Source organism: Streptomyces sp. NPDC002701 (assembly GCF_042889045.1).
Taxonomy (GTDB): domain Bacteria; phylum Actinomycetota; class Actinomycetes; order Streptomycetales; family Streptomycetaceae; genus Streptomyces.
The window spans coordinates 438,614-552,693 of record NZ_JBIAQL010000005.1 but is presented as its reverse complement, the minus strand read 5'-3'; the positions used below and the strand labels follow the sequence as shown (position 1 = coordinate 552,693).

Here is a 114,080-nt window from a genome sequence, read left to right as displayed (position 1 = left end):
CGGCCACTCCTCCAGGACGACCGAGGGCAGTTCGGCGTCCGACCTGCGCAGGGTGATCCAGCCGAAGCCGACGGCCTTCACCTTGCGCGCCTCGAACTCGTCCAGCCAGGCGTCGTACCGCGCCTGGTACTCCATGGGGTCGCCGTGGTGGTCGCCCGCGTCACGCAGCCACAGTTCGGCGTACTGGGTGACGTCCTGGACCTCGCGCTGCACGATCCACGCGTCACAGCCGCGCGGCACCCAGGAGCGCAGCCGGTCCTGCCAGTCCTCGCCCTCCACGTGCTGCCAGTTGGCCAGGAACTGCGCGTATCCCCCCTCGTTCAGCCGGTCGCCCGCCTGGGACACGAGCGTGCGGCACAGGTCGTCCCCGGTCATCCCGCCGTCGCGGTAGGTGAGCCGGGCGCCGGGGGAGATCACGAAAGGCGGGTTCGAGACGATCAGGTCGAACGTGTCGTCGGCCACCGGTTCGAACAGGGAGCCCTCGCGCAGGTCGGCCGCCGGAGCCCCGGACAGGGCGAGCGTGAGCGCCGTGATGTGCAGCGCCCGGGGGTTGAGGTCGGTCGCGCTCACGCGCGTGGCGTGCTGCGCGGCGTGCAGCGCCTGGATTCCGGAGCCGGTGCCGAGATCGAGCGCGGAGGCGAAGGGGGCGCGCACGGTGATGCCCGCGAGCGTCGTGGACGCGCCGCCCACGCCGAGTACGACGCCTTCGTCACGGCTGCCGATACCGCCGGCCCCGCCGACCGCGCAGCCCAGGTCCGAGACGATGAACCAGTCCTCGCCGCCCGGTCCCCCGTACGGCCGTACGTCCACCACCGCAGCGACCTCGTCCCCGCCGACGCGGGTCAGCCAGCCGCCCTCCAGGCAGTCCTCCACCGGCAGGACGTCCGCCACGCGCGCGTGCGGCACGGGCTGCTGCAGCAGGAACAGGCGTACGAGCGCCTCCAGCGGTGTGTCGCCCCGGGTGGCCCGGAGCGCGGGCACGGTCTCGCTGCGGGCCAGCGCCGCGTACGCGGGGGCGCCCAGCAGGTCGAGCAGCCCGTCGGCGCTGAAGGAGGCGCTCAGGAGGGCGTCCCGCAGCCGTGCGGTGACGTCGGTGCGGTCGGACGAGGGCAGCGGTGCCAGGCTGGGGTTACTCACCCGCCCATTGTGACGCGCGACGGGCGCCGGGCGAGCGTGCCGCCGCCGCGGTTGCCGCCGCGGTCATGTCTGACACGGTCGCCGCCGCCACGGCAGTTGTGGCCGTTCACCGTTGCCACCGATGGCGCCGAGGCCGCCGATGACGTGGCGGGCAGCATCTGGCCGGCAACTCCTGGCAGGCACGATCCCGCCCGCCGGGCCTGAGGGACGGCCGGGCGGGCGTGTGGGCCCCGGGCGGACGCGCGGCGCCGTGAAAGCGTGCGGACGCCGGGCGGGCGGGGTGCGTCGTCAAAGCCTGCGAGCCCCGCGGGCGGGCGTGCGGCGGCGCGGGGGCGTGCGGGCGCAGGCAGCGGTCCGGTGCCGCAGGGGCGTGCGGGCGCAGACAGGCGTTCCGGCGCCGGGAAAACGGCGCCGGAGGTCAGCTCTTCGTCGGCGAAGCCGAGGCGGACGCGCTCTTGCAACTCTCCTGCTTGGCCATCGCCTTGCCCACGTCACCCTCCTCCAGCTTCGCGAGGGCGTCGTTGCCGCTCTGGCTCAACTTGTCCAGCTGGGTGGCGATCCCCTTCAGACCGTCGGCGAACTTCCCCTGGTCCTTGGTGTCGAGGTCGTCGACCTGCTTCTTGAGGTCGCCGTACGACGCGGAGATGGTGTTGAGCTCCTTGACGGCGTCCGTCTTCTTCTTCTCGCCGTCCTCCACGTCCGGCGCCCCGGCCTTGTTCACGGCGCTGCCGATCGCCTTGTAGGCGTCGGACATGTCCTGGAACGCCTGGGAGTCGGTCTTCTGGACCTCCGCCGGAGTGCTGTTGTCCGAGGTCTGCTTCTGGATGGCGGTGTTGGCGGCGGCGATCTTCTTCGCCTGGGGCTGCACCGCGTCACAGACCTGCTTGGCCCAGGAGTTCAGCTTGTCGCCGCTGTCGTCACTGCTGCATCCAGACAGCGCCAGTACCAGTACCGCACCGCCGGACAGTGCGGCCGCGAGCTTCTTGTTCACCGGATTGGTCCCTTCCATGGCTCTCGGCCCCGGAACATACACGCCAACCGGGCGACACCACCGTGACGAACATACGTTTAGAAGGATTTGTAACCTTTTGCACCAAGCGAGATAAGGCTCACGAACAGGGCGTACACACAGGAGAGCGGGCGGACGGCGCGTCAGTACGCGCCGTCCGCCCGCCCGTTGCACAGGACCTGGTCGGGCGAGTGCCCGGGGGTTAGGAAACCACCGCCGGGTTCGTCGGCTTGGCCACCCGTTCGGAGTTGCCCTCGTCACCGACGGCGATACCGCGCCGCTTGGACACGTACACCGCGCCCACGATGACGGCGAGCGAGACCGTCGCGATGAGGATGCGCATGCCCACGCTCTTGTCCTCGCCGTAGCTGAATTTGACCACTGCGGGCGCGATGAGCAGCGCCACCAGGTTCATCACCTTCAGGAGGGGGTTGATCGCGGGTCCCGCGGTGTCCTTGAAGGGGTCGCCGATCGTGTCGCCGATCACCGTCGCGGCGTGGGCCTCACTGCCCTTGCCGCCGTGGTGACCGTCCTCGACGAGTTTCTTGGCGTTGTCCCACGCTCCTCCGGAGTTGGCGAGGAAGACCGCCATCAGCGTGCCGGTGCCGATGGCGCCCGCGAGGAAGGCGCCGAGCGCGCCGACCCCGAGCGTGAACCCGATCGCGATCGGCGTCAGTACGGCGAGCAGACCCGGCGTGGTCAGCTCGCGAAGCGCGTCCTTGGTGCAGATGTCGACGACGCGCCCGTACTCCGGCTTCTCGGTGTAGTCCATGATCCCGGGGCGCTCGCGGAACTGCCGCCGCACCTCGTAGACCACGGCCCCGGCGGACCGCGACACCGCGTTGATCGCCAGCCCCGAGAAGAGGAAGACGACCGCGGCGCCGGCGATGAGCCCGACCAGGTTGTTGGGCTGCGAGATGTCCATCATCAGGTTCATCGGGGCGTCCGGGCCCGAGACCTTCTCCCCCACGTCGTTCGCGGCCGTGAGGATGGCGTCGCGGTACGAGCCGAAGAGCGCCGCCGCCGCCAGTACCGCGGTGGCGATGGCGATGCCCTTGGTGATGGCCTTCGTGGTGTTGCCCACGGCGTCCAGGTCGGTGAGCACCTGCGCGCCGGCGCCCTCGACGTCACCGGACATCTCGGCGATGCCCTGTGCGTTGTCGGAGACCGGTCCGAAGGTGTCCATGGCGACGATGACGCCGACCGTGGTGAGCAGACCGGTTCCGGCGAGGGCCACCGCGAACAGGGCCAGCATGATCGACGTACCGCCGAGCAGGAAGGCCCCGTAGACGCCGAGGCCGATCAGCAGGGCGGTGTAGACGGCCGATTCCAGACCGATCGAGATACCGGCGAGGACGACGGTGGCCGGGCCGGTGAGCGAGGTCTTGCCGATGTCGCGGACGGGGCGGCGGGTGGTCTCGGTGAAGTAGCCGGTCAGCTGCTGGATCAGCGCGGCCAGCACGATGCCGATGGCGACGGCGAGGAGCGCGAGGATCCGCGGGTCGCCGGACTTGGCGAGGATGGCCTCGTCCGTGACGCCGTCCAGACCCGCGTACGTGGACGGCAGGTAGGCGTAGACGGCCACGGCGACCAGCGCCAGCGAGATCACCGCGGAGATGAAGAAGCCGCGGTTGATGGCGCTCATCCCGCTGCGGTCCGCACGGCGCGGAGCGACCGCGAAGATGCCGATCATCGCGGTGATCACACCGATCGCGGGCACGATCAGCGGGAAGGCGAGCCCGGCGTCGCCGAACGCCGCCTTGCCGAGGATCAGCGCGGCGACGAGCGTGACGGCGTACGACTCGAACAGGTCGGCGGCCATGCCGGCGCAGTCGCCGACGTTGTCGCCGACGTTGTCGGCGATGGTCGCGGCGTTGCGCGGGTCGTCCTCCGGGATGCCCTTCTCGACCTTGCCGACCAGGTCGGCGCCGACGTCGGCCGCCTTGGTGAAGATGCCGCCGCCGACACGCATGAACATGGCGATCAGTGCGGCGCCGAGACCGAAGCCCTCCAGGACCTTCGGCGCGTCGGCCGCGTACACCAGCACCACACAGGAGGCGCCCAGCAGACCGAGCCCCACCGTGAACATGCCGACGACGCCGCCCGTGCGGAAAGCGATCTTCATGGCTTTGTGCGAGACGGCGGTGAGATCCTTTTCGGGCTCACCTTCCGCCGGGGTCGCTTCCCGTGCCGCGGCGGCCACACGGACATTGCTGCGTACGGCGAGCCACATGCCGATGTATCCGGTGGTCGCCGAGAACGCCGCGCCGATCAAGAAGAAGACCGATCGGCCGGCACGCTGATTCCAGTCGTCCGCGGGCAACAGCATGAGCAGGAAGAACACCACGACGGCGAATACCCCGAGGGTACGCATCTGCCGCCCCAGGTAGGCATTCGCGCCCTCCTGGATCGCGACCGCGATCTTCTTCATGCTGTCGGTGCCCTCGCCGGCCGCGAGTACCTGGCGGACCAGGACACCGGCGACGGCAAGCGCCGCAAGGGCGACAACCGCGATGATCACTACGATGAGGCGATTGTCGTCCGTCAGTACCGCGGCTGCGAGGGTAGTGGGCTGGTCAAACTGATGAGGGGTAGAAAGCCCCGCCATTCGTCCTCCTTGACGCTTGGACCGAGCTCAAGATGTGGACGGATTGTAGGTACCGGAACCTGATCAAAACAGTGTGCGGTAAGTGGAATTGGCCTTCACATGCCCTTCAGCAAATGATCCGCGCATCAGCACGCAACCCGAAAGCGGTAATGCCTCAAAAGCATTGACGCCTGGTCCATTGCCGTGCGGCCCGGCGTAAAGCTGATCGTATTGCTGATCGCCATCCTGATCGTGATTTCCTTCACGAAATAGGCGTGGCTTGATCCGAAGCGGGTTCGGAGCCGCTGGGCGGCTCCTGGGGCGGTCCGGTGGGTGACCCGGCCCGCCCCCGGCCCACGGGCAAGCGGCGACCGTCGGGGCGCTTGCGGAGCCCCTCGGGGCGGGCTCGGGAGCGGCCTGGCGCTGGGCTCGTCAGCGGCATGGCGCAGGGCTCGACAGAGGGCAAGGCGAGGCGGGAGGGCAGGCTGTGCCCGAGCGGCGCGGGGAGGGCGATGACGCGGCAGCGAGGCCGACCCCGGGGGAGGGCGGTCATACAGCAAGGGAGGTCGGCCCAGCGGAGGGCGGTCACACGGCAGGGAGGCCGGCCGGGGGGCGGCGGGACGCCGGGCGGTGGCTCCGCCGTGAGGTACAGGCCCGGCGGTGGTGCGCGGCGGGACCAGGCGGAGGGCTCCCGCAGGAAGGGGGGCGTGGCGGCTTGGCGCCCGGGGGGGGCGGCGGCCCGGCGCGGAGAGCACGTGACGGCCTGGCGCGGGCAGCATGTGGCGGCCCGGCGCGAAGGGCACGTGACGACCCGGCGCGGGGAGTGCGTGACGGACCGGCGTGGCCAGCGTGTGGCAGCCCAGTGCGGAGAGCACGTGACGGCCCCGGCACGGAAAACACGTCCCAGCCCGGCGCGGGAAGCGCTTGGCGGCCTGGCGTGGGAAGCGCTTGGCGGCCCGGTCGCGAGGAGTGCGTGGCGGACCGGGGCGGGAAGCGCTTGGCGGACTGGCGCGGGCAGCATGTCGCGGCCCGGTCGCGGGGAGCGCGTGACGGCCCGGTCGCAGGCAGTGGTGGTCGGGAGGGCGCCCGGGCGATGGGGCCACGGGCGGGCCGCGCGAAGCGCGAGGGCGGTCAGGGGAGACGTGCCAAAGGGCCCTGGTGAGCAGGGCCCTTTCGCACAGGTTCAGGCAGTACCAGGGGGTGGATCAGGGGACGAGCGCGGCCGGCGGCGTGGTCGGCCAGCTCATCCTGATCAGTCCGCCGTTCTCACCGGCGGTCACTTCCACGTCGTCGACGAGGCCGCTGATGACCGCGAGGCCCATCTCGTCCTCCTCGGTCTCGGCGTCCACACCGTCGGCTCCGCCGTGGGCGCCCGGATTGTCACCGGGAACCGTGTGCGGCGCCTCGTCACCGACCTCGATGGAGAACAGCTTCTCCTCCTCGATCAGCGAGACCCGCACGGGCGCCGAGATTCCGGCGCTCTGGTGCAGGCCGACGGCCCGGGTGCAGGCTTCGCCGACTGCGAGCCTGACCTCGTCGAGGACGGCCTCGTCCACTCCGGCCCTGCGCGCCACCGCTGCCGCCACCAGTCGGGCGGTCCTGACGTGCTCGGGCAGCGCGCTGAAGCGGAGTTCAACGGTGGCCATGCATCCCCCTCGGAACTACGGGCGTGCGGTCGGGGGGTCGGGTCGCCGAGACCTGACCCCCCTCCATTGACTTCTGCCGCCCGGGCGAGGCCCGGGATCCGGCTGTCGGCGACTGACCGGCCAGTCAGGGACGGGCCGGACGACAGCCGATCAGTCGGTGGCCGCCACCGCTTCCTCGACCGAGGTGTGGATCGGGAACACCTTGGTGAGGCCGGTGATGCGGAAGATCTTCAGAATGCGCTCCTGGTTGCAGACCAGCCGGAGCGAGCCCTCGTGGGCACGCACCCTCTTCAGGCCACCCACCAGCACGCCGAGACCGGTGGAGTCGAGGAAGTCCACGCCCTCCATGTCGACGACCAGGTGGAAACTGCCGTCGTTCACCAGCTCGACCAGCTGTTCGCGCAACTTGGGCGCGGTATATACATCGATTTCGCCACCGACCTCGACGACCGTACGATCGCCGACGGTACGGGTCGACAGGGACAGGTCCACGGATCCTCCAGCACCTTGCTATCGAGCGGTCATCCCAAGGGACACCTCGGCGGAGCCCCCGGGACGGTTCGCCAGCCGCGATGGCATTCAATCACTTACCGGCAGGCGTGCACGACGCCTTGGGTCCATTGTCCGTCACGCCAGTGACACACTCGATGCCGATGGCCAATAATCTCCGACCCGTTCGAACCTCGACGGACACCGCTTCCCGCCCCTCGCCGGGCGAGATCCTGGACCGGCTCACCTCCGGGCCGAGCCGGGCTTCGCGCATCACTCATACGGAGCACTTGCCCCCACGTGCGGGTCGCCATGCCGTGTGGCCCGACCGGATCCGCCCGGAGGTCATCGCGGCGGTCCAGTCCGCCGGCATCGAACACCCCTGGGCCCACCAGGCACTCGCCGCCGAGCACGCCCTGGACGGCGAATCGGTGATCGTCTCGACGGGCACGGCCTCGGGGAAGTCCCTGGCGTACCTCGTCCCGGTCCTGTCGACCCTTCTCGACGGTTCCGAGGCGCCGAACGGACGCGGCGCGACCGCCCTGTACCTCGCCCCGACCAAGGCGCTCGCCGCAGATCAGCGCCGATCCGTGAAGAAACTTTCACAACCACTGGGCCACGCCGTGCGCTCCGCGGTCTACGACGGGGACACCCCCGTCGAGGAACGCGAGTGGGTACGCCAGTACGCCAACTACGTCCTCACCAACCCCGACATGCTGCACCGCGGGATACTTCCCTCCCACCCCCGGTGGGCCTCCTTCCTGCGCGCCCTGCGCTATGTCGTCATCGACGAGTCCCACACCTACCGGGGCGTCTTCGGGTCACACGTCGCCCAGGTGCTCCGCCGGCTGCGCCGCCTGTGCGCCCGCTACGGCTCCTCCCCCGTCTTCCTCATGGCCTCCGCGACCGCCGCCGAGCCGTCGATCGCCGCCTCCCGCCTCACCGGTGTGCCCGTGGTGGAGGTCGCCGACGACGCCTCCCCGCGCGGAGAACTGGTGTTCGCCCTCTGGGAACCGCCCCTCACCGACCTGCACGGCGAGAAGGGCGCCCCCGTCCGCCGTACCGCCACCGCCGAGACCGCCGACCTCCTCACCGACCTGACCGTGCAGGGTGTCCGCTCGGTCGCTTTCGTACGGTCCCGCCGCGGGGCCGAGCTGATCTCGGTGATCGCCCAGGAACGGCTCTCCGAGGTCGACCGCTCCCTCGCCCGGCGCGTGGCCGCCTACCGCGGCGGCTACCTCCCCGAGGAACGCCGCGCCCTCGAAGGCGCCCTCCACTCCGGGGAACTCCTCGGCCTCGCCGCCACCACCGCCCTGGAACTCGGCATCGACGTCTCCGGCCTGGACGCCGTCGTCATCGCCGGCTACCCGGGCACCCGCGCTTCCCTGTGGCAGCAGGCCGGCCGCGCGGGCCGCGCCGGGCAGGGCGCGCTCGCGGTGCTGGTCGCCCGCGACGATCCGCTGGACACCTTCCTCGTCCACCACCCGGAAGCCCTGTTCGACCAGCCGGTGGAGTCCACCGTCCTCGATCCGGACAACCCGTACGTCCTGGCGCCCCACCTGTGCGCCGCCGCGTCCGAGCTTCCCCTCACCGAGGACGACTTCGCCCTCTTCGGTCCGGCCACGGCCGAGTTGATGCCGCAGCTGGAGGCCGCGAAACTGCTGCGCCGCCGTACGAAGGCGTGGCACTGGACGCGCCGCGAGCGCGCCGCCGACCTGACCGACATCCGCGGCGGCGGCGGAAATCCGGTGCAGATCGTGGAGGCCGGCTCCGGACGGCTGCTGGGCACGGTCGACGCCGGGGCCGCGCACACCACCGTCCACGAAGGCGCCGTCCACCTCCACCAGGGCCGCACGTACCTGGTCAAGGATCTCCACCTGGACGACTCGGTCGCCCTGGTCGAGGAGGCCAACCCGCCGTACTCGACGGTCGCCCGCGACACCACGGCCATCTCCGTCCTGGAGACGGACGTCGAGATCCCCTGGGGCGACGGCCGGCTCTGCTACGGCTCCGTCGAAGTCACCAATCAGGTCGTCTCCTTCCTGCGTCGTCGTCTCATCACCGGCGAGGTGCTCGGTGAGACCAAGCTCGACCTGCCTCCCCGCACGCTCCGCACCCGCGCCGTGTGGTGGACGGTCACCGAGGACCAGCTCGACGCCGCCCGGGTGAATCCCGAGATCCTCGGCGGGGCCCTGCACGCCGCCGAACACGCCTCGATCGGCATGCTGCCGCTCTTCGCCACCTGTGACCGCTGGGACATCGGCGGCGTCTCCGTCCCCCTGCACCCGGACACCCTCCTGCCCACCGTCTTCGTGTACGACGGCCACCCCGGCGGCGCGGGCTTCGCCGAGCGCGCCTTCCACACCGCCCGCGAGTGGCTCACCGCCACCCGCCAGGCCATCGCCTCCTGCGAGTGCGACGCCGGCTGCCCGTCCTGCATCCAGTCCCCCAAGTGCGGCAACGGCAACGAGCCGCTGCACAAGCGGGGAGCGGTCCGACTGCTGACGGTCCTCTTGCAAGGAGCACCGGAACTCCCGGACGTACCGGATGCGCTGGATACGCAGAATGCGCCAGATGTACCGAAGAGACCAGACGCATCGAGCGAACCCGTCGGACCAGACAGACCCGTCAAGCCCGTCGGACCCGTCGAGCCCAACGAGTCCGTCGGGCCCGTCGAGCCCGTCGAGGGTTAGGACCGGTCAGGGGTCGGCGGCGGGCGGGGCCCGAGGTCCAACCCGGGTGCCACAGGCCCGGCCGGTCCCGCCCGTGACCGCACCTCGGCCGTCAGCGGCCCCCGGCCCGCCGCGACCGTGACGTCCGAGACATCACCGCTGACGGCACACCGCACGACTCTGGTGCCCTGGGCCCGTGCCACCTGATCCGCCCGGCCGCACGCCTCCGTCCCCCCGTCCATCCAGTGGTCGGCCGCCGCGAGAGCCGCCAAGTCGGCCGCGCCGCCCGCGCGGTGACGGACCACCACCGCCTGCCCCATCACCAGCACGGCGCCGAAGACCACACACAGCACCGCCAGCGCGCCGACGGTCCAGATGGTCGCCGACCCCCGGTCCGGAGCCGCCTCGGGCGCACAGAGCCGCCTGCGCGCCCGAATACCGCCCCTCACCGCCCCGGCCACCCTCCTCACTGTCCCCGTCGCTCTCACCCGGCCGCCCCCACCGTCTCCTCCGCCAGCGCGGCGGCCTCCTGCGCGAGGTCGAGTGCCAACGCGTCCGGTCCCGGTGTGTCGGCCTCGACCCGCACGTGCACCAGGTCGCCCTCGCGCCGCACGGAGACACGGGCGCCGCTCGGCGCCGCCTGCCGGGCGGTCTCCAGCACCGTGCCCGGCGGTTCCTGGCGGGCCGCCGCGCGAGCGCCAGCCCGGGCCGCGTCCACGCACTGGATCAACGCGGCCGCCGCCAGCAAGGCCCAGACCAGCGCCATCGTGAACGCGACCAGCACCGGCAGCACGACAGCCGCCTCGGCCGTCACGAAGCCACGGTCCCCGGCCACCGAGGGCGGAGCCGGAACCCCGCCCCGCCGGTGGCCGAGGCCGGTGGCCGCCGCGGCCACCGGCCCCGTCACCCCTGCCTCAGAACTCCCCACTGAGCGCCCGCCCCACGATGTCCTGCAGCGCCCCGCGCACCTGCCCGCTGGTCAGCACCTCGTAGAGCAGCGCGGCGAACCCCACCGCCGCGATCAGCCCCATCGCGTACTCGGAGGTGACCATTCCGCCGTCCCTGCGCGCCACCCGGGCCCAACCGGCCCTGATCCGGCCGACCCCGGCGCTGCCCGCCAGGACCGACGCCCGCACCCGCGCTCGTACCCACACTGCCCTGCCCATGTGAACCCCCGTACAGCTCTGTTCCGTTGACTTCGCTCACTCGTCGTCCAGCCCGTCACATCCGGTCAGCCCGTCATCCGTCGCCCCCTCCCAGCACCCCGCCCGCGAGCCCGAGCACCACCGGCAGTACGCCGATGGCGATGAACGCGGGCAGGAAGCACAGTCCGACGGGCGCGGTGATCAGAACGCCCGCCCGTCGCGCACGGGCCGTGGCGGCACGCTGCCGTTCCGCGCGGGCCTCGGAGGCCAGGCGGGCGACCGGTACCGCCGCGGGTACGCCCGACTCGCCGGCCCGCTCCAGCAGCCGGGCCAGCGCCGCCGCCCCGGGCAGCGCGGCCAGTCCTCGCCACGCCTCCGCCGGTTCACCGCCGAGCCGCACCTCGGCGGCCCCGCGCGCCAGCCGCTGCCCCACGGGCCCGTCCAGGGCCTCCCCCACCGCCCGGGCGGCCAGGACCGGGCCGGCACCCGCCGCGATGCAGGCGGCCAGCAGGTCGGCGGCAAGGGGCAGTTGACGCGCGGCCCGCGCCGAGTCGAACTCCTCCACCGGCACCGGCCTGCGCTGCCACCGCCACAACCCGAACGCCGCCACGAGTCCCACCACGACACCGGTCGCCCCGCCGACGAACACCCAGCAGGCGCTCAGGGCACCGACGGCAGGCAGCCATCGCCGCACGGCGACGCGCGTCCGGGGACGCCACCCGGACGAAACCTGCTCGACGACCGGTCCCCGCTGCTCGGTCAGCAGCACCAGCAGCGCCTCCAACCGCCTGCGCACCCTTCGTTCCCGCCGCGCCGCGCCCACGGCCCGGACCAGCGCCCAGACCACCGTCGTCACGCACACCGCCGCCCCCAACCTGTGGACAACCTCCGTGCTCATCCCGCCTCCGCTCCCCGTACGATCCGCAGCGCCCACCACAGGCCGACGCCCTCCAGAACCCCGCCGACCAGCAGACAGCCGAGGCCCGCCCCGGTGTGCAGTACGACATGCAGCGGGTCGGCGCCCAGCGCGGTGCCCAGGAGCAGTCCGAGCACCGGCAACCCCGCGAGCATCACGGCCGTCGACCTCGCGCCCGCCAACTGGGCGCGCAGATCCGCACGTTGGTCCCGCTCGGCCCGCAACGCCCCCTCCAGCCGGTCGAGCCCCGCCGCGAGCCCGGCACCGCGGTCCACGGCGACACGCCAGCACGCGGCGAGCCCCAGCAATCCCTCGGCCCCGGGACGGCGTGCCGCTTCGGTGAGCGCGCCCGGCACATCCCCACCGAACCGGGCCGCCGCCAGGACCACCGCCTGTGCCGCCCCGAGTCCTCCCGAGTCCCGGGCGGCGCCCAGCAGCGCCTCGCCCGGCTGCCGCCCGGCCCGGACCTCCCCCGCGAGCGCCCCACACAGCGCGATCACCGCGGTGGCCCGCTCCTCGCCGGCCCGGCGTGCCGCACCGGCACGGCGGGCGCGCCGCACCAGCGGGACACCCAGTGCCCCCAGAACCACCGGCACCACGGACGCTCCCAGCAGACCGACCACCGCACCGGCGATCAGTGCCCACCATTCGCCTCGCGTCCCATGCAACCGCCGTAGCCGCTCCCCCGTCCGTACCGCCCGCTGCCACGGCGGCGGCCCGATTCCTGCCGGGCCGCCGCCCGCACACACCAGCCGCACCCGCCGCCGCGCTCCCGATCCCGGCCCGCCCATCAGCCAGGCAGCCGCCCCGGCGCACGTCATCGCCGCCCCCACCGACACCTCGGCGATCCCCGTCACCACGTCTCCCTCCACTCACCCAGATCACGCGCACCACGTACGTCACCCATGTCACTCACGTCACCCGAGGCACCGAGCAGCTCTCGCAGCCGCTGCCACCCGGGCCCGTACGCGAAGGCGTCCGCGCCCCACCGCAGCGCGGGGACCGTCACGACCAGCCCCGCCGGGCCCCGCTCCAGCACATGCACCTCGGCGATCCGCCGCCGCCCGGCCCGGTCCCGAACGAGATGGAGCACGACCGACAGTGCGGCCGCCACCTGGCTGTGCAGCGCCGCCCGGTCAAGTCCCGCGGCCGTGCCGAGGGCCTCCAGCCGGGCCGGCACTCCCGACGCGGCGTTCGCGTGCACGGTCCCGCAGCCGCCCTCGTGTCCCGTGTTCAAAGCGGCCAGCAGAGCGACGACTTCGGGTCCGCGGACCTCGCCGACGACGAGTCGGTCGGGCCGCATGCGCAGCGCCTGGCGGACCAGGTCCTGGAGCGTGACGAGTCCGGCGCCCTCCTGGTTCGGGGGTCTGGACTCCAGCCGCACGACGTGGGGATGGTCGGGGCGCAACTCCGCCGAGTCCTCGGCGAGCACGATCCGCTCGCCCGGTCCGACGAGGCCGAGCAGCGCGCTCAGCAGTGTCGTCTTGCCGCTGCCCGTACCGCCGCTGATGAGGAACGAGAGCCTCGCGTCGAGCAGGGCCCGCAGCAGCCGGTCCCCGCCCGGTGGCACCGTCCCGGCGGCCACCAGCTCGTCGAGCGTGAACGCCCTGGGCCGGACGACCCGCAGTGACAGGCAGGTGGAGCCGACGGCGACCGGTGGCAGCACCGCGTGCAGTCGGGTGCCGTCGGGAAGCCTGGCGTCCACCCAGGGGTGCGCGTCGTCCAGCCGCCGTCCGGCCACGGCCGCGAGGCGCTGGGCCAGGCGCCGTACGGCCGCGGTGTCCGGGAAGGACACGGTCGTCAGCTCCAGGCCACCGCCGCGGTCCACCCACACCCGGTCGGGCGCCGAGACCAGCACGTCGGTCACCGAGGGGTCGTCGAGCAGCGGCTCCAGCGGCCCGCTCCCGACCAGCTCGGACCGCAGCCGCTCGGCCGCACCGAGGACTTCCGCGTCCCCGAGGACCCGCCCTTGTTCCCGCAGCGCCTGCGCCACGCGCGCGGGGGTCGGTTCGCCCCCGCTCTCGGCCAGCCACTGCCGGACCCCGTCCAACAGCCCCGTATCGGCAGGCACATTCGCACCCGGCGGGCCGCCGCCGAGCGCCCCATGGCCAGTGCGCCCACCCGACAGCCGCGCCTGCACAGGCATGGGCATGGGCATGGTACGCCGCAGGCCCCGCTCGGCCACCCGGCCGGTCGGCACGGCCTGCGAGAAGCCTTGCGCAGCCTCGGCCCCACGCAGACCCTGTTCAGCCGCCTCGTCGGCCCCACCGGCCGGCACGGCCTGCGGGACGGCCCAGGCGGGCACGGACACGGGCGCCGGGCCGCGCCGGCCCGTACCCCCGCTCATACGCCCCCTCCGGCGACCGCGGCCCGCTCCCAGAACGCCGAACAGAAGCGTGCGAGCGGTCCGTGGGCGTCACTCCCGGGCGGAGCACCGCGGTCCTGGGCCGCCGACAACCCCGCCTCATGGGGCACCTCGCCCATCAGGGGCAGCCCGAGCAGCCGGGCGACCTCCCGGTCGTCCAGACCTGGTGCGTACGGACCGCGCACCGCGACGCGCAGATCCCGCAGGACCATGCCGACCACGGACGCCACCCGCCCGGCCGCCGCGACGGCGCGCAGCTCGGCGGGGACCACGAGCAACCCCAGGTCCACCTGGGCGAGGACCTGCGCGACGCCTTCGTCGACGCGCCGCGGCAGATCCACGACCACCACGCCACCACGCCGCCTGGCCGCGGCCAGGACCGCCCGGACGGCTTCGGGCGCGATGGTGACGGAGGCGCCACGGTCCCAGCTGAGGACCCGCAGGGCGTGCAGTGAGGGCAGCGACTCCTCCAGGGCCCCGCCGCCGACCCGCCCGTGCGAGGCGGCGAAGGCCGGCCAGCGCAGCCCTTCGACGGCTTCTCCGCCGAGGAGTACGTCGAGTCCGCCGCCCAGGGGATCCGCGTCGACGAGGAGCGTGCGCCTGCCCTGACGCGCCGAGGTGAGTGCGAGCGCGCAGGCGAGCGTGGACGAACCGGCGCCTCCACGGCCGCCGATCACGCCGACGGTGAGGGCGGGCGGCCCGACCCCCTCGGCGACGTCGGCGATCCGGTCGACCAACCATTGTTCGCCATCCGGCAACATCAGCACGTGGTCGGCGCCGATCTCCACAGCCCTCTGCCAGACCCCGGAATCGTCCTGATCCCGCCCAACCAGCACGACACCGCGTCTGCGGGCCGCGCCGCGCACCCGTCGCGCGGCGTCGTCGCCGACGAGCACCAGGGGCGCCGTGTCCCAGCCGCCACCGCGCTCCGGCACCCCGTGGTGGACTTCCGGCCTGGCGCCGGCCGCGGCACACAGCCGCAGCAGGTCGTCCAGCAGATTCACGTCCTCCGTGACGATCAACGGTCCGCCCTGCCGCCCTTCGGCAGCCGACCGCCGGTCGTGTGTGATGGCTCCCGCCACGCTCTCCAGCCCCCTTCGCTGCTTCCCCGCGTGGCCCTTGCGGCCCCGCGAATCCCGCCCAGCGCGAGAGCCTCGAACCGGCTCTCCATATGAACCGCCGATACGAACCGGCCATAGCCTCCGAACAAACGGAACCGGCCATGAACTGTTGCGAGCGGTACGCGCTGGAATCACGGTGCAGCGATCCCGGAAATCATGTGGATCTTGGTCGATAACTGTGGACATCTCGATGACTGTGGATATCGCCTTCACCCAAACCGGTGACCGTTGTACGACTTCCGCACAGCAGCGCGGCAACTACCCAGAGTGACGAATCCTGTGCGGACACAGAGGAACGCCGGACCTCGTACCACGAGGTCCGGCGTTCCTGAGGACGGAAGGGAAAACCCATCCGGACATGCGACGACCCCCGCCGGGGGGGAGAGCGGGGGTCGTCCCCACGGTTTGACTCGGGGGGGGGGAGGAGCCAAACCGGGTTGGCACGGTCGCGAACGATCCGTGACTTCCATGGTGTACCCGAGAGCTCTCTCAGGCAAACCCACACGCCCCACACTAGCCCGAATGGCGGGCGCATATGCTCAACCCCGTGGAAAACCACTCCTTGCCTCGTACAGCGGCCTTCTTTGACCTGGACAAGACGGTCATTGCTAAGTCGAGCACGCTCACCTTCAGCAAGTCGTTCTACCAAGGCGGCCTGATCAACCGGCGGGCGGTGTTGCGTACCGCATATGCCCAGTTCGTCTTCCTCGCGGGCGGTGCCGACCACGACCAGATGGAGCGGATGCGCGAGTACCTGTCCGCGCTGTGCCGCGGCTGGAACGTCCGGCAGGTGAAGGAGATCGTCGCCGAGACCCTGCACGACCTGATCGACCCGATCATCTACGACGAGGCCGCGTCCCTCATCGAGGAGCACCACATCGCCGGGCGCGACGTCGTGATCGTCTCCACGTCCGGGGCGGAGGTCGTCGAGCCGATCGGCGAGCTGCTGGGCGCGGACCGGGTGGTGGCGACCCGCATGGTCGTCGGCGACGACGGCTGCTTCACGGGCGAGGTCGAGTACTACGCGTACGGCCCCACGAAGGCCGAGGCCATCAAGGAGCTCGCCGCGTCCGAGGGGTACGACCTCTCACGTTGCTACGCGTACAGCGACTCGGCGACCGACATCCCGATGCTTTCCGCGGTCGGCCACCCCCACGCGGTGAACCCGGACCGCGCGCTGCGCCGCGAGGCCGTCACGCGCGCGTGGCCCATCCTCGACTTCAACCACCCGGTGCGGCTCAAGCAGCGGGTGTCCGCACCACCCCGGCCGGCCATCGTCGCGGCGGCGGCGATAGGAGCGGCTGCGGCCACGGCGGGGCTCGTCTGGTACGCCAGCCGGCGCCGCGCGGTGGTGAGCTGACCGCCCGGACGAGGCGCCTCCCCCGGATCTCCGTCACCCCGTCACTCCTGCCTGCCTCGCCCGCCTCGCACCCGCGAGCGGAACGACCGATTCGCTCAGCTTTCGACCCCCTTGATCGCAAAAGTAAAGAAGTATGGCGAGGGGTTCCGCTTGCCCCCGTCCAGGAGTACAAAGGGATTAACGGCCCGCGAGACCAAGGACATCCGAAAGGAAGACCTTCCAACGCAACCGAGGCCCCACGGACCGAGCACGAACATCGGGCACCCACGCGACGTCGACCCGTCGATTACGGGCCAGCCGCACCAGGCGACGGGCAACAGTTCCCGACCTGATGGGCAACACTCCGAGGACGCTTGGTAACCCGGTGGACGTGCCAGCGGCGGTACGGAATTCCGTACCGCCGCAACCCTGTGCCGGGACCTGCGCCGCCCTGCGAGCGGACCTACGCGGCGCCCCGCTGCAGCGCCTCACAGACGGCCGTCGACTCCCTGGCGCCGAGTTCCGCGGCTCGGCCGCAGTGCGCGATCCAGGCCGCCATCCCCTCCGGGGTCCCGGAGACATAACCGTCGAGAGCGGCGGCGTAGGCCGCCCGGCCCAGCTCCGCGTGACCGACCTCCGGGGGGCAGACCGACTTGGGGTCGAGACCGCTGCCGATGAGGACGATCCGTTCCGCCGCGCGCGCGACGAGGCCGTTGTGGGAGCCGAAGGGGCGCAGCGCGAGGAGTTCGCCGTGCACCACGGCGGCGGTCACCAGGGCGGGCGCCGAGCTGCCCGCGATGACCAGCCGCGCCAGACCGTCGAGCCGGCCCTCGACCTCGGCCGCGTCCGGCAGCGGGAGTTCGATCAGCGGCGGTCCGGCGGCGGCCGCCGCCGGACTCTCCACGACGGATTCCCCGTCCCTGCGCGGGCGTCCGACCGCGTCGCCGTTGTCGGCGGCGGCCACCAGATGCAGCCTCGCCAGCACCCGGAGGGGCGACTGCCGCCAGATGGAGAGGAGCTCGCCCGCCTCCGCGGTCAGCCTGAGGGCCGCGCCGACCACCCTGGCCTCGTCGTCACCGCTGAAGTCGGTCCTGCGACGCACCTCTTCGAGGGCCCAGTCGGCACCGGACAGCGCCGCGGACCCGCGGGAGCCCCGCAGCGCGGCCTCTCCGGTGATCTCGTTGCTGCGGCGCCGCATGATGCGGTGCCCGTAGACCCGGTCCACGGCCCTGCGCACGGACTCGACGGATTCCGCCACGCCGGGCAGCGAGCCCAGCGCCGCGAGGGGGTCGGCGTTCGCACCTGTCGTACTCATGAGTACGACCCTACGCACACCTGACTCGTGCCCCACGAACGAGTGGTCTTCTTCACGCGTGACGGTCCGCAGGCGCCGTTTCGCCGCTACTCTTTATGAACATGAAAACTGCTTTCGTCGGGAAGGGCGGCAGTGGCAAGACCACCCTGTCCTCGCTCTTCGTCCGCCATCTCGCGACCACCGGGTCGCCCGTCGTCGCGGTGGACGCCGACATCAACCAGCATCTGGGCCCCGCTCTCGGCCTCAGCGACGCGCAGGCCCGGAGCCTGCCCGCCATGGGCGACCGCCTGAGCCTCATCAAGGACTACCTGCGCGGCTCCAACCCGCGCGTCACCTCCGCCGAGACGATGATCAAGACCACCCCGCCCGGCGAGGGTTCCCGTCTGCTGCGGGTGCGCGAGGACAACCCGGTGTACGAAGCCTGTGCGCGGCCGGTGGAACTCGACGGCGGCGCCGTCCGTTTGATGGTCACCGGCCCGTTCACCGAGGCCGACCTGGGGGTGGCCTGTTACCACTCCAAGACCGGCGCGGTGGAGCTGTGCCTGAACCACCTCGTCGACGGGCCGGGCGAGTACGTCGTCGTCGACATGACGGCGGGCTCGGACTCCTTCGCGTCCGGCATGTTCACCCGCTTCGACCTCACCTTCCTCGTCGCCGAGCCGACCCGGAAGGGGACCTCCGTCTACCGGCAGTACAAGGAGTACGCGCGCGACTTCGGCGTCCCTCTGAAGGTCATCGGCAACAAGGTGCAGAGCCAGGACGACATCGACTTCCTGCGGGACGAGGTCGGCGACGACCTGTTGCTGACGTTCGGGCACTCGGACTGGGTGCGCGCCATGGAGAAGGGCCGTCCGCCCCGCTTCGACCAGCTGGAGGACGACAACCGCCGCGCCCTCAGCACTCTCCAGGCAGCTGTCGACGCGACCTACGAGAAGCGCGACTGGGAGCGCTACACACGGCAGATGGTCCACTTCCACCTGAAGAACGCACAGTCCTGGGGCAACGAACGGACGGGGGCCGACCTGGCCGCCCAGGTCGACCCCGACTTCGTCCTGCGGGAGCCCGAGACCGCCACGGCGTGAACCCGCGGCGGGAGCACGGCCCGACCGCCGACGGCATCACGGCCTGACCGCCGACGGCGTCAAGGCTTGACCGCCGGCGCGCCCGGCACCCCCTTCGGGGCCGGAGCGGGCCGGCCGGACAGGAACGACGCCCAGCCCTGCTTCGGGGACTTGCCCACCTTCAGCTTCCGGAGTTTGGCGAGGGTCTTCGGGTCCTGGGCGTCGAGCCAGTCGGCAAGCTGCCGGAAGGAGACGCAGCGCACCTCGCGCTTGGTGCAGACGCGCTCGATCGTCTCCTCGACGGCACGCATGTATGTGCCGCCGTTCCAGGACTCGAAGTGGTTGCCGATGATCAAAGGCGCGCGATTCCCCTTGTACGCGCGGGAGAAGCCCTTCAGCAGGCCGTCCCGCATCTGGTCGCCCCAGTACTCGTACTGGTCGGGATCACCCTGGGAGGTCGCGCCCGACTGGTTGACCATGAAGTTGTAGTCCATGGTCAGCGTCTCGAACCCACGGCCAGGGACCGGGACGAGTTGCATCGACAGGTCCCACAGCCCTTTCTTCTTCTTGGGCCAGACCTGGTCGTTGACGCCGCTGGTGTCGTAGCGGAAGCCGAGCTGACGGGCGGCCTTCATGAAGTTCTTCCGCCCCTCCAGGCAGGGCGTGCGCGCGCCGATGAGCTCCTTCTCGTAGTCGAAGGGCAGCGGGGAGCCCTTCGACGTGCCCGTGTTGGTCTTCCAGGACTGCACGAAGGACTTGGCCTGGGCGATCTCGTCCTTCCAGTCCGAGACCGACCACTCCCCCACTCCGCCCTCGTCACCGCAGAAGTGGCCGTTGAAGTGCGTGCCGATCTCGTTGCCCTCGAGCCAGGCGCCGCGCAGCTGCTTCACGGTGGCCCGGACGCCCCGCTTGTCGTTGAAGCCGATGTCGGAGCGGCCGGGCGAGTGCCGCGGCGGCCGGTACAGCTCGCGCTTCCCCTCAGGGAGCATGTACACGCCGCTGAGGAAGTACGTCATGGTCGCCCGGTTGTCCCTGGCCACCTTGCGGAAGTGCGAGAACAGCCGCTGGCTGTCCTCACCCGCGCCGTCCCAGGAGAAGACCACGAACTGCGGCGGCCGCTGGCCCGGCTTCAGCCGCTGGGCCCGTGGCAGCCGGGGCTGCGTCCCTGTGAACGCGGTGGAGCCGTCACCGATCAGCCGGATCGCGTGCTTGGGGGCGGGGGCGCCCACGGCCTCCTTGGCGCCGTGCGCGCTCCCACCCCGAGCGCCCTCGTCCCGAGCGCCCTTCCCGGCGCCCAGCCCCCCGATCCCGCAGCCGGCGAGCGCCGCGGCACCGACAGCGGCCAGGGCAGCACCCGTGGTGATCCTCCGAGTGGCGGCCATGTTCCCCCACCTTCTTCCTTCGATCGGGACAAAACAGACGGCGAGGCCAAGATCGCAGGGCCGCGCGAAGGAAGAAGTACGACAAGCCGACCGAAATGATTAATCACTCTCCGGCGTGAATTTTTGACCCATATGCGACGCTTTTTCACACACGTCCTTTACTCTCCATTACGATTCATTTACCGAGCGTTGATAAATCCCGCCGCTGTACGCCGTGACCCACGGCCGCGCCCCAAGCGACCGCGTAGCCCCGGAGGAGACGGGAACCATGCCTGCCTGCGTCCCCACCCGCACCGACGACTCATCACACCTGCCGGACGAAGGGCGGCCGCACAGCCCGCCCCGGCCCGGCCGCCGACCACCCCGCGGCCCCCGGCTCCCCCGGGTCGCCGCCGCCGACCTGTCCGCCTCGATCGCCGTCTTCCTGATCGCCCTGCCGCTGTCCCTCGGCATCGCCCTGGCCACCGGAGCGCCGCTGCAGGCGGGGCTCGTCGCCGCCGCGGCGGGCGGCCTCGTGGCCGGGCGCCTCGGCGGTGCCCCGCTCCAGGTGAGCGGGCCCGCCGCCGGGCTCACCGTGGTCACCGCCGACCTGATTCAGCAGTACGGATGGCGTACGACCTGCGCCATCTCCGTCCTCGCCGGACTGGTGCAGCTCGGCCTGGGCTTCGTGCGGGTGGCCCGTTCCGCCCTGGCCGTCAGCCCCGCGATCGTGCACGGCATGCTGGCCGGTATCGGCATCACCATCGCCGTCGCCCAGCTGCACATCGTGCTGGGCGGGTCCCCGAGCAGCTCGGTCGTCGACAACGTCCGGCAGCTGCCCGCCCAGTTGGCCAGCCCCCAGGTGGCGGCGATGTCGATGAGCGCCCTGACGCTGACCTTCCTGCTGGCCTGGCCCCGGCTGCCCGGACGCGTGGGACGGACGCTGCGCACCGTCCCGGCCGCGCTCGTCGCCGTCACCGCGGCCACAGCGACGGCGGCCGTCGCCGGGCTCACCCTGCCCAAGGTCGACCTGCCGTCCTGGCGGAGCCACGCGCTGGCGGGGCTGCCCGAAGGACCGACGCTCGGCCTCCTCGCCGCCGTGCTCACCACGACACTGGTGTGCAGTGTCCAGTCGCTCCTGGGCGCCGTCGCCGTGGACAAACTCACGGCCAGACGACCGGCCCAGCAGGGGCGCTCGGATCTCGACCGCGAGCTGCTCGGGCAGGGCGCCGCCAACATCGTCTCCGGATCGCTCGGCGGGCTCCCCGTCGCGGGTGTGGCCGTACGCACCTCGGCGAACGTCCAGGCCGGCGCCGTCAGCCGGAACTCCACGATGCTGCACGGCGTCTGGGTGGTGGTGGCCGCGCTGCTGATGGTCCCGCTCCTGGAGCTGATCCCGCTCGCGGCACTGGCCTCCCTGGTGATGGCCGTCGGCATCCAAATGGTGTCCCTGCACCACATCCGCACGGTCACCCGCCACCGAGAGGTACTGGTGTACGCCGTCACCACCCTCGGCGTCGTCGTCCTCGGCGTACTGGAAGGCGTCACCCTCGGGATCGCCATGGCCGTCGGCGTGGCCCTGCACCGCCTCACGCGGACGCGGATCACCCGCGAGGTGGCCCCGGACGGCGTCCACCACGTACGGGTGCGCGGGCAGTTGACGTTCCTCGCCGTGCCCCGTCTCAGCCGGGCTCTGCACCAGGTGCCGGCGGGGGCCGAGGCGGTGGTCGAGCTGGACGGCTCGTTCATGGACCACGCGGCGTACGAGTCGCTGCACGACTGGCAGAGCGCGCACATCACCCGGGGCGGCTCCGTGGAGCTGACCGGACGCACCGGAGCACGGCTCGCGGAACCACACACCAAGGAAGCCGGGCAGACATCGCACTGCCACTGCCGGCCCTGGACCCCATGGCGCAACCACCACTGCGAGAGCCCCGAGACACCGCCGCCCGGCGGACTCCGCAGCGGGCACCAACTGGCGAGCGGGATCAGCTCGTTCCAGCGCAACACCGCTCCCCTGGTGCGCGGTGAGCTGGCCCGCCTCGCGCGGGAGGGGCAGCGGCCCTCGCAGCTCTTCCTGACCTGCGCCGACTCCCGGCTGGTCACCTCGATGATCACGTCGAGCGGTCCCGGGGACCTCTTCGTCGTCCGCAACGTCGGCAATCTCGTACCGCCGCCCGGCGAGGAGAGCGGCGACGACTCGGTGGCCGCCGCGATCGAGTACGCGGTCGAAGTGCTGCAGGTGCGGTCCATCACCGTCTGCGGGCACTCCGGATGCGGGGCCATGCAGGCGCTGATGAACACCGAACCGGGCGGCACGCAGACGCCGTTGAAGCGATGGCTGCGGCACGGGCTGCCGAGCGTGGAGCGGATGGCGGCCAAGGACCGGCCCTGGACGCGGATCGCCGGACGCGCGCCCGCCGACGCCGTCGAGCAGCTCTGTCTCACCAATGTCGTGCAGCAGCTGGAGCATCTGCGGGCGCACGAGGCCGTGGGCCGGGCACTGGAGGAGGGCGCGCTCGAACTGCACGGGATGTACTTCCACGTGGGCGAGGCCCAGGCGTACCTCCTCACCGAAGCCTCGTCCCAGGACGCCGGCGAGGGCGAGATCTTCGACCGGGTGGCGGCGACGGCCCTGCACGACACCCCGGCCTGAGCCGGTCCGGCGGGCCCGCCCGGTCCGCCGGCCTGAACCGCTCCCCTCTCCCGTCCGTGAGAACGTGTGGCCGCCCGTGTCCGCGGGCAGGCCACACGCACGCATGATCCGGCACACAGGTCTAAACCAATTCACGGACGGCCCTTGTCACCGGGGGTCCGCGTCTGATGAGCTGTGGCCTGGGACACAACGGGCGCCCCTGGCACAGCACCGCAAGGGAGATGTCGTGAGCAACGAAAGCCTGGCCAACCTGCTCAAGGAAGAACGCAGGTTCGCGCCGCCCGCCGACCTGGCCGCGAACGCCAACGTCACCGCGGAGGCGTACGAGCAGGCCAAGGCTGACAGGCTCGGCTTCTGGGCCGAGCAGGCCCGCCGGCTGACCTGGGCCACCGAGCCGACCGAGACGCTGGACTGGTCGAACCCCCCGTTCGCGAAGTGGTTCAAGGACGGCAAGCTCAACGTCGCGTACAACTGCGTGGACCGGCACGTCGAGGCCGGCCACGGCGACCGCGTCGCCCTCCACTTCGAGGGCGAGCCCGGTGACAGCCGCGCCATCACCTACGCCGAGCTCAAGGACGAGGTCTCCAGGGCCGCCAACGCCCTCACCGAGCTGGGCGTGCGGAAGGGCGACCGGGTCGCCGTCTACCTGCCGATGATCCCCGAGGCCGTCGTCTCCATGCTGGCCTGCGCCCGCATCGGCGCCGCGCACTCCGTGGTCTTCGGCGGCTTCTCCGCCGACGCCATCGCCACCCGCATCCAGGACGCCGACGCCAAGCTGGTCATCACCTCGGACGGCGGCTACCGCCGCGGCAAGCCCGCCGCGCTCAAGCCGGCCGTCGACGAGGCGGTCTCCCGGGTCGACGGCGTGGACAAGGTGCTCGTCGTGCGGCGTACGGGACAGGACGTCGCGTGGACCGAGGGCCGGGACGTCTGGTGGCACGAGATCACGGCCGGGCAGTCCGCCGAGCACACGCCCGAGGCGTTCGACGCCGAGCACCCGCTGTTCATCCTCTACACCTCGGGGACCACGGGTAAGCCGAAGGGCATCCTGCACACCTCCGGCGGCTACCTCACGCAGGCCGCGTACACGCACCACTCCGTCTTCGACCTCAAGCCGGAGACCGACGTCTACTGGTGCACGGCCGACATCGGCTGGGTCACCGGGCACTCGTACATCACGTACGGCCCGCTGGCGAACGGCGCGACCCAGGTGATGTACGAGGGCACGCCCGACACCCCGCACCAGGGACGCTTCTGGGAGATCGTCCAGAAGTACGGCGTGACGATCCTCTACACCGCGCCGACGGCCATCCGGACGTTCATGAAGTGGGGCGACGACATCCCCGCGAAGTTCGACCTGTCGAGCCTGCGCGTCCTCGGCTCCGTCGGGGAGCCGATCAACCCCGAGGCGTGGATCTGGTACCGCAAGCACATCGGCGGCGACCGCACCCCGATCGTCGACACCTGGTGGCAGACCGAGACCGGCGCGATGATGATCTCCCCGCTGCCGGGCGTGACCGAGACCAAGCCGGGGTCCGCGCAGCGGGCGCTGCCGGGCATCTCGGCGACGGTCGTCGACGACGAGGCGCGCGAGGTCCCCGACGGCGGCGGCGGTTACCTCGTCCTGACCGAGCCGTGGCCGTCGATGCTGCGCACCATCTGGGGCGACGACCAGCGGTTCATCGACACCTACTGGTCGCGCTTCGAGGGCAGGTACTTCGCGGGCGACGGCGCCAAGAAGGACGAGGACGGCGACATCTGGCTGCTCGGCCGGGTCGACGACGTGATGCTCGTGTCCGGGCACAACATCTCGACCACCGAGGTCGAGTCGGCGCTGGTCTCCCACCCGTCGGTCGCCGAGGCGGCCGTCGTGGGCGCCGCCGACGAGACGACCGGCCAGGCCATCGTGGCCTTCGTGATCCTGCGCGGTTCCGCGTCGGAGACCGAGACCCTCGTGGGCGAGCTGCGCGACCACGTCGGCAAGACCCTCGGCCCGATCGCCAAGCCGAAGCGGATCCTGCCGGTGGCCGAGCTGCCCAAGACCCGCTCCGGGAAGATCATGCGACGGCTGCTGCGTGACGTCGCGGAGAACCGGCAGCTCGGTGACGTCACCACGCTCACCGACTCCACGGTGATGGACCTCATCCAGACGAAGCTCCCGGCGGCGCCCAGCGAGGACTGACGCGGATCGCGTACGGACGCGGATTTCGAGGGGCACCCGGCGGGCACGCCGGGTGCCCCTCGCTCATCGCGGGTAGGCTGCTGGACACGTCACCACGCGACAACAGAACATCCGAGCTCTGTACGAGCCCGAAGTCTCCACAAGGTGCGCCGGGAAGTCTGGTCGGCATGTGCTCAGCCCTGCCCACCGACCGGAGGTCGACCCCGTGTCCGCGCCCAACCCCAACCCCACCCCCACCCCCTCTCCCTCCCCCGACCGGCGCCGCCCGGCCGACAAGGACCGCAGAGTCCTCGGACGGCTCTCGCTGCCCGAGCGGACCGCCGTGGCGGACGCGCTGCGCACCGAGACGGTCGGCGGCATCCTCCTGCTCCTCGCCGCGATCGCCGCGCTGATCTGGGCGAACACCCCCGTCAGGGAGAGTTACGAGGCCCTCCGGGACTTCCACGTCGGACCCGCCGCGCTCGGCCTGGACCTCTCCGTCGAACACTGGGCCGCCGACGGACTCCTCGCGGTCTTCTTCTTCGTCGCCGGCATCGAACTCAAGCGCGAACTGGTCGCCGGGGACCTCAAGGACCCGCGGGCCGCCGCGCTCCCGGTCGTCGCGGCGCTCTGCGGGATGGCCGCGCCCGCGCTGGTCTACACCCTCGTCGCCGTCGCCGGCGGCGGCTCGCTCGCCGGCTGGGCCGTACCCACCGCGACGGACATCGCCTTCGCGCTCGCCGTCCTCGCCGTCCTCGGCACCTCGCTGCCGAGTGCCCTGCGCGCCTTCCTGCTCACGCTCGCCGTCGTCGACGACCTCTTCGCGATCCTGATCATCGCGGTCTTCTTCACCGACGACCTGGACTTCGCCGCGCTGGGCGGCGCCGTCGCCGGCCTCGCCGTCTTCCATCTGCTGCTCAGGAAGGGCGTACGCGGCTGGTACGTGTACGTGCCGCTCGCACTGGTCGTCTGGGGCCTGATGTACAACAGCGGCATCCATGCCACCGTCGCGGGCGTCGCGATGGGCCTGATGCTGCGCTGCACCACCCGCGAGGACGAGGAGCACTCGCCCGGCGAACGCGTCGCCCACCTCGTACGCCCGCTCTCGGCGGGCCTCGCCGTACCGCTCTTCGCACTGCTCAGCGCCGGGGTCGCGGTGTCGGGCGGCGCGCTCGGCGACGTGTTCCGCCGGCCGGAGACCCTCGGAGTCGTCCTCGGTCTCGTCGTCGGCAAGGCGGTCGGGATCTTCGGTGGTACGTGGCTGACGGTCCGCTTCACGAAGGCGTCGCTCTCCGACGACCTCGCCTGGCCGGACGTCTTCGCGGTGGCCTCCCTCGCGGGCATCGGCTTCACCGTGTCGCTGCTCATCGGCGAACTCGCCTTCACGGACGACCCGGCGCTCACCGACGGGGTCAAGGCCGCCGTCCTGACGGGTTCCCTCCTCGCGACCGTCCTGTCGGGCGTGCTGCTGAGGATGCGCAACGCCAAGTACCGCAGGTTGTGGGAGGACGAGGAGCGCGACGAGGACCTCTCCGGCGTCCCCGACGTGTACGAGCAGGACGACCCGGCCTACCACCTGCGCATGGCCGAGATCTACGAGCGCAAGGCCGCCGAACACCGGAGGCTTGCCGAAGTGACGGGCGGGGCAGGCGAGGAGCACGGCGGTCCGGCATGATCTGACACACACGGTCCGAAACGTACGGGCCGGCGCACACGGCCCGGTGGGTACGGGCCGGCGCGCACGGCTCGATGCGTACGCTCCGGTGCGGACGCGCGACGCCCACGGCGCCGGAGCGAAGACGGCACCACGCAGGACAATGCAAGACGACGCAAGACAACGGCGACAAGACAACAGGGAGAACGCGATGAGCGCACCCGACGGCAGCCCGGTCGGCGCCGAACGCAGCATCGGCCAGCTGTTCGCCTCGGCGACGACCGAGATGTCCGCGCTGGTGCATGACGAGATCGCACTGGCCAAGGCGCAGCTCAAGCACGACGTCAAGCGCGGGGCGGTGGGCGGTGGCGCGTTCAGCGCGGCCGGCGCGGTGCTGATCTTCTCCCTGCCGATGCTGAGCTTCGCACTGGCGTACGGCATCCGCACGTGGAGCGACTGGAACATGGCCGTCTGCTTCCTGCTGTCGTTCGCCGCGAACGTGCTGGTCGCCGCGGTGCTCGCGCTGATCGGCGTGGTCTTCGCGAAGAAGGCCAAGAAGGGGAAGGGCCCGCAGAAGACCGCGGCCTCGGTCAAGGAGTCGGCGGCCGTCCTGCAGAACGTGAAGCCGCACCCCCGTGAGGTGACCCCCGCGGACCGGGTCGGTGACGGAGCCAAGGCTGTGGCACGCTCGTCCTCATGACGGATCCCGCCACATCACCGGCGCAACCCACCTCTGTCGTACGGCTCGACGTGCCCGGCGCGAAAGAGGTCATCCACCGGGATGTCGCGGCGAACGGCGCGCGCTTCCACATCGCCGAGATGGGGGACGGGCCACTGGTGCTGCTGCTGCACGGCTTCCCGCAGTTCTGGTGGACCTGGCGGCATCAGCTGGTGGCGCTCTCCGAGGCGGGGTTCCGCGCGGTCGCGATGGACCTGCGGGGCGTCGGCGGCAGCGACCGCACCCCGCGCGGCTACGACCCCGCGAACCTCGCGCTCGACATCACCGGGGTCGTCCGGTCCCTCGGCGAGCCCGACGCCGCGCTGGTGGGCCACGACCTCGGGGGCTATCTGGCGTGGACGGCCGCCGTGATGCGCCCCAAGCTGGTGCGCCGGCTCGTGGTCTCGTCGATGCCGCATCCCCGGCGCTGGCGCTCGGCGATGCTGTCGGACATGAAGCAGACCGCGGCCGGTTCGTACGTCTGGGGTTTTCAGCGGCCCTGGCTCCCGGAACGCCGGCTGATCGCCGACGGGGGCGCCCTGGTCGGCCGGCTGATCCGGGACTGGTCGGGGCCGCGGCTGCCCGAGGACGACGTCGTGGAGACGTACCGGCGGGCGATGCTCATCCCCTCGACCGCGCACTGCTCGGTCGAGCCCTACCGGTGGATGGTCCGCTCGATGGCCCGTCCCGACGGCGTCCAGTTCAACCGGCGCATGAAGCGGCCGGTGCGGGTGCCGACGCTGCATCTGCACGGCTCGCTCGACCCTGTGATGCGCACACGGAGCGCGGCGGGGTCCGGGGAGTACGTCGAAGCACCGTATCGCTGGCGGCTGTTCGACGGGCTCGGGCACTTTCCGCACGAGGAGGATCCGGTGGCGTTCTCCACCGAGCTGGTGAACTGGCTGCAGGACCCCGAACCGGACCGCTGAGTCCGCCGCACCGCAGGTCGGACGCCCGCCGGAGAGCCGCCCGGTGGCTCTCGCCGGGGCATGTCGCACCGTGCGTCACACACGTCACAGGAACGCCTGTTCTACGAACGCCAATTGCCTGCCGCATAGGCCAATTGGGGGGCGTGGGGGCGGTTATCGACCTTGGGGCGGGGGCAGACGTCGGGGTATGGGCTGGACGCACGACTACAGTGACGCAGCACGCAACCGCCGCTCGATCGGCGGGCTGAGCTCCCATCGGAGGGGCACCCCGCAGTTGCAGGGCACAGACCCTCGGCTGGGAATCCCGCACATTCTGAGGCGCCGGGCCCGCTGGGTCTCGGCCCGCCTGCGTCATCCCCGCGGCTGAGCCACTCGGGAACGATCTAGAGGGCGCAGCTGTCGCTGTCCACCTGCTGGTTGGCGCTGCGGCCCTTGAGGATGTCCTCCTGGACCTCGTCCACGGTGAGCGCGTAACCGGTGTCGGGATCGTCGAGGGACTTCGCGAACACCACGCCGTACACCTTGCCGTCCGGGGTGAGCAGCGGGCCGCCGGAGTTTCCCTGTCGCACGGTCGCGAAGAGCGAGTACACCTTCCGCTGCACGGTGCCCCGGTGGTAGATGTCCGGGCCGTTGGCGGTGATGGGGCCGCGCACCCGCGCCGCGTTGATCGTGTACGAGCCGTTCTCCGGGAAGCCCGCGACGATCGCGCCGTCCCCCCTGGACGCCTCCTGGGTGGCGAACTCCAGGACGGGCGCCCGCAGTTCGGCCACGTCGAGTACGGCGATGTCGCGCTCCCAGTCGTAGAGCACGACCTTCGCGGCGTACCGCTTGCCCTCGCCGCCTATCTGGACGTACGGCTCGTCGACGCCGCCCACCACATGGGCGTTGGTCATCACCCGGCGCTGGCCGAAGACGAACCCGGTGCCTTCGAGGACCTTGCCGCAACTCTGCGCGGTGCCGGTGACCTTGACGATGGAGCGCTGGGCGCGGGCGGCGACCGGGCTGGTCGCCAGCGCCGGGTCGGGCGGATCCACCTCATTGATCTGCTCGTCCGAGAACGGGCTGAAGACCTGCGGGAAGCCGTTCTGCGCGAGGACCGAGGAGAAGTCCGCGAACCAGGTGTCGGCCTGGGCGGGCAGGGCCTCCGCCACCCCGAGCAGCACCTTGGAGCCACGGACCTCCTTGCCGAGCGTCGGCAGGGTCGTGCCGGCCAGGGCCGAGCCGATCAGCCAGGCGACGAGGAGCATCGCCACGACGTTGACCAGGGCGCCGCCCGTGGCGTCCAGGGCACGGGCCGGCGACCAGGTGATGTACCTGCGCAGCTTGTTGCCGAGATGGGTGGTGAGGGCCTGGCCGACCGAGGCGCAGACGATCACCACGACCACGGCGACGACGGCGGCGGTCGTGCCCACCTTCGCGTCGTCCGTCACCGCGTCCCAGACGACGGGCAGGAGGTAGACAGCGACGAGGCCCCCACCCAGAAAACCGATCACCGACAAGCTGCCGACGACGAACCCCTGGCGATAGCCCACGATCGCGAACCACACGGCGGCGACCAGCAACAGGATGTCCAGCACGTTCACTGCTTCGAGCCTCGCCTCATCACTTTGCGGTAGCCACGTCCTGGCCGGGGGACCGGCCCGCCGCAGGGCGACAGGGGGACACGGAGCATCCCGGGAAGACACAGCACAGGTGCCACCCTGTCATGCGCGCCAGTCGAGCGGGACCTGCTTGTCCCGGTCCCAGGGCCGTTCCCAGTTCGCGTAGTGGAGGAGGCGGTCGATGATCCCGGCGGTGAAGCCCCACACCAGGGCGGATTCGACCAGGAATGCCGGACCTGTGTGACCTCTGGGGTGCACGGCCATGGCGCGGTTCGCCGGGTCCGTGAGATCCGCCACGGGGACGGTGAAGACCCGCGCGGTCTCGTTCGGATCGACCACGCCGACCGGTGTCGGCTCGCGCCACCAGCCGAGGACCGGGGTGACGACGAAGTGGCTCACCGGGATGTAGAGCTTCGGGAGCACACCGAAGAGCTGGACGCCGCGGGGGTCGAGCCCGGTCTCCTCCTCGGCCTCGCGGAGCGCGGCCCGCAGCGGCCCGTCGGCCGCCGGGTCGCCGTCCTCGGGGTCCAGGGCGCCGCCCGGGAAGGAAGGCTGGCCGGCGTGCGATCGGAGCGAGGTGGCACGCTCCATGAGCAGCAGCTCGGGGCCGCGCTCGCCCTCGCCGAACAGGATCAGCACCGCCGACTGGCGTCCCGCGCCGTCCTCCGGCGGCAGGAAGTGGCTCAACTGGCGCGGCTCGACCGTCTCGACGGCGCGCACCACCGGATCCAGCCAGCCGGGCAGGCCGTCCTTGGTCAGGACCAGGTCACCGTCCTGTATGTCGTGCGTATGGCTCGCGTGCGTCATCGCCACCCCCGTTCTGCTGATCTCAACGCCGCCGGTGCCGCGATTCGTTCCGTCATTCCGTGCCCCGGGCGGGTGAATCGGGCGTGGTCGCCGCGAGCGGCGGAGCGGGGATGCCGCCGGCGTCCAGGTAGGACTGCGGAGGGTTGAGGCGCTGGCCCGGGAAGCCGCCCTTCTCGTACTTCAGGAGCTTCTTCGCCTTCTCGGGGTCCGTCTCGCCCTCCCCGTACGCCGGGCAGAGCGGGGCGATGGGGCAGGCACCGCAGGCGGGTTTGCGGGCGTGGCAGATACGGCGGCCGTGGAAGATCACGTGGTGCGACAGCATCGTCCACTCGCTCTTCGGGAAGAGCGCGCCGACGGCCGCCTCGATCTTGTCGGGCTCCTTCTCGTCGGTCCACTGCCAGCGTCGTACGAGCCGCTGGAAATGGGTGTCCACGGTGATGCCGGGGCGCCCGAAGGCGTTCCCCAGGACGACGAAGGCGGTCTTGCGTCCGACGCCGGGGAGCTTGACGAGGTCTTCGAGGCGGCCGGGGACCTCGCCGCCGAAGTCGTCCCGCAGGGCCTTGGAGAGGCCCATCACCGACTTGGTCTTGGCCCGGAAGAACCCGGTCGGGCGGAGGATCTCCTCGACCTCCTCCGGGTTCGCCGCCGCCAGGTCCTCCGGCGTGGGGTACTTCGCGAAGAGCGCGGGTGTCGTCTGGTTGACCCTCAGGTCGGTCGTCTGCGCCGACAGGACGGTGGCGACCACCAGCTGGAAGGGGTTCTCGAAGTCCAGCTCGGGGTGGGCGTACGGGTACACCTCGGCGAGCTCACGGTTGACGCGCCGGGCCCGCCGGACGAGAGCGGTGTGCGACTCGTCCCGGGGCGGCGCGGCGACGGCCTCGCCGACACCGCCGCCGCGCGCAGCGGCCACGCTCCCCTTGCCCGCCGCGACCTTCTTCCCGGCCGCGGCTTTCTTCGCGGACGCGACTTTCTTCGCGGACGCGGCTGCCTTGGCAGGCGCGCTCTTCTTTACGGACGCGGCCTTCTTCGCAGGCGCGCTCTTCTTCACGGACGCGACCTTCTTCGCGGACGCGGCTTTCTTCGCAGGTACGGCCTGCGCGGCAGGCACGGCTTTCTCGGCGGACACGGCTTTCCTGGCGGACGGGGGCTTCGCAGCCGGCGCGGTCTTCTTGGCGGGTACGGCCCTACTGGGGGCAGCGGTTCTGTCGGCGGGCGCGGTCCCGTGTGCGGCCTTCTCGGAGGCGGCGACAGCTTCACCGGCGGGCGCAGCCGCTCCGGAGACGGCGGGCGTGTCGGCTGGTGCCACCTTTTCGCCGACGGCCGGCTCGGCGGCCGACGCAGCCTTTCCGACGACGGCAGCCTTTCCGGCGACGGCGGACTTTCTGACGGCGGCGGCCTTCTTGGCGGGCGCAGCCCTCCTCACCGATCCAGCCTTCTCGGCCGACCCGCCCCTCCTCGCCGGCGCGTTCTCCGGTGCCGACACGTTCGCCGTCGTCCGCGCAGCCTCTTTGGCAGCCTTCTTTGTCGGCGTGGCCTTCTTGGCCGTTCTCTTCGCCGCGGCAGCCTTCTTTGTCGGCGTGGCCTTCTTGGCCGTTCTCTTCGCCGCGGCGGCCTTCTTGGCCACCGCGGCCTTCTTCGCGGCCGCGGCCATCTCCGAGGCGGCGGCCCCCACGGCCTTCCCGGCGGCCCCGGCCGCGCTTCTCACCGGCCTCGACCCCGCCGCTTTTGTCGTTTTCTTCGCTCCACCGGAGTCCTGTTCGCCCACAGCGGAATCGCGACGTACACCCACGCGCCCAGCCCCCTTGGCCTGTGCTCACCGGCGATTTGGACACCCGGCCAGCCTAAAGCCCACCACGGACATCTGCCCCGGCCACCATGGATCAGCCCCCAATTGGCCCCCTGCCGCACTGCCGGACACGCCCGTGCGGCAGACTTGTGACTGATCACACTGTTTGGACCGTCCAGCAAAACGGGGAACACGGTCCCCTGGTACACCGGGGTACAAGATCCCCTGAGCAGGTCGACAAGGAGAGAACTCGTGGACGACGTTCTGCGGCGCGCCCCGCTCTTCGCGGCGCTCGATGACGAGCAGGCCGCGGAGCTCCGCGCCTCCATGAGTGAGGTGACCCTCGCACGCGGTGACGCGCTCTTTCACGAAGGCGACCCCGGAGACCGCCTGTACGTGGTCACCGAGGGCAAGGTGAAGCTCCATCGCACATCCCCCGACGGCCGCGAGAACATGCTGGCGGTCCTCGGCCCCGGCGAGCTCATCGGCGAGCTGTCGCTGTTCGACCCGGGTCCGCGCACGGCGACCGCCTCCGCGCTGACCGAGGTGAAGCTGCTGGGTCTCGGCCACGGCGACCTCCAGCCCTGGCTGAACGCGCGGCCCGAGGTGGCCGCCGCCCTGCTGCGCGCCGTCGCCCGGCGACTGCGCAAGACCAACGACCAGATGTCCGACCTGGTCTTCTCCGACGTGCCGGGCCGGGTGGCCCGCGCGCTCCTGGACCTCTCGCGCCGCTTCGGCGTGCAGTCCGAGGAGGGCATCCACGTCGTACACGACCTGACCCAGGAAGAGCTGGCCCAGCTGGTCGGCGCCTCCCGCGAGACGGTCAACAAGGCGCTCGCCGACTTCGCGGGCCGCGGCTGGCTCCGCCTGGAGGCCCGCGCGGTCATCCTCCTGGACGTGGAGCGCCTCGCGAAGCGCTCGCGGTAGCGACAGCGACAGCGGTACGGCAACACCTCTTCAAGAAGGGCCCCGCCACACGGCGGGGCCCTTCTAGTCCCGTGCCGCGTACCGCCTGCGGCCTGCCGCCTGCCGGTCCTCGATGCCGGGCCCCTCCGGGCGGCTCACTCCCGCGCGTGCCCGATGAGCCCGTGCTCGCGGAGATAGTCCAGCTGCGCCCGTACCGACAGTTCCGCCGCCGGCCACAGGGAGCGGTCGACGTCCGCGTAGACGTGCGCGACGACCTGGGACGGGTCCGTACAGCCCTCCTCGACCGCCGTCTCGACCTGGGCCAGGCGGTGGGCGCGGTGGGCGAGGTAGAACTCGACGACCCCCTGGGCGTCCTCCAGGACGGGCCCGTGGCCCGGCAGGACCGTGTGCACGCCGTCGTCGACCGTCAGGGACCTGAGCCGCCGCAGGGAGTCCAGGTAGTCGCCCAGACGCCCGTCGGGGTGGGCCACCACCGTGGTACCCCGGCCCAGGACCGTGTCGCCGGTCAGCACGGCCCCGTCGGCGGGCAGATGGAAGCAGAGCGAGTCGGCGGTGTGGCCGGGCGTCGGTACGACCCGCAGCTCCAGACCGCCCGTCGTGATGACGTTCCCGGCGGCCAGACCCTCGTCGCCGAGCCGCAGTGCCGGGTCGAGCGCCCGCACCTTCGTGCCCGTCAGTGCCGCGAACCGCGCGGCGCCCTCGGCGTGGTCCGGGTGCCCGTGCGTCAGCAGGGTCAGGGCGACCCGCCTGCCGGCCTTCTCGACGGTGTCGACGACGTTCCGCAGGTGTACGTCGTCCAGGGGCCCCGGGTCGATCACCACCGCCAGTTCGGAGTCGGGCTCGGCCACGATCCAGGTGTTCGTGCCGTCCAGGGTCATCGCGGACGCGTTCGGGGCGAGGACGTTGACGGCGCGCGGGGTGGCGGGGCCGGAGAGCACCCCGCCGCGTGGCTGGCCGGGCAGGGCTGCGGCGTCGGTCATGCGGAGGCTCCACCGGTCGGGATGTGTTTGGTGAACTCGTCGTGGCCCGGCCAGCTGAGGACCAGCTCGCCGCCCTCCAGCCGGGCCCGTGCCAGGACGGGGGTCATGTCCCGCCCGGGTGCCGCCGCGAGGGCCTCGGCGGCGGTCGCGTACGTGCCGAGCTGGCGCAGGGTCGCGATGGTGGGCGGCATCATCAGGAGGTCGCCCTTGTCGTAGCCGTCCATCGCGTCCGCGGGGCGGATCCAGACGGTGCGGTCGGCCTCCGTGGAGGCGTTGCGGGTGCGCTGGCCCGCCGGGAGGGCGGCCACGAAGAAGAAGGTGTCGTAGCGGCGGGGCTCGAACTCCGGGGTGATCCAGCGCGTCCAGGCGCCCAGGAGGTCGGAGCGCAGGACCAGGCCCCGGCGGTCGAGGAACTCGGCGAAGGAGAGGTCGCGGGCGACCAGGGCCGCCCGGTCGGCCTCCCAGTCGTCCCCGGTGGTGTCGCCGACCACGGTGTCCGGGGCCGGACCCGCGAGCAGGACGCCCGCCTCCTCGTAGGTCTCGCGGACCGCCGCGCAGACGATCGCCTGGGCGGAGGTCTCGTCGACACCGAGCCGGGACGCCCACCACGCGCGCGTGGGGCCCGCCCAGCGGACGTGGTGGTCGTCGTCCCGCGGGTCCACCCCGCCGCCGGGATACGCGTACGCGCCTCCGGCGAAGGCCATGGAGGCGCGTCTGCGCAGCATGTGCACGGCGGGGGCCGCGTCGGTGTCCTTGAGCAGCATGACGGTGGCCGCCCTCCTGGGGACGACCGGTGTGAGCGTGCCCTCCGCGAGTGCGCGGATCCTCTCGGGCCACTCCGGGGGGTACCACTGACCGTTCGCCATGGACGGAGGCTATCCCGGAGTGCGCTGACGTTCGAGAGGCAACAATCGGTCCCCAGGAGAGGCCGCTGAGCGCCCCACCTGTACGTCGGCTCCCCGCGGGACGGACGAAGCCGTGCTCGACGTGCTCACGCCTCCGTGAGCTCCACCTGGATCTCGACCTCCACGGGTGCGTCGAGCGGCAGGACCGCCACGCCGACCGCGCTGCGCGCGTGCACACCCTTGTCACCGAGCACCTCGCCCAGCAGCTCGCTCGCGCCGTTCAGGACGGCGGGCTGGCCGGTGAAGTCGGCGGCCGAGGCGACGAAGCCGACGACCTTCACCACGCGCGCGATGCGGTCGAGGTCACCGGCGACGGACTTGACTGCCGCGAGGGCGTTCAGCGCGCAGGTGCGGGCCAGCTCCTTGGCCTCCTCCGGCGTGACCTCGGCGCCCACCTTGCCGGTGACCGGCAGCTTGCCGTCCACCATCGGCAGCTGGCCGGCGGTGTACACGTACACGCCCGACTGCACCGCGGGCTGGTACGCGGCCAGCGGCGGCACGACGCCCGGCAGGGTCAGCCCCAGTTCCGCCAGTTTCGCCTCGACAGCGCTCACGCGGCCCTCTCCCGCTTCAGGTAGGCGACGAGCTGCTCGGGGTTGTTCGGCCCGGGCACCACCTGGACGAGCTCCCAGCCGTCCTCGCCCCAGGTGTCCAGAATCTGCTTCGTGGCGTGGACGAGCAGAGGCACGGTTGCGTATTCCCACTTGGTCATGAGGGCGACTGTATCCGTTGGCACGGCACGCTCCTCCTGGGCACCGGCCGTCCGGTGACGGGCACCGGCGGCCCGGCCACGGGCACCGGCCGCACTCCGGGTGGCACCGGCGGGCACCGGCGCCGCCCGATGACTGGGGGAGGCGCTCCGTGGGCACCCGTATGCGAGGCAGGGCCGGTGGGTTCCCGGTCGGGGACCGAGGGGTACGGGGCCACAGGCGCCGCAACCCCACCCGCGGCCACCGTGACACCCGGTGAGGAATTAGGCTCGAAGACGTGAGCAGGCTTCAGGTCGTCAGCGGCAAGGGCGGTACCGGAAAGACCACGGTCGCCGCAGCACTCGCGCTCGCCCTCGCGACCGAGGGCAGGCGCACCCTTCTGGTCGAGGTCGAGGGCAGACAGGGCATCGCGCAGCTCTTCGAGACGGAGGCGCTGCCCTACGAGGAGCGCAGGATCGCCGTCGCTCCCGGTGGCGGGGAGGTGTACGCCCTCGCCATCGACCCCGAGCTTGCTCTGCTGGACTACCTCCAGATGTTCTACAAGCTCGGCGGCGCCGGCCGCGCCCTGAAGAAACTGGGTGCCATCGACTTCGCCACCACCATCGCGCCCGGCCTGCGGGACGTGCTCCTCACGGGCAAGGCGTGCGAGGCCGTACGCCGCAAGGACAAGCGCGGGCGGTTCGCGTACGACTACGTCGTGATGGACGCTCCGCCGACCGGACGGATCACCCGCTTCCTGAACGTGAACGACGAGGTGGCCGGGCTCGCCAAGATCGGCCCGATACACAATCAGGCGCAGGCCGTCATGCGGGTGCTCAAGTCGCCCGAGACCGCCGTGCACCTGGTGACGCTCCTGGAGGAGATGCCCGTCCAGGAGACGGCGGACGGCATCGCGGAGCTGCGTGCCGCGCGGCTGCCGGTGGGACGGACCATCGTGAACATGGTGCGGCCCGCGATCCTCGACGAGGCCGACCTGGAGTTCGCGCGCGAGGCACCGCGTACGGCCATCGCCAAGTCGCTGTCGGCCGCCGGTCTCGGCGGCGCGCGCCGCGGCGGGGTCGCCGAACGCCTGGTGGACCCGCTGCTGGACCAGGCGCACGAGTACGCCGAGCGGTACGCGCTGGAGCGCGAGCAGCGGGCGGTCCTCCAGGACCTGGGCCTGCCCCTGCACGAACTCCCGTTGCTCGCCGAGGGAATGGACCTCGCGGGCCTGTACGAACTCGCCACGGAACTGCGTCAGCAAGGGATCTCATGAGTCAGGACCCGGCCCGCGCACACGACCCGGCCCGCACACACGACTCCGCCCGCACCCACGACCCCGCCGCCCGCGCGATCGACTCCGCTTCCGTCCTGGGTGTCGACACGCTGATCGACGACCCCGGGACCCGCATCGTGGTCTGCTGCGGCTCGGGTGGCGTCGGCAAGACGACCACCGCGGCGGCGCTGGGACTGCGGGCCGCCGAGCGGGGCCGCAAGGTCGTCGTCCTCACCATCGACCCGGCGCGCAGGCTCGCCCAGTCGATGGGCATCGACGCGCTCGACAACACCCCGCGCCGGGTGAAGGGCATCGACGACTCCGCGAGCGGCGAGCTGCACGCGATGATGCTCGACATGAAGCGCACGTTCGACGAGATCGTCGAGGCGCACGCGGACCGCGAGCGGGCGGCGGCGATCCTGGGCAACCCCTTCTACCAGTCGCTCTCGGCGGGCTTCGCGGGCACGCAGGAGTACATGGCGATGGAGAAGCTGGGGCAGCTGCGGGCCCGCGACGAGTGGGACCTCATCGTCGTCGACACGCCGCCCTCACGCTCGGCACTCGACTTCCTGGACGCTCCGAAGCGGCTGGGGTCGTTCCTGGACGGCAAGCTGATCCGGCTGCTGACCGCGCCGGCGAAGCTGGGCGGCCGGGCCGGGATGAAGTTCCTGAACGTCGGGATGTCGATGATGACCGGCACCCTCGGCAAGCTGCTGGGCGGCCAGCTCCTCAAGGACGTGCAGACGTTCGTGGCCGCCATGGACACCACCTTCGGCGGCTTCCGGACCCGCGCGGACGCCACGTACAAGCTGCTCCAGGCGCCCGGTACGGCGTTTCTGGTCGTCGCGGTCCCCGAGCGGGACGCTCTGCGCGAGGCGGCGTACTTCGTGGAGCGGCTGGCCGCCGAGAACATGCCGCTCGCCGGTCTCGTGCTGAACCGGGTACACGGCAGCGGTGCCACCCAGCTGTCCGCCGAGCGCGCTCTCGCCGCCGCGGAAAATCTTGCCGAGGCCCGCATTGTGGATCAGGAGGGCGGGAAAGCTGGACTTCGTAACTCTCCCGACACGTACGGCAGTTCAGAATCACCCGCTGGTTCAGAACCACCCGCTCCCGCGACCGCTGTTCCTGAGACCCTCGTCCCTGAGACCACCGCTCCTGAGACCGCCGTTCCCGAGGCTCCCGCACCCGACGCAGGCTCCCCCGCCGCGGACCGGACCAGCGCAGACGGAGCCGGCGCGGAGGACCGCACCGTCGAACAACTCACCGCGAGCCTGCTGAGGCTGCACGCCGAGCGCATGCAGCTGCTCTCCCGCGAGCAGCGCACACGCGACCGCTTCGCCGCGCGCCACCCCGAGGTGGCCGTGGCGGAGGTTGCCGCGCTGCCCGGCGACGTGCACGACCTCGCCGGCCTGCGGGACATCGGGGAGCGGCTCGCGACCGGAGCCTCACCGGCCGCAGCGTCCTGAGCCTCTTGGGGCCCCTGGGGCTCCTGGGCACCCTGGGGCCACGGGGCCCCAGGTCAGGACACCCCCGGTCGCCCCGGTCGGGCAGCTGAAGCGCGGGCAGCGTACGCGGCGTACGGGACTGCACGCGGCGTACGCGGCTGTACGCGTGAAGGGAGCCGGTCAGCGGCTGGTCAGCCCACCGCTGCGTAGTTCTCGTACACCTCTTCCTCGTCGAGGGGCAGGATCCCGGCCCCTCGCTCGTACTCGGTACGCGCGGTTTCGAGCAGCCTGCGCCAAGAGGTGACGGTCGGTCGCCTGCGCAGCAGTGCGCGGCGCTCCCGCTCCGTCATTCCTCCCCACACGCCGAACTCGACGCGGTTGTCCAGCGCGTCGGCCAGGCACTCCGTGCGCACCGGACATCCGGTGCACACCGCCTTGGCCCGGTTCTGCGCTGCTCCCTGCACGAACAGTTCATCCGGATCGGTAGTGCGGCAGGCCGCCTGCGCACTCCAGTCGGTTACCCAGCCCATACCGGCGCCGTCCTCTCCCGAATCGAGGCTCCCCCACGGCGGCAGCGGCATATTCACCGCCGCCAGTTGAGGACGTTACGGAAGGTGGGCACAGTCAACCAGCCCTATCGGGCCCAATCTTGAATGGCCCGAATGGACTATGGGTACGCGACAGATCACCCAACGGAGTGACCCGACGACATACGTGACTTTCCCGGCAGACCGGGGCAGTTGACTTGCGTCACAACGGACGCCAAGTGACACATGAGGCGTATTCGGGCACGCCTTCGACAAAAAGTCGAGTGAAGACCGAGACGATTCGGGGTCGCCGGACGTATTGATACGTAGCCCTACTGCTGTGACAGTTGAGAGCAGCTTAGGCCAACGCCTATACGCGTGTCCGGCGAATGAGAACGTAGGCTGCCCTCATGCCAAAGAAGCGCTCGGGCGGTGGTCTGTCTCCCACGCAGCAGGCCGCCAAGTTCCTCGGTGTCAGTGTGCTCGCGGGGGCCGTCATGGCCGGGATCGCCGTGCCGGCGTTCGGCGCGCTCGGTCTCGCGGCCAAGGGGTCGGTCGAGGGGTTCGACGAGATCCCGGCCAACCTGAAGCGGCCGCCGCTGAGCCAGCGCACCACGATCCTGGACAACCAGGGCGGCCAGATCGCCACGGTCTACTCGCGCGACCGCACGGTGGTCGACCTGAAGGACATCTCGCCGTACCTGCAGAAGGCGATCGTCGCGATCGAGGACGCGCGGTTCTACGAGCACGGCGCGGTCGACCTCAAGGGCGTCCTGCGGGCCCTCAACAAGAACGCGCAGAGCGGCGGTGTCTCGGAGGGCGCCTCGACGCTCACGCAGCAGTACGTGAAGAACGTCTTCGTCGAGGAGGCGGGCGACGACCCGACCAAGGTCGCCCAGGCCACCCAGCAGACCCTCGGCCGCAAGATCCGCGAGCTGAAGTTCGCGATCCAGGTCGAGGAGGAGCTCGGCAAGAAGAAGATCCTCGAGAACTACCTGAACATCACGTTCTTCGGGCAGCAGGCGTACGGCGTGGAGGCCGCGTCCCAGCGTTACTTCTCCAAGTCCGCCAAGGACCTGGAGTTGCAGGAGGCCGCGCTGCTCGCCGGCATCGTCCAGTCGCCGAGCCGGTACGACCCGGTCAACGACGAGGCCGAAGCCGTGAAGCGGCGCAACGTGGTGCTGCAGCGCATGGCCGAGGTCCACGACATCTCGCAGGCGGAGGCCGCGGCGGCGAAGCAGAAGCCGCTCGGGCTGAAGGTCAGCAAGCCGAAGAACGGCTGCATCACGGCCGTCAAGGACGCCAGCTTCTTCTGCGACTACGTGCGTGAGGTGTTCCTGACCGACCCGGTCTTCGGCAAGACGCAGAAGGCCCGGGCCAAGGTGTGGAACCAGGGCGGCCTGACGATCCGTACGACGCTCGACCCGCAGGCGCAGAAGTCGGTCCAGACCTCGCTCCGGGATCACGTCAACCAGTCCGACAAGGTCGCGGCGGCGTCGACGCTCGTCGAGCCCGGCTCCGGCAAGATCCTGGCGATGGGCCAGTCGAAGCCGTACGGCTACGGGAAGAACGAGACCGAGATCAACTACTCGGTCGACCACTCCATGGGCGGCTCGAACTTCGGCTTCCCGACCGGTTCGACGTTCAAGCCGTTCCTGGCGGCGGCGGCCCTGGAGGGCGGCACGTCGCCCGCGCAGGTCTACCCGGCGCCGTTCGAGATGCCGTATCCCGACAGTGTCCAGGCGTGCAACGGCAAGACCTGGCGCAACACGGAGAGTGCCAAGGTCGAGAACGAGGACGAGTCGGAGGTCGGCCCCTACCCCCTGCGGGAGGCGATGGAGCTGTCGGTCAACACCTACTTCGTGCAGATGCTCGAGGACATCGGCATGTGTCCGGTGGTGGAGATGACCGACAAGCTGGGCGTCGTGCAGGGCAACGGCACGAAGCTGCCCGAGCGGCCCGCGTCGATGACCCTCGGCTCCACCGGTATCTCGCCGCTGACCATGGCGAGCGCGTACGCCGCCTTCGCCAACCGCGGTACGTACTGCACGCCGATCGCGATCGCGTCGATCAGCCAGCAGCTCGGCGGTGAGAAGAAGTCGCTGCAGGTGCCGAAGTCGTCGTGCTCGCGCGCGATGTCGGAGAACACCGCGGACACGATCAACACGCTGCTCAGCGGTGTGGTCGACTCCGGTACGGGCCGGGAGGCCGGTCTCACCGACCGCGCCAACGCCGGCAAGACCGGTACGACGGACTTCCGCAAGAACGCCTGGTTCGTCGGCTACACGCCGAACCTGTCCGGTGCGGTCTGGGTGGGCAGCGCCACCCAGAAGGTCAAGATGGTCAACATCACCATCGGCGGGACGTGGCACGAGAAGGTCTTCGGCGGCGCGGTGCCGGGACCGATCTGGAAGGACGCCATGACCGGCGCCCTGGCGGGCAAGGAGTCCCCGACGTTCAACACGGTCCACATCCCCGAGGGGGACAAGGGCCGGGGGGACGGCGACAACGGTGACGGTGACGGTGACGGCGACAACCGTCCCGGTCCCGGCGACGGCGGCAATGGCGGCAACGGCGGCAATGGCGGTAATGGGGACAACCGGGGAAATGACAATGGGGGCGGGAACAACGGCGGTCCCGGTCAGCCCCAGATCCCCACGCCGACGTTCTCGATCCCGGACGAGTGGACGATCGGCGGGAACGAGGGGGACAACGGCGGCGGCAACGGGAACGGCGGCAACTGGCCGTAGACCGACCGCCTGAACGTCACAGGTACGCCGATGGGGGCGCCCCTTGCAGTAAGGGGCGCCCCCATCGGCGTAAGGCCGCGGTTTCTGTCGGTCGCGGTTTGTCGGCAGCGGTCCGTCGGTCGCGCTTCTGGCGGTCGCGGTCCGTCGGTCGCGGCGCCGGGGGCCGTGTCCGGGCGCCACTCGGGAGGCTTCCGTGTCCGGGCGCCACCCGGGAGAGTCACGTGTCCGGGCGCGACCCGGGAGGATTCCGTGCGCGGGCGCGCCCCGTGGAGATTTCCGTGTCCGGGCGCCGCCCGGAGGGTTCCGTGCCCGTTTCAGCCCGCGAGGAGCTTCTTGACCGCCGCGGCGACGCGGCCGCCCTCGGCCAGGCCGGCCACCTTCGGGTTCACGATCTTCATGACCTGGCCCATGGCGCGGGGGCCCTCCGCGCCGGCCGCCTTGGCCTCCTCGACCGCCTGCGCGACGATGCTGTGGAGCTCGTCGTCGGAGAGCTGCTTCGGCAGGTACTCGGCGAGGACGACGCCCTCCGCCTTCTCGCGCTCGGCCGACTCGGCACGGCCGCCCTGCGCGAACGCCTCGGCCGCCTCGCGGCGCTTCTTCGCCTCCTTGGCGATCACCTTCTGCACCTCGTCGTCGGAGAGTTCGCGCTTCTCCGTACCCGCGACCTCTTCCTTCTGGATGGCGGCGAGGGTCAGCCGGAGCGTCGAGGAGCGGAGCTCGTCGCGCTCCTTGATCGCGGCGTTGAGGTCTGCCTGCAGCTTCGACTTGAGCGTGGTCATGGGGTGATTGTCGCAGGTGTGGTGCGACGGCCGCCCGTGCATTTACCGTGCAAGCCGGCTCCGGCCCCTCGGTGGCCCACAGGTGGCCTCCCGCGGGGTTCGGGGTGGCCGGGGTCTGACACGATGGGCGTATGCGCGCGCGATACGGAGTACCCCTGGGAATTGCGGCGGCCGGCGCCGCCGGTCTGCTCTACTCGGCGGGGTTCGAGGCCCGCTCGTTCCGTCTGCGACGGGTGACGGTCCCGGTGCTGCCACCCGGGATGCGGCCACTGCGCGTGCTCCAGGTCTCCGACATCCACATGGTGAGCGGCCAGCGCAAGAAGCAGCGCTGGCTGCGCTCGCTGGCGGGCCTGCGCCCGGACTTCGTCATCAACACCGGGGACAACCTCTCCGACCCGGAGGGCGTGCCGGAGGTCATGGACGCCCTCGGCCCGCTGATGGAGTTCCCCGGGGCGTACGTCTTCGGGTCGAACGACTACTACGGGCCCACACTCCGCAATCCCGCCCGCTACCTGTACGAGAAGGTGCAGGGCCGGCACGGGCTGAACGGCAACGCTCCAGCGACGAACGTGGTCCACAACCCGTGGGAGGAACTGCGGGACGGGTTCGACGCGGCGGGCTGGCTGAACCTGACGAACGCCCGGGGCTCGTTGAAGATCGACGGTCACGAGATCGAGCTGACCGGGCTCGACGACCCGCACGTCAAGCGCGACCGGTACGCGCGCGTGGCCGGCGGCCCGTCCGCCTCCGCCGACCTCTCGCTGGGCATCGTGCACGCTCCGTACCTGCGCGCGCTGGACGCCTTCACCGCGGACGGCTACCCGCTCGTCCTGGCGGGCCACACGCACGGCGGGCAGTTGTGCATCCCCTTCTACGGTGCCCTCGTCACCAACTGCGACCTGGACACCGAGCGGGTGAAGGGCCTGTCCAAGCACACCGAGGCGGAGTCCGGGCGGACGTCCTACATGCACGTGTCGGCGGGCTGCGGGACGAGCAGGTACACGCCGGTCCGGTTCGCGTGCCCACCGGAGTCGACCCTGCTGACGCTTACGGAGAGGGCTACGGCGTAGCGGATCGGGGGCGAGCGCGGCGGCTCCGGTGGGTCGGGGCGAGCGCGGCGGATCCGGGTGAGCTCAGTTGATCTGGGCGAGCAGAGCGGTTCGGGGTCGGCCAGCACGGCGGGACCGGGACGGGGGCCGGGACGGGGGCCGGGGCCGGGACGGGGACAAGGTCGGCGCGACGAGGGAACGGTGACGGTGACGACAAGGCGCCGACACCCATCCAGCCCAGTCCACTTAGCCCCATTTGCCCGGTCTGCCTAACGTGAGGGCATGACCGCTCCCATACCTGCGGACATCCCGGACATACCCAGGATTCCCGGCATAGCAGCCAAGGCCGCCGCTGCGGCCATCCCTGTCGTCCCGGCGTACGCGGTGCTTCCCCGCACACGCCGGCCCCTGGCCGCCGCCTACCGCCTCCTCGTCGCCCTCGCGGCAGCCGCGGGCGTGGCGCTCGTCGCGCTCCTGGGCGGCCCGTCACGCGCCCTGACCTACTCCACGGTCCTGAGCAGCATCCTGGTGGCCGTCGTGTTCGCCCTCTCGGCCCGGCGGGCCTGGACGGCCCGCCACCCGCTACGACCGTGGATCACCGCCTGCACGCTGCTGTACGCGATCGGTGCGGGCCTGGTCTACCACCTGATCCTGGCCGACAACACGACCACGTTCTCGATGACGGCGGGCGACGCAGAGACCCTCACCGGCTGGCATGCGGCGGCGAACGTCCTGCTGCACACGGTGATCCCGGTCGCGGTGGCGCTGGACTGGCTGCTGCTGAGCCGCCCGGGAGCGCTGCGCCTGCACAGCGCGGCGGCCTGGACGGTACTTCCGCTCATGTACCTGGCCTTCACCGTGACCAGGGGACTGCTCCTGCCTCCGGGAACGCCGGCCCGCTACCCGTACCCGTTCCTCGACGTGTCCCGGCACGGCTTCGTCGAGGTCCTGGGCAACGTCACCATCCTCGGCGTCGCGTGCTACGGCCTGGCCGTCCTGCTCGTCGCCCTGGACCACCTCAGGCCCGGGTCACGCCGTCACCGACCCCACGAAAACCGGATTTCGTCTCCGGCCACCAGTGGGCTAAAGTAAACGACGTCGCCACGGCACACCACGAGAGTGGCCGCCACCAGCGACATCGGGGTGTAGCGCAGCTTGGCAGCGCGCTTCGTTCGGGACGAAGAGGTCGTGGGTTCAAATCCCGCCACCCCGACAGCCGAAACACCAAGTCAGGGGCCTGATCCGCTTAGCGGGTCGGGCCCCTGAGTGGTTCCCGGAGAGTGGTCGGGGAGATTGACCGACTCCGCCACTTTCTCGCTGCGCGTGTCCCTCGCCGGTGACGCCGACTATCCGGCCTCCCAGACCTCGGCATAAGTCAGAGGGCACGTACTCACCTGAGTACGTGCCCTCCCTCGTGCTCGCGCCTGGGGGCCAAACGTGGGCCGGATGCCCCCGGTCAGATCGGGACCGCCACCCCCGTGAACGTCGTCTCCGGGAGTTGAGGGGTGGTGAAGCGGGCGTTGACCAGGTACAGGCGGTTTGCGTAGCGGGCCGCTGTGGTGGGGACGTCGAAGCGGGGGTCCGTGATGCTGCCGGTCAGGGTGGCCGTCGTGGACGTGCGGTCCAGGTGGAACACGCTGATCACGTTCAGGCGGTTCTGGACCACGTACAGGGTGCGGCCGATGCGGTGGAGGCCGTCGCCGTTCACCACGTTCGGGGCGCCGACCAGGGTGATCCTCGTGGCGTGGCCCGTCCGCGTGTTCACCTTGTAGAGCTCGCCCGGGGTGCTCTTCACCACGATCAGGGAGTGGCCGTCCGGGGCACCCACGATGCCGTTGGCGTTGTTCACGTCCGGGAGCTGGACCCAGTCGCCGGTGAGCGGAAGCGTGCGTACGGCTCCGGACCGGCCGCGTGGGACCGCGTACAGCGCCGCCGCCCGTGAGTCCGTGAACCAGGCCCTGTCGCCCAGCAGCGTCACGTCGTTGATGAAGTGGCCCGTGGCCTCGGACAGTTGGTGTGTCGCCACCACGTTTCCGGTGCGGGAGTCGTGCGTACGGGCCACTCCCGTGTTGCCTGCCACGTACAACAGGCCGTCGTGGTCCAGCTTCATGCCCACCGCTACGAGGCCGGTGGCGCCCGCGAAGAGGATCCTGCCCCTCCCCGTGCGCAGGTCGGTGCGGAAGATCGCGCCGTTCGCCCGCGAACCCATGTACGCGTACGGCTTTCTGCCGATCGCTATGCCCTCGGGCAGGAAGCCGTCGGGCAGGGGGAACTCCGTCGGCCATGTGGCGGGCGCTGACGTCGTGGTGGCTGCGTTCGCCGTGCCCGTACCGGTCGCCGCCGCGAGCGCGGTCAGGGTCGCGCCGCCCAGGAGCGCGCGCCTGGAGGGGTGGGGACGGGCTTGGTTGCGGGTCATCGTTCCGGACCTCCATACAGAAAGGATGGGGAGTGCGGGATGGATGGGGGCTGCGTCGCTCGTCCATCCTTGCTCAAGCACGGCGCGTCGCCCCCGCCCATGCCTCGTATCGACAGAGATTTGACAGCTTGCCCGGACCGGCGAGTGCCGGCCTCAGCCGTTCCAGCTCTCGTCGTACGGGTCCCGTGGCGCCGGTACCGGCCTCGCCTCCGTGATGTCGAGGAACGGGATGATCCCGTCGTTCACCGGGTCCCTGGTCTGCTCGGTGGTGTACGTGCCCGTGACCTCCAGCCACGTGTCCGGGCGCAGGACCGGAGGGGTGCGGCCGGTCAGGCCGATCTTCACCGGCTGGCCGTCCGCCGCACAGCAACTCAGCGCCATGCGGACCAGGTACGGCGTGCCGTCGCTGCCCACCGCCACGAAACCGGCCGTCTTGATGCGGCGGTTCTCCAGCGAGCGGCCGTGGTCGTAGGCCGCTCGGCCCGCGTAGTCGACCAGGCTCAGGCGGACGGTGTCCCCCGGGGGCAACTCCGCGAAGCCCCACGGCTGTTCCCGCAGGGCCGTGCCCGTGCGCATCGCGCTGTACGAGCCGAGGGCCGGCGGCGCGACCAGGATCAGGGCCAGGAGGGGGAGGACCAGGAGCCAGGCGACTCGGGGTTCCCGGTGCGTATGGGCGTGCGGGCGCCCGTCGTCGTCGGCCTGTTCGGGGTCCGCGGCCGGAGGGGCGAGGGACGGATGAGGGGGAGATGGCGGAGCTGGGGACGGCTGGGTGAGGGGGTCGGGGTGTGCGGCGCGGCGTTCGTACCAGATCGTCGCCACCGCTGTGGCGATCAGGACCACCCCCGCCGCCAGCAGCAACGGCCTCAGCCCCGCCTTCACGTACCGCAGGTAGAGGTCGGTGAGCCCCGCGTGCAGGATCGCCCCGCCGGTGAGGAAGAGCACGGCTGCCTGTGCCTGGCGGTTCACAGGAGCACCGCCCCGACCAGGGAGGACACCAGGACCGCCAGCGTGAAGGTGGCGGGTGCGAAGCGCAGGGCGAATCCTCGGCCGAACGTGGCCGTCTGCATCGCGAAGAGTTTCAGGTCGATCATCGGGCCGACGACCAGGAAGGTCAGGCGGGCCGTGAGCGAGAACTGGGTGAGGGACGCGGCCACGAAGGCGTCCGCCTCGGAGCAGATGGACAGGAGTACCGCCAGCACCGCCAGGGCGAGGACCGACACCACCGGGTTGCCGGCGGCGTAGCCGAGCCAGCCCGCCGGGACCACCGCCTTGAGCGTGGCCGCGGCCATCGCGCCGACCACCAGGAACCCGCCCGCGTGCATCACGTCGTGCCGGACCGATCCCCAGAACGCCGCGCCCTTCCCGAGCCCCTCCGAGGCGGGGCGGGCCGGCGGGCGCAACCAGTCGGTACGGCCCAGCCGTTGCCAGAGCCAGCCCATCGCACAGGCCACCAGCAGGCTCGCCACGAAACGGGCCAGGACCATCCGCGGCTCGCCCGGAAACGCCACGGCGGTCGCGGTCAGGACGATCGGGTTGATCGCCGGCGCCGACAGCAGGAACGCCAGCGCCGCCGCGGGTGTGACTCCCCGCCGCACCAACGCCCCGGCCACCGGCACGGACGCGCACTCGCACCCCGGCAGCACCGCTCCCGCCATACCGGCGACCGGCACCGCGAGGGCGGGTCGCTCCGGCAGTGCCCGGGCGAAGAACGACGGCGGGACGAACACCGCGATGACCGCCGACAGCAGTACGCCGAGCACCAGGAAGGGCAGCGCCTGCACGATCACCGCGACGAACACGGTCATCCAGCTCTGCATCACGGGCGCGGCCAACGCCCCCCGGACGGGGCCCTGGAGCACCACTCCGGCGAGCAGCAGCATGGTCAGGACGAGGGGCGAGTTGAACTGCCAGCCCTTCGGCTCGCCCCGATCGCCCCGATCGCCTTGATCGCCCCGATCACCCCGCTCGCCTTGATCGCCGTTCACGCTCGGCTCGGGCGGCTCATGGTCCGTAACCGTGGGCCGGGCCTGGTTGGTCGTGGTCACGGGAGAGGTACCTCCGGTAGGGAAGGGCCGCGTCGGTGGACCGCCCTCCACCTTCAGTACGCCCGTTCCGGCACAGCTTCTCATCCGGGTCGACGCATACGACGTTCCTGTCCCGGCTCGGGACCGGCATGCTCGGCTCCGGACCGGTCTCGTCGGCTCCGGACCGGCACCCTCGCCTCCGAACCCGAACCCGCACCCGCACCCGCACCCGCACCCGCAGTCAACTCCCGTACGGCAGGCCCCTGTGCAACCACCCGTACGGGTCAGGCACTCTGTGCTGTTGTGGGGAGCCTTCCGAGTCACAGCGGACCAGACGATCGCGGCGCGCACATGGTGGTGTGCGGGGACGACGCCCTCGCGCACCGGCTGGCGGCCGAGTTGCGTGGCGTCTACGGGGAGCGGGTGACGCTGGTCGTGCCGTCCGCCGAACGGACCGCGCGGCCACCGGTCGTCGGGCGGGCGCGCGCCTCGACACTGCTCGACCGCGTGTCGGCCGCCATGACCCGGGCCACGGGCAACGGCACCCCACCCGTGCCACCGCTCCCCGGCGACGGTGCGTCCGGTCGTGCCGCCGGTTCCGCCCGTACCGCCGGCTCCTCCGGCCCTTCGGGCTCCACGGGCTCCTCCGGCTCCGCCGGCTCCTCCGAAGAGCCGCGACCGGCACGGGTGATGGAGGCCGCCGTACTCACCGAGGCCGTTCTCGCCGAAGCCGGGGTCGAGCGCGCCGCCGCGCTGGCCCTCGTCCATGACGACGACGAGACCAACATCCGCGCGGCCCTGATGGCACGCCGGCTCAACCCGCGCCTGCGGCTGGTCATACGGCTCTACAACCGTCGGCTCGGCCAGCACATCGAGGCCCTCCTCGACCAGGCGTCCGCCCTCGCCATGGCCGGGTCCGGGGACTCGGCAGACGCCCTCGCGTCCGGTCTCCTCGACGCCTCCACGACCGTACTCTCCGACGCGGACACCGCCGCGCCCGCGCTGGCGGCCACCGCCGTGGCCGGGACCAGCAAGGTCGTGCAGACCGACGGGCTGATGCTGCGGGCCGTGGAACGGCAGCCGCCGGGACCCGGCCAGGTCGCCGACCCGGGGCTGTGCACGCTCGCCCTGCTCTCGGCCACGACCAACGACCCCGCCGGAGCGGACGGTTCGGAGAGCAGCGGCGAGCAGGGGCCGCGACTGCTGCCCGACGAGGCGTCCGTGGCCGCCGCGACCGGCCGCGGCACCGTCGTCCTGGAGACCGTGTCGTACTCCGGTCCCCCGCAGCCCGCCGGACGCGGTGTCCTGCGGGGTGGACTGCCCATCGGGCTGCCCCTCGGCAGACTGTTCTCCCGGCGGCTGCGCTGGTCCTTCGCCGGTCTTGTGGCCTGCGTGGTCGCGCTCGCGGTCACGTCCATGCTGATCACGGGCGCCCACCCGCTGCACGCCACCTACCTGACGCTCCTCGACCTCTTCGCGATCAACGAACCCGCACTCGACGACCCCCTCGGCCGCCAGATCCTCCAACTCCTGTCCGGTCTCGTCGGGTTGCTGCTGCTTCCCGTTCTCCTCGCCGCCGTCCTGGAGGGCCTCGGTACGTTCCGCAGCGGGTCGGCGCTGCGGAAGCCGCCCCGAGGGCTCTCCGGTCACGTCGTCCTGCTCGGAGTCGGCAAGATCGGCACACGGGTCCTCGCGCGCCTGCGCGAACTCCACATCCCCGTGGTGTGCGTCGAGGCCGACCCGGAGGCACGCGGACTCGCACTGGCGCGGCGGCTGCGCGTGCCCGTCGTCCTCGGCGACGTCACGCAGGAAGGCGTCCTGGAGGCCGCCAAGATCCACCGGGCGCACGCCCTGCTCGCCCTGACCAGCGCCGACACCACCAACCTGGAAGCCGCGCTGTACGCCAGGTCGGTGCGCCCCGACCTGCGCGTCGTCCTGCGCCTGTACGACGACGACTTCGCGACCGCCGTCTACCGCACCCTGCGCGCGACCTATCCGCACGCGCTCACCCGCAGCCGCAGCGTCTCCCATCTGGCCGCGCCCGCCTTCGCCGGAGCGATGATGGGCCGCCAGATCCTGGGGGCGATCCCCGTGGAACGCCGGGTGCTGCTCTTCGCGGCCCTGGATGTCGCGGGGCATCCGCAACTGGAGGGCCGCACCGTCGCCGAGGCGTTCCGTGCGGGGGCTTGGCGGGTCCTGGCCCTGGACACCGCGGCCGCCTCGGCCACCCCGGCCCCGGGCCGTCCGTCGGGGCTGGTGTGGGACCTGCCGTCCACCTATGTGCTCGGATCCGCGGACCGTGTCGTCCTCGCCGCCACCCGACGAGGTCTCGCCGAACTGCTGGGCCGGCGCCCGCTCGGACCGGATCGGAACGCCGCACCCGACCGCTGACCCTCACCGCGACCGCTGACCCTCACCGCGACCACCCGTCCTCACCGCGACCACCGATCCTCGCCGTGACCGCTGCCTGTCACCGTGACCGACCACAGCCGCCGAGAAAGGTCCTGAACTGCGGTGATTCGCCCTCGTTCCCGCCGTGTCCGGCTTCGCCGGGAGAGTTTTCCACAGGCTGAGGGGCCCGTCAGCGCGATGTCCTCCGGTGCGTGCAGTATGGGGCCATGACTGAGAGCCACGAGGCCGTCCCGCACGAGGGGACCATGCCCGACTGGGAGAAGCGCTTCCGCGCGCCGCGGGTGTCCTTGCCCGACTGGGCGGAGGACGCCCCGCACCGTTCCTTGTTCGTGTCGAACGCGACAGGGACGTACGAGTTGTACGCGTGGGACCGGGAGACTGGCGCCCAGCGCCAGGTCACCGACCGGCCCAACGGAACGACGGACGGCGTGCTGTCGCCCGACGGCGAGTGGATCTGGTGGTTCGACGACAAGGACGGCGACGAGTTCGGGATCTGGAGACGACAGCCGTTCGCCGGGTCCGGCGCCGACGGCAGCGACGGCAGTCACGGCAGCGACCGGGACGGCGGCGCGGCCGTCGCGGACCAGCCCGCGGCCCCCGGGCTCGACCCCTCCTACCCTGCTGGGCTCGCGCTCGGCAGGGACGGACGGACCGCCGTCGTCGGCCGCTCCACCGACGAGGACGGCTCGACGATCCACGTCAGCAGGACCGGTGAGGAGCCCGTCGAGGTCTACCGGCACCGGGAGTCGGCCGGCGTGGGCGACCTCTCGCACGACGGTTCGCTGATCGCGATCGAGCACACCGAGCACGGCGACGCGATGCACTCCGCGCTGCGGGTGCTGCGGATGGACGGTTCGGCGGTGGCCGAGCTGGACGACACCAAGGGCGGCACGGCCGAGCTCGGCCTCGAGGTGCTGGGCTTCGCCCCGGTCGACGGGGACACCCGGCTGCTCGTCGGACACCAGCGGCGCGGGCGCTGGGAGCCGATGGTGTGGGACGTGGCGTCCGGCGAGGAGACGGACCTGGCGCTGGCCTCGCAGTTGGACGGCGACCTGAGCGCCGAGTGGTATCCGGACGGTTCCGCCCTGCTCGTCGTCAACAGCTTCGAGGCGCGCAGCGAGCTGTGGCGGTTCGACCTGGCCACCCGTGCGCTCGAACGGGTGGCGACGCCGCGGGGCACGGTGTCGGGAGCGACGGCCCGCCCGGACGGCAGCGTGGAGTACCTGTGGTCGTCGTCCGCCGAGGCGCCGGTGGTCCGCTCGACGTCCGGCGAGGTCGTCCTCGATCCGCCCGGTATGAAGGCGCCGAAGTCGGTGCCGGTCGAGGACGTGTGGGTGACGGGCCCCGGCGGCCGTATCCACGCGCTCGTGCAGCGGCCGGCCGGGGCGACGGGTCCTCTTCCGACCGTCTTCGACATCCACGGCGGCCCGACCTGGCACGACAGCGACTCGTTCGCGGCGGGCCCGGCGACCTGGGTGGACCACGGGTACATGGTGGTCCGGGTCAACTACCGGGGATCCACGGGATACGGGCGGGAGTGGACGGACGCCCTCAAGCACCGCGTCGGCCTGATCGAGCTGGAGGACATCGAGGCCGTACGGGAGTGGGCGGTCTCGTCCGGGTACGCCGACCCGGACCGGCTGATCCTCACCGGCGGCTCCTGGGGCGGCTACCTCACCCTTCTCGGTCTGGGTACGCAGCCCGAGGCGTGGGCGCTCGGTATCGCCGCGGTACCGGTCGCGGACTACGTGACGGCCTACCACGACGAGATGGAGGCCCTGAAGGCGATGGACCGCACGCTGCTCGGCGGCACCCCGGAGGAGGTTCCGGAGCGTTTCGAGGCGTCGTCCCCGCTGACGTACGTCGACGCGGTGAAGGCACCGGTCTACATCTCCGCCGGGGTCAACGATCCGCGCTGCCCGATCCGCCAGGTCGAGAACTACGTGGCCCGGCTCGCCGCGCGGGAGGCGGACCACGAGGTGTACCGCTATGACGCGGGGCACGGATCGCTGGTCGTGGACGAGCGGATCAAGCAGGTCCGGCTGGAACTGGACTTCGCGGAGCGACACCTGGGCAGCTGACCGAGGGGGACGCGGCCGGCCGAGGCACCCCTCGGCCGTGCTTCCCGGGAGGGCCCCGTACCTTTGAGGTCGTGTACCGGTTCCTGCTGACGCCCCGCTGGTGGGGGATCAACGTCTTCGTGCTGTTGGCCATCCCCTTCTGTGTGTTCATGGGGTCATGGCAGTTGGGGCGGTTCGAGGACCGGGTCCAGGACCATCGCGACGCCGACGCGCAGGCCACGGCGGCCAGGACCCAGGCGGCCCGGCCGCTCGCGGAGCTGCTGCCGGTGGACAAGGAGACATCGGGCAAGCAGGCCACGGCGACGGGCCGGTACGGGAAGCAGTTGCTCGTGCCGGACCGGGAGCTGGACGACAGGCGCGGCTTCTACGTGCTGACGATGCTGCGCACCGACGACGCCAGGGCGCTGCCCGTGGTCCGGGGCTGGCTCCCCGGTGACGCCGGTACCGCGAAGGTACCGGCGGCTCCGGCCGGCGAGGTCACCGTGACCGGCGCGCTCCAGGCGTCGGAGACGCCCGGGTCGAACGGGGTGCCCGCGGCCGGGGGACTGCCCGCCGGACAGACCGGTGCGATCAGCTCGGCGTCACTGGTGAACCTCGTGCCGTACGAGATGTACGACGCGTGGATCACGCTCGCCGAGGCCGACGCCGGGATGAAGGCCGTGCCCGCCGCGGCTCCTTCGGACACGGGCCTGGACCTGAAGGCGTTCCAGAACCTCGGTTACACCGGTGAGTGGTTCGTCTTCGCGGGCTTCGTGGTCTTCATGTGGTTCCGGCTGCTGCGGCGTGAGGTGGAGTTCGCGCAGGACGCGGAGCTGGGTCTCACGCAGGAGACCTCCGCGGAGGGCGGGGCCGCCCAGGACGACTCCGGCACCGCGAAGGTGTCGTCCACTCCCACGGCCTGACGGCCCCGTCGGCCCCTGCGACCCCGGCGGCTTGCTGCAGACAGGCAGCCGGGTCCGGGTGCGGGCCCCCGCCCGCGTTCGCCGCGGTCAGAGACCGGCCAGTACTCCGGTCCGGTAGACCGTTCCTGCGCACGCGTTGGGCACGACGGCCGAGATCGACGGTGCGCCGCCCTCGGCGACGTAGGCCACGCTGACGCTTCCCTCTACGGCCCCGTCGGACTTCATGAGCTGTGCGTCCACGCCGCCGGTGCCCTCCGAGACCGTACCGCCGGTGCCCCCGCTGGGGTTTTCCGAGGGGGTCGGGTCGGGCGAGGGTTCCCCGCCTCCGCCGGTGCCGCCGCTGGTCGGGCAGGTCTCCGACGGCACCCAGGCGAACTGCACGTTGTACGCCCCGCCCGGCTGCAGGACCGCCGAGGAGAGGTAGGTGGACGGGTCCGGCAGCGCGGAAGCCGCGTCGCCCGCCCCGTGCAGGGCCGTGTTGATCTTTGACTGGTCCGCGGCGCCCAGCGCGGTCGGCGAGACGGAACCGCCGCCGACGACCGTGCAGCTGGCGGCCGAGACGTTGGTGATCGTGAAGGTGCCGTAGACCGCGCCGATGGCGTCGGGTGCGCTGACGCCTCCACCGCCCGCGGTGAGCTGGGTCGGCGCACAGGGGGGAGCGCCCGCGGAGGACACCGTCGGCGCCGCGCCGGCGGTGCTGCCCTCGCTCCCCTTGCCCTTGTCGGTCTTGTCCTTCTTGTCGCCCTTGTCGGACTCCTTGGACGAGTCCTTGGCCTTGCCGGAACCGCTGCCCGCGGAGGCTTCCTTGCCCTCGTTCGCGCCGCCGTGCGTCGCCGAGGCGTTGCCCGTCAGGGACGGGTCGGCGTCGGAGCCCGTGGAGTTCGAGACGTGTACGAGGGCGGGGACGGCCGTGCCGATGAAGAGCGCGGCGGCGGCCATGCCGACGACGGCCTGACGCTTGCGGGCCCGCCTGGCCGGTACCGCGCGGCGCAGGTGGTCCAGCGCGCCGTCGGCCGGCTCGATCTCGACCACGGCCTGCTGCAGCAGCCGCCGCAGGGCCAGCTCGTCGGAGCCGAACAGATCCGGCCCGCCCTCGCCGCCCGCACCGTGCTCGCCGCCGGGGGCGGACGCAACAGGAGTGACAGACCTGTCGCCGGACGTCGTGTCGCCGGACGTGTCGCCGGAGACAACGGCGTCCGCATCCGCATCCGATTCCGTTTCCGCATCCGCGTCCGATTCCGCAACCGCGACCGCGTCCGACTCCTCCTCACGGAGGGCCGTGGGCTCCGCCGGGGCGCCGTCACCCGGCGAAGGGTCCGCCGAGTCGGCCGCAGGCTCGTCCGGCGCGGCATCCGACGGATCGTCGTGGCGGCCTCCCGCATCCGCGTGCACATCCGCTCGCGTGTCCGCGTGCGCATCCGCCTGCGTGTCCGCGTGGCCCGACTCTTCCGGGCCCGGGTTCTCCGATGGGCCGTGATTCACAGTTCCGTTCCCAGCGTGCTGCTCATGCTCGTCGTCGCGTTGGCGACCGTGCTCGTCGTGGCGTGCTCGCTCGTCGTACCCACTCATGCCGGCGCCTCCATGGCGACCCGCAGCGCCGCTATGCCGCGCGAGCCGTACGCCTTGACCGAGCCCAGCGAGACGCCGAGGGTCTCGGCGACCTGCGCCTCGGTCATGTCCGCGAAGTACCGAAGGACCAGGACTTCGCGCTGGCGTCTCTGGAGCCCCTTCATCGCCTTGATCAGGGCGTCGCGCTCCAGCTGGTCGTACGCGCCCTCCTCCGCGCTCGCCATGTCGGGCATCGGCTTGGAGAGGAGCTTCAGACCGAGGATGCGCCGACGCAGCGCGGAGCGCGAGAGGTTGACGACGGTCTGGCGCAGGTAGGCGAGCGTCTTCTCCGGGTCTCGTACCCGCTTGCGCGCGGAGTGCACCCGGATGAACGCCTCCTGGACGACGTCCTCGCAGGACGCGGTGTCGTCGAGGAGGAGCGCCGCGAGGCCGAGGAGCGACCTGTAGTGGGCGCGGTAGGTCTCGGTGAGATGGTCGACGGTGGTGCCGGCCGCCAGAGCCTCGTCAGTGCCCTCGCGCTGGTTCGGGATGCGGGTCGGCCGCGCTGCGGGCATGGGGGCGATCACCGGCATGCCGCCGCCGGACGCGCCGGACGTGCGGGGTCGGCGGGGCGGACGCAAGGTCGTGCCGCGCGCCGCAACAGTGAATTCGAGTACCTCAGCCACGCCAGTTGGACACGCGTCCCCCCTTCGGGGTTGTACGCGACAGGCATCACTTTTACGTCGGACTGCATGCCAGACAGTGCGCTAAGTGCCCTCATACGTAAAAGCTCATCCCCTATGCCCCATATGAACGTGGCGTCCGGTCGCCCCTGAAGGGCGACCGCAAAGACGCTCCCCGCCCTCCGCGCGGTTGCGGAGAACGGGGAGGAAAATCTTCGAACGCCAGAGGCTTCGCTTCGAGTGGTCCGGACCACAGCTTCGAACGTGATCGAACCACAGAAATCACACAGATCCTACAAACGTTTCAGCCCATGACCACAGATTTTCCTGCCCGAACCTGCCGAAGCACGCAGACAGGCCGCGAATCGCTCACCGACCGACGGCTCCGGTGCGCCTCGCGCGTGGCTTCCGCGCAGGTCACAGCTCCGCCGCCACCAGCTCCGCGATCTGTGCCGTGTTGAGGGCGGCGCCCTTGCGCAGGTTGTCGCCGCACACGAAGAGCTCCAGTGCCGTGGGGTCGTCGAGGGCCCGCCGCACCCGGCCCACCCAGGTGGGGTCCGTACCGACCACGTCGGCCGGCGTCGGGAACTCCCCCGCCGCCGGGTTGTCGAAGAGCACGACCCCGGGCGCCGTGGCGATGATCTCCCGCGCCCTGTCCACCGTCACCTCGCCCTGGAAACGGGCGTGGACGGTCAGCGAGTGCGTGGTGACGACCGGAACCCGTACGCAGGTGACGGCGACGGGCAGGTTCGGCAGGCCCAGGATCTTGCGGGACTCGTCCCGCACCTTCATCTCCTCCGAGGACCAGCCGTCCTCGCGCACGGTCCCGGCCCACGGCACCACGTTGAGCGCCACCGGCTCCGGGAACGGCCCGGTGTTGTCCCCCACGGCCCGCCGTACGTCACCGGGGGCCGTCCCCAGCTCCGTACCCGCGACGAGTTTCAGCTGCTGCCGCAGGGTGTCGACGCCGCGCTGTCCCGCCCCGCTCACCGCCTGGTACGAGGACACCACCAGCTCGCGCAGGCCGAACTCCGCGTGCAGCGCGCCCAGGGCCACGATCATGGACAGGGTCGTGCAGTTGGGGTTGGCGATGATGCCCCGCGGCCGGACGCGCGCGGCATGCGGATTGACCTCGGGCACCACGAGGGGCACCTCGGGGTCCATCCGGAACGCGCCGGAGTTGTCGACCACGACGGCGCCCTTGGCGGCGGCCACCGGCGCCCAGCGCGCGGCCACCTCGTCGGGTACGTCGAACATGGCGACGTCGATCCCGTCGAAGACCTCCTCCGACAGGGCCACCACCTCGACCTGTTCGCCGCGTACGGCCAGCTTGCGGCCGGCCGAGCGCGGTGAGGCGATGAGGCGGATCTCGCCCCAGATGTCCGCGTGCTGGGACAGGATCTGGAGCATGACCGTGCCGACGGCTCCGGTCGCGCCCACGACCGCGAGCGCCGGCCGCCCGGGCACCGTCACCGTCACACGCCTCCGTACGAGGGAACGGTCATCGTCCGGTGCCTCCGTAGACGACGGCCTCGTCGCTGTCGGAGTCCAGTCCGAAGGCGGTGTGCACGGCGCGCACGGCCTCGTTGACGTCGTCCTGGCGGGTCACGACCGAGATGCGGATCTCGGAGGTCGAGATCAGCTCGATGTTGACGCCCGCGTCGGACAGCGCCTGGAAGAACGAGGCGGTGACGCCCGGGTTGGTCTTCATGCCCGCGCCGACCAGGGAGATCTTGCCGATCTGGTCGTCGTAGCGCAGCGAGTCGAAGCCGATCGCGGTCTTCGACCGCTCCAGGGCCTCGATGGCCTTGTGGCCCTCGGCCTTGGGGAGCGTGAAGGAGATGTCCGTGAGGCCGGTGGCGGCCGCGGAGACGTTCTGCACGATCATGTCGATGTTGATCTCGGCGTCCGCGATGGCGCGGAAGATGACCGCGGCCTCACCCGGCTTGTCCGGGACGCCGACGACCGTGATCTTGGCTTCGGAGACGTCGTGCGCGACTCCGGAGATGATGGCGTGCTCCACCTTCGCGTCCCCTTGCGGATTCTCGTTGCTGACCCAGGTGCCCGGCAGTCCCGAGAAGGACGAGCGGACGTGGATCGGGATGTCGTAACGGCGTGCGTACTCGACGCAGCGGTGCAGCAGCACCTTGGAGCCCGAGGCGGCGAGCTCCAGCATGTCCTCGGAGGAGATCCAGTCGATCTTCCGGGCCTTCTTCACCACCCGCGGGTCGGCGGTGAACACACCGTCGACGTCCGTGTAGATCTCGCAGACCTCGGCGTCGAGGGCGGCGGCGAGGGCGACGGCCGTGGTGTCGGAACCGCCGCGGCCCAGCGTGGTGATGTCCTTCTTGTCCTGGCTGACGCCCTGGAACCCGGCGACGATCGCGATGTTGCCCTCGTCGAGCGCCGTCCTGATGCGGCCCGGCGTGACATCGATGATGCGCGCTTTGTTGTGGACGGAGTCGGTGATCACGCCTGCCTGGCTGCCGGTGAAGCTCTGGGCCTCGTGGCCCAGGTTCTTGATCGCCATCGCCAGCAGGGCCATGGAGATCCGCTCTCCCGCGGTCAGCAGCATGTCGAACTCACGCCCGGCAGGGATCGGGGATACCTGCTCGGCGAGATCGATCAGCTCGTCCGTCGTGTCACCCATCGCCGACACCACGACCACGACCTGGTGGCCGTTCTTCTTGGCGTCGACGATCCGCTTGGCGACACGCTTGATGCCCTCGGCATCGGCTACGGAGGAACCTCCGTACTTCTGCACGACAAGGCCCACGTGCGCTCCTCGCTCAGTCCGTCTCGTACCGCACGACTGCGGTCGGCTCAGTCTAACGAGCAGCCGAATCCCACCCGGGTGATATCGCATCGTGAGACGTCCCGCTCACGTGCTGATCACCGGGGTCCGGCGGACTCCGGTCGTCCGATCGGTCGGCGCCCGGGGTCCGGCCCTCCGGCCGCTCCCGGACGGCACCTGCCCTTCCCGGACTCACCTCACGCGCAAAGTGCGCCTAGTCACACCGGGCGGCGACCGGAACCCCGGCCGCCCGCTACTTGACCTGGCGCAGACCCAGCGGACCCGCGATCTCCTCCACCATGACGCGGCCCGCGGCCTCCGCGAGAGCTTCCTCGCTGAGGTCCTGGTCGGTGTCGAGGCCGTCCAGCTCCTCCAGGGGCTGGTTCAGACGGACGTGCGCCACCAGGGACTGGAGGGCGCGCAGGGTCGCCGAGGCCGTGGAGCCCCAGTTCGAGAAGTACGAGAACTGCCACCACCACATGGCCTCCGTGGTGCGGCCGGCCCGGTAGTGGGCCATGCCGTGGCGCAGGTCCGCCATGACATCGGCCAGGTCGTCCGAGATCCGGGCCGGGACCGGGGGCTTGCGGGGCTCGTACGGGTCGAAGACCTCGGAGTAGACGTCGACCGGGTCGAGCATCTCGGCGAGGCGCTCGCGCAGCTCGTCGACGTCCGGCTCGGGGCCCAGGTCCGGCTCGTAGCGCTCGTCCGGGAGGATGTCCTCGTGCGCGCCGAGGCGCCCGCCGGCCAGCAGGAGCTGGGAGACCTCCAGGAGCAGGAAGGGGACGGCCGAGTCGGGCTCGTCGCCTCTCGCGACCTCGGTCACGGCGACGAGGAAGCTCTCGATCTGATCCGCGATCTGGACCGCGAAGTCGTCGGGGTCCGGAGCGGTCGCGTGCAACGTGGCGTCAGACATCTAGAAGCCGGCCTTCCTCAAGAACTCCGTCGGATTGGTTCCTCGAGAAGTTCGTCAAGAACTTCGTTCCGTATTCAACCAGTCGCTCAGACATCCAGCAGCCGCCTTCCCTCGAAGGCGCGCCCGAGAGTGACCTCGTCGGCGTACTCCAGGTCGCCGCCCACCGGGAGCCCGCTGGCCAGGCGGGTGACCCGCAGGCCCATGGGCTTGATCATGCGGGCGAGATAGGTGGCCGTGGCCTCGCCCTCGAGGTTCGGGTCCGTGGCCAGGATCAGCTCGGTGACCGCTCCGTCGGCGAGCCGCGCCAGCAGCTCCCTGATGCGCAGGTCGTCCGGGCCCACGCCCTCGATGGGGCTGATCGCGCCGCCGAGCACGTGGTACCTGCCCCGGAACTCACGCGTCCGTTCGATCGCGACCACGTCCTTCGGCTCCTCGACCACACAGATGACCGAGAGGTCGCGGCGCGGGTCGCGGCAGATGCCGCAGAGCTCCTCCTGCGCCACGTTGCCGCAGGTGGCGCAGAAACGGACCTTCGCCTTGACCTCCATGAGGCACTGCGCGAGACGGCGTACGTCCGTCGGCTCCGCCTGCAGGATGTGGAAGGCGATCCGCTGCGCGCTCTTGGGACCGACGCCGGGCAGCCGCCCCAGCTCGTCGATGAGGTCCTGGACCACGCCTTCGTACACGGATTGCCTTCCTGTTCCTGCTCGTTCGTTCTGTTCGTTCTGTCGTTCTGCTCGCCGCGTTCGCTCCACGGCCCGCTCGACCGCTCGGGCGTTCGACCGCCCGTCCGGTACGTACCGTAGTCGCGCCTGCTCTCTTCGTACGTACGGTAGTTGGCGGTCGGGCTTCTTAGAAGGGACCGCCGGGTTGACTTAGAACGGCAGGCCGGGGATGCCGCTGCCGCCACCGCCCAGCCCCTGGGCCAGCGGGCCGAGCTTCTGCTGCTGGAGCGCCTGGGCGTTCTCGTTGGCCGCCTGGACCGCGGCGACGATCAGGTCGGCGAGGGTCTCGGTGTCCTCCGGGTCGACGGCCTTCGGGTCGATGACCAGGCCGCGCAGTTCGCCGGAGCCCGTCACGGTCGCCTTCACCAGGCCACCGCCCGCCTGACCGTCGACCTCCGTACGCGCCAGTTCCTCCTGGGCGTTCGCGAGGTCCTGCTGCATCTTCTGGGCCTGCTGGAGCAGCTGCTGCATGTTGGGCTGGCCACCACCGGGAATCACGATCAGCTCCTGGTTCCGTACGTCTGCGAGGACTGCCGTGCGGTTGTGCGCGGGCACGGCCGTGCACGGCTTTCCGACGGGTTTTCCGCCTTGGCACGAGCCTACGTGGTCTACCGGGCCGTCGCTTCAGCACTCTTTCGAGTGAGAGGACGGGTCGGCCTCCGCCTCATCGAGACCCACGTCCGGGCGGAAGTGCCCGGAAAGCAGGGCCGTCACCACCCGTGGGCGGGTAGTAAGGGTGCGGCGTCATGCACCGTGCGCCACGTTACCGTCACGCAACGTCATGATTGGGGAGTGTCGGTGAGCCAGCCGGACATGCAGCCCGAGGGGCCGGCCCAGGACGGTCGGGGCGACAACTCGGGCCCCGGCGGGCGGGAGCCCGGACGAGGTCCGGGCGGCCCCGGGTCCGCGGGCCTCGCGCCCCGGGGGCCGGGGCCGGCGGACCTGACGGGGCGGGCCTTTCCGCTCGGCGACTGGGGCGAACCGGCCGAGCGGCTCCACGAGCTGTACCGGTGGGTGGAGGCGGGGGCGCTGACCACGGCGTCCTGGTATCTCGCCGACCGGGCGTGGAAGCGGCGGGCCGCGCGGGCGCTGCGGGCGGGGGCCGCCGTGGGGGCCCTCGCCGGGGCCGCGCTGCCGCTGCTGGATGTCGCCGGGGCGCTGGACGGGGGCGCCGCCTGCGGGTATCTCGGGCTGCTGGTGGCGGTCGCGTGTGTGGCGGCGGACCGGTTCTTCGGGATGACGTCCGGGTGGATACGGGATGTGGCCACGGCTCAGGCCGTGCAGCGGCGGTTGCAGGTGCTCCAGTTCGACTGGGCGTCGGAGTGTGTGCGCGAGGTTCTCGGGCCCACCGAGGGGACGGCCGGGGAGGCCGCCGAGCGGTGTCTCGGTGTGCTGCGGCGGTTCTCCGAGGACGTGGCGGAGCTGGTGCGGGTGGAGACCACGGACTGGATGGTGGAGTTCCGGGCGGGGGTGCCGCCGTTCGCCGTGCTGGCGGGGGCGGGCGGGGGTGGGCGCGGCGACGGGGTGCCGCCTCGGCCGCCGCTTCCGCCCGGGGCGCGGCCGAACATGCCGCGGCAGCGGCCGCCCGAGCCCCGGTAGGGCGTTTGCGCCCCCGCCGCCCTCTACCCGTCCCCTTCCTGAGGGCTGCGCCCCCGGGCCCCCTGTCGCGCTGCGTGCTCGTCCTCACCCGCCGAACGGGCTCAAGCACGGGGTATCGACGGATAGGAAAGGGGCGGCGGAGGCGGTCGTTCAGGTCTGTGGGGACGGGAACGACACCGGGCTGCGCAGGCCCGTCCGGCCGACCGCCCGGATGCCGAAGAAGACGTTGTCCTTGGACAGATCCACCTCGTGGGACGTCACGTCTCCGACCGGGACGACGTGGGTCCACTCGGGAGCCGTCGTCTCGCGCCAGACCACCTCGTAACCGGCGAGCTCCGGTTCGGAGCCCCGCGTCCACACCAGCTGCGTGGCGTTCGTGAGGGCCGCGGTGAGGATCTTCGCGTCCCGGGGAGCGGCCGGCGCCTGGGCGAGGGTCCAGAGCGCGGCCGCGTTGACCCGGGCGACCCGGGCCGTGAAGGGGAAGTCGCAGAACTCCGGCAGGTCCCCGTACTGCTTGCCGTCCTCGACCCGTACGTCCTGGTGCTGATGGGCGAAGTCCTCGGCGGGTTCGGTGAAACGGGCCGCCGCGTACCCCTGTTCGAGGAAGGGGATGTGGTCGCCGCCCCGGCGGTAACGGTCCCGGCGGTAGACGACCCGTACCCGCATACCGGTCGCCGTATTGTCCGCCGTGTCCCGTACGAAGCGGGCCAGCTGGCGTGACGGGGAGTCGTTCTCGCCGCCCACCGAGCGGCGCGTCGCCGCCTGTTCGGGGGTCTCCGACGTCGGCACGCCCTCCGCGAAGAGCCGGATCGTGTACGGGTCCCTGGTTCCGTCGTCCGCCCGTGAGGCGCCCACGATGTCGTTGGTGAACATGCCCTGCACGTCCGTACCGGCGGCCTTGAAGCGCGCCGCCATGTGCGCGGCCCCGTACAGGCCCTGCTCCTCCCCCGCCACCGCCGCGAAGACGATCGTCGAGGCCGGGCGCCGGGTCGCCATGACCCGGGCCAGTTCCATCGCCACGGCCACGCCCGACGCGTCGTCGTCCGCGCCCGGCGAGTCGGAGGTGGCGTCCATGACGTCGGTGACGCGGGAGTCGTAGTGCCCGGAGACGACGTACACCCGTTCCGGGGTGACCGAGCCGCGCAGGGTCGCCACCACGTTCGTGATGCGGGTGGCGGTGGGGATGCGGGGCGCGGGTTCCTGGACGTACGACTGGAGTTCGGCCGTCATCCGGCCGCCGGACGCGGCGGCGTACGAGCGCATCTCGGCGAGGATCCAGTCGCGGGCCGCGCCGATGCCGCGTTCGGGGTCGTCCTGCGTGGAGAGGGTGTGCCGGGTCCCGAAGGAGACGAGCTTGCGGACGGTCGCCTCGATGCGGCCCGCGTCGATCTCCCGCAGGAGGGCGCGGAGTTCGCGGGACGGGGGCTGGGCGGTGGCCGGCGGGCGGGTGCCCGGTCCGGCCGCCTCGGCGGCGGTCGCGGTGGCGGCCGTACCCACCGAGGCGGCTCCGGCGGCCGCCGTCACGGCCAGCACGGTTCTTCTGCTGGGGCTCTCGGACCGGACCTGTCGTTCGGGTCGTTCGACTCGTGCGGGTCGTATGGGTCGCATGGATTGATGGTTGTGTACGCGTCAAGGTTGGGCAAGGGAGCGCGCACGGGGCGGCGTCAGCCCTCACCGCAGATACGCTGCCCCACCGGTGTCGCGCACGGCAGGTGGCCGTGGGTGCGGATCACGTCCTGGCCGCTGCCCCGGCTGATGTACGTGAGGAAGCTGGAGACCAGCGAGTCCGCCGGCGGCGAGCCGTACGTGTACGCGTACTCGATCTCCCGGTACGGGTAGGCGCTGTCGCCGTGCTCGATCTCCTCCACCGAGGGATCGTGGCCGTCGAGGGTGACGCGGTGCACGCCCTCGTAGCCGGTGGCGAGGTTGAGTTCGCTGTAACCGATGGCGCCGGGTACGCGCGCCACCGTGCTCAGGACCTGGTCGGTGGAGAAGAGTTCGCAGCGGATGACCGGGGCGGCGGCATAGTCCTTGTTCTCGCAGTCCGAGGAGTAGTTGGCGCCCTCGTTGCGGCCCAGGACATGACGCTGGAAGACCTTGCGCGTACCGGAGTTGGCGTCGCGGCTGACCAGGTGCACGGCCAGGTCGGGGCCGCCGAGCTGCCGCCAGTTGCTGATCCTGTCGCTGTAGAGGCGCCGTACGTCCTCGGTCGAGAGGTTCTTCACCGGCAGGCCCTCGTGGGCGACGAGCACGAAGACCGAGACGGCGACCCGGGTCTCGCGCAGATCCGGCAGGCCGCTCGGCTTGGGGCCGTCGGAGAGGGCGATCACCGGCGGCGAGCCGTTCTCCGACCTGCCGCCCAGCGCGGCCAGTTCCTGGACTCCGGCGGTCGAGCCGTGCGGGTCCACGTCGATCGACGCGCCCTCGCAGTCGTCCTCGTACTTGGCGGCCAGTTCCCGCATCACCGGGCCGAACGCCGTCGAACCGGTCACGGTCAGCTCGCCCCGCTCGCAGCCGATCGGCGGCGGTGTGTCGTCGCGGGTCACCACGATGCCGGCGAGCGCGAGGACGCACAGTGTGAGCAGCCCGGTGATCAGTCGCGAGGCCCGGCTGAACAGCGCCGGCTTCGCGTCCACCGGCACGGCGCGGTTGGGGTGCACCTCGCCGTCGCGGATGCCGCCGACCAGCCGTATCCCGCTGCCCACGTCACCGCCGGACAGCAGCACGAGCAGCTTGAAGTGCTCGCCGCGGTTCAGCGGGACGCGCGGGATGCGCAGGGTGTTCCGTTCGTAGCCGAGCCCGTTCGACGGGGTGAAGTGGTCCATGAGGTGGTCGGTCTCGGGCGGCTGGGTGACCGACACCCCGCGGATCGTGCGGTCCGTGAACACCGCGGTGAGGCCGTGCGGTTCACGGCCCGTGTAGTCCATGTCGGCGATGCTCTGCGAACCGTCGTTCTCGATCCGCAGGAGGACGAGCGTCGCGTCGGCCATACCGGGCGCCTCGTCGAAGAGCCCCAGCCGGACGCTGGCCCTGCCGAGCCGGACGTCGTCGCCTATCGGGTTGTCCATCTGTACGCGGTAGCCGATCCGCTTCCTCCGCGGGACCCGGCGCTCGTACCAGACCATGATCCCGGAGGCCACGATGCCGACGGCCGCCGTGCCCACGGCCACCACGTTCTCTGCGCTGAGCCACTCCACTGGGTGCCCCCACCACTCCCGGAGTTCGACGGTGCGGTCACTGTACGAGCGGGGCGGAGGGGATCGCGGTGCCGACGGCTGAAGTTCAGCAGTTGTTCAGGGGCGGTCGTGCTCCTACTGCTTCGTGTACGTCAGCTCGTCGCCGCTGCTCGTGTTCACGCGGCGCAGCCGGCCGTCCGGCAGGACGGTCAGCTCCGTCGCCTCACCCGGCGAGCAGGACGTGGCCGGTTCGCCGACGGTGACCTCCGAGGGGCCGATCCGGAGGGGACCGCCGTCGCCCGGAGCCTCGGCGAGGGCCGCCCGGAACACGCAGTGGTACGTGCCGCCGCCCGCGGGGCCGTCCGCCGTGAGCGACAGCACCGTGTCCCCCACCTCGCCCTGCTGGATGGTGAGTCGACGGGTGTTGCGGCCCGTGTCGTTGTCGATGGACGCGGTCCAGGTGCCGAGGTACTCGGTGGGGACCGCGCCGTCCGCCGGCGTCTCCCGCGCGGTGGTGGGCGGTTGCGTCGAGGGCGGCCGGGTGGACTCGCCCGGGGTGGTGGGCGCGCCCGTCGTCGGGTTCTTCGTCGGGTCGCCGCCGGCCCGGGCGTCCCCGTCGCCGTTCATGAGCGCGTACACGGACGCGCCCGCGCCGAGTGCGACGACCAGCGCCACGACGATCAGCACGGCGGTGGAACGGCCGCCCCCGCGCGGCGGCTCCGGCTGCGGCGGGAGTCCCGGCCCGTACGGGGATCCGTACGGAGGGGTCGGGCCGTACGGAGGGGTCGTGGCCGCGGAGGGCGGGTAGCCGGCCGGGCCCGCCGACCAGGCACCGGGCTGCTGTTGGGGCGGGTAGCCGTAGCCGTCGGGCTGGGGGTGCTGCTGGGGGTAGCCGTAGGCGGGGTGGGCGGGGGCCGGGGCGGGGGTGTGCGCGGGGGGCGGGGGTGTCGGCGGGAGTGTCCCCGGCCCGCTCGTGGTCACCGTGGGGAGGTGGTCGAAGGGCGCGGCTCCCGGAGGGCCCGGCGGGGGTGGGGCGGAGCCGTCGGGAGTGGGGGCGTGCTCGGGGGGCGCCTCGGGGGCGGGGGTGGGCGCCGGCGGGTGTTCGGGCGCGCGAGGGGGTGCGGCGGGGGCGGGTGTCGGGACGGGCGAGGGGGTGGAGGTCGGGGCCGCTGCGGCTGGTGCGGCTGAGGGGAGCGGCGGAACCGGTGTGGGGGCGGCGGCCGGGGCGGGCGGGGGTGCGGCCGTCGAGGGGGCCGGCGGCTCCTCGCCCGCGCCGTCCGCGCCCTTCCCGACCGCGGGGGCGGCGGATCCCCCCTCTCCCCGCGCGGCCTCCCCCTCCGCTGCCGGACCGGCCGGCAGACCCCGCTCCTCCGGGTCCTCCGTGTCCAGCAACCGCACGGCGTGGCGGCCCAGTTGGGCGACCAGCATGCCGGGCAGCCAGGGGTCGCGGCTGCGGCCGTCCGCGACCGTGTCCTCCGCTCCCGTGCGCTCCAGGATGTCGCCGAGCGTGGGGCGCGAGGCGGGGTCCTTGCGCAGGCACTGCCGGACGAGGTCGGCGATGCCCTCCGGGACCCCTTCCAGGTCCGGCTCCTCCTGGGCGATGCGGAACATCAGGGCGTGCACCCCGCTGTTGGCCGAGCCGAACGGCAGGGCTCCGGTGGCGGCGTAGGACAGGACCGAGCCCAGGCAGAAGACGTCGCACGCGGGCGTGATGCGGTCGCCGCGGACCTGCTCGGGTGCCATGAAGCCGGGGGAGCCGACGAGCGCGCCGGTGCGGGTGAGGCCGCCGTCGGTGACCGTCTCCAGGGCGCGGGCGATACCGAAGTCGATGACCCGCGGGCCGTCGATCGTGACGAGGACGTTCGACGGTTTGAGGTCGCGGTGGATCAGTCCCGCCGCGTGGATGTCCCGCAGCGCGTGCGCGAGGCCGGCCGCGAGGATCCGTACGGAACGCTCCGGGAGCGCGCCGTGGTCGTGGCCGACGACCTCCTCCAGCGAGGGTCCCGCGACATACCCCGTGGCCACCCACGGGATGGCCGCCTCCGTGTCCGCGTCGAGCACCGGCGCCGTCCAGTACCCGCCCACCCGCCGGGCCGCCAGCACCTCCCGGCGGAAGCGGGCGCGGAACTCCTCCTGCTCGGCGAGTTCCCGGCGGACGAGTTTGACCGCGACCGTCCGCCCGCGGTCGGACCGCGCCAGGTACACCTGCCCCATGCCGCCCGCGCCCAGCCTCGCCAGCAGCCGGTACGCGCCGATCCGGTGCGGATCCCCAGGTCCGAGTTTCTCCATCGAAACGCCGCCCTCCCCCGTACATGTGCGACAGCCCGAGGATAGTGCGGCGGAACGGGGAGGTGGCGGGAGCGGTGTCTACGGTTCCGTAACGGCCGGTACCGGTTCCGTCACCGTATCCATCGCTCTGATCAGGCGCTCCAGCACCCGTACGGTCTCGGACAGGCCCTCTTCGCCGAGCGTCTGTGCGAGACGCTCGGCGAGGACCGCGTGGCCGGGGTCGATCTCCCGGACGGCGTCGAGGCCCTGCCCGGTCGGCCGGAGCAGTTTCGCGCGGCGGTGGGCGGGGTTGGGTACGTACTCGGCGAGCCCCCGCTCGACCAGCAGGTCGGCGATGCGCTGCACGCTCTGCCGGGTGATGCCCATGACGCGGGCGATCCCGGAGACGGGCAGGGGTTCCCGCAGGACGGCACCGAGCACCTGCCACCGTGCGGCGGTGAGCCCGGCGGGTCCCGCCAACTCCTCCGCCACGCCCAGGAACTGGCCGTTCAGCCGGAACACCGCGAGCGCGCTCCGGCTGAACAGGTCCTGGCGTTCCCCGCGCGCCCCGTCCGTACCGCTCACCGGCCCGCCGCTCACTTCCCCGCCGCCTCAAGGACCTCGTACGCCCCCGGGTCCGAGTCGTGGAACAACCGGTACCAGGCGTCGAGCACCTCCCCCTCGTACACCCCGAGCAGCCCGAGCACCTCCCGCGCGAACGCGACGGGTTCGGTGGGCCCGGCGGTGACGAGATCCCCGTCCGTCACGGCGTCGGTGTCGACGTACCGGTCGCCGCCCGCGTAGCCGGTGGCCGCAAGGTAGAAGGAGACGGCGCTGGTGTGGGCCCGGTCGTCGAGCAGGCCCTCGCGGGCGAGCCCCGCGGTGGCGCCGCAGATCGCCGCCACGGGCACGCCGGCCGCCAGGAACTCCCGCGCCGTGCGGGCGAAGGGGGCCAGTTCGTCGCCGGTGTCCCACAGGTCGGCTCCCGGCAGGATCAGCAGCGCGGCGTCCTCGGGGCGTACGTCGTCGAGTGTCAGGTCGGGCTGGATCCGCAGCCCGCCGATGGTCCTGACGGGGTCGCCGGACGCGCCGACGGTACGGATCCCGTGCCCGGCGCGGGCGAGATACGCGGTCGTGTGCCCGGTCTCCCAGTCGGCGAGCGTGTCGTAGACGGCCAGGTACACGGGCTTTGGGTCCACGGGCTTGCGGGTCATGACTCTGCCTCCACTGGTCGGTGGCGCTCGGCCCGGGCACGCGGCGCACCCAGTCACCTTATGTGAGCATGCTGTCATCTCGACAGCATGCTGTCAATGCGAATAGGGGTCGCCAGGGGATCCGGGGCCCGCATGGGTCCCGTACGTGGGGAGAGCTCCGGATTTCCGGACCGGTGCCCCCTACACACGACAACCTGTCGCGTTCCCGGCCGTACCGCAGACAGGACGCCGCTGTCCCATCCGCTCACCGGGCACCTACGCTCTGGGCGCATGACCTCTCAGCCCAATCCCCAGGCCGGCGCCGCCGTCAAGGCCGCGGACCGCGCGCACGTGTTCCACTCCTGGTCAGCGCAGGAACTCATCGACCCGCTCGCCGTCGCGGGCGCGGAGGGGTCCTACTTCTGGGACTACGAAGGCAAGCGGTATCTGGACTTCACCAGCGGGCTCGTCTTCACGAACATCGGCTACCAGCACCCGAAGGTCGTCGCCGCGATCCAGGAGCAGGCCGGCAAGCTGACCACCTTCGCGCCGGCGTTCGCCATCGAGGCACGGTCGGAGGCGGCGCGGCTGATCGCCCAGCGGACACCGGGCGACCTGGACAAGATCTTCTTCACCAACGGCGGGGCCGAGGCCGTCGAGAACGCCACCCGGATGGCCAAGCTGCACACCGGCCGCCCGAAGGTGCTGAGCGCCTACCGCTCGTACCACGGGGCCACCGCGGCCGCGATCAACCTCACCGGTGAACCGCGCCGCTGGGCGAGCGACACCGGGACCGCCGGGGTCGTGCGCTTCTGGGCGCCCTTCCTCTACCGCTCCCCCTTCCACGCCGAGACCGAGCAGCAGGAGTGCGAGCGCGCGCTCCAGCACCTGGCCGACACCATCGCGTTCGAGGGTCCGGCCACCATCGCCGCGATCATCCTGGAGACCATCCCCGGCACCGCGGGCATCATGATCCCGCCGCCGGGTTACCTGGAGGGCGTGCGCGCGCTCTGCGACCAGTACGGCATCGTCTTCGTCCTCGACGAGGTCATGGCCGGTTTCGGGCGGACCGGCAAGTGGTTCGCCGCCGACCACTCCGGTGTCGTGCCGGACCTGCTGACCTTCGCGAAGGGCGTCAACTCGGGGTACGTGCCGCTCGGCGGCGTCGCCATCTCCGGGGCGATCGCGGACACCTTCGCCCGGCGCCCCTACCCCGGCGGCCTCACCTACTCCGGGCACCCGCTCGCCTGCGCCGCCGCCGTCGCGACCCTGAACGTGATGGAGGAGGAGGGCGTCGTCGAGCAGGCCGCCCGGATCGGCGAGGACGTCCTCGGCCCCGGGCTGCGCGAACTCGCGGAGCGCCACCCGAGCATCGGCGAGGTGCGGGGCACCGGTGTCTTCTGGGCCCTGGAGCTCGTACGGGACCGGGAGACCCGCGAGCCCCTCGTCCCCTACAACCCGGTGGGCGAGGCGAACGCCCCCATGGCGGCCTTCGGCGCCGCGGCCAAGGCGCACGGCCTGTGGCCCTTCATCAACATGAACCGCACCCACGTCGTACCGCCGTGCACCATCACGGAGGCGGAGGCCAAGGAGGGCCTGGCCGCCCTCGACGAAGCCCTCTCCGTGGCCGACGAGCACACGTCGTAGCGGGGGCGTCACACAAACCGGTCGGCCCGGGATCGAACGCGTAAGGTGACTGGCTCGTAGACATGAGCGAGTACGTATTCGATCGGGGAAGGGAACCGACGATGCCCGGCACCGGCAGCGGCAATGGCGCCGTGACCCGCAGCACCCTGCGGCAGCAGATCGCGGACGCGCTCCGCGACGAGGTGCTGGCCGGGCGCCTCCAGCCGGGCAAGGAGTTCACGGTCAAGGAGATCGCCGAGCAGTACGGCGTCTCCGCGACCCCCGTCCGCGAGGCCCTGGTCGATCTGTCGGCCCAGGGCCTCCTGGACGCGGACCAGCACCGCGGGTTCCGCGTCCACGAGTACTCGCTGAACGACTACCGGGGCATGATCGAGGCCCGCACCCTGGTCACCGAGAGCATCTTCCACGGGCTGCTGGACGCCACGGCCACCACCACCCGGGGTGCCCGCGCCGCGCTCGCCACCCGCGCCGACGACCCGCGCACCGCCGGGGCGCTCGCCGGGGTGCGCCGCCGCGGCGAGGAGGCGCAGCGGGCCGCCACCGCCGGCGACCTGAACATCCTCATCGGTTACGACCTGCGTTTCTGGCGCGAGCTCAGCGGTCTGTTCGGCAATGCCTACCTCGCCGACTTCCTGCACCGGCTGCGCGTCCAGTCCTGGGTGTGCGCGGTCCAGCACCTGCGCCGGATCGAGGATCTGCGGGGTCATCTGTGGGCCGAGCACACGGATCTCGTGGACGCCCTCACGCGCCGGGACGCCACGACCGCGCACGAGATCGTCGCGGCGTACAACGCGCACTCGCTGGCGCTGATCGATCTGCTGGCGCAGCACTGATCCCGGCTGCCGGCGGGCCGGCCCCGCGACCGGTCCCGTAAGCGGACCGGTGACCAGCCCGGTGGCCGGCCCGCTGACCGGCCGCTCACCCGTGCTCGTCCGCACGAGGGGGGACGACCGTGCTCCCACCCATTACGCTGCCTTGACCACCGTGCTGAACGAGGAGCTCTCAGTTGGCCTGTGACCTGTGGCTGGTCCCGCTCGTCGACGTGTTGTGCCACACCCCCGACAACCCCTTCGCCGAGGAACTCGCGCTCTACGACAAGGTGCTCGGCGAGGCCGGACTCCCGCCGGTACCGGTGTACGCGTACATGCCGGGGCTCTCCGGCGACGTGGCGCCGGTCGCGGGCTTCGACTACGACGCGCTGCACTTCCTGCGCCGCGCGTACCTGTTGCAGGTGTGCCAGCTGCCGGTGACGCCGGTCGGCGAACTGGGCGGCGACTACGAGCAACTGCTGGAGATGTTCGACTCGACGGCCCAGCAGTCCCACCTGGTCTGGCACTACGACCACGCGGGCGCGTACGTCCCGGTGGACTTCCCGCACCCGCTGTCGAGCGACGAACTCCTCGCGGGGGGCGGCCCGCTGGGCTCCTCCCAGGCTCTGCTGCGCGAGCTGGAGTTCGTCGCGCCGTCGATCGGCATCGACCCCGGCAACCCGCCGGTCCCGCCCCAACCCCCCGTGGCACCCACGGAGTTGGAGGAGCCGGCCGCCCCCGCCCCGTTCGACGCCAGCCCGTTCGCCCGCGAACGGCACGTCTGGCTGGGCCTGCACGCGGCGGCGACCCGGAGCCTGGCGCAGGGCTCGATGATCATCTTCAGCTAGGGCGCCGGACGCCGGTCGCCTCGGACGGGGCCGACGGGACCGCCCGTCGGCCTCTCCGGCTGCACCGGCTTCCTCAGCGGAGCTGGGACAGGCCCTTCTGGAGGTCCTCGGCATTCATGACCGGGGCGACCTCGACCTCCGCACCGAACTGGGTGAAGAACGGTTCACCGGCGGACGGCAGCTCGGAGCTGTCCTTCATGTCGAGGAACACGAGGGCGGTACGCCGGCCGCCCAGCGGGCCGAAGTACGCCGCCTCCGGTTCGAGGTGGTCCAGAGCCTCCTTCATCAGCTCCGGCATCTTGCCGCTCCGGATCGCCTCGTTCGCCTTCTCCGTGTCCAGGGTGGCCTTCAGCAGGACGCGCATCGCACTCACCTTCTCCTGATCTCGCGGATCCACGCGCACGCGTACGGATTCAGGATATGCCCGTTATGTCCACCCGGACAGGGTGCGCACGACGCCCCCGGCCGATCGAGGCCGGCCGGGGGCGCGCGGGTTCTGCAACCGTCCTACCGGAGGAACGAGTTGATCTCGATCGTCTCGTCGCGGCCCGGGCCCACGCCGATGGCGGAGATCGGGGCGCCGGACATGTCCTCCAGCGCCTTCACGTACGCCTGGGCGTTCTTCGGGAGGTCCGCGAAGGTCTTGGCCTTCGTGATGTCCTCCGACCAGCCGGGCAGCGTCTCGTAGACCGGCTTCGCGTGATGGAAGTCGCTCTGCGAGTACGGCAGCTCCTCGACCCGCCTGCCGTCGATCTCGTAGGCGACGCAGACCGGGATCTCCTCCCAGCCGGTGAGGACGTCGAGCTTGGTGAGGAAGAAGTCGGTCAGGCCGTTGACGCGCGTCGCGTAGCGGGCGATGACCGCGTCGAACCAGCCGCAGCGACGGTCACGGCCGGTGGTGACACCGCGCTCGTGGCCGATGCGGCGCAACGCCTCGCCGTCCTCGTCGAACAGCTCGGTCGGGAACGGACCCGCGCCGACCCGGGTCGTGTACGCCTTCAGGATGCCGATGACCCGGCTGATCTTCGTCGGGCCCACGCCCGCGCCCGTGCAGGCGCCCCCCGCGGTGGGGTTCGACGACGTCACGAAGGGGTACGTGCCGTGATCGATGTCCAGCAGCGTGCCCTGGCCGCCCTCGAAGAGGACCACCTTGTCGTCGTCGAGCGCCTTGTTGAGCACCAGGACGGTGTCGGCGACGTACGGGCGCAGCTTCTCCGCGTAGGTCAGCAGTTCCTCGACGACCTGGTCGGTCTCGATGGCGCGGCGGTTGAAGACCTTGGTGAGGAGCTGGTTCTTGCCGTCGAGGGCCGCCTCGACCTTCTGCGTCAGGATCGACTCGTCGTACAGGTCCTGGACGCGGATACCGACGCGGTTGATCTTGTCGGCGTAGGTCGGGCCGATGCCCCGGCCGGTGGTGCCGATCTTCCGCTTGCCGAGGAAGCGTTCCGTCACCTTGTCCACCGTCACGTTGTACGGCGTGATGATGTGCGCGTTTCCGCTGATGAGGAGCTTGGACGTGTCGACGCCTCGCTCGTTCAGTCCGTTCAGCTCGGAGAACAGGACCGACGGGTCGACAACGACTCCGTTACCGATGACCGGGGTGCACCCCGGCGAGAGGATTCCGGAAGGGAGGAGGTGGAGGGCGTACTTCTGATCGCCCACGACCACCGTGTGGCCGGCGTTGTTGCCGCCTTGGTAGCGCACCACATAGTCCACGGAACCACCGAGCAGGTCGGTGGCCTTTCCCTTGCCTTCGTCACCCCACTGAGCACCGAGCAGCACAAGTGCGGGCACGCGCGTACACCCCTTCCGGGTGGGGCATGTCCAAGGTCGGGGACGTACGCGACCGCTTCTGGTATGGCTGCGTACGTCGGCGACCATCTTTGGCCGCGCCCGTCGGACCGGATGCCCCGGAATAGACGAAGCCCCTGGCGCAATCGCGCAAGGGGCTCTTGCACAAAGATGCTACCCGAGGAAGCGAGGCAAGACCGAGGTGGCGACTTCCGACCAGCTCCTGGTGGTCATCGACCCGGTCGCCCGTCACGGTGACGGTGAGGCGGTACGGATCGCGAAAGACGTGCTCAGCGCGGGTGCGACGACGAAAGTGTGCCTCCCCGACGGACCCGAGGAATTCGCCCGGGCGCTGGCCCGGCGCGGGTCGCGGCGGCCCGTCGTGATCGGGGACGACCGGGCGCTGCTGCGTGCCGTGTCGCTCCTGCACCGGCGGCGCGAGCTGGCCGGATGCGCGCTGTCCCTGGTGCCGGTGGGCGTGGGTGACGGGTCCGTGTCGCTCGCGCGGGCCCTCGGGGTGCCCATGGGTGCCGTCGCGGCGGCCAGGGCCGTGCTCGACGGGTCCGAGCGGCGGCTCGACCTGCTGGTGGACGACAGTGACGGGGTGGTGCTCGGCGCGCTGCGGATTCCGCCGACGGGTGGCGCCGACGGTCACGGAGCCCATGGGGCCGGTGGAGCTGGTGGGGCGGGTGGAGCGGGTGGGTCCGGTTCGGCGGGAGAGGCCGGTGCGCAGCACCAGCCTCACTGGCTGCGCACCTGCCAGTCGCTCGTCCGTACGCTCGCCGCGCGTCCCGCCCGGGGGACGACGCCCTCCGCGCCCGGGCCCGCGCGGTTGCGGATCGAGGTGGACGGTCGCACCCTCGTCGATCTGGACCAGCCCGTGACGGCGGTGTCGATCACCACGGGAGACGGTGGTGGCGGGGCACGGGTGGAGGTCCGGCCCGCGTCCGTCGGGGCGTCGGCCGCGCCGATGGAGGCGGTGGCCCGGACGATCACCGTGTCCGGGGCGGACTTCCGGTACCGCGCGGACGCGGTGGTGGGAGGGCCTGTGCGGACGCGGACGTGGGTGGTACGGGAGGGGGCGTGGGGGCTCACCTTGCCGGGGTAGCCCGGCAGGGTGAGCCCCCGGGGCAGGGTGAGCCCCCGGGGCAGGGGAGGCACCGGGGGGCAGGGGAGGCACCGGGGGGCAGGGGAGGCACCGGGGGGCAGGGGAGGCGCCGGAGCTCGGAGAGCCCTCAGAGCTCGGGGAACCTCCGGAGCTCGAAGAGCCCCCAGAGCTCGGAGAACCCCCAGAGCTCGGGAACCCCCCAGAGCTCGGGAACCCCCCAGAGCTCGGAGAGCCCCCCAGAGCTTGGGAACCCCCCAGAGCTCGGAGAGCCCTCAGAGCATGGGAACCCCCCGGAGCTCGGAGAGCCCTCAGAGCATGGAGCCCCCAGGGCAAGGGGGGAGCCCCAGGGCAAGGGGAACCCCCAGGGCAGGGGGAGCTTCCAGGGCATGGGGCCCTCAGAGCATGGGGCCCTCAGAGCATGGGGGCCCTCAGGGCATGGGAGGCGCCGGCCCGGGGTGGCGCCGTGCACGTCGCCTCCGCCCGTCGTCTTCGGCACCGGCACGGCGGGCCGTCAGAGCTCGACCAGGAGTTCCTCCAAGCCCCGGATCACGAAGTTCGGGGTGCGTCCGGGCTCGGCCGCGAGGCGGAGTGCCGGTGCCTGGTCCAGCAGGGCCCGCATGGACGCCGCGAGCTCGATGCGGGCGAGCGGCGCACCGATGCAGTAGTGGATGCCCGCGCTGAAGGAGATGTGCGGGTTCTCGGCGCGGGACAGGTCCAGCGTCTCCGGTTCGGCGAACACCGCCGGGTCGTGGTTGGCGGACCCGAACAGCAGCGCCACCTCGCTGCCCCGCGGGATCACCGTCCCGTCGACCTCGATCTCGTCCAGCACCCACCGCTCGAACAACTGCAGCGGGGTGTCGTACCGCATCAGCTCCTCCACGGCCGTGGGCACCAGGCCCCGGTCCGCTCGCAGCGCCGCCAGTTGTTCCGGGTGCCGGAACAGCGCCCACCACCCGTTCACCGTGGCGTTGACCGTCGCCTCGTGGCCCGCGTTCAGCAGCAGGACACACGTCGAGATCATCTCCTGCTCGCTGAGCCGTTCCCCCTCGTCGTACGCCGCGATCAGTCCCGAGATCAGGTCGTCGCCGGGCTCCCTGCGCCGTACGGCGATCAGCTCGCGCAGGAACTCGGTGAACTCCACCGACGCCCGTACCGCCCTGCGCGCGGTCTCCGGCGACGGGCTCAGCTCGTACATTCCGCAGATGTCCGCCGACCAGGGCCGCAGCTGGGCCCGCTCGGACTCCGGGATGCCCAGCATCTCGGCGATCACCGCCACCGGGAGGGGTTCGGCGACGACCCTCAGGAGGTCGCCGCCGCCCGCCGCGACGAGGTCGCCGACCAGGTCGGCCGCCAGGCGGTCCACGTACGGCCGCAGCCGCTCGACCGTCCTCGGGGTGAACGCCTTCGACACCAGGCGTCTGATCCTCGTGTGGTCCGGGGGCTCCAGGTCGAGCATGCCGTGGTCGTTCAGCACGTGGAACGGTTCGTGTTCGGGTGGGGGTGCGGTGCGGCCGAAGTCCTCGTGGGTGAAGCGGTGCTGGTAGGTCCGGCCCAGGCGGCGGTCTCTCAGCAGGGCCGACACGTCCGCGTGGTGGGGGACCAGCCACTGGTTGGTGGGCTCGTAGTAGTGCGCCCTTCCGTGTGCGCGGAGGTCCGCGTACGCGGGGTACGGGTTTGCCACGAAGGTGTGGTCCCAGGGGTCGAAGGACTTCGGGGGGCTGGGGTTGGTGGCTGCCATGTCCGGACGCTAGCCGGGGTGTCCCGGTCTGACCAGGGTCGTTCTTGAGGCGCGGGTCCGCTTCGGCTGGGCGCGCAGTTCCCCGCGCCCCTAAAAACGGGGTGGGAGGTCAGGACGGGGTTACCAGTCTGGCTTCGTAGGCGAAGACTGCTGCCTGGGTTCGGTCTCTCAGGCCGAGTTTCACCAGGATGCGGCTCACGTGGGTCTTGATGGTGGACTCGGCGACCACCAAGCGGGTGGCTATCTCCGCGTTCGACAGGCCCTGGGCGATCAGGACCAGCACCTCCGTCTCGCGGTCCGTCAGGTCCCCGTAGGCCGCGTGCGCGGTGGGTGACAGGCGGGGCTCCTCGGACAGCTTCGAGAACTCCGTGATCAGCCGCTTCGTCACCGAGGGGGCCAGCAGCGCCTCACCGGCCGCCACCACCCGCACCCCGTCCGCGAGCTGCCGGGCCGAGGCATCCTTCAGGAGGAACCCGGACGCCCCGGCGCGCAGCGCCTGGTACACGTACTCGTCGAGGTCGAACGTCGTCAGCACGAGCACCTTCGCCGCGCCGTCCGCCGCCACGATCGCGCGCGTCGCCTCGATGCCGTTCATCTCGGGCATTCGGATGTCCATCAGGACGACGTCCGGAGCGAGCTCCCTGACCCGGTCGACCGCCTCCCGGCCGTTGACCGCCTCGCCGACGACCTCGATGTCCGGCATCGCGCCGAGCAGCACCGAGAACCCTTCGCGGACCATCATCTGGTCGTCGGCGATCAGCACCCGAATGGTCATGCCTGGTCCTCCGCCGCCGCGGCCGCCGTGACCGGCAGGAAGACCGCGACCTCGTAGCCCCCGTCGTCCGTCGCCTCCGCCGTCATCTCCCCGTCCAGCATCGACACCCTCTCCCGCATGCCCGTGATGCCGTGCCCGGCCCCCGGTGACGGCTTGACCAGCCCGGTCGCCGGACCGTTCACGATCCGCAGCCCGAGCCCGCCGAGCACATAGCTGACCTCCACCTTGGCCGAGGCGCCGGGCGCGTGGCGCAGGCTGTTGCTCAGCGCCTCCTGGACGATCCGGTAGGCGGACAGCTCCACGCCCTGCGGCAGCTCCCGCACCGCGCCGGTGACCGTCCTGTCCACCTGGAGGCCGGCGTCACGCACGTTCTCCAGGAGGCGGTCCAGGTCCGCGAGCCTGGGCTGCGGGGCGTCCGGGGCCTCGTAGTCCTCGGCCCGTACGACACCGAGGACCCGGCGCAGCTCGGAGAGCGCGATGACCGCGTTCTCCCTGATCACCTTGAAGGCGTACTCCAGCTCCGGCGGCGGGTTCTCCACGCGGTAGGGCGCGGCCTCCGCCTGGATGGCGACCACCGACATGTGATGGGCGACCACGTCGTGCAGCTCACGGGCGATGGTCGTGCGCTCCTCCAGCAGGGTGCGCTTGGAGCGCTCGTGCGCGGTCACCGTCTGCTGCGCGGTCACCTCCTGCGCGGCCTCGCGGCGTACGTGCCACACCGTGACGACCAGCAGGGCCAGCGCGCTCACGAACAGGAACGGCATCGTGTTCGTGAAGTAGACGCCGCTCCCGAAGAGGACCTCCGCGAAGAGGCCGTACACCGCGGTCAGCGCCCACATCCACGCCGCCGTGCGCGGTCTGGTCCGCATCGCCACGACGGTCAGCACGATCAGGTGGGTCGCGAAGGCGCCGGGCCGCCAGGGCCAGTCGCCGCCCCCGTCGCTGCCGAACAGCGCCACCACCGGTGTCAGCGCCAGGGAGAGCCAGAAGGCGCCGACCGGCCTGAGCAGGGTCAGCGAGATCGTGCCCAGCGCCAGCAGGCCGGTCAGGAACTGCGTCAGATCGCCGCCGCCGTTGCCCGCGAGGGAGATGAGGAACGCCATCGTCCCGGCCAGCACCACCAGGGCGTGCGGAAGGCGGGTGGCCCGCTCGCGCAGCCGCGGCGGCAGCTGTCGGAGGACGAGGCCGTCCGTACGCCTCCTCGGCAGCGGGCGAACGGCGAAGGCGTCGTGGAACAGGTCCTGCCGCAGCCCCTGCGACACGTCCATCGCCATCTGGAACTCGGGGCTGCGCGGCCGGCCGCCGCCCGGCGGCGTCGTCTGTATCTGGGTCGTCTCGGTCACGTACGAACCGTAGGCGCAGGCGGGGCCGGCGGTCGTCACCTGTGAGAAGGGTCCCTCGGCCTCCCTCTCAGGTACTACGGGTCGCCCGGGACCGGGCTCGGCCGTGCCGCACCGGCAGGTCCCCGCCCGGCTACCAGGCCAGCTGTGCGATCTCCTCCGCCACCACCGCGCACGCGTCCGCCGCCGGGTCGATCAGCGGGAAGTGGCCCACGTCCTCCAGGAGCGTCAGCCCCACCACCTCGCCGGCCTTCGCCGCCGCGTCCGCGTACGCCTCGGCGACCTCCTGCGGCACGACGGCGTCGTTCCTGCCCTGCACCAGCGTCGTGGCGATCCCCGTCGGGAGCAGCAGGGCCGGGTCGGCGTACGGCTGCCGCTCCGTGAACCTCGCCTCGCCGCCGAGCAGTTGGCGGGCGGCTCCGAGACAGACGTTCAGCTTCTCCGCGACCGTGAAGTCGGCGATCGGGGCGAGTGCCACCACCCCGCGCAGCGGGGCGGGCCGGTCCAGGAACCAGGGTGCGTCGGCCGGCAGCAGATGACGGGCGGCGGCCCAGAGGGCGAGCTGGCCGCCCGCCGAGTGACCGGTGACCACCGTGCGGCGCGCGTCGGCCGCCGGGAGGGCCTCGCGTACGAGTCCGGGCATCGCGTCGAGCGCGGCCGCGACGTCGTCGAAGGTCTCGGGCCAGCGCCCCGCGAGGGGGCCCGTCCCGCCCTGCGCGGGAATCGTGCCGCCGCGCCGGTACTCGACGTTGGCGACGGCGAAGCCGCGCCTGGCCAGGAAGTCCGCGAACGGGGTGATGTGCCGGCGGTCGTACGGGGCCCGCCAGGCGCCGCCGTGCAGGACGACGACGAGCGGGGCCGACTCCTCGCCGCCGCGCGGCGCGTAGAAGTCGACCACCTGGTCGGGGTGGTCGCCGTACGCGGCGGTGGCGTCGGGGTCGACGGGCGGATGCGAGAAGGCCGACTCCCTCTCCGCGGCGTCGCGGGCGTCGTCCGGCATGCTCCAACCTCTCAGCGGTGCGGTGTGCGTTCCCCGGGGCCTCGTCGAGCTGTGGGATCCCTCGGGGGTCCATCAAGGGTCCATCGGGTTCGTTTGCCCTGGGGTTCCCGGTCAACGTGCACCGGGGCGCGGGTCGTTGGCGGGACGGTATCAGGCCGGTGACGTGCGTCTACACGCGGTCGTCACGCGTGGACGGAGGTTAACGGTTCTGTTGTCTCGTTACGCTGGGCGGGCCGGCCGCACGCCGCACGCCGCCCCATGTTCGCGAAGGAGCCCCTCATGACCGCCGACCCCGGTTCCGAGCCCGGCCCCGGCCCCGGCCCCGAGCCGGAGCCGGAGCCGGGCAGCGTCCGGCCCGGCGGGCGTACCGCCCGGGTGCGTGCGGCCGTCCTGCGGGCCGCCGGGGACGTGCTGGCCGAACAGGGGTTCGCCCATCTCGACCTGGCCGACGTGGCCCGGCGGGCGGAGGTCGGCAGAACGACCGTGTACCGGCGCTGGGGGTCGGTCACCGGACTCGTCGCCGATCTGCTCGGCGACATGGCCGAGCAGTCGCTGCCCCGGACCGAGACGGGGTCCGTGCTCGGCGATCTGCGCGCCAACGCCGCGCTGGTACGGCGTACGCTGGCCGATCCCCGGCAGGGCGCCCTGTTCCGGGCCGTCATCGCCGCCGCCGCTTGTGACGAGCGGACCGCGACGGCCCTCCGGCGGTTCTACGACGTGCGGGTCGCCGAGTGGGCGCCGTGTGTCGAACAGGCGGTTGCCCGGGGGGAGTTGCCCGCAGGGACGGATGCCGGGGAGGTGGTGCGGGCGGTTTCCGCTCCGCTGTACTACGCGTGGCTGACCGCGGGGGTCGCACCCGACGTGGCCGCGGCCGAGCGGGCCGCGGCGGCGGCGGTCGCCGCGGCGCGGAGCGGGGTGTTCGTCGTCGGGGGGTGACCCCCTCCGGCGCCGGGTTTTCCGCCCCCGAACCCCCGGTGCGCAGTTCCCCGCGCCCCTAGGTACCTAGGGGCGCGGGGAACTGCGCGGGAGCGCGCAGCGCGACAGGGGGTCTGGGGGCGCAGCCCCCAGAAGGGACGGGAAGGGCAGGGGCGGCGGGGGCGAGAAACGCCCGGGCCGTCAGAGCAGCCGCGCCAGCACCCCCGCCGCCCGCTCCACGTCCCCGAACCCCACGTACAGCGGGGTGAAGCCGAAGCGGAGGACATCCGGCTCCCGGAAGTCGCCGACCACCCCGCGCTCGATCAGGCGCCGCATCACCTGCCCCGCCCCCGCGCACCGCAGAGCGACCTGGCTGCCGCGTTCCGCGTGGGCGGACGGAGTCACCGACTCCACGGCGCCCTCCGGCACGTAGGCGTCCACGCACTCCAGGAAGAAGTCCGTCAACGCCAGGGACTTGGCGCGGACCGCCTCGATGGAGACGTCGTCCCAGACCTCCAGGGCCGCCTCCAGGGCGAGCATGGAGAGGATGTCGGGCGTGCCGACACGGCCCCGGAGGGCACCGGGCGCCGGGGTGTAGTCCGGGGTCATGCCGAAGGGGTCGGCGTGGGAGTTCCAGCCCGGCAGCGGGGAGTCGAAGCGGTGCTGGTGCTCCCGGCGGACGTAGAGGTAGGCCGGTGAACCCGGGCCGCCGTTCAGGTACTTGTACGTGCAGCCGACCGCCAGGTCCACGCCGTGTTCGTCGAGGCCGACCGGCAGGGCGCCCGCGCTGTGGCAGAGGTCCCAGACCGACACGGCTCCCGCCGCGTGGACCGCCGACGTCAGGGACGGCAGGTCGTACAGGCGGCCCGTGCGGTAGTCGACGTGGTTCAGCAGTACCGCCGCCGTACGTTCGCTCAGGGCGTCCGGCACCTCGTCCGGCGCCACCGGGCGCAGCGTGCAGCCCGTGAGGCGGGCCGCCGACGCGGCGATGTAGCCGTCCGTGGGGAACGTCGTCGCGTCGACCAGGATCTCGTCCCGGGCCGCACCACGCGCACCCCCGCCCTCACCCTCGCCCCCGCCGGCCAGGCGCACCGCGCCCACGACCGCCTTGAACACGTTCACGCTGGTCGAGTCGCCCACGACGATCTGGCCCGCCGCCGCGCCCACCAGCGGAGCGATCCGGTCGCCGATCCGCTCCGGCGCCGTCCACCAGCCGCTCTCGTCCCAGGACCGGATCCGCAGCGCACCCCACTGCCGGCGTACGACGTCCTCGACCCGTCCGGGCACCGAGCGTGGCAGCGCGCCCAGCGAGTTCCCGTCCAGGTACACCGCGTCGTCCAGGACGAACTGCGCGCGCAGCCCGGCCAGTTCGTCGGCGGCGTCGAGTTCCGCCGCCCTGCGCGCGAACGATCCGCCGTACGGCTCGGACGACACCTCGGACGGCACCTGGGGCAACACCTCGGACAACGGCTCAGACATGGGACCGTGCCGTCCACAGCTCGGGGAAGACGTTCTTGCGGGCCCGCTTCTCCAGCCAGGCCACGCCCGCCGAGCCGCCCGTGCCCGTCTTGGAGCCCATCGCGCGGCGGGTGGCCACGAGGTGGTCGTTGCGCCAGCGCCACACGAGTTCGGCGACGTCGGTCAACGCCTCGCCGAGCCGGGCGAGTTCGGCGCTCTCGTCACCGGCGTACAGGTCGGTCCACACGGTCTCGACCTCCGGCGACGGCTCGTAGCGCCGCGACACGTCCCGCTGGACGACCGACGCCGGAATCGCGTGCCCGCGCCGCGCGAGGAGCCGCAGGACCTCGTCGTAGAGGCTCGGCTCGTGCAGGGCCTTCTCCAGCTCGGCGTGGACACGGGGCGCGCCGCGGTGCGGCACGAGCATGGACGCGGACTTGTCGCCGAGCAGGAACTCCATCCGCCGGTACATCGCCGACTGGAACCCGGAACCCTCACCGAGGGCGCTGCGGTACGAGTTGAACTGGGCCGGAGTGAGCTGGCCGAGGGGCTTCCAGGAGGCGTTGAGCGCCTCCAGCTCCCGTACCGACCGCTTCAGGGCCGCCACGGCCACCGGCACCCGGTCCTCGCGCAGCGCCTTCGCCGCGGTCTCCCACTCGTGCACGATGACGGTGAACCACAGCTCCATGACCTGGGTGGTCACCAGGAAGACCATCTCTCCGGGGTCGTCGGAGAGGGTGTGCTGGAGGTGGGTCAGGACGTCCGCCTGGACGTAGTCCTCGTACGGGGTCGTCCCCTGGAAGTCGAGATGCGGGGTCTCGGGCTCCGAAGCCGCCTCGTGCGCCGCGGTCGCTTCCGGAGCCGCGTTCGCCTCAGGGGCTGCGTTCGCCTCGGGGACCGCGTTCGCCTCGGGCGCTTCGTGGGGCTGAGCCTGTTGGGACATCGCTGTCTCCTGCTGTACTCCGGGTAGCGGTCCGCCCCTGCCGAATTCCGACACGGGGGCCCCGGTCCCCAACCGGCATCCTCCACAATCGTGCCCCAGAACCGCAAGGTCCGCCTGGTCACACCAGGCGGACCTGCCCGTACGCGGCACGGACCGTGGGGCTAGCCCAGGGTCCGGGCGGCGGTCTCGGAGGAGTCCTTCAGGAACTGCGAGCAGCGCTCGTACTCCTCCTGCTCGCCGATCGCCTGCGCGGCGCGGGCGAGGCCGTGCAGGGCGCGCAGGAAGCCGCGGTTCGGCTCGTGCTCCCACGGCACCGGGCCGTGCCCCTTCCAGCCGCCCCGCCGCAGGGAGTCGAGACCCCGGTGGTAGCCGGTACGGGCGTAGGCGTACGACTCGACGACACTGCCGCGCTCGTACGCCTCGTCGGCCAGCTGGGCCCAGGCGAGCGAGGAGGTGGGGTACTTCGCGGCGACATCGGCGGGCGCCGTGCCGTTCGCGAGGAGCTCGCGCGGCTCCGGGTCGTCGGGCAGGTGGGTCGGGGGCGGTCCCCCGAGGAGGTTCTCGTGAATGGCCATGGGTTCCAGTCTGCGGTATCCGCTGCCGCGGGGGTGGGCGGTGGGGGGTTTCTCCGAAAAGGGGCGGCGGAGTTTTGGGCGGGGGGTGTTGCTGCGTGGCGCTGGCTGCGGGTGCTCGCAGCTTCGCGGCGCCCGCGTGCCTGCGCGCCTGCGCGCCTGCGCGCCTGATGAGCGTCGTCGGGTGCCGGTCGATCGTGGTTGTTCGCGCCGTTCCCCGCGCCCCTGACGGGGCCCGCCCCGGAACGTCGTCGGGTGCCGGTCCGGTGTGGTTGCTCGCGCCGTTCCCCGCGCCCCTTACGGGGCCGCCCTGCCTGCGCGGGGACCGCGGGGGCTAGTTCAGGTGGTCGTGGAGCGGGGTGGTTCCAGGGGTGGGGATGTCACGGCTGCGTGGGTGTGGCACTCCGGGCGCAGGCAGCCCGGCGGTGGCTTGCGTACCGTCGTGAAGGCGATCAGCGCGCCCACGACGAGGACGCCTGCACAGAGCGGCATCGCCCGCCGGAACGCCGCGTCGAACGCGTCCGCCGAGCGGTACGCCTCCTCCCCCATCCCGGCGAGCAGCGGCAGCGCGGCCACCGCGACGAGGCCGGCGGCGCGGGCGGCGGCGTTGTTGATGCCGCTGGCGAGCCCCGCCCGGCCGGTGTCCACGGAGGCCAGCACCGTCGCGGTGAGGGGCGCCACCAGCGTCACCATGCCGACGCCGAGCACCAGGACGGCGGGCAGGACGTCGGCCACGTACGACGCGTCCTCCCCCACCCGCAGCATCAGCAACATCCCGGCCGCGCACAGCAGCGGGCCCGCGGTGAGCGGGATGCGCGGGCCCAGGCGCTCGCTCAGCTCGCCCGAGCGGGCCGACAGCAGCAGCATCAGGACCGTCGTCGGCAGCAGGGCCGTCCCCGCACCGAGGGCCGTGTAACCGGCCACGACCTGGAGCTGGACCGCGGAGAGGAAGAAGAACCCGCCGAAGGCCGCGTACACACACACCGTCACGAGGTTGACCACCGTGAACTGGCGTGACGCGAAGATGTCGAGCGGCATCATCGGGTCGGCCCGCCGCCGCTCCACGGCGAGGAACGCGGCGCCCGCCGCGACACCGGCGGCCGCCGTCACGGCGACGACGGGCACCGAGCCGGCGGGCGCCTCGATGAGGGCGTACGTCACCAGGGCGAGCGCCAGCGCGCCGAGGGCGGCGCCGAGCACGTCGAAGCCGCGCCCGTGCACCCGGCCGTCCTTCGACTCCGGTACGTGGCGCAGGGCGATCGGGGCACAGAGCAGTGCGAGCGGCACGTTCAGGAGGAACACCCAGCGCCAGCCGGGGCCGTCCACCAGCCAGCCGCCCAGGAAGGGGCCCACCGCCGCGCCGATGCCGCCGAAACCCGACCACAGGCCGACGGCTCTCGCCCGGTCGTCCGGGTGGAACGACGCCTGGATGAGGGCCAGCGAGCCGGGGGTGAGCAGCGCGCCGCCGACCCCCTGCAGGGCGCGGGCCGCGACCAGCACGCCCGCGTTCGGCGCCAGTCCGCACAACAGGGACGCCGCCGCGAACCAGACCACGCCGACGACGAACACCTTGCGGCGCCCGAAGCGGTCACCGAGGGAGCCGCCCAGCAGGATGAGGCCGGCCAGGGTCAGCATGTAGGCGTTGACGGTCCACTGCAGGCCGGCCAGGTCCGCGTCGAGGTCGCGGCCGATCGTCGGCAGCGCGACGTTCACCACGGTGGAGTCCAGCATCGCCATGCTCGATCCGAGCACGGTGGTCAGCAGGATCCACTTCCCCGCGGGGGAGGACATCCTGACGGCCGGCGACTGCGCGGACGCCGGAGACTCCTGTGGTGGGACAGCCATGCTCCGGATGATACGGACATACGGCGGGGCCCGGTCCTCCCTGTGGACAACCGGACCCCGCCGCCGAGAACGCCGCTGAAAACGCCTGCGCGACGCCTACTTGATCTTCGTACCCGTGGAGCGCAGGTTGCCGCACGCCTCGGTGACGCGCGCGGCCATCGAGCCCTCGGCGAGCTTGCCCCAGGTGCGGGGGTCGTACGTCTTCTTGTTGCCGACCTCGCCGTCGACCTTCAGGACGCCGTCGTAGTTGCGGAACATGTGGTCGGCGACCGGGCGCGTGAACGCGTACTGCGTGTCCGTGTCGATGTTCATCTTCACGACGCCGTTCTCCAGGGCCGTGCGGATCTCGTCCTCCGTGGAACCGGAGCCGCCATGGAAGACGAAGTCGAACGGGGACGGCTTGCCGTACTTCGCCGCCACACCCTCGTTCAGCTCCTTCAGGAGCTCGGGGCGCAGGACGACGTTGCCCGGCTTGTAGACGCCGTGCACGTTGCCGAAGGACGCGGCCAGCAGGTAGCGGCCCTTCTCGCCCAGGCCCAGGGCCTCGACGGTACGGATCGCGTCGTCGACCGTGGTGTAGAGGGAGTCGTTGATCTCGTGCGAGACGCCGTCCTCCTCGCCACCGGTCGGGGTGATCTCCACCTCAAGGATGATCTTCGCGGCGGCGGCGCGGGCCAGCAGTTCCTGGGCGATGGTCAGGTTGTCGGCGAGGGTCTCCGCGGAGCCGTCCCACATGTGGGACTGGAACAGCGGGTTCCGACCGGCCTTGACGCGCTCCTCGGAGACCGCGATCAGCGGACGCACGTACCCGTCGAGCTTGTCCTTCGGGCAGTGGTCCGTGTGCAGCGCGACGGTGATGTCGTACTTCTTGGCGACGATGTGCGCGAACTCGGCCAGGGCCACCGCGCCGGTGACCATGTCCTTGTTGTGCTGGCCGCCCAGGAACTCCGCACCGCCGGTGGAGATCTGGATGATGCCGTCGCTCTCGGCCTCCGCGAAGCCGCGGAGCGCAGCGTGCAGGGTCTGCGTCGAGGTCACGTTGATGGCCGGGTAGGCGAACTTGCCTGCCTTCGCCCGGTCGAGCATCTCGTTGTAGACCTCGGGGGTTGCGATGGGCATCTGTCCGCTCCTTGTATGTGCGGGTGGCGTTCTGCTTACGGCCCTGACCTGGCCCTGACCTAGGGGGCGACGTCATCGTCGGCCCCATCTTCCCAGACGTCGCCGGATGCTCCGGCCCCGGACCGGAACCGGCTTCAGGACCCGGTCAGGCGAGGCCCAGCTCGTCCTTGGAGTACGCGAAGAGGTACGGGACGCCGGCGCCCTGCTGGATCTTCTCCGCGGCGCCGGTGGCGCGGTCGACGATGGTCGCGACGCCCACGACCTCCGCGCCGGCCTCGCGCACCGCCTCGACGGCGGTGAGCGGGGAGCCGCCCGTGGTGGAGGTGTCCTCGACGACGAGCACGCGGCGGCCGGCGATGTCCGGGCCCTCGACCCTGCGCTGCAGGCCGTGCGCCTTCGCCTCCTTGCGGACGACGAACGCGTCGAGGCGCCGGCCGCGCGCGCGTGCGGCGTGCAGCATGGCCGCGGCCACCGGGTCGGCGCCCATGGTGAGGCCGCCGACCGCGTCGAAGTCCAGGTCCGCCGTCAGGTCGAGCAGTACCTGGCCGACCAGCGGGGCGGCCTCGCCGTCCAGGGTGATCCGCCGCAGGTCGACGTAGTAGTCGGCCTCCAGACCGGAGGAGAGGGTCACCTTGCCGTGCACCACGGCCTTGTCCTTGATCTGCTGCAGCAGCTCGCCGCGCACGTCGTCGCTCATGGGGGTCAGCTTAGAGGCGGCGCCAGGTCCAGGTGGTCGCGGCTTCGAGGGGTTCGATGGGGGTGACCAGGCGGGGTGCGGTGTTGAGGCCGTTCGGCGGGCCGGTCTGCGGTTCGACGCACACGGCGGCCTCCTGCTCGTCGTACACGACGACCCACTGCTCGCGGCTGGCCACGTTCAGCTCCAGCCGGCCGGGCCAGGTGAGGGTGACGTCGACGCCGTCGGGCATGCCGAAGCAGTCGTCCCAGGGGCTCGGGAGCGGGTCGATGCGGCGGCCGGTGGGCAGGTGGTCGTCGCCGCGCTCCTCCTGCCAGGCGGCGGTGAAGTCGACGCGCACGTCCTGGGCGCCCTCGCCGCCGAGGGTGCGGTTGAACCAGGGGTGCCAGCCGATCTGCGCCGGGAAGCTCTCCTCGTACGTCTCCACCGACATGGTGAGCGTCAGGGAGTCCTCGGTCAGCGTGACGGCCTGGGTGACGCGGCCCGCGTACGGCCAGGGGTCGGTGAGGTCGTACGTGATGACGGCCTCGTCGGCGCTTCGGCGGGCCGTGCGCCAGGTGGCGTCGCGGGCGGTGCCGTGGATGGCGTGCGGTGGGGAGTTGAGGGGGAGTTGGTGGGGGGTGGCGCCGTTCAGGAAGCGGCCGTCCCTGGTGCGGCCGCACCACGGGACCATGGGGAAGCAGCCGAACTTGGGGCCCTGGCGGAGCAGTTCGGCTCCGCCGATCCTCAGTCCGCCGATGCGGCCGCCGTTGCCGGGCTGGACGATTGCTTCCACGTCGCCGTTGCCGGCGGTCAGCGTGATGTCTTCGCTACTCACACGGTCGACCCTACGGGTTGTCGCCCCGCTTCCGCTCCACACCACCCACCTACGGCCCGCCTGTAGCTGAGCGCGCAGTTCCCCGCGCCCCTAAAAACGCTCGTCGCCTGCGGGCCGCACGTGGCTGAGCGCGCAGTTCCCCGCGCCCCTAAGGGCGCTTCTCCGCCGGGGGGCAGGTCTTTTAGGGGCGCGGGGAACTGCGCGAGCAACCCCCACCACCCGCAGGCGAAAGACCACCCGGGCCCGGGGCCCTCCAGGGGCGCGGGGAACTTCGCGGGCAACCCCACCACCCGCAGGCAGAAACCGCTCGGCCCCGCGCCAGCGGTCAGTGGCGTTTGCGGAGGGCCCGGCCCACCACGATCGCCGAGGCCAGGGCGAAGGCCGCCGCGGGCGCCGCCCAGCGCAGAGCCGCCCCGGTGCCCCCGGAGTCCGGCGCCGGCACGGGGGCGTACCGGCCACGCGGCGGCGCATGGTCGACCTCCTCCGCGCTGCGCCCGATCATCGTGCGCCGCGCGTGCGCCGCCTCGGCCGGCGCCCCCGGCGGCGACGTGCCGTCGTCCTCGAAGCCGCCCGCGAAATCCCCTTCCGAGAACGGCATCGGCCCGGACTCGGACTCCTCCGGCGTCGGCAGCGGCTCCGGAGCGGGAGACGGAGCCGGCTCCGGCGTCGGGCCCGGCTCCGACACCGGCGCCGGGTCCGACGCCAGATGCTCCGCGAACCGCGTCAGCAGCCGCGTCGTCGCCGCCGTCACCTCGTCCCGCGGCAGGTCGGCGATCCGCCCGTCCGCCGAGGCCGTACCGGAGAAGGTGACGGTCGAGCCGCCCTCCGCAGCCCGGAGGGTGAGGACCAGGGCGAGCTTCGCCGAGCCGGATCCCCGGGCCTCCGTGGCGTCGGCCGCGAGCGCGTACGAGCCGTCGTCCCGCGCGGCGACACCGAGCGTGCCGCGGTACGTGATGGAGTGCCCGCCGACGCGTACCTTCAGGCGGCCCGAGACGGGCGCCGTCCCCGCGTCCTGCTGGAGACCGGGCAGCGCCCGGGCCACCCGCGCGGGATCGTCGAGAGCCTCGCGCAGACGCTCGACGGGAACCGGAACGAACACCTCATGCTCCATGTCGGCCGAGCCTACCCAGCACCGCGCGCACCGCACCCGTACATGCGGAGGATTCCTCCTCATCCGCACGCGGACGGAGGCACCCGGACTCAGTCGGCGTACCTCGGGTGCACGAGCGTCGAGGGCTGCAGCTTCCCGGGCCGGGTGCGCTCCGCGGCCCGCGCGGCCGCCTGGAGGGACGGAACGCGTGGCGCACCGGCCGCCGCCCCGGTCCCGAGGCGCGGCCGCGAACGTGCGGCCAGCACGTACCCCCAGTCCTGCGGGACCCGCGCCCCGCCGACCACGTACGGCACGGTCCACAGCCCGGCCGCCCGTACCGTCGCGTCGACGGTCCAGAAGGCCCGCGGCCGTGCCGCCACGGGCCCGGCGTGCACGACGAGCCGGCCGCCGTCGGCCAGCACCCTGCGGGCGAGCCCGTAGAACTCCAGCGAGTACAGCTTCGTACTGGCCGTGTTCCGCGGGTCCGGCAGGTCGGACACCACGACGTCGTACGTGTCCAGCGGGGCCCGCCGCAGCCAGCCGAACGCGTCCGCGGCGACGACACGCACCCGCGGATCCCGGTACGCGTCGCTGTTCAGCGCGGACAGCGCCGGATCGGTGCGCGCCAACTCCACCAGTTGCGTGTCGAGTTCGACGACGTCGACGCGGCGTACGTCCGGGTGGCGCAGCACCTCGCGCACGGCGAGCCCGTCGCCGCCGCCGAGGACGAGCACGCGCGCGTGGTGCCCGGTCATCGCGGGGTGGACGAGCGCCGCGTGGTAGCGGCGCTCGTCGCTGCCGCTGACCCTGAGCTGTCCGTCGAGGTAGAGGCCGAGCCGGCGGCCGTCCGTGCCGCCGGTGAGGACGATGGTCTGGACGTCGGTGTGCATCGCCACCCGTACGTCCCTGCCGTACATCGCGTGCCGCGCGGACCGCTCGAAGTCGTCGACGAGGACGGCGGCCGAGGCGAGCAGAGCGAGCACGAGGAGGTTGGCGACGACGAGCAGCCGGCGGCCGCGCCGGGTCAGGTCCTGCCGGAACAGGCCGAGGACGAGGGCGCCGCCCGCGATCGCGTTGACCGTGCCGGTGATCAGCGTCGCCGTCAACTGGCCGAGCAGGGGCAGGAGGAGGAAGGGGAACGCGAGTCCGCCGGCCAGGGCGCCCACGTAGTCCGCGGCGAACAGGTCGGCCACCGCGCCGCCCGCGTCCTGTCTGCGCACGCGCTGGATCAGCTCCATCAGCAGGGGGACCTCGGCGCCGATGAGCAGACCGATGGCGAGGGAGAAGGCGACGAGGAGGTAACTGGAGCCGCCGGCCCAGGCGCCGCCCCAGTCGCCGGTCCAGGCGAAGACGGCGTACAGCGCCATCGCGCTGCAGCCGCCGACCAGGGCGAGCAGCGCCTCGACGGCACCGAAGCCGGCCGCGGCGCGACAGCGCAGCCTCTTGGCGAGGAGCGAGCCGATGCCCATCGCGAAGACCATCACGGACAGGACGACGGACGCCTGGGTGACGGAGTCGCCGAGCAAGTACGAGGCGAGGGCGACCAGTTCGAGTTCGTACACGAGTCCGCAGGCCGCGCAGACGAACACGCCGGTGAGCACGAGGAACCGCCCTATGGCGGGCCTGACCGGCAGCGGCGCCGGGCCCGGCGCGCTGCGGGGCGGCGGGGCCGTACCGGGCGGGGCGGGGACGTGCGGCTCGATCACTCAGGGAACGCTACGTCACCGCTCCACTGCGTCACGTCACCCACACGTGTGTAGCTACCGTCTCCCGCGCATACTTCCGCCGGATTGAGGACGGTCACCGCACCTACCTGTCCTAGAGCCGCCAGAACCTCCGGGGTCACCAGGGCCGCCGGATCCGTCATCGGCCGTCATCGGCCGCCATCGGCCGCCATCGGCCGCCAGAGCCTTGAGGCCCCCCGCCGGACCTGGAGACTTCGGAGCCCCGAAGGCTCCGGTGCTCTAGAGGGGTGCGGGCACCCGCGTCCCGACCTTCGTGCGGGTGGCGACCAGTTGGCCCTCCTGGGGGTAGGCGTGCCAGGTGCGCCAGTGCACATGGCCCTCGTGACGCTGCGCGAGCATCGCGGTGAAGGCGTGCGGACTGCCGGGGAAGACCCCCGCCAGTCCGTTCGGATGGTCGGCGACCAGCGCGAGCAACTCCTGGGCCCGGCCCGCGAAGGAGCCGTGCGACAGCGTCTCCACGCGCGCGGCGAACTCGTACTCCCAGTCGCCCACCCGTTTGGAGACGCCGAGCGGCAGCGGCGAGGCGCTGCCGGCGATACAGGCGACGGTCTCCGAGCAACTGCCCCGCTCCTCCTCCAGGAGCACCTGGTGGGACGCGCCGAGCAGCCTCAACTGCAGTGACGCGTCCACGAGTTCGATGTCGAGGGTGGCGAGCGCGGGCAGCGGCTCCAGTCCGAGGGCCCAGGCGAGGTCGGCCGCGCGCGTGTCGGTGTAGGCGGTGTTGAGGGTCGTGAGCATGGGTCGGCTCCACTGCACGCAAGGGTGGGGTCGGTCCGTCGCACCCCGGGCGGCGCCGGGCGGTGATCGGGCCCGGTCGGCCAGGTCAGAAGGGTGTACCGGGGTCTGCGTCGGCGATACGAGGGAATCATGAACGGCGCGTCCGCCACAGCGTTTTTACCCAACTTCGTGTGGTTTCCATCCCCCCGAGGGCTCCACAGCTCAACTGTTCAAGCGGAAAGTGCGCCCTTAGCTCACACGTGCGCCTTCACGCCCCCGGCACGGAACGCCGAAGCGCCCGCCGGGAATCGGCCCCGGCGGGCGCTCGTGCTCTCGTGCTCTCGTGCTCTCGTGCTGCGGACGGCTCCGGACGCGGTCCCGCGCCCGGAGCCCGACCTCCCCGTGTCAGCAGCCCTGCGTCAGCTGCTCTATGTCAACAGCTCTACGTCAACGACCCCGTGCGGCTGCTCCGTGTCGGCGGCCTCGCATCGGCCGTCCCTGTCAGCGGGGTCGTGTCGGCCGCCCCTGTCAGCTGCCTCCGCCGCATCCGCCGCCCCCTCCGCCGCCGCCTCCGCAGGACGAACCGCCGCCGCACGAGGAGCCGCCCGACGAGCCCGACGAGCAGGAGGAGGAACCGCCGTCGCCCCCGCCCACCGCTCCGTCGCCCGCCCACCAGCTGTCACTGTTGCGGCGCGGACGCCGCCGGCCGGGCCGCCTCGACGCGGATCCGGCCCGCGCGACGACGACCACCACGAACCCCACGACCAACAACGCCAGGATGATGCCGATGACCATGGCGCCACCCTCCTTCCGTTCCCCCGAAGCGGCCCCCCGTGGGCTCTGCTTCTCGCCTGTTTTCCTGTCGTGATCCCTGCCGTACTCCCCTGCCTGCTTCTTGCGTGTGAGGGTGATCCCCCCGCGCCGCACGGCCCAAAGCGGAGTTGAGCAACTCCAGAGGTTGAGCGCAGGATGGCCGCCATGACCTCCAGCGCACGCCGTCCCCTCCTCAACCGCCGCCTCGCCGAGTTCGGCACGACGATCTTCGCCGAGATGTCGGCCCTCGCCCTGAGCACCGGCGCGATCAACCTCGGCCAGGGCTTCCCCGACCGGGACGGGCCCGAGGAGATCCGGGAGGCGGCCGTGCGGGCGCTGCGCGACGGCCGCGGCAACCAGTACCCGCCGGGGCCGGGCGTCCCCGAGCTGCGTACGGCGATCGCCGCGCACCAGGAGCGCCGGTACGGCCTGACGTACGACCCCGGCACCGAGGTGCTGGTCACGGCGGGCGCGACGGAGGCCGTCGCGGCCGCCCTGCTCGCCCTGCTGGAGCCCGGCGACGAGGTGATCGCCCTGGAGCCGTACTACGACTCGTACGCGGCGTGCATCGCGATGGCCGGCGGCACGCGCGTGCCGGTCACCCTGCGGCCGCACGAGGAGACCCGCGACGGGGTCGTGCACCGGCGCTTCCACCTCGACCTGGACGAGCTGCGCGACGCGGTCACGGACAACACCCGGCTGCTGCTGATCAACACCCCGCACAACCCGAGCGGCACGGTCCTCACGCGCGCGGAGCTCACCGCGATCGCGGAACTGGCCGTCGAGCGGGACCTGCTGGTGGTCACGGACGAGGTGTACGAACACCTGGTGTTCGACGAGGCGGAGCACATCCCTCTCGCGACCCTGCCCGGTATGCGCGGGCGCACGGTCACCATCGGCTCGGCGGGCAAGACGTTCTCGTTCACCGGCTGGAAGGTCGGCTGGGTGACGGCCTCGCCCGACCTGGTCGCGGCGGTGCGTTCGGCGAAGCAGTACCTCACGTACGTGGCCTCGGGGCCCTTCCAGTACGCCGTCGCGGAGGCGCTGGCGCTGCCCGACGCGTACTTCGAGGCGTTCCGCGCGGACATGCTGGCCAAGCGGGACCTGCTGAGCGCGGGGCTCGCGGAGGCCGGCTTCGGCGTGTTCCGGCCGGCCGGGACGTACTTCGTGACCACCGACATCCGGCCGCTGGGCGAGAGCGACGGCTTCGCGTTCTGCCGCGCCCTGCCGGAACGGGCCGGCGTGGTCGCGATCCCGAACGCGGTCTTCTACGACCACCGGGAGGCGGGAGCACCCTTCGTACGCTTCGCGTTCTGCAAGCAGACACCGGTACTGGAAGAGGCAGTGAGCCGCCTCAAGACGCTCGCGGGCTGAGCCGGGCCGGCGGAGAGGCACGGGAGAACCCCGACCGTCAGGGCCAGGTGCGCTCGATACGGTCGTGTCGCACTGCGTATGCCGCCGGTCCGCCCTTCTCGACCACCCGGTGGATCGCGTCCCGGCGCACGACGAGCCGCTGCACCATCTCGGCACTGGGAAGCTGCTGGTTGTCCAGGTAGAACAGCACGGCCTCGCGCTCCAGGACAGGCCGGATCTCCAGGTCCCGGGTCTTGATCCGCCCGTCCTTCGACAGCGGGACCCAGGACCGGTCGAGACCGTGTGCGATCCACTCCTCGTCGGCCACGTCCTGTCCGTCGTCAGGAAAGACGTCCCCGATGCGGTGCACGGTCCAGCCGTACGCCCTCAGCCCCTCAGCGACCCGCCGTCCCAGATTCCGGTCGAGGAAGAACTCAGGCGGCAAGATGCACCACTGCCCGGCAGAGCGCGTCGACCTGCTCAGGCGTCATGTCGTAGTCGTACGCGATGTCCTCGACCGTCTCCCCGGCCTCCCACAGGTCGGTGATGGCCCGGACCGCGACCCGGTTGGCGGCCACCACGGGAAGACCGTGGCCGAATCGCGGGTCGATCACGACGGGGACGGAGTCGGGGTACTGCCTCAGCCGCAGGCTGGAGGGAAAGTCGTCGCCCGGTTCCCAGGTGAGGTAGCGAAGATGGTCAGAGACCACTTCGTGGATGGGGACCTGGCCGTCGCGGGCTCTGCGCAGATCCCCCCAACCGTGCTCGACGAAGATGTCCACTCCGTCCGTCGCGATCCGCTGCGACACGAGCCCGTACGGGGTGTCGAAGGCGTCCCTTACGGCGGCTGCCGCTTCCCTGATCTCGCTCATACGGAGGCCGAGAGAACGCAGAGAACGAAGGACGTGCGCCTCGGCCACCGCGATGAACGGCACGGAGGGCTGTCCCGTCCGCACCGGCTCGACCTGGTGGACCAGTGGCGCTCCGGCAGCCTTGTTCTGTAACCACGAGCTGAGAGTCGACTGCGGAATCTCGAGGTAGGAGGCCGTTTCCGTGGGCGTCAGAAGCCCGTCTCCGAATCTGTCGACCATGCCCCACCTCCTCTTGGCGCCGGATTTCGCATCGTGCCACATCGGGCCTTCCGGCTGCGGGTGGGCCGCGCGCCTGGTCGTCGGCTCAGCCGGCGGCACGGAGAAGTTCCTGGGATCGGCAGTCCCGGCAATGGCCGGGCTCCGTCGCGCGGAACCCCCGGTCGCAGCCGTCGCAGTTCCGCAGGGGTACGACCGGCTGGCGCGTGGCGGACTCCGCGCTCGCGGCCGGTGCGGGCAGGGGCAGCGGAGTCTCCTTGAGCCGGTAGGCCAGAAGGCCGGCCGGGCGGGTCAGGAAGTGATCGGGGAGCCGTGCGGTGAGGTGGTCCGTGATGTGCGTGGGCAGGATGCCTGCGGCGAGCCACTTGGTGACGGCGGGAGCGAGGCGGGCGGCCTCCTGCTCGGACAGCACGAGGCGGGAGTCGGCCCGGCGCAGGGCGGCGAGTACGGCGACGGCTCGGGGGTCGGCGTCGGCGAGCGGGATCGGTGGCCCGGCCGCGGCCTGTCCGCGCGGCCGAGCCGTCTCCTGCACGGCTTCCGACGCGGGCGGGACCTCCTCCACAGCGGGGGTCTGCGCACGGGGCCGGGGCGGTCTGGGCGGTCCAGGGGGCCCGTCCGTATGCGACGCGCCGCCGGGGATGTCGTAGAAGTACGTCCGGGTGCGGACCTGCCCGGTGGGCGTTCGCTCGCGGCGGCGCTCCAGGTATCCGGCCGCTTCGAGTTCCCTGAGCGCTCGCGAGATCAGGATCTCCCCCTCGGTGAAGTGCGCGCACAGGGCGGTGATGGTCACGGGGGAACCGTCGGGCAGGGAAGCGATGTACGCCGCGACGCCGATCGTGACCGCGCTGCCGCGTCGCTGGGCGAGGGCGTTGGCGAGGACGGTGAAGTCGGCGCTGAGGCGCGTGCGTACGTGGATCACACCGGAAGTCGGAGCTCCGGCATCGGCGCGCAGGCGCGCGTTAGACTGCGGGTCAGCCATCGGGAAGGTACTGCTTCCTGGTTGGTCAGGCCCTCGTTCGGGATGCCAGTCCCGGCGGGGGCCGTCTCTGTTTTCGGTTGTCGCGGCGAACGTAACCGCCCACATCCCGCCCCCGCAAACCGGTCACTCGGACGGGTGACGCGGGCTTCCTGCGCGGGGAGGGCGGGTGGGCGGGTAGTTCTTTCCCCCGGTTCTTACAGGAGGCCGGCGGCTCACCGACCCCTCGCGGACAAGGGCCCGGCGAGCCCGGAAGCGAATTTCCTGATCTGCCTGGTCTTCCTCTTGAGCGCCCTGGCGGCCCCTGAGGCTTCGTCCAGACAACTCCGGTCCTGATGTTCCGCCCCCAACAACGACAGTGAGTCGGCCAGCAAGGACTTGATGGGATCAGCCCCACTGGGGTGGATCCCATCGGCATGCTGATCGTCATGCAGGCGGAGACTCTGGTGGGACTGATCATTGGTCTGGGTGGTGCCGTCATCGGCTTCGCCGACGCGCCGGGTGGCGCGTGGATACGGCAGTCGTACGGCGCCCAAGGTCGGCAAGCAAGAGCGGTCGGAACAACGAGCGTTGACCTCAGGGGAGACCTCTATCAACGAGCTGCTGCAACTGGGACAACTTGTGGATACGTCGGTCACGCAGAGCCGCCCTGACGAGGAATGGATGGGACGAGTCCGCGAACATCTCCGCCGAGCCGAACTCGCCGTCAGCGTGATCCCCAACTGTCGACCTGCGGTACAGGATGACTCGGATCTTCTTCACCATGCATGGCCTCTACGAGGCGGGGATAGCGAAGCTGTACTACCGCCGTGGCTCCCTTGAAGGCGTCAGAGGCGACGTGGGTCGAGCCCCAGTACCGAGAGCGTCTTGGCCAGCCTCCGAGGATTTGATGGGATCGACCCCGCCGGATTGGTCCCGTCAGCATGATGAACCCCGTGGAAACAGAGATGTTGGTGGGCGTGATTGGACTCGGTAGCGCTGTCGTGGGAGTCGGAGGCACCCTGCTGGGCGGGTGGCTGCAGCAGCGCCACCAGGCACAAACAGCGCGAGAAGAGCGGGCAGAAGCCCGATCTGTTGAGGCCGAGTCCCGTGGCAGGCAAACGGCGGACAAGGCGCTGTCAGAGCTGTACGCGCTGAGGACACATGCCTTGACGTGGAAGATGGGGATGTCGGCAGACGAGCGGAATGAATGGCTCGGGAGGGCCTACACCATGGCCGACGCAGCTGAGCTGCACACGGCACTGGTCCCGGGAGCAGACACGCTGAGTATGCGCCTACGAGATGCGCTCAAAGTCGTACGCGCGTCCTTCTTTCAGGACGCATACGAAGCTGAGCACGAGGCGTACCTGAGTGAGTTCGACACCAGTCACTGCATCGCACTCCTGTCGGCCTACATGCGTGGCGACTCGTCACTTCCCGAACCCACTCTGCGTGAGGAGCGCGAGGCGATCGAACGCGACAGGCAACGAGACCTCTGACCCACCATGGACTTGATGGGATCAGCCCCACGGGGGTGGATCCCGTCGGCATGCCTATGGCCAGGGAATGTCAGCCCTCCTCACCCCCGAGTGCGTACAGGAGCTGCTCGTCCTGCATGACCGCTCTGTGGAGCGGATGGACACTCGGCCTCAAATCCTCCAGCCTCCCCGGTCTCCACATCGAGCCGAGGATTTCTGAGCCGAACGCGAGAAAGAAGAATCAGCCGCCACGTGATGAGGCCGGTGTGGACCCACGTGACGCAGACGGCCCACGTGCTTTGCACTCGCCCGACACCTGAGCATTTTGTGCGCTCCTCGTACCTCGACGAACGCTGTACGAGGTCGACCCAGCGGCTTACATTGCCAAGCAACGGAGGCGGGGACCCTTTCTTCACCGGGGCGAGTCGGAAGCAAGGCCGAAGGAGGCGGCCGGGCAACCGTAGGGCGAAGGCCGTCCGAGTCCGACAGCTCACCCGCTAGGCGCATGCGCTGACCCAGAGCCGAGTCCGTCAACACCGTGCAGTCGCACGTGTCGATGAGACTTGGAGAGGTCCGCATGCTCTCATTTCCTGCCCTGCCCTTCCGGGCGGTAGCCGCAGTCACGGCCATCCTGTGCGCCATCGGCCTCATATGCATGATCTTGCTCATGAGGCCGACGTGGCTGCTTTGGCCGTTCTTGTCGGCTGATCAGAGAGCCGACCTGCTCCGGCTCGTAGCAGCATGGACGGCGTGGGTTGCTGCTTTGCTCACCACTCGGCCGTCTTCCGACGAGGGCTCAGCCCGTGCCCGCCAACGCCAAAAGGTGCAGCGTAAGTAGGCTTCGAATTCTCGAGATAGAAGGGAACACGGTCGCCGCCTGTGCGGGCAGCAGTGGGACAGGCCGACCCGCTGGGCCGTGCGGTGCTCGTATCCGGCTCGTCTTGCCCGCAATGTTCTGGTGTGACCCGAGTGAATCCCGCACCCGTACGCGCCCTCGCGCCCGTCGCCCTCCCGTGTCCCGCCGCCGAGGGCCGGGCCCGGTCTCGGTTCCCGGGGCCGGGCGCGGGCACGGGGGCGGCGGTCGGGCTGTTTCTGGTGGCCCGGGTGCTGGGGTCCGTGGTCGTCGCTCTGGTCGCCCGGGCGGCCGACAGGGATCCCGTGCTGCTGCTCGGGCGGTCCTGGGACTCCCTCTGGTACCTGCGGATCGCCGATCACGGCTACGGGCACACCCTGCGCCCACCGGGGCTCGTCCAGAGCGATCTGGCGTTCTTCCCGCTCTATCCGGGGCTGTTACGGGCCGTCACCGAACTCACGCCGTTCAGCGGCCCCGGTGCGGGTCTGCTGGTCTCGTGGGCGGCCGCCGGGGTCGCCGCCTGCGGGATCCACGCGATCGGGGCCCACCTGCACGACCGGGCCGTCGCCACCGCCCTCGTCCTCCTGTGGGGCCTGCTGCCGCACTCGGTCGTGCTGTCGATGGCGTACACGGAACCGGTCCTCACCGCCTTCGCCGCCTGGGCGCTGTACGCGGTCCTCACCGGCCGGTGGGTGTGGGCGGGCGTCCTCGCGGCGGGCGCGGGGCTGGCCCGGCCGAACGGGTTCGCGGTGGCGGCGGCGGTCCTCGCGGCGGCGGCGTACGAGTTCTGCGGGAGGCGCGGAAAAGTTACCCACAGGCTGTGGACGGGCGCGGCGCTAGCCCCCCTCGGCTGGGGCGCGTACGTGCTGTGGGTGGGGCACCGGCAGGGCGATCCGCTCGGCGGGTACTTCGAGGTGCAGCGGCTGTGGGGCTCGCGCTTCGACTTCGGCCTCGACGCGCTGCGCTTCGTACGGCATCTGCTGCTGGAGGGCGACCTGCTCGTCTTCCCCGTCTCGATGGCGACCGTGGCGGCGGCACTGCTCCTGTACGGGCTGCTGGTCGCGGACCGCGCTCCCCTGCCGCTGCTGGTCTACGCGGGTGTGCTGCTGCTCGTCGCGGCGGGCGGCGCCGGGTTCTTCGAGTGCAAGCCGCGGTTCCTGCTTCCGGCGTTCCCGCTGCTGCTGCCGCTCGCCCGCGCGCTGGCGCGGACGGCGAGAGCCCGGCCGTGGCACGCGACCCTGGTGGTCGGCGCCCTGGCCGGGCTCTCGTTCGCGTACGGGGCGTACCTGGTCGTGCTCGCCCCCAAACCGCTGTGAGGACTACTCGTCCTCTGCGGGCTTCTCGGCCTCGTCGATCTCCTGCTCCAGACCCAGCTGCTCGACGAGCCACTTGTCGAACTCGATGGCGGCCCGCACCCAGCTGACCGTCGACGACACGAAGTGCTCCAGGCTGACGCCCGTGCCGATCAGCATCTGCGCCTCGCCGATCAGGCGGACGGTGCCGTCGTCGTGCGTGTGGCTGTAGACCTTGGGCCACAGCGTGCGGCGGTTCCAGTCGTCGATCGACTCCAGGAGCCGCTGCTTCTCCTCGATCTGGTGCGGCCGGTCGTAGAACGTCCGCACCGAGAAGACCTGCTGGTCACCCTCGCCGCGGAACATGAAGTACGTACGGAACTGCTCCCACGGCGCCGCGAGGTCACCCTCGTCGTCGACGACGTACTTCAGCTCCATCTGGTCCAGGAGCTGCTTCACAAGGTCCTGGTCCGGGACGACGGGGCCGGCCGGTCCGCCGGGGTTCGGCTCTGGCTGGCCCCCGAAGTTCGGAATCGAGGACGGGTCGATGCTCACCGTGATTTTCCCTTCGTACGGATTCCGCCATCCTCTCCCATCCGGGGCGGGGGCCCGCAACCCCCGCCCCGGCCGGTGACGTAATTCCGCTCAGAGCGTTTTGCCTGTCGCCGGGCCGACGATCAGACCGTTGTCGAAGGTGTCCACGCGGACCGTGTCGCCGTCCTTCACCTCGCCCGCGAGGATCTCCTTGGCGAGGCGGTCGCCGATGGCGGTCTGGACGAGGCGACGCAGCGGGCGGGCCCCGTACGCCGGGTCGTTGCCCTCAAGGGCCAGCCAGGCCAGCGCCGCGTCGGTGACCTCCAGGGTGAGCCGCCGCTCGGCGAGCCGCTTGGCGAGGCGGCCGACCTGGAGCTTCGCGATGCGCTCCAGCTCAGGACCGGTCAGCGCCGAGAAGACGACGAGGTCGTCGAGCCGGTTGAGGAACTCCGGCTTGAAGGAGGCCCTCACCACCTCCAGGACCTGCTCCTTCTTCTGCTCCTCGCTCGTCAGGGGGTCGATGAGGAACTGGCTGCCCAGGTTCGAGGTGAGGACCAGGATGGTGTTGCGGAAGTCGACCGTGCGGCCCTGCCCGTCGGTGAGGCGGCCGTCGTCCAGTACCTGGAGCAGGACGTCGAAGACCTCCGGGTGCGCCTTCTCCACCTCGTCCAGCAGGACCACGCTGTACGGGCGCCTGCGGACCGCTTCGGTCAGCTGCCCGCCCTCCTCGTAGCCGACGTAGCCGGGCGGCGCGCCGACCAGGCGGGCCACGCTGTGCTTCTCGCCGTACTCCGACATGTCGATGCGGATCATGGCCCGCTCGTCGTCGAAGAGGAAGTCCGCGAGGGCCTTCGCCAGTTCGGTCTTGCCGACACCGGTGGGGCCGAGGAAGAGGAACGAGCCGGTCGGGCGGTCCGGGTCGGCGATGCCCGCGCGGGTACGGCGGACGGCGTCGGAGACGGCCTGCACGGCCTCGCTCTGGCCGATCAGGCGGCGGCCCAGCTCCTCCTCCATGCGCAGCAGCTTCTGCGTCTCCCCCTCCAGGAGGCGGCCGGCGGGGATGCCGGTCCAGGAACCGACCACGTCCGCGATGTCGTCCGGGCCGACCTCCTCCTTGACCATGAGTTCCTGTTCGGCGGCCTCCTCCTCGGCCTCGGAGGCTTCCTCCAGGTCCCTCTCCAGGGCGGGGATCTCGCCGTAGAGGAGCTTGGAGGCGGTGTCGAAGTCGCCGTCGCGCTGGGCCCGCTCGGCCTGGCCGCGCAGTCCGTCGAGCTTCTCCTTCAGCTCACCGACGCGGTTGAGGGACTTCTTCTCCTTCTCCCAGCGGGCGGTGAGGCCGCGCAGCTCCTCCTCCTTGTCGGCGAGGTCGCGGCGCAGCTTCTCCAGGCGCTGCTTGGAGGCCGGGTCGGTCTCCTTGTCGAGCGCCAGCTCCTCCATGCGCAGCCGGTCGACGACCCGCTGGAGCTCGTCGATCTCGACGGGGGACGAGTCGATCTCCATGCGGAGCCGGGACGCGGCCTCGTCGACGAGGTCGATGGCCTTGTCGGGCAGGAAGCGGGAGGTGATGTACCGGTCGGAGAGGGTGGCCGCGGCGACGAGCGCGCTGTCCGCGATGACGACCTTGTGGTGGGCCTCGTAGCGGCCCTTGAGGCCGCGCAGGATGGCGATGGTGTCCTCGACGGTCGGCTCGGCGACCAGCACCTGCTGGAAGCGGCGCTCCAGCGCGGGGTCCTTCTCGATGCGCTCGCGGTACTCGTCGAGGGTGGTGGCGCCGACCATGCGCAGTTCGCCGCGGGCGAGCATGGGCTTCAGCATGTTTCCGGCGTCCATGGCCGAATCCCCGCCCGCGCCCGCGCCCACGACGGTGTGCAGTTCGTCGATGAAGGTGATGATCTGCCCGTCGGAGTCCTTGATCTCCGCGAGCACGGTCTTGAGCCGCTCCTCGAACTCACCGCGGTACTTGGCGCCCGCGACCATCGCGCCCAGGTCGAGCGAGACGAGCCGCTTGTTCTTGAGGGACTCGGGCACGTCGCCCTTGACGATCCGCTGGGCGAGCCCTTCCACCACGGCGGTCTTGCCGACGCCCGGCTCCCCGATGAGGACGGGGTTGTTCTTGGTGCGCCGGGACAGCACCTGCACGACGCGGCGGATCTCCTGGTCACGGCCGATGACGGGGTCGAGCTTGCCCTCCCGTGCCGCGGCGGTGAAGTCGGTACCGAACTTTTCGAGTGCCTTGTACTGGCCCTCGGGATCCGGGGTGGTCACCCGGCGCCCTCCCCTGCTCTTCTGGAACGCGTCCAGCAGCTTCTTGGCGCTGGCCCCTTGCTGGGAGAGTACGTCGCCGGTGGCGCCGCCCTTGGCGGCGATCCCGATGAGCATGTGCTCGGTGGAGAGGTACTCGTCCCCGAGCTCCTTGGCCCGCTCGGACGCGTCGGCGATCACCGCGAGCAGCTCGCGGTTGGGCTGCGGCGGTGCGACGGTGGAGCCGGTCACGCTGGGCAGCGCGCTCAGGACGCGCTCGGTGCCGGTCCGGACGGCGGCCGGGTCGGCCTCCACGGCGGCCAGCAGATCGGTGATGTTCTCGTTCTCCTGCCCGGCCAGCAGCGCGAGCAGCAGGTGCGCGGGGGTCAGGTCCGGGTGGCCCTCGGACACGGCCCTGTTGCTGGCCGCGTTGATCGCGTCCCGGCTCCTGTTGGTCAGCTCGGCGTCCACGTTCGCGTTCTCCTCCTCGTACTGGTACCCGTGCGTGTGCTCGTATCCATGAGCGTGCTCGTGTTCCGGCGTGCCGCACTCCGGCGTTGGCTGACCCAACCAACGTACACAAAGTTGAGTCTATTCCACTCAATGGGGTTCAGGGAGGCGTCCGAGGCCGTTCGGGCGCCGGGCCGTGTCCGGCCTAGGCTCCGTCCATGGCCTCGTACCCCGTAAACCCGCGCGATCCCGGCGACCCGTTCCTCGGCTTCTGGCGGGAACGCCATCTGTGCACCCTGACCACCCTCCGTCCCGACGGCACCCCTCATGTGGTGCCGGTCGGCGTCACCTACGAACCGGGGGCAGGTCTGGCCCGGGTGATCGCCGACGGGGCCAGCAGGAAGGTGCGGAACGTGCTGGCCGCGGGGCCCGACGGGACGGCGGCCGCGGTCTGCCAGGTGGACGGGCGGCGGTGGGCGACGCTGGAGGGCCGCGCGACGGTGTCCCGGGACCCCGTACGGGTCGCGGAGGCGGTGCGCCGCTACGCCGAGCGCTACGGCAGGACGCCGGCGCCCAAGCAGTCCAGGGTGGTCATCGAGATCGCGCTGGCCGCGGCGATGGGAAATCCCTGACGCCGGCGGGGGCCCATGAGGGCGCGCGTCCGGTTCCAGCCCTTGCGCGGAGCGGGAACAGGCTGAAACATGCCTGGAAACTGCAGCGGCGTCACCGTGTTCAGGTCACGGTGACGCCGCTGCGGGGGGAAGCGCCTGAGCGATCTACAACGACGGGGGAATCGCGTCAGGCACTGCGGGGGGTGGCTGAGATGGTTCGTACGTCCGGGGCTGCCGGCTCGACCAGCCGATGGTCGCGCTGATCGAGGTTCACAAAGATCATTCCGTACCGGATGGCACACCGCACCGGCTGCGGCGCTCCCCGGGGCCGTCGCAGGCAGCGGTACGCCCGCACGTCGTCCTCGTCGTCCCGGGTCACCACGACCGGCTCCCCGAAGACGGTCACCATCAACGAGTCACCGCTGTGGGGGATGGCGGTGGCCAGATCGATGAAGTGCCAGCCCGAGCGATAGGCCGTGGCCATCTCTCTGCGGAAGGAGCGGTCGTCGGGAGGAGTCGTCATGTCAGCCCCCGACGCTGCCGTCTACCGGCGCCAGCGGCCAACTGGTGTCAGGAGGACCGGCGGGCCCGGTGTTCGCGCCGGCCGCCGGCCAGCTGGTGTCCGCTCGAACGTCACCCTTCGCGTCGGAGAGGCCATCCAGTGCTCCGAAGGCCACCACGACGGAGAAGACGGCGACAAGCACCGAGCGAAGCATTCTCTTACCCATAGTCGGCTTCGTCCTCACTTGAAGGTCCCTCTTCCCCCGTCGAGTACGACGATGGCTCATTCGGGCACGTCATGGCCACATAATCGATGCATCATGTTCCTGCACGTTCAGGACCCTGGGGGGTGGAGATTTGATGGCGAAAAGGCATAAACCGACACATCCCCACGCGGTGACCGAGCTGTGTGAGGAGGGCGGGCGTCTCTATGCGAATGCGCTCCGCACGGGACGTATCGCCCGCGAGGAGGTCGAGTCCGCTCCCTGCTTGATGGAGTTCGCCCTTCTTCACCCCGATCCGGACGACGCGAGCTGGTTGCGCCCGGTACCCCCGACGGTCGCGCTGGCCCAGCGGCTCAACCCCATAGAGCGCGAAATCACGGCGCACCGGCGGTTGTCGATCGAACTGACCGACGCTTTCGAGCCGTTCATGGCGCTCAGCGCCCAGGCGACAGCGCCCACCCACTCCATCACGGTGCTCGAGGGCGGCGACCGGATCAACGCGGCACTCAACCTGGCCACGGCCCAGTGCCAGACCGAGGTCCTCACGATCCAGCCGAGCAACCGCATCTCCGAACGCAACCTCATGCACGGACTGGAACGCGACAGGCCGCTGACCGAACGCGGCGTGCGGATCAGGACCCTCTACCAGCACACGGCCCGCTACAGCCAGGAGAAGCTGGCCTACGTGGCCCAGCTCTCCAACGGCAAGGTGGAGTACCGCACCATCGACGAGCTGGTGGAACGTCTCATCATCTGCGACGAGACCGTCGCCTTCATCCCCACCCGCGACGACCAGCAGGTCGCCCTGGAACTCCGCCACCCCGGGCTCGTCCGCTACCTGATCAAGGTCTTCGAGTTCATCTGGGGCCGAGCCGTCCCGCTGAGCGCCGGCGCCCCCTACGAAACCGCCCCCGACGGCATCACCAACATCCAGCACTCGATCGCCAAACTCCTGGTGGAGGGGCACGTCGACGAGGCCATAGCCCGCCGCCTCGGCATGAACGTACGCACCTGCCGCGCCCACATAGCGAAGCTGGCCACCGCCCTGGGCAGCGGCAGCCGGGCACAACTCGGCTACCTGATAGCCGAATCGGGGATCCTGAAGCAGGACACCGCGGAATGACGGCTCCACATTCGGCACATGACGTGGAGGACCTGTGTGCGGCGGGATCGGAGCTGTACGAACGGGCCCTGCGCGAAGGGCGCGTACCGCGCGCGGACGCCGAACAGGCCCCCTGCCTCCTCGACTTGGGGCTGCTGCACCCGGCCGTCCGGGAGCCGGACCACCTGGAACCCGTCGCCCCGGTCCTCGCCCTCCACCGGCTGCTGCGGGCGTCCGGAGAGCGCATCGCGGACGAGCGGCGGCGCGAAGCCCGGCTGGCCGCGGTGTTCGAGCCGCTGATGCGGATCGACGGCCACCGGACGGCGCTCGCGGACACACCGGCGATCAGCCTCCTGAGCGGTTCGCAGCGGATCAACGAGGCCATCACCGAGGCCATGGCCCGGGCGTCCCGTGAGCTCCTCACGATCCAGCCCCACACCCACACCGGTGAGCGCCGCCACGCGGCCGAGGCCATCGCCCTGGACCGTGACCAGGCCCTGCTGGACCGCGGCGGCCGCATCCGCACCCTCTACCAGCACACGGTGCGTCACTCGCTCACCGTCCCCGCCCGCTACGAACAGCTCAAGGGCGACGTCGAGGCCCGCTCCCTCGACGAACTCCCGGACCGGCTCATCGTCACCGACCGCGCCGTCGCCTTCATCCCCGCCGACAAGGACGGCACCCTCGCCCTGGAGGTCCGCCATCCGGCTCTCGTCGGCTACTTCGTCACCACCTTCGACCGCCTCTGGCGGCTGGCCACGCCCATGTACCCGGACACCGTCCAGCGCCCGTCCCTCAACGGCGTCACCCCGCGTCAGCGTGCCGTCGCCGCCCTCCTCGTCGAGGGCCACACCGACGCGGCCATAGCCGAACGCCTCGGTCTGAACGTCCGCACCGCCCGCGTCCACATCGCCAAACTCGCCTCGACCCTCGGCAGCGAGAGCCGGGCGCAGCTCGGCTACCTCATCGGTCGGTCGGGGATTCTGGACCAGGAGCGCTGAGCGCCTGGAGCTGCGGGGAACGCGGCGGACCGTCCAGGCCGGCCTGCGCGATCCGCACTCCCAGCTGCGTACGGCTCGCGGCACCCAGCGTCTCCGACAGGCGGGCGATGTGCGCCCGGCACGTACGGACGCTGATGCCCAGGCGCTCCGCGACCACCGCGTCCTGGTGACCCTCGGCGAGCAGCGCCGCGATGGAGCGTTCGCGGTGGGTGATGCCCTCGATGCCCGTGTCCGGCAGGGGCGCGGTGAGGGGGATCGCGAGGCGCCAGAACCGTTCGAACACGGTGACCAGGTAGTCCACCAGCGCCGGATGCCGCAGCTCCAGCGCGATCGTCCGGTCGGTGCTCGCCGGGATGAACGCGACCGTGCGGTCGAACACGATGAGCCGCTCGGTGACCTCGTCGAGGGTCCGGGCCTCGGCCGAGTCGCCCATCAGCTCCATGTAGTTGCGCAGCCCCTGCCCGTGCCGGGCCACGTGCGTGTACAGGTCGCGCATGCGCACGCCGCGACGGCACAGCGCGAGCGCCCGGTGCAGTCCCTCGGTGAGTTCGTCCTCGCGGCGGATGCCGCCCGGCTGGACGGCCAGCACCTCGGAGGTGCACGCCTCGGTCGCCTCGTCCATCGCGGCACGGATCCGGGGCAGTCCGTCGAGCACCCGGATCGCCGCTCCCTCCGAGGGCGAGCGCGCGTTGCCCGCGAGGGTCGCGTACCACTCGAAGGCGGACACCGCCTCGCCCATACGGGACTGGGTCGCGCTGACGCGCTCGTGCATGTCCCGCAGCAGACGCGTCATGACCTCCTGCGGCGAGGTCGGCACCAGCCAGCCCATGTCGTCGGGGTCGGGGTGCAGCAACGCCAACTCGACCAGGCAGGGCACCGATTCGGCGTCCTGGCGGGACACCCGGCCGCGTCGTACCGCCCGGGAGTAGACCCGGTCCCCGGCATCGCACAGGCGGTCAGCACCGTGTGGATGCGCTTCCGTCCTGTGCCCGGCCATCTCCCCAACCCCCGGTTCCAGCCTCTTCCGCAGCGCAACTATGCGCGGCGTCCCCCCGCTCCGCAACACGGCTTCCCCGTTTCCATGCCCCCTATCGCACCACTTGATCCGCCTTTGAGCGCACCTCCGTATGACTCGTTGCAGCAAGCTGAAGCCGGTGGGGGCGCGCGTCCGTCGCCGAGTGCGCTCAGCCCGCGTGAGCTGCCGGAAACCGGTGTCCGGGCGTCGCCCCGCGTGCCGCGTCCGACGTCAGGTCCCCAGGGACCGGTGGGACGCGTGCGCGGTGCCGGGCGCGCGGGACGGGAGGCCCGGACGTCCCAGTGGGCGCGGAACCGTCCGCGGGCCCGCGCCGGCGGCGCCCCAACCGACGGAACCGGCCGAACTTCGGCCCGGGGCGCGGGAGCGGGCCCGCGGGGCGGCGGGACGCGGGGAGAGGGGGACGTGGAGGCGTGGCGAGGGCGCGAACGCGGGGCGGAGGCGGGAGCGTGGGCGTGGAAGCGGGAGCGTGGGCGTGGAAGCGGGAGCGTGGGCTACTTGATGCCCAGTTCCTCGCACGCGGCGCGGTACTTGGCCGTGCAGATCTCCTCGGCCGAGTAGATGCCGTCCTGGACGACCGTCGACTCGATGGTGCTGCGGGTCAGGGGGGAGACCTGGACGAGGTTCGCCCGGATGTCCTTGTGGGTGGGGCTGGAGATCTTGTCGGGGGTGAGCGAGTCGAACTCGATGCCGAAGCCGCGGACGCGGGCCACGGCCATCTCGGCGGCGGTCTCGGCCTCCTCGGGGTACGGCTTGTAGACGCTCATGAACTGGTCGCCCGCGAGGATGCGCTGCACCGCGTCCAGTTCCGCGTCCTGGCCGGTGACCGGCGGCAGCTTGCTGACACCCGCGGCCTTGAGCGCGTCGATGACACCGCCCGCCATGCCGTCGTTGGCGGAGTACACCCCCGCGATGTTGTCGGCGCCGATGGAGGAGATGGCCGCCATCATGTTGGCGCGGGCGTTCGCCGGCTTCCAGTCCTTGGTGTCGTACGACTTGGCGACGGTCACCTTGCCCTCCAGCTCACCGAGGGCACCCGCCTTGAACTGCGCCGCGTTCGGGTCCGTCACCGCGCCGTTCATCATGACGATCTTCTGGGACTTGCCGCCGTTGAGCTGGTCGGCGAGTGCCCGGCCCTGCACCTGCCCGACCGCCTCGTTGTCGAACGAGATGTACGCGTCGATCGGCCCCTCGGCCAGCCGGTCGTACGCGATGACGGGGATGTCCGCGGCCTTCGCCTTCTTCACGCCGTCGGCGATGGCGTGCGAGTCGACCGCGTCCAGCAGCAGCACGTCGACCCCGTCGTCCACCATCTTCGCGAGCTGCCGGTCCTGCACGGCGGCGTCCTGTTCGGCGTTGGCGTAGACGACCTCACCCTTGCCGTTCGTCAGTTCGCCGACCTTCTTCTTGATGATGGGGTAGTCGAACTTCTCGTACCGGGAGTTCGACTTCTCCGGCAGCAGCAGGCCCACCGTGATGTCGTCGCCCTTGGTGGGGCTCGCCTCTGCACCGTCGTCACCGCTGCCGCACGCGGCAAGGGTCAGGGTCATGGAGGAGGTGGCGATGGCAAGAGCGGTACGGCGTATGGCGCGGTTCACTTCGGGTGCCTTCCGGACGAGGGCGACAGTGCGGGCCCAGGTGACAAAAAGCCAACGCGGGGGTTCCCGGGGCGTCAAGAAGTAACTGCTAACGACATCGCAACAGAAGCGTGTGAAGAGACCGGGGCGAAGTCGGGCGGATACGCCGAGTAGGAGTCCACGACGTCTCCGTGGGCCACAAGCGCCCGAGGCCGGCCGAAAGGTGACAGAACGGCCCGGAGCGCGCCGGGACGGGGACCGACCGGGCTGGGCTACCGTCTGACGCGGCCCACGAACCGGTCCGTTCCGCTCACTCCTCGGCGAGGTCCGCGATGCGCAAGATCATCCTGAGCATGTCCGTCTCCCTCGACGGGTTCTTCGAGGGCCCGAACCGCGAGATCGACTGGCACCTGGTCGACGAGGAACTGCACCAGCACCTGAACGAGCGCATCGGCGCGCTGGGCGGCTTCCTGACCGGCCGCGTCTCCCACGAACTGATGGCGGCGTACTGGCCGACCGCCGACCAGGATCCCGAGGCCCCCGCGGTGGTCCGCGAGTTCGCCGCCATCTGGCGGGACATGCCGAAGGTCGTCTACTCGCGGACGCTCGAAAGGGCCGAGTGGAACGCCACCGTCGTACGGGAGGTGGCTCCCGATGTGATCAGGGCGCTCAAGGAGCAGCCCGGCGGCGACCTGGCGGTCGGCGGGGCCGAGCTCGCGGCGGAGTTCCGGCGCCACGATCTGATCGACGAGTACACGATCTACGTCCACCCGGTGCTCATCGGGCGCGGCCGGCCCCTGTTCCGGGACACGGACGCGCTCGCCGCTCTGCGCCTGGTCGAGTCCCGCGTGTTCGGCAACGGGGTGGTGCTGCTGCACTACGTCCGCGTGGGGGCGGACGCCAGGGTCGACCCGCGCACCGGCTGAGGGACCGGCGCGGGGACCGAGACGGGGACCGAGACGGGGACCGATGGCCGGGCCGGCCGGGTGGTCCCTCAGCCCCCGTCGTCCGGGGGGTGTTCGTGGCCCCTGGGGCGCTCGGGGAACGGGAGGAGACGGGCCGGCGGCCGGTCCGGGCCCACCGGACGCTCCTGGCCTGACGCACGGGCATGCTCCGCCCAGCCCGCCCGGAACCAGCTCAGCTGGTGCCGCTGCAACTCCTCCTCGGTGAGCACCCGGACACCGTCGGGGCCGGCCGAACGGACCTTGTCGGCCAGTACGCCGAGCAGGTCGCCCACGAGTCCGGCGACGCGCCGCGCCTCGGCGCCACGGTCGCCTCCCACGTCATCCATGCCGTGCTCCGGTCACCTCGCCGTCACCCGCCCTCCGGCAGGAACTGCCGTGCCACCCTGGCGAACAGGTCCCGCAGGTCGGGCGGGACACCCATCCGGCGGGCCGCTTCCTCCGGGCTGAGCCGCAGGTGTTCCTCGCCGTCGGCGGCGGGGCGGGCACCGCCGCCGAGCGGCAGGTCGTCCTCGGTCAGCCGGCCCGAGCGGATGAGCATCTCCCGCAGGGGCACGCCCAGCACGGCCGCGACGCGCCGCATCGTCTCCAGGTCGGGCATGGACTGCCGCTGGAGCAGCCGGCTCACGGCGGCCCGGTGCACGCCCGCGTCGTCGGCGAGCTTCGAACGGCCGCCGCCGCGTGGGCTGTCGATGTCGTAGCCCCGGGCGCGCAGCAGGTCCTCGATCCAGCCGGCGAACTCATCGAGTCCCGCGGCCCGGTAGGTCTGACCCGCACCTGTGCCTGTACGGGCCCCGGCCCGTGAGCTCGAAGCCATGTGTCCGCTCTCCCCTCGTCGCCGGGACAGCGTATCGATCGCACCCGCATCAAGATGTGTGCGCGCTCGCGCGTAACTGTGGAGATTCGGCAACTTCCCGCAGTTCAGCGAGGCTTGAGGGGGCGTCACCATACGCGGCCTCCACGGAGCGTAACCACTTGCGTACGCGCTCGCAACATGCAACCCTGTCCGCTCGTTCGCAATCATCGAACACATGTTCCCACACACGGGGAGAGGCCGCAGGCTCTCCCGGCATGCGGCGGCATGCAGGACAGGAAAGAGAAGAAGGTGTCCTTATGACCCGTCATTCGGTCGACGTACGCGGATCGGCGTTCCCGGGAGGTGCCCGGTGACGGCGACCGAGACCGATGAGGTCGTCCTGGAACTGGAGCGCCTGCGTCGCTCGGTCGACGTCGGCTTCGCCACCACGCGGGGCGATCTCGCGCTCCTCCTCCAGCGCGCCGACCAGACCGACAAGACGCTCGACGAGCACGAGACACGTATCGAGGCGCTGGAGCGCACGCGTTGGCCGCTGCCTTCGCTCGCCGCGGCCACGTCGTGTCTGGCACTGGCGCTCACGGTCTGGCAGACGCTGGGCAGATAGTCCGGTCCGGACCGACCGGCTCCGAAGTCCACGACGGCCTGGTGCGGAGGCCACGACGGCCTGGTGCGGGCTTCCGCGGGCGGGTACGCGAAAGGCCCGGGGTTCGGCTCGCCGCAGCCGAACCCCGGGCCTTCGTTCGTGACCGTGCGCCCGCTCAGTCCGTCGGTGGGCGCTTCGGGCGCCAGACCACCAGGGCGCTCGTCTGCTGGACCTCCTGGTACGGGACCAGGTCCCGGCGGTAGGAGGCGTGGACCGCCGCCTCGCGCTGCTGCATGGTGGCCGCCGCGCCGTCCAGGGCCGACTGCAGCTCCGCCACCCGGGACTGGAGCGCGGCCACCTGGTTCTCCAGCTCGATGATGCGCTTGATGCCGGCGAGGTTGATGCCCTCGTCCTGCGACAACTGCTGGACCGTGCGCAGCAGTTCGATGTCGCGGGCCGAGTAGCGCCGGCCCCGCCCGGCCGTGCGGTCCGGGGAGACCAGGCCGAGGCGGTCGTACTGACGCAGTGTCTGCGGGTGCAGACCGGAGAGCTGGGCCGCGACCGAGATGACGTAGACCGGTGTTTCTTCCGTCAGCTCGTAGGCCCTGCCGGTGAATGAGTTCTGCCGACGGCGTCCGGTTGCGTCCATGGAATTCTCATGCTCCCTTCGCGGCCTGGAACAGCTCCGCCCGCGGATCCTCCTCCGCGGTCGCCTCGCGATACGCCTCCAGCGCGTCACGAGCCTTCCCCGTCAGGTCCGCCGGGACACTCACCTCGACGGTGACCAACAGGTCCCCGCGGGTGCCGTCCTTGCGGACCGCGCCCTTGCCCCGGGCGCGCATCGTACGGCCGTTCGGCGTGCCCGGCGGCAGTTTCAGGGTGACCGGGGGTCCCCCGAGCGTGGGCACGCGGACCTCGCCGCCGAGCGCCGCCTCCGTGAAGGTGACGGGCACGGTGACGGTGAGATTGTCGCCCTTGCGGCCGAAGACCGGGTGGGCGTCCACGTGCACCGTGACGTACAGGTCGCCCGAGGGCCCGCCCCGTTCGCCCGGCGCGCCCTTGCCCCGGAGGCGGATGCGCTGGCCGTCCGACACCCCGGCGGGGATACGGACCTGCATGGTCCGGGACGACTTGGCGCGCCCCGAGCCGCTGCACACCGCGCACGCGTGCTCCGCGATCAGGCCGCGGCCCTTGCAGTCCGGGCACGGGTCGGTCAGCGAGAAGCCGCCGCCCGAACCGCGCGCGACCTGGCCGGTGCCGACGCAGGTCGGGCACACGCGCGGTGTGCCGTTCTTGTCGCCGGTACCCGAACACGCCTTGCACGGCGACTGCGAGGTCATCCGGAGCGGAACGGTCGCGCCGTCCACCGCCTCCGTGAAACTGAGCGTGACCTCGGTGTCGATGTCCTGCCCGCGCCGCGGCTGCGTCCGGGCGCCGGGGCCCGCCGCACCGCCGCGGTTGAAGAGCCCTCCGAAGACGTCGCCTATGCCGCCGCCGAAGCCCCCGGCACCGCCGGCCCCTCCCGCTCCGCCCTGCGCGCCGCCTCCGAAGAGGTCGCCCAGGTCGAAGTTGAAGGAGCCGCCCGAGGCGCCCGGACCGGGCCGGAAGCCGCCGTTGCCGAAGAGGGTGCGGGCCTCGTCGTACTCCTTGCGCTTCTTGGGGTCCCCGAGGATGTCGTTCGCCTCGGAGATCTCCTTGAAGCGCTCCTCGGCCTTCGCGTTCCCCTTGTTGGCGTCCGGGTGGAACTCGCGGGCGAGCTTCCGGTACGCCTTCTTGATCTCGGCCTCGGTGGCGTCCTTGGGGACGCCGAGGACCTTGTAGTAGTCCTTCTCGATGAAGTCCTTGGTGCTCATCCTCGACGCCCCTCCTTCCGTACGTCACTCTCACGTACGCGTTCAGCGTGCTCCGTGCGTGCGGACGCGCGTACGGCCTGTGTCACGTCAGCCCTCGTCCGGGCCACCGCTCTCCTTGTCGTCGGCCGGCGCGTTCGCCGTCTCCGCCTCGTCGGCCTTGGCCGGCTGGGCGCCCGGCTGCGGCTCGGCCACCGCCACCCGCGCGGGGCGGATGGTGCGCTCGCCGAACCGGTACCCCGGCTGGAGAATCGCCACGCACGTCGTCTCCGTGACGTCCGGCGCGTACGAGTGCATCAGGGCCTCGTGGATCATCGGGTCGAAGGGCTCGCCCTCCTTGCCGAACTGCTGCAGGCCCATCTTCGCCGCGACGGTCTCCAGCGACTCGGCCACCGACTTGAAGCCGCCGACCAGTTCGCCGTGCTCCCGCGCGCGGCCGATGTCGTCGAGCACGGGCAGGAGCTCGGTCAGGAGGTTCGCCACGGCGAGCTCCTTGACGGCGACCCGGTCGCGCTCGACCCGGCGGCGGTAGTTCTGGTACTCGGCCTGGAGCCGCTGGACGTCCGCCGTGCGCTCGTTGAGCGCCGTGCGCACCTGGTCCAGCTGAGCCGTCAGACCTGCCGTCTGGGCTGCTGTCTGAGCTGCTGCTGCCGCGTCCCCGGCCTGGGCCGCCCCGTCCTCCGAGGAGGAGGGGGCAGGCTTCGGCTCGGCGTCTTCAGGGGTGGCGCCGGAGGGGACGTCGGGCTGCTCGTCGAAGCCCGGGGTCTCCTCCGTCACGCGGCACCGTCCTTGCGGTCACGGTCCTCGTCGACGATCTCGGCGTCGACGACGTCGTCGTCCGCGGCCTTGGCACCGGCGTCCGGACCGGCTCCCGGGGCCTCGGCGCCGGCGGCACCCTGAGCGGCCGCGGCGTCGGCGTACATCGCCTGGCCCAGCTTCTGGGAGACGGCGGCGACCTTCTCGGTGGCCGTACGGATCTCGGCGGTGTCCTCGCCCTTCAGCGCGGCCTTGAGCTCCTCGACGCCCGCCTCGACCTCGGTCTTGACGTCGCCGGGGACCTTGTCCTCGTTGTCCTTGAGGAACTTCTCCGTCTGGTAGACGAGCTGCTCGCCCTGGTTGCGGGCCTCGGCGGCCTCGCGGCGGCGGTGGTCCTCGTCCGCGTACTGCTCGGCCTCCTGGCGCATGCGGTCGACCTCGTCCTTCGGCAGCGAGGAGCCGCCGGTGACGGTCATCTTCTGCTCCTTGCCCGTGCCGA

101 protein-coding genes and 1 tRNA gene (2 of these 102 running past the window's edge) are annotated in these 114,080 nt (G+C 71.5%); 33 read left to right on the top strand and 69 right to left on the bottom strand.

Annotation, left to right across the window (positions count from 1 at the left end):
* The 5 genes from ACFYXC_RS18195 to bldG all read right to left on the bottom strand — a co-directional run.
* Positions 1-1,137, bottom strand: partial view of a methyltransferase gene (locus ACFYXC_RS18195; protein ID WP_389552556.1) — the 5' portion only. 381 nt of this gene lie to the left of the window's left edge; the window shows 1,137 of its 1,518 coding nt (coding positions 1-1,137); its start codon is at positions 1,135-1,137; its stop codon lies beyond the left edge, outside the window.
* A gap of 418 nt (positions 1,138-1,555) precedes the next feature.
* Positions 1,556-2,146, bottom strand: a complete 591-nt coding sequence (locus ACFYXC_RS18190; RefSeq protein WP_389552553.1) for a small secreted protein — start codon at positions 2,144-2,146, stop codon at positions 1,556-1,558.
* A 202-nt stretch (positions 2,147-2,348) separates the two neighbouring features.
* A complete protein-coding gene (locus tag ACFYXC_RS18185; protein ID WP_389552551.1) occupies positions 2,349-4,754 on the bottom strand; it encodes a sodium-translocating pyrophosphatase in 2,406 nt (801 codons plus the stop codon).
* A gap of 1,184 nt (positions 4,755-5,938) precedes the next feature.
* Complete coding sequence (locus ACFYXC_RS18180) at positions 5,939-6,379, bottom strand: ATP-binding protein (protein WP_389552548.1); 441 nt, start codon at positions 6,377-6,379, stop codon at positions 5,939-5,941.
* Between the two features lie 150 nt (positions 6,380-6,529).
* Positions 6,530-6,871: an anti-sigma factor antagonist BldG gene (gene bldG, locus ACFYXC_RS18175; protein WP_003975386.1), complete on the bottom strand. Its 342-nt coding sequence runs from the start codon at positions 6,869-6,871 to the stop codon at positions 6,530-6,532.
* An 80-nt stretch (positions 6,872-6,951) separates the two neighbouring features.
* Here bldG and ACFYXC_RS18170 point away from each other — a divergent pair, with 80 nt between their 5' ends.
* Positions 6,952-9,561: a DEAD/DEAH box helicase gene (locus ACFYXC_RS18170; RefSeq protein ID WP_389552545.1), complete on the top strand. Its 2,610-nt coding sequence runs from the start codon at positions 6,952-6,954 to the stop codon at positions 9,559-9,561.
* Here the strand turns inward: ACFYXC_RS18170 and ACFYXC_RS18165 are convergent.
* The 7 genes from ACFYXC_RS18165 to ssd all read right to left on the bottom strand — a co-directional run bounded on the left by ACFYXC_RS18165 (position 9,558) and on the right by ssd (position 15,048).
* The gene (locus tag ACFYXC_RS18165; RefSeq protein ID WP_389552542.1) at positions 9,558-9,989 is read right to left on the bottom strand and encodes an Rv3654c family TadE-like protein; all 432 of its coding nucleotides are present in this window, start codon (positions 9,987-9,989) and stop codon (positions 9,558-9,560) included. The genes ACFYXC_RS18170 and ACFYXC_RS18165 overlap by 4 nt on opposite strands.
* 35 nt (positions 9,990-10,024) lie before the next feature.
* Positions 10,025-10,375, bottom strand: coding sequence for a TadE family type IV pilus minor pilin (locus ACFYXC_RS18160; RefSeq protein ID WP_388912187.1), 351 nt, complete (start codon positions 10,373-10,375; stop codon positions 10,025-10,027).
* 79 nt (positions 10,376-10,454) lie between these two features.
* Positions 10,455-10,706, bottom strand: coding sequence for a DUF4244 domain-containing protein (locus ACFYXC_RS18155; RefSeq protein WP_388911785.1), 252 nt, complete (start codon positions 10,704-10,706; stop codon positions 10,455-10,457).
* Between the two features lie 73 nt (positions 10,707-10,779).
* Positions 10,780-11,583, bottom strand: a complete 804-nt coding sequence (locus ACFYXC_RS18150; protein WP_389552537.1) for a type II secretion system F family protein — start codon at positions 11,581-11,583, stop codon at positions 10,780-10,782.
* Positions 11,580-12,422 (bottom strand): type II secretion system F family protein, encoded by an 843-nt coding sequence (locus ACFYXC_RS18145; protein ID WP_389552850.1) that lies wholly within the window; start codon positions 12,420-12,422, stop codon positions 11,580-11,582. Before ACFYXC_RS18145 ends, ACFYXC_RS18150 begins: the two co-directional genes overlap by 4 nt.
* A 32-nt stretch (positions 12,423-12,454) precedes the next feature.
* A complete protein-coding gene (locus ACFYXC_RS18140; protein WP_389552846.1) occupies positions 12,455-13,747 on the bottom strand; it encodes a TadA family conjugal transfer-associated ATPase in 1,293 nt (430 codons plus the stop codon).
* A 197-nt stretch (positions 13,748-13,944) separates the two neighbouring features.
* Positions 13,945-15,048 carry a septum site-determining protein Ssd gene (gene ssd / locus ACFYXC_RS18135; protein ID WP_389552534.1) on the bottom strand — a complete coding sequence of 368 codons (1,104 nt, stop codon included), beginning with the start codon at positions 15,046-15,048 and terminating at the stop codon, positions 13,945-13,947.
* Between the two features lie 574 nt (positions 15,049-15,622).
* Between ssd and ACFYXC_RS18130 the strand changes: the two genes are divergently transcribed.
* Positions 15,623-16,447: an HAD family hydrolase gene (locus tag ACFYXC_RS18130; protein WP_388911877.1), complete on the top strand. Its 825-nt coding sequence runs from the start codon at positions 15,623-15,625 to the stop codon at positions 16,445-16,447.
* A 442-nt stretch (positions 16,448-16,889) separates the two neighbouring features.
* Here the strand turns inward: ACFYXC_RS18130 and ACFYXC_RS18125 are convergent, their stop codons facing one another.
* Positions 16,890-17,741: an oxidoreductase gene (locus tag ACFYXC_RS18125; protein WP_389552531.1), complete on the bottom strand. Its 852-nt coding sequence runs from the start codon at positions 17,739-17,741 to the stop codon at positions 16,890-16,892.
* 95 nt (positions 17,742-17,836) lie between these two features.
* Between ACFYXC_RS18125 and ACFYXC_RS18120 the strand changes: the two genes are divergently transcribed.
* A complete protein-coding gene (locus ACFYXC_RS18120; protein WP_389552529.1) occupies positions 17,837-18,823 on the top strand; it encodes an ATP-binding protein in 987 nt (328 codons plus the stop codon).
* Between the two features lie 59 nt (positions 18,824-18,882).
* Here the strand turns inward: ACFYXC_RS18120 and ACFYXC_RS18115 are convergent, their stop codons facing one another.
* On the bottom strand, positions 18,883-20,184 hold the full coding sequence (locus tag ACFYXC_RS18115; RefSeq protein ID WP_388911886.1) for a hypothetical protein: 1,302 nt from the start codon (positions 20,182-20,184) through the stop codon (positions 18,883-18,885).
* Positions 20,185-20,452: 268 nt separating this feature from the next.
* Here ACFYXC_RS18115 and ACFYXC_RS18110 point away from each other — a divergent pair, with 268 nt between their 5' ends.
* The 6 genes from ACFYXC_RS18110 to ACFYXC_RS18085 all read left to right on the top strand — a co-directional run bounded on the left by ACFYXC_RS18110 (position 20,453) and on the right by ACFYXC_RS18085 (position 28,648).
* On the top strand, positions 20,453-22,819 hold the full coding sequence (locus ACFYXC_RS18110; RefSeq protein WP_389552526.1) for a bifunctional SulP family inorganic anion transporter/carbonic anhydrase: 2,367 nt from the start codon (positions 20,453-20,455) through the stop codon (positions 22,817-22,819).
* Between the two features lie 226 nt (positions 22,820-23,045).
* Positions 23,046-25,001, top strand: a complete 1,956-nt coding sequence (gene acs, locus ACFYXC_RS18105; RefSeq protein ID WP_389552523.1) for an acetate--CoA ligase — start codon at positions 23,046-23,048, stop codon at positions 24,999-25,001.
* 304 nt (positions 25,002-25,305) lie between these two features.
* Entirely contained in the window at positions 25,306-26,655 is a 1,350-nt protein-coding gene (gene nhaA / locus ACFYXC_RS18100; RefSeq protein ID WP_389552843.1) for a Na+/H+ antiporter NhaA, read from the top strand.
* Between the two features lie 190 nt (positions 26,656-26,845).
* Positions 26,846-27,334: a phage holin family protein gene (locus ACFYXC_RS18095; protein WP_388911897.1), complete on the top strand. Its 489-nt coding sequence runs from the start codon at positions 26,846-26,848 to the stop codon at positions 27,332-27,334.
* Positions 27,331-28,281, top strand: a complete 951-nt coding sequence (locus ACFYXC_RS18090; protein ID WP_389552520.1) for an alpha/beta fold hydrolase — start codon at positions 27,331-27,333, stop codon at positions 28,279-28,281. Before ACFYXC_RS18095 ends, ACFYXC_RS18090 begins: the two co-directional genes overlap by 4 nt.
* A 187-nt stretch (positions 28,282-28,468) precedes the next feature.
* Complete coding sequence (locus tag ACFYXC_RS18085) at positions 28,469-28,648, top strand: hypothetical protein (RefSeq protein WP_388911903.1); 180 nt, start codon at positions 28,469-28,471, stop codon at positions 28,646-28,648.
* Between the two features lie 16 nt (positions 28,649-28,664).
* Here ACFYXC_RS18085 and ACFYXC_RS18080 read toward each other — a convergent pair whose 3' ends face one another.
* The 3 genes from ACFYXC_RS18080 to nth form a co-directional block, all read right to left on the bottom strand.
* A complete protein-coding gene (locus tag ACFYXC_RS18080) occupies positions 28,665-29,864 on the bottom strand; it encodes a MarP family serine protease (RefSeq protein WP_388911906.1) in 1,200 nt (399 codons plus the stop codon).
* Between the two features lie 120 nt (positions 29,865-29,984).
* Positions 29,985-30,689 carry an NUDIX hydrolase gene (locus ACFYXC_RS18075; RefSeq protein ID WP_388911909.1) on the bottom strand — a complete coding sequence of 235 codons (705 nt, stop codon included), beginning with the start codon at positions 30,687-30,689 and terminating at the stop codon, positions 29,985-29,987.
* Between the two features lie 52 nt (positions 30,690-30,741).
* On the bottom strand, positions 30,742-31,815 hold the full coding sequence (gene nth, locus ACFYXC_RS18070; protein WP_389552840.1) for an endonuclease III: 1,074 nt from the start codon (positions 31,813-31,815) through the stop codon (positions 30,742-30,744).
* Between the two features lie 912 nt (positions 31,816-32,727).
* Between nth and ACFYXC_RS18065 the strand changes: the two genes are divergently transcribed.
* Positions 32,728-33,402: a Crp/Fnr family transcriptional regulator gene (locus tag ACFYXC_RS18065; RefSeq protein ID WP_016642758.1), complete on the top strand. Its 675-nt coding sequence runs from the start codon at positions 32,728-32,730 to the stop codon at positions 33,400-33,402.
* Positions 33,403-33,536: 134 nt separating this feature from the next.
* Here the strand turns inward: ACFYXC_RS18065 and ACFYXC_RS18060 are convergent, their stop codons facing one another.
* The 4 genes from ACFYXC_RS18060 to ACFYXC_RS18045 form a co-directional block, all read right to left on the bottom strand.
* On the bottom strand, positions 33,537-34,382 hold the full coding sequence (locus ACFYXC_RS18060) for an MBL fold metallo-hydrolase (protein ID WP_388911912.1): 846 nt from the start codon (positions 34,380-34,382) through the stop codon (positions 33,537-33,539).
* Positions 34,379-35,248, bottom strand: a complete 870-nt coding sequence (locus tag ACFYXC_RS18055) for an NUDIX hydrolase (protein ID WP_388911915.1) — start codon at positions 35,246-35,248, stop codon at positions 34,379-34,381. Before ACFYXC_RS18055 ends, ACFYXC_RS18060 begins: the two co-directional genes overlap by 4 nt.
* Positions 35,249-35,373: 125 nt before the next feature.
* The gene (locus ACFYXC_RS18050; protein ID WP_388911918.1) at positions 35,374-35,841 is read right to left on the bottom strand and encodes a RidA family protein; all 468 of its coding nucleotides are present in this window, start codon (positions 35,839-35,841) and stop codon (positions 35,374-35,376) included.
* The gene (locus tag ACFYXC_RS18045) at positions 35,838-35,999 is read right to left on the bottom strand and encodes a DUF4177 domain-containing protein (protein ID WP_107018142.1); all 162 of its coding nucleotides are present in this window, start codon (positions 35,997-35,999) and stop codon (positions 35,838-35,840) included. Before ACFYXC_RS18045 ends, ACFYXC_RS18050 begins: the two co-directional genes overlap by 4 nt.
* A gap of 275 nt (positions 36,000-36,274) precedes the next feature.
* Here ACFYXC_RS18045 and ACFYXC_RS18040 point away from each other — a divergent pair, with 275 nt between their 5' ends.
* Both ACFYXC_RS18040 and ACFYXC_RS18035 read left to right on the top strand, forming a co-directional pair.
* Positions 36,275-37,252, top strand: a complete 978-nt coding sequence (locus ACFYXC_RS18040; protein WP_388911921.1) for an ArsA family ATPase — start codon at positions 36,275-36,277, stop codon at positions 37,250-37,252.
* On the top strand, positions 37,249-38,718 hold the full coding sequence (locus ACFYXC_RS18035; protein ID WP_388911924.1) for an ArsA-related P-loop ATPase: 1,470 nt from the start codon (positions 37,249-37,251) through the stop codon (positions 38,716-38,718). The genes ACFYXC_RS18040 and ACFYXC_RS18035 overlap by 4 nt, the downstream gene beginning before the upstream one ends.
* A gap of 170 nt (positions 38,719-38,888) precedes the next feature.
* Here the strand turns inward: ACFYXC_RS18035 and wblA are convergent, their stop codons facing one another.
* Positions 38,889-39,227, bottom strand: a complete 339-nt coding sequence (gene wblA / locus ACFYXC_RS18030; protein ID WP_055515737.1) for a transcriptional regulator WblA — start codon at positions 39,225-39,227, stop codon at positions 38,889-38,891.
* Positions 39,228-39,634: 407 nt separating this feature from the next.
* On the opposite strand from wblA, the gene ACFYXC_RS18025 reads away from it, so the two are divergent.
* Entirely contained in the window at positions 39,635-41,974 is a 2,340-nt protein-coding gene (locus ACFYXC_RS18025) for a transglycosylase domain-containing protein (protein WP_389552510.1), read from the top strand.
* A 314-nt stretch (positions 41,975-42,288) separates the two neighbouring features.
* On the opposite strand, the gene ACFYXC_RS18020 is transcribed toward ACFYXC_RS18025, so the two are convergent.
* Positions 42,289-42,753 (bottom strand): GatB/YqeY domain-containing protein, encoded by a 465-nt coding sequence (locus tag ACFYXC_RS18020; protein WP_389552507.1) that lies wholly within the window; start codon positions 42,751-42,753, stop codon positions 42,289-42,291.
* 131 nt (positions 42,754-42,884) lie between these two features.
* On the opposite strand from ACFYXC_RS18020, the gene ACFYXC_RS18015 reads away from it, so the two are divergent.
* The 3 genes from ACFYXC_RS18015 to ACFYXC_RS18005 all read left to right on the top strand — a co-directional run bounded on the left by ACFYXC_RS18015 (position 42,885) and on the right by ACFYXC_RS18005 (position 45,015).
* Positions 42,885-43,823 (top strand): metallophosphoesterase, encoded by a 939-nt coding sequence (locus tag ACFYXC_RS18015; protein ID WP_389552503.1) that lies wholly within the window; start codon positions 42,885-42,887, stop codon positions 43,821-43,823.
* A gap of 261 nt (positions 43,824-44,084) precedes the next feature.
* On the top strand, positions 44,085-44,894 hold the full coding sequence (locus ACFYXC_RS18010; protein ID WP_388911938.1) for a Pr6Pr family membrane protein: 810 nt from the start codon (positions 44,085-44,087) through the stop codon (positions 44,892-44,894).
* Between the two features lie 47 nt (positions 44,895-44,941).
* A tRNA-Pro gene (locus ACFYXC_RS18005) sits at positions 44,942-45,015 on the top strand.
* A 243-nt stretch (positions 45,016-45,258) separates the two neighbouring features.
* Here ACFYXC_RS18005 and ACFYXC_RS18000 read toward each other — a convergent pair.
* The 3 genes from ACFYXC_RS18000 to ACFYXC_RS17990 all read right to left on the bottom strand — a co-directional run bounded on the left by ACFYXC_RS18000 (position 45,259) and on the right by ACFYXC_RS17990 (position 48,263).
* Positions 45,259-46,218 carry an SMP-30/gluconolactonase/LRE family protein gene (locus tag ACFYXC_RS18000; protein WP_389552500.1) on the bottom strand — a complete coding sequence of 320 codons (960 nt, stop codon included), beginning with the start codon at positions 46,216-46,218 and terminating at the stop codon, positions 45,259-45,261.
* Positions 46,219-46,371: 153 nt separating this feature from the next.
* Positions 46,372-47,184 (bottom strand): TIGR03943 family putative permease subunit, encoded by an 813-nt coding sequence (locus ACFYXC_RS17995; RefSeq protein WP_389552497.1) that lies wholly within the window; start codon positions 47,182-47,184, stop codon positions 46,372-46,374.
* A complete protein-coding gene (locus ACFYXC_RS17990) occupies positions 47,181-48,263 on the bottom strand; it encodes a permease (RefSeq protein WP_389552495.1) in 1,083 nt (360 codons plus the stop codon). Before ACFYXC_RS17990 ends, ACFYXC_RS17995 begins: the two co-directional genes overlap by 4 nt.
* A gap of 330 nt (positions 48,264-48,593) precedes the next feature.
* Between ACFYXC_RS17990 and ACFYXC_RS17985 the strand changes: the two genes are divergently transcribed.
* From ACFYXC_RS17985 to ACFYXC_RS17975, 3 genes are all read left to right on the top strand, one after another.
* On the top strand, positions 48,594-50,633 hold the full coding sequence (locus ACFYXC_RS17985; RefSeq protein ID WP_389552492.1) for an NAD-binding protein: 2,040 nt from the start codon (positions 48,594-48,596) through the stop codon (positions 50,631-50,633).
* 227 nt (positions 50,634-50,860) lie between these two features.
* Entirely contained in the window at positions 50,861-52,735 is a 1,875-nt protein-coding gene (locus ACFYXC_RS17980) for a S9 family peptidase (RefSeq protein WP_389552489.1), read from the top strand.
* Positions 52,736-52,806: 71 nt separating this feature from the next.
* On the top strand, positions 52,807-53,637 hold the full coding sequence (locus ACFYXC_RS17975; RefSeq protein ID WP_388911963.1) for an SURF1 family protein: 831 nt from the start codon (positions 52,807-52,809) through the stop codon (positions 53,635-53,637).
* A gap of 87 nt (positions 53,638-53,724) precedes the next feature.
* On the opposite strand, the gene ACFYXC_RS17970 is transcribed toward ACFYXC_RS17975, so the two are convergent.
* The 7 genes from ACFYXC_RS17970 to ACFYXC_RS17940 all read right to left on the bottom strand — a co-directional run bounded on the left by ACFYXC_RS17970 (position 53,725) and on the right by ACFYXC_RS17940 (position 60,798).
* The gene (locus ACFYXC_RS17970; protein WP_389552486.1) at positions 53,725-55,029 is read right to left on the bottom strand and encodes a hypothetical protein; all 1,305 of its coding nucleotides are present in this window, start codon (positions 55,027-55,029) and stop codon (positions 53,725-53,727) included.
* Between the two features lie 173 nt (positions 55,030-55,202).
* A complete protein-coding gene (locus ACFYXC_RS17965) occupies positions 55,203-55,871 on the bottom strand; it encodes a SigE family RNA polymerase sigma factor (RefSeq protein WP_389552483.1) in 669 nt (222 codons plus the stop codon).
* A 414-nt stretch (positions 55,872-56,285) separates the two neighbouring features.
* On the bottom strand, positions 56,286-57,335 hold the full coding sequence (locus ACFYXC_RS17960) for an aspartate-semialdehyde dehydrogenase (RefSeq protein WP_388912199.1): 1,050 nt from the start codon (positions 57,333-57,335) through the stop codon (positions 56,286-56,288).
* A 34-nt stretch (positions 57,336-57,369) separates the two neighbouring features.
* Positions 57,370-58,644: an aspartate kinase gene (locus ACFYXC_RS17955; RefSeq protein ID WP_388911972.1), complete on the bottom strand. Its 1,275-nt coding sequence runs from the start codon at positions 58,642-58,644 to the stop codon at positions 57,370-57,372.
* Positions 58,645-58,915: 271 nt separating this feature from the next.
* Positions 58,916-59,575 carry a DUF5063 domain-containing protein gene (locus ACFYXC_RS17950; protein ID WP_388911975.1) on the bottom strand — a complete coding sequence of 220 codons (660 nt, stop codon included), beginning with the start codon at positions 59,573-59,575 and terminating at the stop codon, positions 58,916-58,918.
* A gap of 86 nt (positions 59,576-59,661) precedes the next feature.
* Positions 59,662-60,261: a recombination mediator RecR gene (recR, locus tag ACFYXC_RS17945; protein ID WP_388911978.1), complete on the bottom strand. Its 600-nt coding sequence runs from the start codon at positions 60,259-60,261 to the stop codon at positions 59,662-59,664.
* A gap of 189 nt (positions 60,262-60,450) precedes the next feature.
* Positions 60,451-60,798, bottom strand: coding sequence for a YbaB/EbfC family nucleoid-associated protein (locus tag ACFYXC_RS17940; protein ID WP_388912202.1), 348 nt, complete (start codon positions 60,796-60,798; stop codon positions 60,451-60,453).
* 300 nt (positions 60,799-61,098) lie between these two features.
* Here ACFYXC_RS17940 and ACFYXC_RS17935 point away from each other — a divergent pair, with 300 nt between their 5' ends.
* Complete coding sequence (locus ACFYXC_RS17935; RefSeq protein WP_389552479.1) at positions 61,099-61,899, top strand: SLATT domain-containing protein; 801 nt, start codon at positions 61,099-61,101, stop codon at positions 61,897-61,899.
* A gap of 150 nt (positions 61,900-62,049) precedes the next feature.
* Here ACFYXC_RS17935 and ACFYXC_RS17930 read toward each other — a convergent pair whose 3' ends face one another.
* From ACFYXC_RS17930 to ACFYXC_RS17910, 5 genes are all read right to left on the bottom strand, one after another.
* Positions 62,050-63,507 (bottom strand): M20/M25/M40 family metallo-hydrolase, encoded by a 1,458-nt coding sequence (locus tag ACFYXC_RS17930; protein WP_389552476.1) that lies wholly within the window; start codon positions 63,505-63,507, stop codon positions 62,050-62,052.
* A gap of 56 nt (positions 63,508-63,563) precedes the next feature.
* On the bottom strand, positions 63,564-65,096 hold the full coding sequence (locus ACFYXC_RS17925) for a substrate-binding domain-containing protein (RefSeq protein WP_388911987.1): 1,533 nt from the start codon (positions 65,094-65,096) through the stop codon (positions 63,564-63,566).
* 114 nt (positions 65,097-65,210) lie between these two features.
* Positions 65,211-67,364, bottom strand: coding sequence for a protein kinase (locus ACFYXC_RS17920; protein WP_389552472.1), 2,154 nt, complete (start codon positions 67,362-67,364; stop codon positions 65,211-65,213).
* 78 nt (positions 67,365-67,442) lie between these two features.
* Positions 67,443-67,928, bottom strand: coding sequence for a MarR family winged helix-turn-helix transcriptional regulator (locus ACFYXC_RS17915; RefSeq protein WP_388911993.1), 486 nt, complete (start codon positions 67,926-67,928; stop codon positions 67,443-67,445).
* A gap of 11 nt (positions 67,929-67,939) precedes the next feature.
* Entirely contained in the window at positions 67,940-68,557 is a 618-nt protein-coding gene (locus tag ACFYXC_RS17910) for a DJ-1/PfpI family protein (protein WP_389552468.1), read from the bottom strand.
* Between the two features lie 270 nt (positions 68,558-68,827).
* On the opposite strand from ACFYXC_RS17910, the gene ACFYXC_RS17905 reads away from it, so the two are divergent.
* The 3 genes from ACFYXC_RS17905 (at position 68,828) to ACFYXC_RS17895 (ending at position 71,840) form a co-directional block, all read left to right on the top strand.
* Positions 68,828-70,183, top strand: a complete 1,356-nt coding sequence (locus ACFYXC_RS17905; protein WP_388911999.1) for an aspartate aminotransferase family protein — start codon at positions 68,828-68,830, stop codon at positions 70,181-70,183.
* 101 nt (positions 70,184-70,284) lie between these two features.
* On the top strand, positions 70,285-71,016 hold the full coding sequence (locus ACFYXC_RS17900; protein ID WP_388912205.1) for a GntR family transcriptional regulator: 732 nt from the start codon (positions 70,285-70,287) through the stop codon (positions 71,014-71,016).
* Between the two features lie 173 nt (positions 71,017-71,189).
* Entirely contained in the window at positions 71,190-71,840 is a 651-nt protein-coding gene (locus tag ACFYXC_RS17895) for a hypothetical protein (protein ID WP_388912002.1), read from the top strand.
* Between the two features lie 73 nt (positions 71,841-71,913).
* Here ACFYXC_RS17895 and ACFYXC_RS17890 read toward each other — a convergent pair whose 3' ends face one another.
* Positions 71,914-72,204: a hypothetical protein gene (locus ACFYXC_RS17890; RefSeq protein ID WP_388912005.1), complete on the bottom strand. Its 291-nt coding sequence runs from the start codon at positions 72,202-72,204 to the stop codon at positions 71,914-71,916.
* Between the two features lie 143 nt (positions 72,205-72,347).
* On the bottom strand, positions 72,348-73,634 hold the full coding sequence (locus ACFYXC_RS17885) for an adenylosuccinate synthase (protein WP_389552463.1): 1,287 nt from the start codon (positions 73,632-73,634) through the stop codon (positions 72,348-72,350).
* A 199-nt stretch (positions 73,635-73,833) separates the two neighbouring features.
* Between ACFYXC_RS17885 and ACFYXC_RS17880 the strand changes: the two genes are divergently transcribed.
* Positions 73,834-74,739 carry a diacylglycerol kinase gene (locus ACFYXC_RS17880; RefSeq protein ID WP_389552460.1) on the top strand — a complete coding sequence of 302 codons (906 nt, stop codon included), beginning with the start codon at positions 73,834-73,836 and terminating at the stop codon, positions 74,737-74,739.
* 511 nt (positions 74,740-75,250) lie between these two features.
* Here the strand turns inward: ACFYXC_RS17880 and ACFYXC_RS17875 are convergent.
* From ACFYXC_RS17875 to ACFYXC_RS17860, 4 genes are all read right to left on the bottom strand, one after another.
* Positions 75,251-76,477: a cytochrome P450 gene (locus ACFYXC_RS17875; RefSeq protein ID WP_389552457.1), complete on the bottom strand. Its 1,227-nt coding sequence runs from the start codon at positions 76,475-76,477 to the stop codon at positions 75,251-75,253.
* 109 nt (positions 76,478-76,586) lie between these two features.
* Positions 76,587-77,252 (bottom strand): response regulator, encoded by a 666-nt coding sequence (locus ACFYXC_RS17870; protein ID WP_388912017.1) that lies wholly within the window; start codon positions 77,250-77,252, stop codon positions 76,587-76,589.
* Positions 77,249-78,595 (bottom strand): sensor histidine kinase, encoded by a 1,347-nt coding sequence (locus ACFYXC_RS17865; protein WP_389552454.1) that lies wholly within the window; start codon positions 78,593-78,595, stop codon positions 77,249-77,251. The genes ACFYXC_RS17870 and ACFYXC_RS17865 overlap by 4 nt, the downstream gene beginning before the upstream one ends.
* A 130-nt stretch (positions 78,596-78,725) precedes the next feature.
* Positions 78,726-79,592: an alpha/beta hydrolase family protein gene (locus tag ACFYXC_RS17860; protein WP_389552451.1), complete on the bottom strand. Its 867-nt coding sequence runs from the start codon at positions 79,590-79,592 to the stop codon at positions 78,726-78,728.
* A gap of 279 nt (positions 79,593-79,871) precedes the next feature.
* Between ACFYXC_RS17860 and ACFYXC_RS17855 the strand changes: the two genes are divergently transcribed.
* On the top strand, positions 79,872-80,528 hold the full coding sequence (locus tag ACFYXC_RS17855; protein ID WP_389552448.1) for a TetR/AcrR family transcriptional regulator: 657 nt from the start codon (positions 79,872-79,874) through the stop codon (positions 80,526-80,528).
* Between the two features lie 180 nt (positions 80,529-80,708).
* On the opposite strand, the gene kynU is transcribed toward ACFYXC_RS17855, so the two are convergent.
* From kynU to ACFYXC_RS17800, 11 genes are all read right to left on the bottom strand, one after another.
* Positions 80,709-81,986: a kynureninase gene (gene kynU / locus ACFYXC_RS17850; RefSeq protein ID WP_389552445.1), complete on the bottom strand. Its 1,278-nt coding sequence runs from the start codon at positions 81,984-81,986 to the stop codon at positions 80,709-80,711.
* Positions 81,979-82,908 carry a tryptophan 2,3-dioxygenase family protein gene (locus ACFYXC_RS17845; RefSeq protein WP_388912035.1) on the bottom strand — a complete coding sequence of 310 codons (930 nt, stop codon included), beginning with the start codon at positions 82,906-82,908 and terminating at the stop codon, positions 81,979-81,981. Before ACFYXC_RS17845 ends, kynU begins: the two co-directional genes overlap by 8 nt.
* A 161-nt stretch (positions 82,909-83,069) precedes the next feature.
* Complete coding sequence (locus tag ACFYXC_RS17840; RefSeq protein WP_389552442.1) at positions 83,070-83,483, bottom strand: DUF3151 domain-containing protein; 414 nt, start codon at positions 83,481-83,483, stop codon at positions 83,070-83,072.
* Positions 83,484-83,819: 336 nt separating this feature from the next.
* Entirely contained in the window at positions 83,820-85,325 is a 1,506-nt protein-coding gene (locus ACFYXC_RS17835) for an MFS transporter (protein ID WP_389552439.1), read from the bottom strand.
* Between the two features lie 96 nt (positions 85,326-85,421).
* Entirely contained in the window at positions 85,422-86,444 is a 1,023-nt protein-coding gene (gene fbaA / locus ACFYXC_RS17830; protein WP_388912044.1) for a class II fructose-bisphosphate aldolase, read from the bottom strand.
* Between the two features lie 145 nt (positions 86,445-86,589).
* On the bottom strand, positions 86,590-87,141 hold the full coding sequence (gene pyrE, locus ACFYXC_RS17825) for an orotate phosphoribosyltransferase (RefSeq protein WP_389552436.1): 552 nt from the start codon (positions 87,139-87,141) through the stop codon (positions 86,590-86,592).
* 10 nt (positions 87,142-87,151) lie between these two features.
* The gene (locus ACFYXC_RS17820; protein WP_388912050.1) at positions 87,152-87,955 is read right to left on the bottom strand and encodes an aldose 1-epimerase; all 804 of its coding nucleotides are present in this window, start codon (positions 87,953-87,955) and stop codon (positions 87,152-87,154) included.
* A gap of 325 nt (positions 87,956-88,280) precedes the next feature.
* Positions 88,281-89,066, bottom strand: a complete 786-nt coding sequence (locus ACFYXC_RS17815; protein ID WP_389552431.1) for an SRPBCC domain-containing protein — start codon at positions 89,064-89,066, stop codon at positions 88,281-88,283.
* 89 nt (positions 89,067-89,155) lie between these two features.
* A complete protein-coding gene (locus tag ACFYXC_RS17810; protein WP_389552428.1) occupies positions 89,156-90,751 on the bottom strand; it encodes a polyamine aminopropyltransferase in 1,596 nt (531 codons plus the stop codon).
* Positions 90,752-91,009: 258 nt separating this feature from the next.
* Positions 91,010-91,528, bottom strand: coding sequence for a DUF2617 family protein (locus ACFYXC_RS17805; RefSeq protein WP_388912059.1), 519 nt, complete (start codon positions 91,526-91,528; stop codon positions 91,010-91,012).
* Positions 91,529-92,035: 507 nt separating this feature from the next.
* On the bottom strand, positions 92,036-92,302 hold the full coding sequence (locus tag ACFYXC_RS17800) for a hypothetical protein (RefSeq protein ID WP_389552425.1): 267 nt from the start codon (positions 92,300-92,302) through the stop codon (positions 92,036-92,038).
* A 174-nt stretch (positions 92,303-92,476) separates the two neighbouring features.
* Between ACFYXC_RS17800 and ACFYXC_RS17795 the strand changes: the two genes are divergently transcribed.
* Positions 92,477-93,694 carry a pyridoxal phosphate-dependent aminotransferase gene (locus tag ACFYXC_RS17795; RefSeq protein ID WP_389552422.1) on the top strand — a complete coding sequence of 406 codons (1,218 nt, stop codon included), beginning with the start codon at positions 92,477-92,479 and terminating at the stop codon, positions 93,692-93,694.
* A 37-nt stretch (positions 93,695-93,731) separates the two neighbouring features.
* Here the strand turns inward: ACFYXC_RS17795 and ACFYXC_RS17790 are convergent, their stop codons facing one another.
* The 3 genes from ACFYXC_RS17790 to ACFYXC_RS17780 all read right to left on the bottom strand — a co-directional run bounded on the left by ACFYXC_RS17790 (position 93,732) and on the right by ACFYXC_RS17780 (position 95,740).
* Entirely contained in the window at positions 93,732-94,118 is a 387-nt protein-coding gene (locus ACFYXC_RS17790; protein WP_389552420.1) for a toxin-antitoxin system, toxin component, PIN family protein, read from the bottom strand.
* Positions 94,108-94,764 carry a DUF433 domain-containing protein gene (locus ACFYXC_RS17785; RefSeq protein ID WP_389552417.1) on the bottom strand — a complete coding sequence of 219 codons (657 nt, stop codon included), beginning with the start codon at positions 94,762-94,764 and terminating at the stop codon, positions 94,108-94,110. Before ACFYXC_RS17785 ends, ACFYXC_RS17790 begins: the two co-directional genes overlap by 11 nt.
* 85 nt (positions 94,765-94,849) lie before the next feature.
* Positions 94,850-95,740, bottom strand: a complete 891-nt coding sequence (locus ACFYXC_RS17780; RefSeq protein ID WP_389552414.1) for a hypothetical protein — start codon at positions 95,738-95,740, stop codon at positions 94,850-94,852.
* Between the two features lie 932 nt (positions 95,741-96,672).
* Here ACFYXC_RS17780 and ACFYXC_RS17775 point away from each other — a divergent pair.
* Positions 96,673-97,215, top strand: coding sequence for a hypothetical protein (locus ACFYXC_RS17775; protein WP_389552411.1), 543 nt, complete (start codon positions 96,673-96,675; stop codon positions 97,213-97,215).
* A 939-nt stretch (positions 97,216-98,154) separates the two neighbouring features.
* Positions 98,155-99,363, top strand: a complete 1,209-nt coding sequence (locus ACFYXC_RS17770) for a hypothetical protein (protein WP_389552409.1) — start codon at positions 98,155-98,157, stop codon at positions 99,361-99,363.
* A 3-nt stretch (positions 99,364-99,366) separates the two neighbouring features.
* Here the strand turns inward: ACFYXC_RS17770 and ACFYXC_RS17765 are convergent, their stop codons facing one another.
* A complete protein-coding gene (locus tag ACFYXC_RS17765; RefSeq protein ID WP_389552406.1) occupies positions 99,367-99,894 on the bottom strand; it encodes a YbjN domain-containing protein in 528 nt (175 codons plus the stop codon).
* Positions 99,895-99,984: 90 nt separating this feature from the next.
* Positions 99,985-102,585 (bottom strand): ATP-dependent chaperone ClpB, encoded by a 2,601-nt coding sequence (clpB, locus tag ACFYXC_RS17760; protein ID WP_389552836.1) that lies wholly within the window; start codon positions 102,583-102,585, stop codon positions 99,985-99,987.
* 197 nt (positions 102,586-102,782) lie between these two features.
* Here clpB and ACFYXC_RS17755 point away from each other — a divergent pair, with 197 nt between their 5' ends.
* Positions 102,783-103,196, top strand: coding sequence for a pyridoxamine 5'-phosphate oxidase family protein (locus tag ACFYXC_RS17755; RefSeq protein ID WP_389552403.1), 414 nt, complete (start codon positions 102,783-102,785; stop codon positions 103,194-103,196).
* Between the two features lie 166 nt (positions 103,197-103,362).
* Here ACFYXC_RS17755 and ACFYXC_RS17750 read toward each other — a convergent pair whose 3' ends face one another.
* Positions 103,363-103,698 (bottom strand): hypothetical protein, encoded by a 336-nt coding sequence (locus tag ACFYXC_RS17750; protein WP_388917908.1) that lies wholly within the window; start codon positions 103,696-103,698, stop codon positions 103,363-103,365.
* Between the two features lie 338 nt (positions 103,699-104,036).
* Between ACFYXC_RS17750 and ACFYXC_RS17745 the strand changes: the two genes are divergently transcribed.
* Both ACFYXC_RS17745 and ACFYXC_RS17740 read left to right on the top strand, forming a co-directional pair.
* Positions 104,037-105,023, top strand: a complete 987-nt coding sequence (locus ACFYXC_RS17745; RefSeq protein ID WP_389552400.1) for a helix-turn-helix transcriptional regulator — start codon at positions 104,037-104,039, stop codon at positions 105,021-105,023.
* Positions 105,020-106,003, top strand: a complete 984-nt coding sequence (locus tag ACFYXC_RS17740; protein WP_389552398.1) for a LuxR C-terminal-related transcriptional regulator — start codon at positions 105,020-105,022, stop codon at positions 106,001-106,003. Before ACFYXC_RS17745 ends, ACFYXC_RS17740 begins: the two co-directional genes overlap by 4 nt.
* On the opposite strand, the gene ACFYXC_RS17735 is transcribed toward ACFYXC_RS17740, so the two are convergent.
* On the bottom strand, positions 105,966-107,000 hold the full coding sequence (locus ACFYXC_RS17735; RefSeq protein WP_389552396.1) for a LuxR C-terminal-related transcriptional regulator: 1,035 nt from the start codon (positions 106,998-107,000) through the stop codon (positions 105,966-105,968). The genes ACFYXC_RS17740 and ACFYXC_RS17735 overlap by 38 nt on opposite strands.
* 530 nt (positions 107,001-107,530) lie before the next feature.
* On the bottom strand, positions 107,531-108,586 hold the full coding sequence (locus ACFYXC_RS17730; protein ID WP_388917989.1) for a substrate-binding domain-containing protein: 1,056 nt from the start codon (positions 108,584-108,586) through the stop codon (positions 107,531-107,533).
* Between the two features lie 359 nt (positions 108,587-108,945).
* Between ACFYXC_RS17730 and ACFYXC_RS17725 the strand changes: the two genes are divergently transcribed.
* Positions 108,946-109,539, top strand: a complete 594-nt coding sequence (locus ACFYXC_RS17725; protein WP_389552393.1) for a dihydrofolate reductase family protein — start codon at positions 108,946-108,948, stop codon at positions 109,537-109,539.
* 68 nt (positions 109,540-109,607) lie between these two features.
* On the opposite strand, the gene ACFYXC_RS17720 is transcribed toward ACFYXC_RS17725, so the two are convergent.
* Together ACFYXC_RS17720 and ACFYXC_RS17715 are read right to left on the bottom strand one after the other, a co-directional pair.
* Positions 109,608-109,904 (bottom strand): hypothetical protein, encoded by a 297-nt coding sequence (locus ACFYXC_RS17720; RefSeq protein ID WP_389552390.1) that lies wholly within the window; start codon positions 109,902-109,904, stop codon positions 109,608-109,610.
* Positions 109,905-109,927: 23 nt separating this feature from the next.
* The gene (locus ACFYXC_RS17715) at positions 109,928-110,392 is read right to left on the bottom strand and encodes a helix-turn-helix domain-containing protein (RefSeq protein WP_388917890.1); all 465 of its coding nucleotides are present in this window, start codon (positions 110,390-110,392) and stop codon (positions 109,928-109,930) included.
* 349 nt (positions 110,393-110,741) lie between these two features.
* On the opposite strand from ACFYXC_RS17715, the gene ACFYXC_RS17710 reads away from it, so the two are divergent.
* Positions 110,742-110,996: a hypothetical protein gene (locus tag ACFYXC_RS17710; protein ID WP_388917887.1), complete on the top strand. Its 255-nt coding sequence runs from the start codon at positions 110,742-110,744 to the stop codon at positions 110,994-110,996.
* 154 nt (positions 110,997-111,150) lie between these two features.
* On the opposite strand, the gene ACFYXC_RS17705 is transcribed toward ACFYXC_RS17710, so the two are convergent.
* The 4 genes from ACFYXC_RS17705 to dnaK all read right to left on the bottom strand — a co-directional run.
* Positions 111,151-111,624, bottom strand: a complete 474-nt coding sequence (locus tag ACFYXC_RS17705) for a heat shock protein transcriptional repressor HspR (RefSeq protein ID WP_388917884.1) — start codon at positions 111,622-111,624, stop codon at positions 111,151-111,153.
* A 7-nt stretch (positions 111,625-111,631) separates the two neighbouring features.
* A complete protein-coding gene (dnaJ, locus tag ACFYXC_RS17700; RefSeq protein WP_388917880.1) occupies positions 111,632-112,828 on the bottom strand; it encodes a molecular chaperone DnaJ in 1,197 nt (398 codons plus the stop codon).
* Positions 112,829-112,915: 87 nt separating this feature from the next.
* Positions 112,916-113,602 (bottom strand): nucleotide exchange factor GrpE, encoded by a 687-nt coding sequence (gene grpE / locus ACFYXC_RS17695; protein WP_388917877.1) that lies wholly within the window; start codon positions 113,600-113,602, stop codon positions 112,916-112,918.
* Positions 113,599-114,080, bottom strand: partial view of a molecular chaperone DnaK gene (gene dnaK, locus ACFYXC_RS17690; RefSeq protein ID WP_388917874.1) — the 3' end only. 1,384 nt of this gene lie beyond the right edge of the window; 482 of the gene's 1,866 nt are visible here — the last part of the coding sequence; its start codon lies off the right edge, out of view; its stop codon occupies positions 113,599-113,601. The genes grpE and dnaK overlap by 4 nt, the downstream gene beginning before the upstream one ends.

Bases quoted from the DNA above. Each gene is read 5' to 3' on its own strand.
- ACFYXC_RS18190 (WP_389552553.1), bottom strand. From the start codon at position 2,146: ATGGAAGGGACCAATCCGGTGAACAAGAAGCTCGCGGCCGCACTGTCC.
- ACFYXC_RS18185 (WP_389552551.1), bottom strand. From the start codon at position 4,754: ATGGCGGGGCTTTCTACCCCTCATCAGTTTGACCAGCCCACTACCCTC.
- ACFYXC_RS18180 (WP_389552548.1), bottom strand. From the start codon at position 6,379: ATGGCCACCGTTGAACTCCGCTTCAGCGCGCTGCCCGAGCACGTCAGG.
- ACFYXC_RS18170 (WP_389552545.1), top strand. From the start codon at position 6,952: ATGGCATTCAATCACTTACCGGCAGGCGTGCACGACGCCTTGGGTCCA.
- ACFYXC_RS18155 (WP_388911785.1), bottom strand. From the start codon at position 10,706: ATGGGCAGGGCAGTGTGGGTACGAGCGCGGGTGCGGGCGTCGGTCCTG.
- ACFYXC_RS18150 (WP_389552537.1), bottom strand. From the start codon at position 11,583: ATGAGCACGGAGGTTGTCCACAGGTTGGGGGCGGCGGTGTGCGTGACG.
- ACFYXC_RS18145 (WP_389552850.1), bottom strand. From the start codon at position 12,422: ATGACGTGCGCCGGGGCGGCTGCCTGGCTGATGGGCGGGCCGGGATCG.
- ACFYXC_RS18140 (WP_389552846.1), bottom strand. From the start codon at position 13,747: ATGCCTGTGCAGGCGCGGCTGTCGGGTGGGCGCACTGGCCATGGGGCG.
- ACFYXC_RS18130 (WP_388911877.1), top strand. From the start codon at position 15,623: ATGCTCAACCCCGTGGAAAACCACTCCTTGCCTCGTACAGCGGCCTTC.
- ACFYXC_RS18125 (WP_389552531.1), bottom strand. From the start codon at position 17,741: ATGAGTACGACAGGTGCGAACGCCGACCCCCTCGCGGCGCTGGGCTCG.
- ACFYXC_RS18120 (WP_389552529.1), top strand. From the start codon at position 17,837: ATGAACATGAAAACTGCTTTCGTCGGGAAGGGCGGCAGTGGCAAGACC.
- ACFYXC_RS18115 (WP_388911886.1), bottom strand. From the start codon at position 20,184: ATGGCCGCCACTCGGAGGATCACCACGGGTGCTGCCCTGGCCGCTGTC.
- ACFYXC_RS18110 (WP_389552526.1), top strand. From the start codon at position 20,453: ATGCCTGCCTGCGTCCCCACCCGCACCGACGACTCATCACACCTGCCG.
- ACFYXC_RS18095 (WP_388911897.1), top strand. From the start codon at position 26,846: ATGAGCGCACCCGACGGCAGCCCGGTCGGCGCCGAACGCAGCATCGGC.
- ACFYXC_RS18090 (WP_389552520.1), top strand. From the start codon at position 27,331: ATGACGGATCCCGCCACATCACCGGCGCAACCCACCTCTGTCGTACGG.
- ACFYXC_RS18085 (WP_388911903.1), top strand. From the start codon at position 28,469: ATGGGCTGGACGCACGACTACAGTGACGCAGCACGCAACCGCCGCTCG.
- ACFYXC_RS18075 (WP_388911909.1), bottom strand. From the start codon at position 30,689: ATGACGCACGCGAGCCATACGCACGACATACAGGACGGTGACCTGGTC.
- ACFYXC_RS18060 (WP_388911912.1), bottom strand. From the start codon at position 34,382: ATGACCGACGCCGCAGCCCTGCCCGGCCAGCCACGCGGCGGGGTGCTC.
- ACFYXC_RS18055 (WP_388911915.1), bottom strand. From the start codon at position 35,248: ATGGCGAACGGTCAGTGGTACCCCCCGGAGTGGCCCGAGAGGATCCGC.
- ACFYXC_RS18045 (WP_107018142.1), bottom strand. From the start codon at position 35,999: ATGACCAAGTGGGAATACGCAACCGTGCCTCTGCTCGTCCACGCCACG.
- ACFYXC_RS18035 (WP_388911924.1), top strand. From the start codon at position 37,249: ATGAGTCAGGACCCGGCCCGCGCACACGACCCGGCCCGCACACACGAC.
- wblA (WP_055515737.1), bottom strand. From the start codon at position 39,227: ATGGGCTGGGTAACCGACTGGAGTGCGCAGGCGGCCTGCCGCACTACC.
- ACFYXC_RS18025 (WP_389552510.1), top strand. From the start codon at position 39,635: ATGCCAAAGAAGCGCTCGGGCGGTGGTCTGTCTCCCACGCAGCAGGCC.
- ACFYXC_RS18020 (WP_389552507.1), bottom strand. From the start codon at position 42,753: ATGACCACGCTCAAGTCGAAGCTGCAGGCAGACCTCAACGCCGCGATC.
- ACFYXC_RS18015 (WP_389552503.1), top strand. From the start codon at position 42,885: ATGCGCGCGCGATACGGAGTACCCCTGGGAATTGCGGCGGCCGGCGCC.
- ACFYXC_RS18010 (WP_388911938.1), top strand. From the start codon at position 44,085: ATGACCGCTCCCATACCTGCGGACATCCCGGACATACCCAGGATTCCC.
- ACFYXC_RS18000 (WP_389552500.1), bottom strand. From the start codon at position 46,218: ATGACCCGCAACCAAGCCCGTCCCCACCCCTCCAGGCGCGCGCTCCTG.
- ACFYXC_RS17985 (WP_389552492.1), top strand. From the start codon at position 48,594: ATGGTGGTGTGCGGGGACGACGCCCTCGCGCACCGGCTGGCGGCCGAG.
- ACFYXC_RS17980 (WP_389552489.1), top strand. From the start codon at position 50,861: ATGACTGAGAGCCACGAGGCCGTCCCGCACGAGGGGACCATGCCCGAC.
- ACFYXC_RS17950 (WP_388911975.1), bottom strand. From the start codon at position 59,575: ATGTCTGACGCCACGTTGCACGCGACCGCTCCGGACCCCGACGACTTC.
- ACFYXC_RS17930 (WP_389552476.1), bottom strand. From the start codon at position 63,507: ATGCGACCCATACGACCCGCACGAGTCGAACGACCCGAACGACAGGTC.
- ACFYXC_RS17920 (WP_389552472.1), bottom strand. From the start codon at position 67,364: ATGGAGAAACTCGGACCTGGGGATCCGCACCGGATCGGCGCGTACCGG.
- ACFYXC_RS17910 (WP_389552468.1), bottom strand. From the start codon at position 68,557: ATGACCCGCAAGCCCGTGGACCCAAAGCCCGTGTACCTGGCCGTCTAC.
- ACFYXC_RS17905 (WP_388911999.1), top strand. From the start codon at position 68,828: ATGACCTCTCAGCCCAATCCCCAGGCCGGCGCCGCCGTCAAGGCCGCG.
- ACFYXC_RS17900 (WP_388912205.1), top strand. From the start codon at position 70,285: ATGCCCGGCACCGGCAGCGGCAATGGCGCCGTGACCCGCAGCACCCTG.
- ACFYXC_RS17890 (WP_388912005.1), bottom strand. From the start codon at position 72,204: ATGCGCGTCCTGCTGAAGGCCACCCTGGACACGGAGAAGGCGAACGAG.
- ACFYXC_RS17875 (WP_389552457.1), bottom strand. From the start codon at position 76,477: ATGGCAGCCACCAACCCCAGCCCCCCGAAGTCCTTCGACCCCTGGGAC.
- ACFYXC_RS17870 (WP_388912017.1), bottom strand. From the start codon at position 77,252: ATGACCATTCGGGTGCTGATCGCCGACGACCAGATGATGGTCCGCGAA.
- ACFYXC_RS17860 (WP_389552451.1), bottom strand. From the start codon at position 79,592: ATGCCGGACGACGCCCGCGACGCCGCGGAGAGGGAGTCGGCCTTCTCG.
- ACFYXC_RS17855 (WP_389552448.1), top strand. From the start codon at position 79,872: ATGACCGCCGACCCCGGTTCCGAGCCCGGCCCCGGCCCCGGCCCCGAG.
- kynU (WP_389552445.1), bottom strand. From the start codon at position 81,986: ATGTCTGAGCCGTTGTCCGAGGTGTTGCCCCAGGTGCCGTCCGAGGTG.
- ACFYXC_RS17845 (WP_388912035.1), bottom strand. From the start codon at position 82,908: ATGTCCCAACAGGCTCAGCCCCACGAAGCGCCCGAGGCGAACGCGGTC.
- ACFYXC_RS17840 (WP_389552442.1), bottom strand. From the start codon at position 83,483: ATGGCCATTCACGAGAACCTCCTCGGGGGACCGCCCCCGACCCACCTG.
- ACFYXC_RS17835 (WP_389552439.1), bottom strand. From the start codon at position 85,325: ATGGCTGTCCCACCACAGGAGTCTCCGGCGTCCGCGCAGTCGCCGGCC.
- fbaA (WP_388912044.1), bottom strand. From the start codon at position 86,444: ATGCCCATCGCAACCCCCGAGGTCTACAACGAGATGCTCGACCGGGCG.
- pyrE (WP_389552436.1), bottom strand. From the start codon at position 87,141: ATGAGCGACGACGTGCGCGGCGAGCTGCTGCAGCAGATCAAGGACAAG.
- ACFYXC_RS17815 (WP_389552431.1), bottom strand. From the start codon at position 89,066: ATGGAGCATGAGGTGTTCGTTCCGGTTCCCGTCGAGCGTCTGCGCGAG.
- ACFYXC_RS17805 (WP_388912059.1), bottom strand. From the start codon at position 91,528: ATGCTCACGACCCTCAACACCGCCTACACCGACACGCGCGCGGCCGAC.
- ACFYXC_RS17800 (WP_389552425.1), bottom strand. From the start codon at position 92,302: ATGGTCATCGGCATCATCCTGGCGTTGTTGGTCGTGGGGTTCGTGGTG.
- ACFYXC_RS17795 (WP_389552422.1), top strand. From the start codon at position 92,477: ATGGCCGCCATGACCTCCAGCGCACGCCGTCCCCTCCTCAACCGCCGC.
- ACFYXC_RS17785 (WP_389552417.1), bottom strand. From the start codon at position 94,764: ATGGTCGACAGATTCGGAGACGGGCTTCTGACGCCCACGGAAACGGCC.
- ACFYXC_RS17780 (WP_389552414.1), bottom strand. From the start codon at position 95,740: ATGGCTGACCCGCAGTCTAACGCGCGCCTGCGCGCCGATGCCGGAGCT.
- ACFYXC_RS17755 (WP_389552403.1), top strand. From the start codon at position 102,783: ATGGCCTCGTACCCCGTAAACCCGCGCGATCCCGGCGACCCGTTCCTC.
- ACFYXC_RS17750 (WP_388917908.1), bottom strand. From the start codon at position 103,698: ATGACGACTCCTCCCGACGACCGCTCCTTCCGCAGAGAGATGGCCACG.
- ACFYXC_RS17745 (WP_389552400.1), top strand. From the start codon at position 104,037: ATGGCGAAAAGGCATAAACCGACACATCCCCACGCGGTGACCGAGCTG.
- ACFYXC_RS17740 (WP_389552398.1), top strand. From the start codon at position 105,020: ATGACGGCTCCACATTCGGCACATGACGTGGAGGACCTGTGTGCGGCG.
- ACFYXC_RS17735 (WP_389552396.1), bottom strand. From the start codon at position 107,000: ATGGCCGGGCACAGGACGGAAGCGCATCCACACGGTGCTGACCGCCTG.
- ACFYXC_RS17730 (WP_388917989.1), bottom strand. From the start codon at position 108,586: ATGACCCTGACCCTTGCCGCGTGCGGCAGCGGTGACGACGGTGCAGAG.
- ACFYXC_RS17725 (WP_389552393.1), top strand. From the start codon at position 108,946: ATGCGCAAGATCATCCTGAGCATGTCCGTCTCCCTCGACGGGTTCTTC.
- ACFYXC_RS17720 (WP_389552390.1), bottom strand. From the start codon at position 109,904: ATGGATGACGTGGGAGGCGACCGTGGCGCCGAGGCGCGGCGCGTCGCC.
- ACFYXC_RS17715 (WP_388917890.1), bottom strand. From the start codon at position 110,392: ATGGCTTCGAGCTCACGGGCCGGGGCCCGTACAGGCACAGGTGCGGGT.
- ACFYXC_RS17705 (WP_388917884.1), bottom strand. From the start codon at position 111,624: ATGGACGCAACCGGACGCCGTCGGCAGAACTCATTCACCGGCAGGGCC.
- dnaJ (WP_388917880.1), bottom strand. From the start codon at position 112,828: ATGAGCACCAAGGACTTCATCGAGAAGGACTACTACAAGGTCCTCGGC.